Raw genomic sequence first — 85,580 nt, forward strand, 5'->3', positions numbered from 1 at the left:
CCATTGATGGTCAAAAAACAGTTCTAGCTGAGATTCAGATTAGAACACTGGCTATGAACTTTTGGGCAACAATCGAACATTCATTGAACTATAAATATAAAGGCGAGTTTCCAGATGAGATTAAAAAACGTTTGGAAACAACAGCAAAGATTGCGCTTGAGCTGGATGAAGAGATGCGAAAAATTCGCGAGGATATTAGGGAAGCACAGCTTTTATTTGATCCCGCAAGTCGGAAATTAAGTGATGGTGTAGGAAATAGTGATGACACAGACGAATATTACAGATAAAGTGACGCGTGTTGCTATCGTAGCAAACGGGAAATATCAGAGTAGACGAGTTGCCTCAAAACTTTTTGCGGCTTTCAAGGAGGATAAGAAATTCTACTTGTCTAAAAAGGATCCAGATATTGTCATTTCCATTGGTGGTGATGGCATGCTTTTATCTGCCTTTCACATGTATGAAAAAATCCTTGATAAGGTGCGTTTTGTGGGAATTCATACTGGTCATCTTGGTTTTTATACTGATTATCGAGATTTTGAAGTTGAAAAGTTAATTGAAAATTTGCGAGCTGATAAGGGGCGTAAAGCTTCTTACCCTGTTTTACGAGCTAAAATCACTTTAGACGATGGGCGTGTGGTCAAAGCGCGTGCGCTTAATGAAGTTGCTATCAAGCGTATTGAAAAGACCATGGTTGCTGATGTTATCATCGATAAAGTGAAGTTAGAACGTTTCCGTGGTGATGGTATTTCGGTATCGACACCAACAGGAAGTACGGCTTACAATAAATCTTTAGGTGGTGCTATTTTGCATCCGACGATGGAAGCCATGCAATTAACGGAGATTTCTAGTCTTAATAATCGCGTTTATCGCACACTAGGATCTTCAGTCATTGTTCCTAAAAAAGACAAGATTGAAATTGTTCCTAAACGCCAAGGTGTTTATACAGTATCAATCGATAATAAGACCATGCATTATAAAAATGTGTCTAAAATTGAATATTGTATTGACAATAAAAAAATTAGTTTTGTGGCAACACCCTTCCATACTAGTTTTTGGGAGCGCGTGAGAGATGCCTTTATAGGAGAAGTAGATTCGTGAGATTTGATTTTGTTGCGGACCGACGAACAAAAGTAAAAACATTTTTAAAGGGACATGATGTCTCAAAAGGCTTGTTAGCCAAAGTAAAGTTTAAAGGTGGAAATATTTGGGTAAATGGCGTTGAGCAAAATGCCATTTATTTATTGGATGTGGGAGATGTGGTGACGATTGAAATTCCTGATGAACAGGAACATGAAACCCTTATTCCAGTCAAACATGACCTTGATATTGCCTATGAAGATGATCATTTTTTGATTATCAATAAACCCCATGGTTATGCAAGCATTCCAAGTGTTTTGCATTCAAATACCATTGCTAATTTTGTCAAATATTACTACATGGAGCAAAATTATCCTAACAAGCAAGTTCACATCGTAACTCGACTTGATAAGGATACAAGCGGCTTGATGCTTTTTGCCAAACACGGTTATGCCCATGCTAGACTTGATAAACAATTACAAAGTAAGACCATTGAAAAACGTTATTATGCCTTGGTTTCAGGACAAGGTGAGCTAGAAGACGAGGGAGAAATCATTGCGCCGATTGCTCGAGATGAAGATAGTATTATCACACGTCGCGTGCACCCGTCTGGAAAATACGCTCACACAAGTTATCGCGTTGTAGAACGCTTTGGCGATGTGGCTTTGGTAGATATTCGACTTCACACAGGACGAACTCACCAAATTCGTGTGCATTTTGCTCACATTGGTTTCCCACTTTTGGGAGATGATTTGTATGGTGGTCGCATGGATCTTGGCATTACGCGACAAGCGCTGCATTGCCATTATTTACGTTTTGTAGACCCTTACACAAATAAAGAGATTATTCAAAGTGCAAACTTGACAGATGACTTTGATAGCGTTATCATGAAACTACAACAAAAATAGATGGAAGGTTAATTTTTATGGGAATTCGATCTTTATTTGGTAGCTTGAGGGGAAAAATTGTTGGTAAAAACCTAAAAATTGTTTTTCCTGAAGGAAATGATGAACGCGTTCTTCGTGCAGCCGCTCGTTTGAAATTTGAAGGTTTGATTGAACCAATTATTTTGGGAGAAGCTACGGAAGTTCGAGAATTATTGGCTAAATTTGGTTTTGCAGATCAAAACTATGTCATCATTAACCCAAAAACTTATGATAAATTTGATGACATGAAAGCAGCCTTTCTTGAAATCCGCAAGGGTAAAGCAACTCCTGAAGACGCTGATCGTCTATTGACTGACGTGAATTATTTTGGTGTCATGCTGGTTAAAATGGGATTGGCTGATGGTATGGTTTCTGGAGCTGTTCACTCAACTGCGGATACTGTTCGACCAGCACTTCAAATCATTAAAACCAAACCAGGCATTTCTAGAACATCAGGAGTTTTCTTGATGAGTCGTGAAAGCACAGACCAGCTCTTTATTTTTGCCGATTGTGCTATCAATATTGATCCGAATGCTCAAGAATTATCTGAAATTGCTTTAAATACAGCTGATACTGCGAAGATTTTTGATATTGATCCTAAAATTGCTATGTTAAGTTTCTCAACTAAAGGTAGTGCTAATGCACCGCAAGCTGAGAAAGTTCGTGAAGCAACTCAATTAGCTAAAGGTCGAAAACCAGAACTTGCTATTGATGGTGAATTACAATTTGACGCTGCTTTTGTCCCTAGTACTGCAGCTGTAAAAGCACCTGATAGTGAGGTTGCTGGTAAAGCCAATGTCTTTATTTTCCCAGATCTTCAATCAGGAAATATTGGTTACAAGATTGCTCAGCGTTTTGGTATGTTTGAAGCGATTGGACCTATCCTTCAAGGCTTGAATAAACCAGTTAATGATTTATCACGTGGTTCAAGTGCTGAAGATATTTATAAATTAGCAATTATCACTGCAGCGCAAGCTGTTGATTGTTAATAACATGAATAATTAAAAAAGATCAGTTGGTCGTTAGGCCAGCTGACTTTCTTATCGTTATATTCTTAGAAAGAGAAAACAAAAATGACAAAAATTGCATTAGTAACTGGAGCTTCCGCTGGATTTGGTAAAGCCATTGTTAGAAAATTAGTTGCAGATGGCTATCAAGTCATCGCAAGTGCACGACGTTTAGAAAAATTGCAGAGCTTGCAAGATGAACTTGGTAAGGACAAGGTTTATCCATTACAGATGGATGTTTCAGATACTCAGTTGATTGATCAAGCTTTGACTACTTTACCCCAAAACTGGCAAACTATTGATCTTTTGGTCAATAATGCTGGTTTAGCGCTTGGTTTAGATAAGGCATATGAGGCAGAAATTTCAGACTGGATGACGATGATTAATACAAATATCGTAGGTCTTGTTTATTTAACGCGCCAAATTTTGCCAAGCATGGTTAAGCGTAATTCAGGGATGATTATCAATCTTGGTTCAACAGCTGGAACAATCCCATACCCAGGTGCAAATATTTACGGTGCTTCAAAAGCTTTTGTGAAGCAATTCTCCCTAAATTTGCGAGCTGACCTTGCTGGAACAAAGATTCGCGTCACTAATATTGAACCAGGGCTTTGTGAAGGAACTGAATTTTCAAATGTTCGTTTCAAAGGTGACGATGAACGAGCTGAAAAACTTTATGAAGGTGCCCATGCCATCACACCAGAAGATATTGCTAATACCGTTTCATGGGTGGCTAGTCAACCAGAACACGTCAATTTCAATCGTATTGAAATGATGCCAGTATCTCAAACTTACGGTGCACAACCGGTATATCGTGATTAAGAGTAAGAAAAAGAGCCTTTTGGCTCTTTTTTAATCATCAAAAATAGGATTGGTGCTAGAAGGACCAGATGTTACGTCAGACCAGCCAACGATAGCTTGGCCAGATTCATTGAGGTAACTGGCCAGGACAGGTTTTAAGTCTTGAATGAAAGAGACAACACCGATGAGTTCACCAGAATCATCACTGACAGCCTGATAAGTTTGAAATAAAATGCGGTCAAATGATTCTGTGGGAATTTGAAAGTGTACGCCTTTTTCAGGCGATTGTTCAAGGCTAGTCCAAACCCATTGCGGCAATTCTTCTTCCTCTTCATCGGAGAAAAAAGAACCGTCTGAACGATTATTACTATAAATAAGTTTTAAATCTTTATCATAAAAACTAGCACGGTAAGGTAGGTGTGCTAGCAATTTTTTAATAAGTTCCATGGCTTCATCATAGCGATTTTAGATTAGAAATGCAACTAAGTTGCTTGTGGTCTTCTTGCCTTCGTTAGTGGTTAAAAATAGCAGAGGAAAGTATCAGTTTTCCGTAAGATATAACTATCGTTTTCAAACTTTTCTTAGTAAAATAGAGGCATTAAAAAACGAAGAGGACAGTGCTGTGAGTAAAATTATTTTTTTAGATGTTGACGGGACTTTGGTTGATTATCATAATCGTATTCCAGAATCAGCGGTCAAAGCTATTCGAAAAGCGCGTGAGAACGGACATGCCGTCTTTGTCTGTACAGGTCGTAGTCGTGCAGAGATGCAACCTGAACTTTGGGAAATTGGCTTAGACGGGATGATTGGCGGAAATGGTTCTTATGCGGAACATGATGGTCAAGTTATCATGCATCAAATGATTTCAAAAGAAGATTCAAAGGCAATCGTAGATTGGTTGCATGAAAGAGGATTGGAATTTTATCTAGAATCAAATAATGGTTTATTTGCATCTGAAAACTTTAAAGAGGCAGCACGTCCAGTCATGCGTCAATACGTCATGCAAAAAGGAAAATCAGCAGAAGAAGTGGAGCACATGGAAGCAGAAGATGCTCTTCATGGTTTGGTTTATGGTGAAGAATTGTACCGTGATGATTTGAATAAAGTCAGCTTTATTTTGAACTCTTACCAAGATCATTTGGATTCAGCCAAAGTTTTCCCGAATTTAAAAGCTGGAACATGGGGTGGTCGTGGTGAGACGGCATTGTTTGGTGATCTAGGTGTCAAGGATATTACCAAAGCACATGCCATTGATGTTCTTTTGGAACATTTAAAAGCTGATAGAAAAGATACCATTGCTTTTGGAGATGCTAAGGTGGATATCCCAATACTTGAATGTTGTGAGATTGGCATTTCTATGGGAAATGGTGGCCCAGAGATTCTAGCCATGGCGGACATGGTAACGGATGACGTTGAAGAAGACGGACTATATAATGCTTTTGAGAAATTAGACTTAATTTGAAACAAGATAACTGCTTAACAGAGGTGTTGAGCAGTTATTTGATATTTTGTTTCGATTCTTAATATGGATTCGTGCCATAGTATTAGGAATGCGTTGGATAGCATTAGTTTTTTAGAAATGATAGCGCTATAATGTAATCAATGAAAAGTTAAAAGGAGTTTGACATGTTACATAAAACTTTAAAACCATTTCCAGATTACTTCTTGTGGGGAGCATCTACGTCAGCTTACCAAGTTGAAGGGGCTTCTTTAGAAGATGGTAAAGGTCCTTCTTGCCAAGATGTGAAAGAATTGCCTGCAGGTACTGCTGATTTGACAGTTTCTGTAGACCATTATCATCATTACAAAGAAGATATTGCTTTGATGGCAGAGATGGGCTTTAAATCATACCGTTTTTCAATTTCTTGGTCACGTGTTTTGCCAAAGGGGACTGGCGAAGTGAATCCAAAAGGAATTGAGTTTTATAACAACTTGATTGATGAATGTTTGAAATATGATATCGAACCAATCGTGACAATGTTCCACTTTGATATGCCAGCAGCGCTTGACGAACGTGGTTCATGGTCAACACACGAATCTGTTGATTGGTTTGCTGAATATGCGCGTGTCTTATTTGAAAACTTTGGTGACCGTGTTAAATATTGGTTGACAATCAATGAACAAAACATGTTAACTTTGGTTGGTCCAGTTATTGGTACCCTTCATGTACCAGAAGGAACAACTAATCTCACAAAAGAGATTTACCAACAAAACCATCACCAATTAGTAGCGCAAGCAAAAGCAATGCAACTTTGCCATGAAATGCTTCCAGAAGCTAAGATTGGTCCAGCTCCAAATATTTCACTTGTTTATGCGGCTTCATCAAAACCAGAAGATGTGCTAGCAGCTCAAAACTTTAATGCTATTCGTAACTGGCTTTACCTTGATGCTTATATCCTAGGTGAATACAATAACCTTGTCTGGGCATACCTTGAAGAACAAGATGCTACGCCAGTGATTACTGAAGAAGACCGTGCCATTATGAAAGCTGCAAAACCAGATTTCATCGGATTTAACTACTATAATACTGCAACTGTAGCTGCTTCAGATGGTACAGAAAGTTTGAATCCTTCTGCTGACCAACAAACAGCGCGTGGTGAAGCTGGTTTCTATCGCGGCGTTGATAATCCAAATCTTCCAAAAACAGAATTTGGTTGGGAAATTGACCCAGTTGGTTTCCGTGCCACTGTCCGTGAAATGTACAGCCGCTACCGCTTGCCACTTTTGGTTACTGAAAACGGTCTTGGAGCTTACGATACTTTGACAGAAGATGGTAAAGTTCACGACCAATACCGTATCGATTATCTTCGTGCTCACATTGAACAAATTCAATTAGCGATTACGGATGGTGTTGATATGCTTGGATATAATCCATGGTCAGCAGTCGACCTTATCTCAACTCACGAAGGTATTCGCAAACGTTATGGCTTTATCTACGTTGACCGCACAGATGAAGAAGTTGGTAGTCTTGAACGTTACCGCAAAGATTCATTCTTCTGGTATAAAAAAGTTATTGCCACAAACGGACAAGATTTGTCAGATTAAAATGAACAGAGAAAGCACTCAATTTTGATATTGAGTGCTTTTTCTTTTAAATCTGCGTAAATCTTTTCTTCTTGAGTTCGAAGGTAACATCTGTTTCGTTAGCGACAGCCGTTTCGTGAGTAACGATGATTACGGTTTTGTTTTGCTGATGTGCGATTTCTTTAAAAATATTAACGATATCTTGGGTGGTTTCTTCGTCAAGGTTTCCAGTCGGTTCGTCAGCGATAATGATATCATGCTCTGTTGCCAAGGCTCGTACAATAGCGACGCGTTGCTGTTGGCCACCTGAAAGTTGAAGAACTGGTTTATCAATTAGTCCTTTTGGAATGCCAACAAGTTCAAAAAGTTCTTCGATTTTAGCGTTGTCAACACTTTTGTTTGAAATTTCTAGCGCTGTTTGAACATTTTGACGTGCAGTCATGTAAGTCATTAAATTATAAGCTTGGAAAATAGTGGAAACAGCATTTTTACGGTAATTAGTCAGACCAGATTTATTAATGTCTTTGTCATTGAGGAATATTTCCCCAGTCTTTGGACTATCTAGTCCAGCTAAAAGAGAGAGAAATGTCGTTTTTCCACTTCCAGATTGACCAAGGATTGAATAAACTTTTCCCTTTTCGAAGTTTAAATTAACATCTTTGAACAGGTAGTCGTCGGGATTATTGGTGTACCAGTAGCCGATATTTTGTGTGCGTAATGTCATATGGTTTCCTTTCTAATTAGAAGATAAGATATCTTTAGGTTTCATGCGGATGATGCCGATACTTGCTAAGATAGTTGAGATAAATGAGATAAGAAGGGCAATTCCACCAAGTTTTGCGACATCATTTCCTGTTAACTTGATGTCTAATTGATCAATTTCTTTGCTTGAAGAAGTAGCCATTGTCATCATATTGCCAAAACCAGCTCCGCTTGGTCGGCCAAGTTTTTGTTGGAAATCATTTTTAGTGCTCTTATCAGAAGAGTCACTATCTTGACCAGGAAAATCATTTTTAGCAGTCTGTTGGGTTTGAGTTGAAGATGATAGAAGCTGATTACCAAGTGCGTTGCCTACAAAATTTCCAGCAACAGTAGCAATGACAAGGGAAACGGCTGTTACCATAAATAATTCTGTGAAGAATTGTCCGATAATTTTAAGGCGATTTTCACCTAAACTCATAAGGACACCGATTTCGTAACGACGTTCTCGGATGTTTAGAATGACAATGAGCGTCAAGATAACAGCACCAGCAACAGCAACTAAAATAACAATATTTTGGGCAATTGATGAAATGCTATTGAGTGGTGAAAGCATTTGTTCATAGATTTCATCGCTAGAGGTTACAGAATATGAATCAGTATCAATTTCAGATTTGACTTCTTTGACGAAATCATCCATTTTTTCAGGGTTTGAAAGAGTGTAAATAGCTGAATCTAATTTATCCGTCTCACCTTTCATAGTATTAGCCGTTGTGAGGTTAGTATAGATGTTATTTTGTGGATTTGAGGCATTTGACATCATTTGAGCTGTAGTTGCTGTCGATGAATTGTCATAAATACCAATGATTTTTAGAGTGTAACTTGTTTCGGTATCATTGACGGTTGTTTTAACAGTGAAGCTATTGCCGATACTTAAGTTGTTTTCTTTGGCTAAATCAGCTGAAATAAGTGCTGAATTGTCAGCGGTGTCTGAAGTGATGCCAGTTCCTTTAGAAATTTTATTTGTCCCAGAAGTAAAGTCGCTTACCTTATCTGTGCTATTGACTCCTGTAATTGTGAAATCGCCAGAAACCATCATTCCAGGGCCAGCTGGTTGAGAGTTGCTGTTTGAAGATTCATCAGAAGAAGATGTTGAGATAGCAGTGATATCATCGCCTGCTGTAGCAGTTGTTGTTGTCGTAAAAAGGTATGAAGCTACATCGCTTTTTTCAGCAATAGATTTTGCGGTTGCAAGATCAACAGAGGTAGTAGCAGACGTGTCACTGCTTGAATCAGAACTTTTATTGCTATCAGGCTTGAAAGCTTTCATCATTGCTTCGCGGTTAACCGAAAGTGTGACGCTTGCGCCAGCTTGCTTTTTAGCGTTTTTTACAGCTGAATCAGCAGCGTTTTTGATGGTCAAGCCTGCTAGGACAAAAATCAAGATAGCGCTGGTTACTAGAATTAGTAGTCCCGTACGTCCTTTTTTGGCTTTTGTTGCAAGCCAAGCACGTTTAATAAAATTCATATAAAACTCCTTTGTAATTGTGTTACAAAAAGTTTAGGGAATAAGACTTAAGTAAAACTGAAAGAAAGCTAAAATAAAGCTTAAACTGATGAAAAGGTGTACAATAAATAATGTACGGTTATAACGAACGATATAAAAATGCAAAAGAAAAATAGTTGACATAAAACGAATGAAGTTGTAGAATGATAATGGAAGGGTAAGCTTTTACCTAGCGATGCTCTATTGAATCAATGCTCAGTAGAGTTATAGGAAGGTCATTTTTTAATGAAAGAGTCGATGTGTTTTTGCCTACTCTGACAGAGAAAAAAGTGGCCTTTTTGTATTGTCCTTTGACTTTGTTTGAGTTTGTAAGGACACAAAGAACATGGAGAAACTTATATGTATAACGAAATGCCTGTCTTTGATTACGAAGATATTCAACTCATTCCTAACAAATGTATCATTAAAAGCCGTTCAGAAGCAGATACGCATGTGACACTTGGTGATTATACTTTTAAGTTGCCAGTTGTCCCAGCAAATATGCAAACGATTATCGATGAAGATATCGCTGAAAAGCTTGCTAAAGATGGTTACTTTTATATTATGCATCGTTTTGATGAAGCGTCTCGTAAACCTTTTGTTAAACGTATGCATGATAAAGGCTTGATTGCTTCAATCTCAGTAGGTGTTAAAGATTATGAGTACGATTTTGTCTCAAGCTTAAAAGATGATGCTCCAGAATTTATCACGATTGATATTGCTCATGGACATTCTGACAGCGTTATTGAGATGATTAAACACATTAAAAAAGAATTACCGGGAACTTTTGTTATTGCTGGTAATGTCGGAACCCCTGAAGCTGTCCGTGAGTTGGAAAATGCCGGCGCTGATGCCACAAAAGTTGGGATTGGTCCTGGTAAAGTATGTATCACAAAAGTGAAAACTGGTTTTGGAACAGGCGGCTGGCAATTAGCGGCACTACGTTGGTGTGCTAAGGCAGCTCGTAAACCAATTATTGCTGATGGTGGTATCAGAACTCACGGTGACATTGCAAAATCAATTCGCTTTGGTGCAACAATGGTTATGATTGGTTCTCTTTTTGCTGGACATCTAGAAAGCCCAGGAAAATTGGTGGAAGTAGATGGTAAACAATATAAAGAATATTACGGTTCAGCATCTGAATACCAAAAAGGAGAACATAAAAACGTCGAAGGTAAGAAAATCTTGCTTCCAGTTAAAGGACATCTAAAAGATACTCTGACTGAAATGCAAGAAGACCTTCAAAGTTCCATTTCATATGCCGGAGGCCGTGACCTTCATGCATTAACACGCGTTGATTATGTCATCGTTAAAAATTCAATCTGGAATGGTGACTCAATTTAATAATGAAAATGTCATTATTTTCAGAATATTACTTCTTTAATAATAGGACCAATGTCATCTTGAATTCCAAGATTAAAATGATACAATAGTTCTATCATTAATGTGATGGTTAAAATTTAATAATACTTATTTATGCTACGAATGGGCGTAGCGTTTCTACAAGACACCGTAATGTCTAACAATAAGTCAATTCTCAGTTGCTGTCTGAGAAGACATTTTTGCATAGTTGTGAAAATGTGACCGAGTTTTGCAAGAGGTGTTTACGAATTGTAAACATCTCTTTTTTGTAACACTTGTCTTTGTTAATAGCCCTTGAAGCCTCATAGTAAGTTGTTAGTTTTGACATCCAATTTTTAACTATTTTTCTAAAGGAGAATCCATGAAATTATTGGAAGATCGCATCTTAAAAGATGGGAATGTTTTGGGTGAGGATATTTTGAAAGTTGATAGCTTTCTTACTCACCAAGTTGACTATGAATTAATGCAAGAAATTGGTAAAGTTCTTGCGCAAGCTTACAAAGATGCTGGGATTACAAAAGTCGTCACTATTGAAGCCTCAGGTATTGCTCCAGCACTTTATACAGCACAAGCCATGGGCGTTCCAATGATTTTTGCTAAAAAAGCTAAAAATATTACAATGACTGAAGGCATTCTAACTGCTGAAGTTTATTCTTTCACTAAACGTGTAACAAGTACTGTCTCAATTGCAAGTAAATTCTTGTCAGAAGATGATACAGTTTTAATCGTCGATGACTTTTTGGCAAATGGTCAAGCTGCTAAAGGTCTTTTGGAAATTATTGGTCAAGCAGGTGCAAAAGTTGCTGGTATCGGTATTGTGATTGAAAAATCTTTCCAAACAGGTCGTAAATTACTAGAAGAAACAGGTGTTCCTGTGACATCTCTTGCACGTATTAAAGAATTCAAAGATGGACAAGTTGTCTTTGCGGAGGCTGATGCATAAAATGGAAATGAATGAACAAAAACACTCACAAGCTGCCATTTTAGGTTTGCAACATTTGCTTGCTATGTACGCTGGTTCAATCTTGGTTCCAATCATGATTGCTAGCGCTCTTAATTATTCAGCAGAGCAATTAACTTACTTGATTTCAACTGATATTTTTATGTGTGGTGTAGCAACTTTCTTACAATTGCAGTTGCGTAAACACTTTGGTGTAGGTCTTCCAGTTGTACTTGGTTGTGCCTTCCAATCTGTTGCACCGTTATCAATCATTGGGGCTAAACAAGGTTCTGGTTACATGTTTGGTGCTTTGATTGTCTCTGGTATTTATGTGATTTTGATTTCTGGCATTTTCTCAAAAATTGCTGATTTCTTCCCACCAGTTGTCACAGGTTCAGTTATCACAACCATTGGTTTGACATTGATTCCAGTTGCTATTGGTAACATGGGTGATAATAGTGACAAACCAACAGCTCAATCATTAATTTTGGCACTTGTAACCATTGCGATTGTTCTTGCGGTTAATATTTTCGCCAAAGGATTCATTAAATCTATTGCCATTTTGATTGGTCTGATTGGTGGAACGATTGTGGCTGCCTTTATGGGCTTGGTTGATCCATCAGTTGTTGCAAATGCACCGCTTGTTCATATTCCACAACCATTTTACTTTGGTGCACCAAAATTTGAAATTACATCAATTATTATGATGTGTATCATTGCAACAGTTTCTATGGTTGAATCAACAGGTGTTTATTTGGCACTTTCTGATTTAACAGGTGAAAAACTTGATAGCAAACGTCTTCGCAACGGTTACCGTGCAGAAGGTGCAGCTGTTCTTCTTGGTGGTATTTTCAATACCTTCCCATATACTGGATTTTCTCAAAACGTTGGTTTGGTTCGTATTTCAGGAATCAAAACACGTCGTCCAATTTACTACACAGCTTTATTCCTTGTGATTCTTGGTTTGCTTCCAAAATTTGGAGCAATGGCACAAATGATTCCAAGTCCAGTTCTTGGTGGTGCTATGATTGTTCTTTTTGGTATGGTAGCTCTTCAAGGGATTCAAATGCTAAATCAAGTTGATTTTAAAAATAATGAATACAACTTCATTATCGCCGCGGTTTCAATCGCTTGTGGTGTTGGTTTTAACGGAACAAATCTCTTTGTTAGCCTTCCAAATACAGTTCAAATGTTCTTGACAAATGGTATTGTTATTGCGGCATTATTTGCTGTTGTTCTTAATTTGATTTTAAACGGAAAACCAAAAAAATAAGCGTTTAGACATAAAAAGAGTTCATCTAGGATTTTTCTAGATGAACTTTTATTTTTATCGTATTATCGAAATAATTGAAATTGTGAGCGTAAGCCATTTGTCATGGCTAATCGATTATCCTTAGTGATAACAATTCCTTCAATATGAGGCTGCGCTTGAATGGTCGCTAAAGCTTGCATAATCGGAAGACCAAAGAGACGTGTAGTCCAGATTTCACAATCAACTGATAAGTCAGAAACGATCGTAAGGCTTGCCATTTCAGTGTTAATTGGATAGCCTGTTTTTTGGTCAAAGATATGATGGTATTCTTTATTACCAACCTTTAAACGACGTTCATAGATTCCTGATGTAACGACCGATTGATTTTTGACAGCAAGAACACCAATATTATTGCCTCTAGGTAGCTGTGGATTTTGGATACCGATTCGCCAAATACCATTATCCTGTTTTGGATTGTCTCCATAAACCAAGACATTGCCACCCAAGTTAATCATAGCAGAGCTGACTTTTTCTGATTTTAGGTAATCCATAACTTTGTCTGCGATGTAACCTTTAGCGATGGCACCAAGGTCGATTTTCATGCCTTTTTGGCTCAGAAAAACACTTTTGTTTTTATCGTCCAAGATAATATTTTGAGGATTTGATAATGCTAGCGCCTCTTGAACTTTTTTAGAGCTGGGAACATTAGCATCTTCAAATCCAATGCGCCAGCTTTGAACCAAAGGCCCGATAGCGATATTAAGATTGCCAGGTTGAGCAAGGCTATGTTTTTTTCCGATTTGTGTGAGTTCAAATAAGTCTGGGTGAACAGTTACTGGAGCGATACCAGACTGATCATTGATGACCATAAGTTCTGAATCAGCGTCGTTAGCGCTGAAGCGATCTTTATAAACTGTTAGCAGATGACAAACTTCAGCAATATGATTTTGAGGTGTATCAGAATCAATTAAAATATCAATAGTTGTCCCCATCATCTGAATACTATGGCCAAGTTGCAAATGCTCACCTCCTGAATATTCATATATTTTTAGCATATCGTTTTCTTAACTGAAAAGCAATTGATTGATTTAAAAGAAGGAGAAGAGTGTAAAAAAAGAGGCTGGGACAGAATTTCCCAACCTCTTCATTTACATAGTTATAATAAGCAAAACGCAGTGGTTAAGTGGGTTCTAATGCTCTAATGCGTTGATAAATCAACTTTTACACCCCTACTTAACTCTGCGGGGGTGGGACGACGAAATCGAATTTCTTCGAAATTACCGATTTCTGTCCCATTCCCTTTTTTGTTAATCAGAAAAAATTAGTTTTTCTTTTTCATTTCACCATGTGGGTAGTAAGTACCTTCTGGCATATCGTTGATGAAAACGTGGATAGCTTCTTTTGGAGCTTTAGCGATACGTGAAACAACTTCAGTAACTTCGCGAGCAAGCTCAACTTTTTGTTCTTGACTACGACCTTCGAACAAATCGATTTTTACGAATGGCATAAGAATCTCCTTTAAAATAAATTAACAGTAACATTGTAGCACATTTTGAGAGAAAATTCAGTAAAATTAAGAAATATCAGCTGTTTAGACAAGCTTTTTGTGCTATTTTAGAAGAAATCTTATTTAAACAATTTCAAAATATCTGATAAACCAAATGTTGTTTTATGGTAAACCTTATTATAAGCTGCTTTTTTCGGGTTCTTTACCCAGCCCATACCTTTTTTACCGTAGCCAGGGATAAGAGCTTTTTTAGCTTGTCGTTTCCACTTAGCAGTAGTGCGAGCTTTTAAACTCTTTTTAAGACTTGGTTTTCGAAATCCAACTTTCATGATTGTACCTCTTTAGTTTTTTTATAATAATATTTCAACTCGAAAGATACTCCATTGTTTTTCCTTCGTCAATACTGTTTTTTTAAATATTCTTGTAACACAATCGTGATTTTTTTAATAAAGTGTCATCGAATTTACATGAGTAGCTGTGCTACAATAGAGTTAAGCATTAACAATTTAACAGTGCAAGGAGTGGCGGTTTTGTCGCTCTTTAGTGCGTTGATTTGTTATTCAATAGTGTTGGTTACCGATATCACATTTAGTGATAAAAGCTAAGGCAAAATTTGCTTTAGCTTTTTTTATGCTGTTAAATACTTGTAGTAGTGGGATGTGAACGTTTTTGAGGCATTGAATTGATCCTTCTTCTTGTTTATCCATCAGCGATTTTATGGTAGAATAGTAGAATATTAGTAGAAGGTAGGATTGTCACTTTTGGCTCAACTCTATTATAAATATGGAACCATGAATTCTGGTAAGACCATTGAAATTTTGAAAGTAGCTCATAACTATGAAGAACAAGGCAAGCCTGTTGTCATTATGACGTCAGCACTTGATACGCGTGATGGTTATGGGGTTGTTTCTAGTCGTATCGGCATGCGCCGTAAAGCTGTTGCGATTACAAATGATATGGATGTTTTTGCTTACGTCGAAGCTCTACCAGAAAAACCATATTGTGTTCTTATTGATGAATGTCAGTTTTTAACGAAAAAGCATGTCTATGAATTAGCGCGTGTTGTTGATGAATTAGAAGTCCCAGTTATGGCTTTTGGGTTAAAAAATGATTTTCAGAACGAATTATTCGAAGGTTCAAAATACCTACTGCTTTTAGCAGATAAAATTGATGAAATTAAAACTATTTGTCAGTTCTGTTCAAAAAAAGCCACAATGGTTTTGCGAACTGAAAATGGCAAACCGGTTTACGAGGGAGATCAAATCCAAATTGGAGGAAATGAGACTTACATCCCTGTTTGCCGTAAACACTATTTTCATCCAATGATTTCAGACGAAAAATAAGAAAAGAATTTGTAAAAGAGAGGGAAATATACTCAGATGAACATTTATGATCAGCTACAAGCGGTTGAAGACCGTTATGAAGAATTAGGAGAACTACTAAGCGACCCGGATGTCGTTAGTGATACAAAACGTTTCATGGCTTTGTCAAAAGAAGAAGCAAGCACGCGTGAAACAGTAGCCGTTTACCGTGAATACAAAAAAGTTCTTCAAAACATCGAAGATGCCGAAGAAATGATTAAAGATGCTGGTGGCGATCCAGAACTTGAAGAAATGGCAAAAGAAGAACTCAAAGAATCAAAAGCAGCAAAAGAAGATTACGAAGAAAAACTTAAAATTCTTCTTTTACCAAAAGATCCAAATGATGACAAAAACATTATCTTGGAAATCCGCGGTGCTGCTGGTGGTGATGAAGCGGCTCTATTTGCTGGTGACCTTCTTCAAATGTATCAAAAATACGCTGAAAGCCAAGGCTGGAAATTTGAAGTTATGGAAGCCTCATACAATGGTGTTGGTGGTATCAAAGAAGTTGTTGTCATGGTCTCAGGCCAATCTGTATACTCTAAATTGAAATACGAATCAGGTGCTCACCGTGTGCAACGTGTCCCTGTTACAGAAAGCCAAGGTCGAGTCCACACATCTACAGCGACAGTTCTTGTCATGCCTGAAGTTGAAGAAGTAGAATACGAAATCGATCCAAAAGATTTGCGTGTAGATATTTACCACGCATCTGGTGCCGGTGGACAAAATGTCAATAAAGTTGCGACAGCCGTTCGTATGGTTCACATTCCAACTGGTATCAAAGTTGAAATGCAAGAAGAACGTACACAACAAAAGAACCGTGATAAAGCCATGAAAGTCATTCGTGCGCGTGTTGCGGACCACTTTGCTCAAATCGCTCAAGACGAACAAGATGCTGAACGTAAATCAACAGTTGGTACTGGTGACCGTTCAGAACGTATCCGTACATATAACTTCCCACAAAACCGTGTGACAGACCACCGTATTGGTTTGACATTGCAAAAACTTGATAGCATTTTGTCAGGTAAATTGGATGAAGTGATTGATGCGCTTATTCTTTTTGATCAAACTAAGAAACTAGAAGAGTTAAATAAATAATGAACTACGCTGAAACAATCAGCCAACTAGAAAAACATTTACAAGAAATTGGAGAAGATCCAGAAAACCTCACTTACGTTTTTCGTGAGTTAAAGGGCTGGACTCTTCTTGATTTCATCTTACATCAAAATAAAGAAGTGACTGAATCAGATCAGAAGCTCCTTGAGTCAATCATGGGTCAGCTAGAAGATCATCGTTCTCCGCAGTACATCACTGGAAAAGCTTATTTTCGTGATTTGGAGCTTGCGGTTGATGAGCGTGTCTTGATTCCGAGACCTGAAACGGAAGAATTGGTTGATTTGGTTTTAAAGGAAAATAGCAAAGCAGATTTACGTGTTTTAGATATTGGAACGGGCAGCGGAGCTATTGCCATTTCACTTAAGTCTGCGCGACCTGACTGGCAAGTTACAGCCTCAGATATCTCGCAAGGTGCTTTGCAATTGGCAGAAGAAAACAGTAAGCTCAATCAAGTGTCGCTTGATTTTGTGGAATCAGATGTTTTCAGTCAGATTACAGGGACTTTTGATGTGATTATCTCAAACCCGCCTTACATCGCTTATGGCGATAAGGATGAAGTTGGGGTGAATGTTCTTGCTTCTGAACCTCATTTGGCACTTTTTGCGGATGAGGATGGCTTTGCCATTTACCGCCAAATTATCGAAGGCGCTGGTGAGCATTTATCAGAAAATGGTAAACTTTATTTTGAAATTGGCTACAAGCAAGGAGATGGTTTGCGTGCTTTGCTTAGCAAACATTTCCCACAAAAACGTGTCCGTGTCTTAGAAGACATATTTGGTAAAGATAGAATGGTCGTGATGGATAATGGCTAATTTGGAAGAAATACTTCAAACGGGTGGTGCGGTGATTTTGCCGACAGAAACCGTTTATGGGCTTTTTGCACAAGCCATGAATGAAGAAGCAGTTGAACATGTGTATCACTTAAAACGTCGTCCTAAAGACAAAGCCATGAATCTTAACGTGGCAGATTACGAGACGATTTTAGCTTTTTCAAAAAATCAGCCAACTTATCTAAAAAAACTCTATGACGCTTTTTTACCTGGACCGTTAACAATTATTTTACAGGCAAATGACCGTGTGCCAGCTTGGATCAATTCTGGCTTATCAACAATTGGTTTTAGAATTCCCAAACACCCACAGACTCTAGCTTTGATTAAAAAGGTAGGCCCGCTGATTGGACCTTCTGCAAATATTTCTGGCCAAGAAAGTGGAAAAGTTTTTACTGAAATCAAAGAGCAATTTGAAAGTTCAGTTTCAGGACTTTCAGATGATGCGGCCATTACGGGTGTTGACTCGACAATCTTAGATTTATCAGGTGATTTTGCACGTATTTTGCGCCAAGGGGCGATTACAAAAGAAGCTTTACTGGCTCGTGTGCCGGAATTGCCTTTTGCAAAAGATTAACTTTTTGGGAATTTATTTGATACTGTTTCGGCTTTTACAATCGCTAATGATTGTGACTTGATCTTATCAAAAGGAGATAAGGATATGATTTTTGACAAGGAAAACTACGAAGCATTTGACCCAGAACTTTGGCAAGCGATTCATGCTGAAGAAGTTCGTCAACAAAATAATATTGAACTCATTGCCTCTGAAAATGTTGTCTCAAAAGCTGTTATGGCAGCTCAAGGCACATTGCTGACTAACAAATATGCTGAAGGTTACCCTGGCAAACGTTATTATGGTGGAACTGATTGTGTGGATGTGGTTGAAAATTTGGCTATCGAACGTGCTAAAGAATTGTTTGGTGCTAAGTTTGCCAATGTTCAACCGCATTCAGGAAGTCAAGCTAATGCCGCAGCATACATGGCTTTAATCCAACCAGGTGATACTGTCCTTGGAATGGATTTAGCTGCAGGTGGTCACTTGACTCACGGTGCATCAGTCAGCTTTTCAGGAAAAACATACCACTTTGTCTCTTATTCAGTTGACCCTGTCACAGAACGTATCGATTATGATAAATTGGCAGATTTGGCTAAAGAAGTCAAACCTAAATTAATCGTTGCTGGGGCGTCAGCTTATTCACGTATTATTAATTTTCCAAGATTCCGCGAGATTGCAGACAGCGTTGGTGCTTATCTAATGGTTGATATGGCCCACATTGCTGGACTTGTGGCTTCAGGCCATCATCCAAGTCCAGTACCATATGCTCATGTGACAACGACAACAACGCACAAGACTCTTCGTGGACCGCGTGGTGGACTTATTTTGACGAATGATGAAGCTATTGCTAAGAAAATTAACTCTGCAGTCTTTCCGGGTCTTCAAGGTGGTCCATTAATGCATGTGATTGCTGGCAAAGCTGTCGCTCTAAAAGAAGCGCTGGATCCAGCTTTCAAAGAATATGGCGAAAATGTGATTAAAAATGCTAGTGCTATGGCTGATGTCTTTAATCAACATCCAAATTTCCGTGTCATTTCAGGTGGAACAGACAATCATGTCTTTCTTGTTGATGTGACAAAAGTGGTCGAAAATGGAAAATTGGCTCAAAATATTTTAGAGTCTGTTAACATTACGCTTAACAAAAATTCGATTCCATTTGAAACCTTGTCACCATTTAAGACATCTGGTATCCGTATTGGCTCACCTGCTATTACCAGTCGTGGAATGGGCGAAAAAGAATCACGTGCCATTGCTGAATTGATTGTAAAAGCACTTGAAAACTATCAAAATGAAACTATTTTAGAGGAGGTTCGTCGTGAGGTTAAAGCACTGACAGATGCTTTCCCACTTTATTAACGAACAACTGAACACGTTTGATGTGTTCAGACATACATAACCATGATTGATTTATATATTAAACGCATTGTTATTCATCAATTTACGCCAAATGATACAGAGCTCATTTTGTCAGATCAGTTATTGACGATTACGCCACGTATTGATGAGTATTTTCGTAAAAAATTAAGCAAAGTTTTCTCAGATGAAGCCAAACGTGGAACGTTCTCAGAAGACAATGTCTTTCTTAGTTATTTGAGTGATGATTTGATGGAATCATCCGTTAAAATCGCTCAGCTTTGGAAAGAAGAGTTTGTCATTTCTGATAATCAAAAGACAAATGATTTGGTCTTCATCCAATTTGATAAAGACGGTGTTGAGCATTTTGCTTTCCTTCGTGTGGCATTAAGAGAAAATTTTACGCATATCTCAAGTGACAGTGAAAGTCCGATTAAAATCACACAAAATAATTACCCGTCTGCGGCTCAAACACCAGATGAAGCCTTGGTGATTAATCGTGTTAACCATCATTATTATTTGATTGAAAAACGCATTAAGCACAATGGTAGTTTTGCCAACTATTTCTCAGAGAATCTCTTGCAAGTTCAGCCTGAACAGTCGGTCAAAAAATCGATTAAAATGGTGGAACAAGCAGCCCAAAAAATTGCTGAAAACTTCCAACAAGACGATTTTGCTTTCCAATCAAAAATGAAAGCAGCCATTCACAAAAACTTGGAAGAAGAGCAAGAATTATCTCCAGAAAAATTGGCGGACCAACTCTTTGACAATAATTTAACAGCTCGTTTGACCTTTGTTGATGAGTTGAAAGAAAGTATTCCTGAGCCTATTCAAGTCTCGGATATTGACCATTCACGTCAAACGAAAAAATTAGAGAACCAAAAATTGTCCCTATCTAATGGTATTCAATTAATTGTTCCTAATAATGTCTATGAAGATGCCGAATCGGTTGAATTTATTCAGAATCCAAATGGAACCTATTCCATCTTGATTAAAAATATAGAGGATATTCAAAATAAATAATGTTTAAGTTCTTAAAACGCCTGATTATACTGGCTTTTGTCCTTTTCTGTGGGTATCAAGTTTATGTAACTCACGAAAATGTTCATAAAGTTTTACAGTATAAAAGTATGGTTAAAGAGATTTTAGACGACAATGACACCAAGGCTAATGTTGAGTTGGTATTGGCGATGATTTACACTGAAACTAAAGGAAACGAAGACGATGTAATGCAGTCAAGTGAAAGTTCAGATGGTGTTGCTAATTCGATTACCGATAGTCAGACTAGTATTCGTCAGGGTGTCACAGTCCTTTCAGAAAATCTTTCTTTAGCTGATGAGGCAGGAGTAGATGTTTGGACAGCTGTTCAAGCTTATAACTTTGGAACATCTTATATTGATTATGTTGCAAAGCATGGTAGTAAAAGCACAATTGCTTTAGCTAAAACTTATTCACGCGATGTAGTAGCTCCAAGTCTTGGTAACACGACTGGTGAATCTTATTTTTACTACCATCCTCTCGCTTTAATTTCAGGTGGGCAATTATATAAAAATGGTGGTAATATCTACTACTCGCGTGAAGTTCATTTTAATTTGTATTTGATTGAATTAATGAGCTTATTTTAATTTAGTAAGGTTTAGAGTTTAGAATCTCTATTAAAACAGAGAAACATGAAGTATTTAAGTCGTTATTTCAAAGGGTACCTAAAGGAGACAATCTTAGGTCCCCTTTTCAAGTTGTTTGAAGCATCATTTGAATTATTAGTGCCAATTATTATTGCAAGAATTGTTGATACGATTATTCCAAGCAATAATAAGGTAAATCTTGTTTTGATGATTGGTCTTTTGTTCTTGTTTGCAATTGTTGGTGTTATTGTCGCCATCACGGCGCAGTATTTTTCTTCAAAAGCAGCCGTTGGCTATACGCGTCAATTGACATCGGATTTATTTAAGAAAATCATGGGCTTGAGTAAGGAAGACCGTGATAAACTGACAACATCAAGTTTGGTTACGCGTTTAACCAGTGATACTTATCAAATCCAGACAGGAATTAACCAATTCTTACGTCTTTTCCTTCGCGCACCGATTATTGTTTTTGGTGCTATTATCATGGCTTTTAACATCAGTCCCAAAATGACCATCGACTTTTTGGTCATGGTTGCCATTTTATTTATGATTGTCTTTGCCATGTCACATCTGTTGAATCCAATCTATGCTAAGATTCGTCGTGCGACAGATAAGATTGTTAACATGACACGTCAACAATTAGAAGGGGTTCGTGTTATTCGAGCTTTTGGTCAAGTTGATAAGGAAGAAAGAGAATTTGCTGCTGGGAACCAAGACTACACTGATTTACAGTTAAAAGCAGGACGTCTTTCAAGTTTAGTCACACCATTAACATACCTTGTGGTTAATAGCACTTTGGTTCTTGTGATTTGGCAAGGAAATCTTCAGATTAGTAATGATTTGCTTTCTCAAGGGATGTTAATTGCCTTGGTTAATTATCTTTTGCAAATTCTAACGGAATTGCTTAAGATGACCATGCTTGTGGCATCCTTGAACCAATCATTTATCAGTGCCAAACGTATCACTGAAGTTTTTGAAAAAGACTCTGAAGATTTATCAACTGAGTTGGAGCAAATGCAGTCTGAGTATGCTGTTTTGGTTAAAGACATGAGCTTTACTTATCCAACAGCAGCAGAGCCTTCACTATCTCACATTGATTTTCATTTAAATCCGGGTGATTTCTTAGGAATTATTGGTGGGACAGGTTCTGGGAAATCTACTTTGGTAGAATTGCTGACTCATCTCTATACACCTCAGGAAGGTAGCTTAGCTATTTTTCACAATCATTTTTCTCCTAAAACGCTCGGACAATGGCGTTCTTGGGTCAATGTGGTGCCACAAAAAGCCGAGCTTTTCCAAGGAACTATCCGATCAAACTTGATCTTAGGATTAAAAGGTGATGTCAGCGATGAAGACTTGTGGCGTGCCTTAGCTATTGCTCAAGCTAGTGATTTTGTTTCTGAAAAAGAAGGACAATTGGATGCGCCAGTAGAAGCTTTTGGTCGCAATTTCTCTGGTGGTCAACGTCAACGTTTGACCATTGCGCGTGCTATTGTTCAAAAGGCACCGCTCCTCATTTTGGATGATTCAACATCAGCACTTGACTATTTGACAGAATCAAAATTATTATCAGCCATTCATGAACAATTAAGTGATACGACATTGATTTTGATTTCACAACGTACCAATAGTTTGAAGGCTGCTGATAAGATTTTGCTTTTGGATAAGGGACATCAACTAGGATTTGCTAGTCACGATGAATTGCTTGCAACTAATGAGCTTTACCGAGACATCCATTACTCACAACACCAAAAAGGAAAGGAGGACTAGAAGATGAAAGCAAGAAAACAATCTGATACAAGTCGTCGTTTGTTTAAAGAACTTCTTTCTCAAAAGGGACTTGTGATTGGAGCGACTCTTGGAACAATTGCCCAAGTTGCTCTAACGGTTTACCTTCCTGTCCTAATTGGTAATGCAGTTGACGTGGTGTTATCACCAAAATCATTGACCTTGATTATCCCAATTATCACGAAAATGGCAATTGTCATTGGTCTAAATACTTTGGTTCAGTGGTTGAATCCATTGATTTACAATCGTTTGACCTTTGGTTATATCTATGATCTTCGTCAAAGAGTTATGGCAAAATTGAACCAAATGCCGATTTCTTATTTGGATAAGAAAAGCTCTGGTGATTTGGTCAGTCGTGTCACAACTGACGCTGAGCAATTAAGTAATGGTCTCTTGATGGTCTTCAACCAATTTTTCATTGGGGTTTTGACAATTATCATTACTATCATGACAATGGCTGACATTGATTTATTGATGCTTGGTTTGGTGCTTATTTTGACACCTTTATCTCTTTTCTTAGCACGCTTTATTGCTAATAAGAGCTATCATTTGTATCAAAAACAAACTAAATCTCGTGGTCGCCAAACACAGTACATTGAAGAGATGATTCGTCAAGAAAGTCTTTTGCATGTCTTTAATGCGCAAGAAGCAGCGATTGATACTTTCACAGAAATCAATGACACTTATGCAGATTATTCGCAAGGAGCCATTTTCTATTCATCAACGGTTAACCCATCAACACGATTTATCAATAGTTTGATTTATGCCTTATTGGCAGGGGTAGGAGCGCTTCGCATTATGTCAGGTGCCTTTACCGTTGGTCAATTGACAACTTTCTTGAACTACGTTACCCAATACACCAAGCCGTTTAACGATATTTCATCAGTTTTGTCAGAATTGCAAGGAGCGATTGCTTGTGCTGAGCGCTTGTATGCCATTTTAGATGAAGAGTATGAACCACTTCCAGTTACTAAACAATTGGATGCTGATAAGATTCAAGGACAAATTGAATTTAAAGATGTGTCATTTGGTTACACACCACAGAAAACTTTGATTAATCATTTGAATCTCTCAATCCCTGCCGCTTCAAAAGTTGCTATCGTTGGGCCGACTGGTGCTGGTAAATCAACTTTGATTAATCTTTTGATGCGTTTCTACGAAGTTGATAAGGGTGCAATTTACCTTGATGGCGTGTCAATGGCTGATTACTCAGTTGAAGAGCTCCGCCAACAAATCGGTATGGTTCTGCAAGAGACTTGGTTAAAAGTCGGAACAATTCATGATAACATCGCTTATGGTAATCCAGATGCTACTCGTGAAGAAGTGATTGCAGCAGCAAAAGCAGCCAACGCAGATTTCTTCATTCGTCAATTGCCAAATGGTTATGACACTTACTTGTCTGATGCGGGAGCGTCATTGTCACAAGGTCAACGTCAGTTATTGACCATTGCCCGTATCTTTGTCAAGTTACCAAAAATCTTGATTTTGGATGAAGCAACTTCGTCAATTGATACGCGTACTGAAATTCTTGTCCAAGAAGCCTTTGAAAAATTAATGAAGGGGCGTACAAGTTTCATCATCGCTCACCGTTTATCAACGATTCAATCAGTTGATTGTATTTTGGTAATGGTTGATGGTGATATCGTAGAATACGGTACCCACGATGAATTAATGACAAAACAAGGTGTTTATTATCAAATGCAGACTGCACAAGCAGGATAATGTATTCAGTTTACATAAATTTAGATATGTAAAAGAGACTAAGAAAATCTTTCTAGTCTCTTTTTTGTATATATTATCTTGCTAGTGGAATCCAAGCGCTGACAGATTTTTCAGCAACGAGAAAATCACCATAGCCTTCTTTATCAATTAAGACTTGTGCAGTTTGATTGTCTAGGGCGTCAGTGAACAGTTGGCCTGCCCATTTCTTCCCAACAAACATTCGTTTTGACTGAGCTTTGCTATTACTAATCAAAACAGCTAGAGCACTAGGGTGTTCATCATCACCTAAGCAAGTCCATCCAATGCAGTTTACTTGATCAAAATAATCAGTCTCTTGGCCGTAAACAGTTGTTTGTCGTAGCTCAAGCAATTTATCGATTTGATTTTGGAAACTTTCTTGAGCAAATTGTCCTGAAATGCCATAGTAGTCTCCATAGAAAACACAAGGCAGTCCAGTTTGACGAAGCAGAATCAAAGCATAAGCGGCTGGTTTAAACCATTCTTCGACAGTTGATTCCAAAGCTTGACCACGTTGAGTATCGTGATTATCAACGAAAGTAACAGCAGAATGGGGATGATTTTTAACTAAAGTCTGATTAAAAATGTGGCGTAAATCATAGTTCTCTTTAGCTTGACTTGCCTCGAAAAGATTTTGGTGAAGGCGAACATCAACCAAATCAAAGCGATAATCAGTGCTTTCAAGGTAGTCGTTGTTAGATTTTTCATCACCATTCCAAAATTCACCAAAAACGTAAAAATCATCGCCGTATTTGGCTTTCATATCGCGGATGAAATTGCCCATAAAGAAAGAATCAATGTGCTTGATGGCATCCAAGCGAAAACCACTAACACCTGTTGTTTTAAGGAACCAGTCTGCCCAGTCATAAATATTTTGGATAACTTCTGGGTGTTTGAAATCAAGGTCGGCATACATAAGATAATCATAGTTGCCATTTTCACCATCAACCAAATCTTGATTAGCCCAGCCTTTGTTATCGCCTTGAATTTGGAAAATACCGCTTTTACCAGTTTTGACATCGTAATCAGTACCAGTGAAATGATACCAATGCCATTCAAAATCATTATAGGTGTGGTTACGACCGTCAAAAGTAAAATTAGTCCAACCTTCAATTTCAAAGGGTTGACTGATAACCTTTGTGCGATCATCTGGGGCAACTTCAACAACATTGAAAGTTTCAGTATGGTCAGCAGCCGCTTTGTGGTTTAAAATGACATCTGCTAAAGGCTTGATGCCATTATTTTTCAAGGCTGCAATAGCATCTAAGTATTCAGCTTTGGTTCCGTACTTAGTACGAATGCTGCCTTTTTGGTTAAATTCACCTAAATCAAAAAGGTCGTAAACCCCATAGCCGACATCACCATCGTGTGTAGCTTTAAAAGCAGGTGGCATCCAAATTTTTGTGATACCTTTTTGAGCTAAAGAAGGAGCATCAGCTGCCAAACGTTTCCAATGCTTACCATCATTCGGTAAATACCATTCAAAGTATTGCATCAAAGTTTCATTAATCATGATATCGTACCTCAAAGAGAAAGACTTTTTCTTTTATTTTAACAGAAACTTCAAATAATGCAAACGTTTGCGCTGTAAAAAATCAAATAAAAAAACTGAGAATTGTTCTCAGCATTTAAATGGTGTGTATAATCCATTCACCACCATAAAAGAGCAGTAAAATGTGTCCAATGATGGAAATTGGTTTACAGCAGACAATAATTTTAGAAAATGTTTTAAATGGCATATTACTAAGTGCTGCTAGCATAACCAATAAATCAGCAGGAGCAAAGGGCAAGAGCATACAGATGGTGAAGACTACAGTAAAAGATTTATGTCTGGCAATTAGGTCTTCGTATTTTTTCAGGGTGCTTTCTTTGATAAAGAGAAGGCAGAAACGCTTTCCATACCAACGTGTCAGTAAAAACAAAATCATTGTCCCAATAATAATGCCGATACAGCTGGTTAAAACACCAACTACTGGGTGAAAAGTCATCACAGCAAGCATCATGGTTAAGCTAGCTGGAACAATTGGAACAACAACTTGCATCATCTGGAAAATTGTAAAGAAGATTGCTCCCCAGACTTTATCTTGTCCAATTAGTGCTTGGATTTTTTCCTGATTAGTCAGATAGCTGTGTTGGTATAGCCAAAAAATACAGGCACAGGATATGATAAAGACAAGTGCTGATAGGATATGAATTAAGCGTTGAATTATTTTGTAATGTTGAAACAGAAGCGCCATCTCCAATCTTATTTCTTTATTTGCTGCTATCATTGTAAAACTTTTTAGAGATAAGTCAACTTTTTAAAGAAATGTTTAAAAAATAAAAATAGGTCTTAAGACGGATGCAGCATAAAGTAGAAAAAACTATAATATAAGTATCCTAAAAACTTTTCATATAACTCCGAAGCAAGTGGTTTTCCCGGCCGCTTGCTTTTTCTGGTTAGTTGAAAAAGTTATTATTTGTCTAAAAAATGATTAAATCCCTGGCGCCGCAAGCGTCTTTTTTATTTTTATTTAAACGCTTCCAAAAAAGCGGTTAAATTATTTGCGATTTGAGACATAATAGCTTATGATTAATGGACTAACTAAGAAAGATATTTGGAGGACAATGGCATGAATTTGTCTCAAGAACAATATATGGAAATGTATCTGAAGATGCAGCGTATTCGTGAATTTGATATGCGAATTAACAAACTCGTACGACGAGGTTTCGTCCAAGGCATGACGCACTTTTCTGTTGGGGAAGAAGCGGCAAGTGTCGGGGCGATGGCTCATTTGACTTATGATGACATTATCTTTTCAAATCACAGAGGCCATGGGCAGTGTATTGCTAAAGACATGGATTTGAATAAAATGATGGCTGAGTTAGCTGGAAAGGTTACTGGTGTTTCAAAAGGTCGCGGTGGCTCGATGCACTTAGCTGATTTTGAAAAAGGAAATTATGGGACTAATGGCATTGTCGGTGGTGGTTATGCTCTGGCTGTCGGCGCAGCCATTACGCAAGATTATCAAAAAACGAATAATATTGTTGTGGCTTTTTCTGGTGATGGAGCGACAAATGAAGGCTCATTTCATGAATCGGTTAATCTAGCAGCGACTTGGAAACTTCCTGTTATTTTCTTCATTATTAATAATCGTTATGGCATTTCTATGAATATTAGGAAAGCAACAAATACGCCTCACCTCTACACAAGAGCGGAAGCTTATGGTATTCCAGGATTTTATTGCGAAGATGGTAATGATGTCTTAGCTGTATATGAAACCATGGACAAAGCAGTTGAGCATGTTCGTTCTGGTAATGGTCCAGCGATTGTTGAGGCCGAATCTTACCGTTGGTTTGGTCATTCAACTGCTGATGCTGGTAAATATCGTAGTAAAGAAGAGGTCGATGAGTGGAAGCAAAAAGACCCACTTGTTAAATTCCGTAAGTATTTAACTGAGAATCAGATTGTAAGTTCAGAAGAACTTGATGTTATTGATGCACAAGTGGTTAAAGAAATAGATGATGCTTATGAATTTGCGCAAAATAGTCCAGAACCAGATTTATCAGTTGCTTTAGAGGATGTCTGGGTAGATTAAATAGCTTTTCAATGACAAAGAGGAGAGAAAATAATGACTAAAACAAAACAAATGGCCTTGCGAGAAGCCATTAATCTTGCCATGACAGAAGAAATGCGAAAAGATGACAAGATTTTTCTCATGGGTGAGGATGTTGGGATTTATGGTGGTGATTTTGGAACATCTGTTGGTATGTTGGAGGAGTTTGGACCTGAACGCATCAAGGATACGCCGATTTCAGAAGCAGCTATTGCTGGGAGTGCTATTGGTGCAGCTATAACTGGCCTTCGTCCGATTGTTGACGTGACTTTTATGGATTTTATTACCATTGCTCTTGATGCTATTGTTAATAATGGCGCTAAGAATAATTATATGTTTGGTGGTGGTTTGAAAACACCTGTGACTTTTCGAGTCGCGTCAGGTTCTGGAATTGGATCAGCAGCACAGCATTCGCAATCTCTAGAAGCATGGTTAACCCATATTCCAGGTATTAAAGTGGTAGCTCCTGGAAATGCTAACGATGCCAAAGGGCTTTTAAAATCAGCCATTCGTGATAACAACATCGTTATTTTCATGGAGCCTAAGGCGCTTTATGGTAAGAAAGAAGACGTTATCTTGGATTCTGATTTTTACCTGCCTTTAGGAAAAGGTGATATTAAGCGTGAAGGAAGTGATCTGACTATTGTCTCTTATGGTCGCATGTTAGAGCGTGTGCTTCAAGCAGCAGATGAAGTAGCGGCTGATGGGATTAGTGTCGAAGTGGTGGATCCTCGCACCTTAATACCTCTTGATAAGGACTTGATTATCAGTTCTGTTAAGAAGACTGGTAAGCTCATGTTAGTTAATGATGCTTATAAGACAGGTGGCTTTATTGGTGAAATTGCTGCGCAGGTAACCGAAAGCGAAGCCTTTGACTACCTTGATTATCCAATTGTTCGTTTGGCAAGTGAAGATGTTCCAGTCCCTTACGCCCGTGTTTTGGAGCAGGGCATTCTGCCAGACGTTGACAAGATTAAGGCAGCCATCTATAAAATGGCTCGCAACGGTCGTGATGCCTAAGGAGGTGTTTTCTGTGGCAAATGAAATTATTATGCCAAAGCTTGGTGTAGACATGCAAGAAGGAGAAATTCTTGAATGGAAAAAAGCTGAAGGTGATAAGATCGAAGAAGGGGATATTCTTCTTGAAATCATGTCTGACAAGACGAACATGGAACTAGAAGCAGAAGATTCTGGTGTTCTTTTGAAAATTCTGCACCCAGCAGGTGACGTGGTAGCTGTTACTGAGGTGATTGGTTATATTGGAGCAGAAGGGGAGAAACTTCCTGATTCTGTAGGAATAGAGCAAGCAAATCAGCCAGGATCAAGTCAGAAAGCGTCAGCTGATTCCTTATCAGAAGATTTAGCGCCAGCTATTTCTCAAAAGAATGATGAAGATGATAAGATTCGTGCTACACCAGCGGCACGTCAATTGGCACGTGAACGTGGCATTAATATCAAAGAGGTTAGTGGTAGCGGTGAAAATGGCCGCATTCATAAGGATGATGTCGCTTCATTTAATAAGGTCCGTGTAACACCATTAGCTCGTAAAATTGCTGACGACATTGGTGTTGATATCACTGGTATTGTTGGAACTGGTGTTGGTGGCAAGATTACTAAGAAGGATATCTTAGCTCAAATGACAAGCAATGAACCTCTTTCTGAAACGGTAAGTGTTCAAAAAGAAGTTGCTGATTTACCAGAAGGTGTTGAAGTGATTAAGATGTCTGCGATGCGCAAGGCAATATCAAAAGGAATGTCACATTCTTATTTCACTGCGCCAACCTTTACACTTAACTATGATATTGATATGACGAATTTGATTGCTCTTCGCAAGCAATTGATTGAGCCAATCAAAGCTAAGACGGGCTATAAAGTAACTTTTACAGATTTAATTGGACTTGCGGTTGTTAAAATATTGATGAAAGAAGAACACCGTTATCTAAATGCTTCTTTGATTAATGATGGGCAAGACATTGAATTGCATCACTTTGTGAATCTAGGAATAGCTGTTGGCTTGTCAGATGGACTTGTTGTTCCAGTTGTTCATAGAGCAGATAAAATGAGCTTATCAGAGTTCGTAATTGCCTCTAAAGATGTGATTCAAAAGGCTCAATCTGGAAAATTGAAAGCATCAGAAATGTCTGGGTCGACTTTCTCAATCACAAACCTAGGAATGTTTGGAACCAAGTCTTTTAATCCGATTATTAATCAACCAAACTCAGCTATTTTAGGCATTTCAGCAACGATTGACAAACCAGTTGCTTATGAAGGTCAAGTCGTCATTCGTCCGATTATGGGAATGAGTTTGACCATTGATCATCGATTGGTTGATGGAATGAATGGTGCAAAATTTATGTTAGATCTCAAGGCACTTCTTGAAAATCCATTAGAATTGCTGATTTAGACAAAGTTAAGAAAGGGAAAAAACTTATGGCAGTAGAAATTATCATGCCAAAGCTTGGCGTTGATATGCAAGAAGGCGAGATTATCGAGTGGAAAAAAGCTGAAGGCGATAGCGTCAAAGAGGGTGACATTCTCCTTGAAATCATGTCTGATAAGACAAATATGGAACTGGAAGCAGAAGATTCGGGGACTCTTTTAAAAATTACCCATCCAGCTGGTGATGTGGTTCCGGTGACTGAGGTGATTGGTTATATTGGAGCAGAAGGAGAGACTCTTGATGAGTTAGACGTCAGTGTGAAAGAAGCGACATCTCAATTGGAATCAGCAGGGCTTGAAGTTCCAAAGACGGTGACGTCAGAGGTGTCTTCAGAACAAAAAACTTCGCTTGCATCAGATGAGTATGATGTTGTTGTCGTTGGTGGAGGACCTGCAGGTTATTATGCAGCTATTCGTGCTGCGCAACTAGGAGGTAAAGTAGCTATCGTTGAAAAGTCTGAATTCGGTGGTACCTGCTTGAATGTTGGCTGTATTCCAACGAAAACTTATCTTAAGAATGCTGAAATTTTAGATGGGTTAAAAATCGCTGCTGGGCGAGGAATTAATCTGGCTTCAACCAATTACAGTATTGATATGGATAAGACTGTAGATTTTAAAAATAGTGTTGTGAAAAACTTGACGGGTGGTGTTCGAGGACTTTTGAAAGCAAACAAAGTAGCTATTTTTGATGGACTAGCCCAAGTTAACCCAGACAAGACGGTAACAATTGGTCATCAAACCATTAAAGGTCATAGCATTATTCTAGCAACTGGATCAAAAGTGTCTCGTATCAATATCCCAGGTATTGATTCACCGCGTGTTTTGACCTCTGACGATATCCTTGATTTACGTGAAATGCCAAAATCACTAGCTGTTATGGGCGGTGGTGTCGTTGGTATCGAACTTGGATTGGTTTGGGCATCATATGGTGTTGATGTGACCGTTATTGAAATGGCTGACCGCATTATTCCAGCAATGGACAAAGAAGTATCGCAAGAATTGCAAAAGATTTTGACTAAAAAAGGTATGACCATTAAGACAAATGTTGGTGTGTCAGAAATTATTGATGAGACAAATCATTTAACCTTGAAATTATCAAACGGAGAAACTGTTCAGGCTGATAAAGTTCTGCTATCTATTGGACGCGTGCCACAGATGAAGGGACTTGAAAAGCTAGATTTAGCCATGGATGGTAATCGTATTAAAGTAAACGCCTATCAAGAAACGTCTATTCCAGGTATCTATGCGCCTGGTGATGTTAATGGTCAGAAAATGTTAGCGCATGCTGCTTACCGTATGGGAGAAGTAGCTGCTGAAAATGCTCTTTCTGGCAATCATCGCAAAGCAAAACTCGAGTATACACCTGCAGCCGTCTACACTCATCCAGAAGTTGCCATGGTTGGATTGACTGAAGAAGCTGCGCGTGAAAAGTATGGCGAGGTCTTGATTGGTAAATCAAGTTTTTCAGGTAACGGACGAGCTTTGGCATCAAATGAAGCTCAAGGATTTGTTAAAGTCATTGCTGATTCTAAGTACCATGAAATTCTCGGTGTGCATATTATTGGTCCTGCAGCAGCTGAGCTGATTAACGAAGCAGCAACTATCATGGAAAATGAGTTAACAGTTGATGAAGTGGCCCAAGCCATTCATGGACATCCAACCTTCTCTGAAAATATGTATGAAGCTTTTCTAGATACTATTGGCGAAGCTATCCATAACCCACCCAAGAAATGAAAAGCTGTTGAAAGCAAGTTAACGGCTTTATAGAAATTTGTTTTCTTAACAAAAAAGATATATTATTAATTATTTCTTTATACCTAAAAAGGCTAAGAACTTTTGTCTTAGCCTTTTTGTTTTAGCTTAATCAAATAAATAAGCTTTTATGCGAGTATGAAAAGTGAAGAGATTTTTTAGTTTTGAGGATGTTTTAGTTATGAATGTAGAAATTAAACGGATTGAGATTTTTCTGGTGTAATTTCAGTTGATGTTTGTGTTTTAGCAAGGTAGACACCTGTTAATGTAATCAGAATGGCGATAACAGTTTGGAGATTTAAACTCTCTTGGAAAATTACCCAAGCATAAAGTGCGGCAACGACTGGCTGAGAAAGGGTAATTAAGCAGGATAGACAGGCACTAACTTTTCCCAAACAATAAGCTAGTAAGCCTTGTCCTAAAATTTGAGAGACTAAAGCTAATGCTAATAGCGGCCAAAGCTCACCAAAGTTCTTTGGTAAATAAAAACCTTCCGTAAAGAAAATAACAATTGCAAGTACCAGCAGCGTTCCAAAAGCACTGATAAACATGATGATGTTTGATTTGACCGTATCGCGTAATTTGTAAACGGTAATCATGAACATGGCATAAAAAACGGAAGCTCCAAGGCTCATAGAATCTCCAAGTAAACGATTAGGAGACATGGTTACTTTATTTGCCATGAGAACGAGAACACCAGTAAGAGTAATCAAGCCACCTAATAAAAACTTAGGCGTTATTTTTTCTTTGAATAGGAAATAACTGACTGGAATAACGGTAAAAGGGGTAAGGTTTACTAGTAGATTTGAATTGGCTACACTAGTATAAGAAAACGATGTATTCCAAAAGGTTAAATCCCCTGCTAGAAAAGCTCCTGCTAAGACAATTGTTGTGATTTGTTTACGGCTTAAGGCCTGTAAATCAGACTTCTTAAGAAATGGCATTAGCATGGGAATGGAAAATAAAACACGGTAAAAACCGGTATTGATTGGTGGTAACGAACTGAGTTTGACAAAGATGCCACCAGTTGCTAAAAAACAGATAGCTAGAAAGATTAAGAAAATATATTTGCTATCATTTGTACGATTTTGCTTCATTTTTTCACCTCAGCTAAAATTGTAACGAATACATGGTATAATAAAAAGTACCAGTATTTAAAAAATTTTAGGTGCCACTTTGGAGGAAATATGATTCATCTTGATCGCAGTGCAGGTAGCAGTCCCCTTTACCAGCAAATTTATCAGCAGATAAAATCAGAGATTTTGCAGGGCTATTTACCGCCTGCTGAGAGACTTTTAGGGACTCGAACTTTAGCTAAAATGCTTGGAGTTAGTCGCAATACTGTTGATCGAGCTTATATGCAGCTAACTTTGGAAGGATATATTGAAAGTCGTCAAAACGCTGGCTTTTATGTTTTAAAATTGCCTAAAGCCTTTCAATCAGAAAAAGGTGTTAATGACATTCTTCCTAGCAAGGAAGCTTGTTCAAATGATGATCACATTGTTTATGACTTAACAAATAGTAGTCATACCAATAATTTGTTTCCAAAAAAAGTTTGGAAAAAGCATTATTTACAAGCGCTTGATGAATTGGATAAAGCAGAGCAATTATCAACTTTGCAGCCATTTCAGGGAGAATATAAGCTGAGAAAGGAAATCAGCCGATACTTGGAACGTATCCGCGGGGTGAAATGCCACCCTAATCAAATTATCATCACCAGTGGTTTGCAGCAGTCATTGGATTATATTTGCCAGTTTCTAGGTAATACGCAAAAAAGCGTCTTGATGGAAGATCCAAGCTATCCCAAGGCGCGTGAAATTTTTAAGAAAAATGCTTATCCAATCGTGACGGCAGAAGTTGATGAGAAAGGTTTGGACTTGACTAAGGTTGATAGGAGTGCGGAGATTGAGATGATTTATACCACACCATCGCATCAATTTCCACTGGGTATGATTATGCCAATTTCTAGGCGTCAGGAGCTGCTAGCTTTTGCCAAGGAAAAGAATTCCTTTATCATTGAAGACGATTATGATAGTGAACTTCGCTATTACCAGCGTCCAATCCCTGCTTTAAAATCCATTGACTACCTTGATCTCGTGATTTACCTGGGGACTTTTTCAAAAATCTTGTCACCGTCATTTCGGATGGGCTACATGGTTTTACCTGAGCAATTCACGGAAGCTTTCTTGGATAAATTTAAACTTTACAATAGTACGGTTAATTTGTTGAATCAAATTGCGCTGGCTAATATTTTATCTAGTGGCGATTATGACCGCTTGGTTCGCAAAATGAATCACGTCTTCAAAAAACGTTATGAAGCATTTAAAAAGGAATTCGAGCAATTTAAGGCTCCAATTAAACTATCTTCAAATGTTAGTGGACAATATTTTCTGGTGACTTTTCCAGATAAAATCAATCAGTGTGATGTCATTAAACGTGCTGAAAAAGAAGGCGTCCGAGTTTATGATACTATGCAATTTTGGCAAGAAAAAGCGGCTTGTCCACAGGAAAGTCTCTTTCTTGGATTTAGCAAAATTGACTTGGAAGACATTCCAGATTGTGTCAAACGGCTGAGAAAAGCTTGGGAGAATTAGTGAGCAAATTAAAAGACGCCGGTCTGTGATTCTGATATACTAAGCTTAATGAAAATGAAGGAGCTTTCATATGAAGTATATCGTCAACAAGTCCCATAATCCTGCTTACAATATTGCCTTGGAAGCTTACGCTTTTCGTGAATTACAAGATGAAGATGAGATTTTTATTCTCTGGATCAATGAACCAACAATTGTAATTGGTAAACATCAAAATACCATCGAAGAAATTAATAAAGCCTATACAGATGAGCATGGTATTCATGTGGTTCGTCGCTTGTCAGGTGGCGGAGCAGTATACCATGACCTTAATAACTTGAATTACACCATTATTTCTAATAAGGCACAAGAAGGTGCCTTTGATTTTAAGACTTTCTCACAACCTGTCATCGAAACCCTTGCTGATCTTGGTGTGACAGCGACCTTCACTGGAAGAAATGACCTTGAAATCGATGGCAAAAAGTTTTGTGGTAATGCACAAGCTTATTACAAAGGTCGCATGATGCATCATGGTTGCTTGCTTTTTGATGTTGATATGACAGTGCTTAGCAATGCCCTTCAAGTTTCAAAAGATAAAATTGAATCAAAAGGGGTTAAATCAGTCCGTGCGCGTGTGACTAACATTTTGAATGAATTACCCGAAAAAATCACAGTTGAAGACTTTTCAGATAAACTGTTAGCTAAAATGAAAGAATCTTATCCAGAAATGACCGAATATGTCTTTTCAGAAGAAGAATTAGTAGCCATTCAAACCTTAGCAGACCAGAAATTTGCAACTTGGGATTGGAATTTTGGCAAATCACCAGATTATACTATTAAACGCTCAGTTCGCTATCCAGCTGGTAAGATTACAAGCTACGTCAAAGTTGAAAAGTCTATGATTACAGGTCTTAAAATTTATGGTGATTTCTTTGGCATCAAAGATGTTTCAGATATTGAAGAAAAACTTATCGGCCTACGCTATGAATACCAAGATGTCCTAGAAAAACTCCAAACCATAGACACCACACAATATTTCACTAATATCACCCCACAAGAAATTGCAAAAGCAGTAGTGGAGTGAGGTAATAATGAAAAACAGCTAAACCAATGTTTAGTTGTTTTTTATGAAAAGATACAGAAAAATTAAAAAAGCTCTTGACTTTGAGTAGGCTCCAAGGTGTAATATTGATAGTAGTAATTCAAAAATAGGAGGAAAGAATGGACAGTTTTTCGGATAAGGCTCTAGAGAAGAATTACTTTTTTAGTAATCGTGATTTAACCAAACTTTTTATTCCTTTAATCATTGAGCAGGGCTTAGAATTTTTGGTTGGTCTTATTGCCTCAATCATGGTTTCAAGAGTTGGAGAAGCAGCTGTGTCGGGAGTTTCTTTGGTAGAATTCTTGATGGCTCTTTTTATTAGTATTTTTGCGGCATTTGCGACTGGTGGCGGGATTGTAGCAGGTCAATATTTAGGTGACCGTGATGCTAAAAATGCTAACAAAGCCGTCAATCAGCTAGTCAAATTTGCTTTATTTTTCAGTTTAGGGATTACGGTTTTGATTTTTGCGATTAAACCTTTTATTTTGAGTCATTTGTTTGGATCAATCACGCCTGAAGTTCACGCGCAAGCTGATCGTTACTTTAATATCGTAGCTCTTTCGACTCCCTTTATCGCTCTTTATAACTCAGGCGCAGCCATTTTCAGAACCTTAAATAAATCTCGTCTGCCAATGAATATCATGCTGGTGATGAATGGCTTGAATATTGTCATGGGCGTCAGCTTGATTTATGGTTGTGGTTGGGGAGTTGAAGGAGTGGCTGTTCCAATTCTTCTTTCTCGTGTTGGTGCCATGCTGTTAATTCTGTGGTTTGCGCATCATATCAAGTCAGATTTAACCTTAGGAAACTTCTTAAAAGAAAAAGTCGACTGGCAAATGATTAAAAAAGTTCTTGGTATTGGACTACCATTTGGTTTTGAAAATGGTATGTTTTTCCTTGGACGCTTGATTGTTTTGTCTGTTGTTTCTTTGTTTGGGACAGCAGCGATTGCGGCTAATTCAGTTGGTGGAACCATCATTATGTTTCAAGGTTTGCCAGGAATTTCAATTGTACTTGGTTTAGCTGTTATCATTTCAAAATGTGTCGGTGCTGGTGACTATGAGCAGGCTGAGTTTTACAAGCGAAAAGTTAGCCGCATCATTCATGCTGCAAATGCTTTATTTTCAGTAGTTGTCGTTGCTTTAATGCCTTTTTTGATGATGATTTATGATTTATCAGACCAAGCGACACATTATGTTTGGATTATTGTGCTTGCTCATGGTATTTTGGTTAGTATTTTCTGGAATTCAGGTTATGTCTTGCCTGTTGTCTTTCGTAGTGCGGGAGATGCTAATTTCCCAATGGTTATCGGTATTGCCTCAATGCTTTTAGTTCGCGTGGTATGCGCCTACTTTTTATCGGTCAATTTTGGTATGGGAATGCTTGGAACTTGGGTAGCTATGTTCTTAGATTGGATTGTTAAAGGTATCATTTATGAAATCCGCTACCGCAAAGGCACTTGGAAAAATTATAAGTTAGTATGATAAAACAAAAAAAGAAGCTGGGATGATTTCCCAGTTTCTTTTGGTTTAATGAAGTAATTCATGATAAATAGCAGCTTCATCATCTTCAGTAACATTGAAGATGATTTTTTTGACATACTGACTTTTATCAAGAAAGGCTTTGACGGTATCTACAGCGATTTTAGCAGCCTCTTCATTGATAAAGTGATTGTCTTGATTTGTTGCTAGTGATGACAAGGCAACGGATTCTAATTGATTTTTTTCAGCTAATGTTAAGCAAGAAAGATAACTTTGGGCTAACAAATCTTTATCTTCAGGTGTGAGGTGCTCATTGATAGCAGGACCAACGGTGTGAAGAATAAAGTTAGCAGGCAGATTGTAACCTGGCGTGATTTTAGCACTACCAATTGGTTCATCATGCCCCTGATCTTTCATCAAGTTGTAGCATTCTAAACGTAATTGAACCCCCGCATAGGTATGGATAGTATTATCAGTACATTCGTGAAGGGGTTGGAAACAGCCAAGCATCTGACGAGTTGCAGTATTGACAATAGCATCGACTTGAAGTCGTGAAATATCTCCCTTCCAGACGTACAAACGATCATCAGTCATCAGTGGTTGTAAGTGATTTAAAAAGACAACCACCCGTTCGGCTTTTTTTAGTTGAAGATAATCATTTTGCATGATTAAAAAACGAGTTGAGACAGCCATTGGCGGTCTGACATTAAGAAGAGCACGCAAGAGAGTTTCTTGTCCAGGTAAGTCATCTGGAACATCGATGGTTTTAAATTGCGGATTCTCCATAATAAGGTAATCTAATAGGAAGCTTACCATTTCATTCTTAGTCATATGGACTCCTTACTAATTTTAAAATCGCTTTCTCAAATTTTAGTATATCACCTTTTTAAGGAATTCGCATCAAGAAAAAAATATTCTGCCTTATGCAGATAAAAAAATAAGAGCCAAAGCTCTTATTTCTTGATAATCAAGTCAATAGCCTTAGCCAGATTTTCCTCTTGTTGTTTAGGGTCTTCGACAGGTTCTTCAATAACTTGATTGATTTTATTTCCGATGACGATACCAATTGTACGATTGATACTTGAGCGAACCGCAGTCAGCTGGGTTACGATGTCAATACATTCTTGGTCTTCATCAATCATTTTTTGGATACCGCGTAATTGTCCTTCAGCACGCTTTAAACGGTTGAGAATATCTTTTTTATCAGTTTTCATGAGGCCTCCTTTATGTTTTTTTATTATACCGGTGGTAGGTATATTTGTCAAATGCAAGACCTTTTCGTTGACAGGACAAAAAGAACTATGATATTATCTTTATATACCTATAGGGGTATCTAAAGAAAGGAGAAAAAGGCTTATTTTTCTTAATAAATTATTTTCTCAGTCAGTGAGAACAGTTACTACAAGTGAATTAGAGTCTGTTTTACAAGATAAATCAACAATCTTGCTTGATGTTCGAACAGCTCAAGAATACGCTGGGGGGCATATTAAGGGAGCACGACTTTTCCCGCTCGACAGAATTCATACCTACGAGGGTAAAAAAGAAAGTCCTGTTTACCTAATCTGTCATTCAGGAGCACGTAGCAAACGCGCTGCGAAACTCTTGAAAAAGAAAGGTTATGATGCAATTTCAGTTAAAGGTGGCATGCTTGCTTGGCAAGGAAAAACAATTGGAGGTAACAAATGAGTAAAATTTTGATTGTCGGTGGTGTAGCTGGGGGCATGTCTGCTGCAACACGTCTTCGTCGCTTGATGGAAGATGCTGAAATTATTGTTTTTGATAAGGGACCTTACGTGTCTTTTGCTAACTGTGGGCTACCTTTCCATGTTTCTGGAGAAATTGCAGAGCGTGATAACTTGCTAGTTCAAACACCAGAACGTTTGAAAGCACGTTTTAATATTGATGTTCGTCCAGAATCAGAAGTATTGTCAGTTGATGCTGACAAGAAAGAAATCACAGTTCGTCATGAAGACAAAGTTTACACAGAATCATATGACAAACTAATCTTGTCACCAGGTGCTAAACCATTTGTGCCACAAATGGAAGGTTTAGACAGTGCTGATAATGTATTTGTACTTCGTAACATTCCAGATTTGGATAAAATCATGGCTGCTTTGTCTGATGTCCAATCAGGAAATGCAACAGTTATTGGTGCTGGCTTTATCGGTCTTGAAATGGCAGAAAGCCTAGCTAAAAAAGGTTTGAAAGTGACAATCGTCGAAAAAGCGCCGCACGTTTTGCCGCCACTTGATGAAGAAATGGCTGCTTTTGTTAAGAATGAATTGATGCGAAATGGCATTAAAGTCTACACCAATCAATCTGCTAAAGCTTTTAAAGATAATGGTAAAACTATCATCCTTGAAGATGGTAGCGAATTAACATCAGATATTACGATTATGTCTGTTGGTGTTCAACCAGAATCAAGTTTGGCTAAAGACGCAGGTCTTGAACTTGGCCTTCGTGGTGGTATTTTGGTTAATGAAAACTACCAAACAAGCAACCCTGATATTTATGCTGTTGGAGATGCCATTATTGTCAAACAAGAAATCACTGGTCAAGATGCGCTTATTTCTCTTGCCAGTCCAGCAAACCGTCAAGGTCGTCAAGTAGCTGATAATATTGCTGGGATTGCTCGCCAAAATAAAGGTAGCATTGGAACAGCTATTGTTCGTGTCTTTGATTTAGCAGCTGCTTCAACAGGACTTAGCGAGCGTATTGCTCGTCAAAACTTTGATGATGTTGCTGTTGTTCACACAAATAACAAAGATCATGCTGGTTACTATCCTGGTGCGACAGATGTTGTCTTAAAACTAATTTTCAATAAGAAAACGGGTGTTATCTATGGAGCACAAGCAGTCGGTCAAAAAGGTGTCGACAAACGTATTGACGTACTAGCTACAGCTATCAAGGCAGGTTTGACAGTTGCAGATCTTCCAGAACTCGAATTTACTTATGCCCCACCATTTGGAGCAGCTAAAGACCCTGTAAACATGGCTGGATATGCTGCCCTTAATATTATTGAAGGAATTAGTGAATCTGTTCAATGGTATGAATTAGCTGATGAATTAGCAAAAGGTAAGGTCTTCCTTGATGTTCGTACCAAAGCAGAAGTTGCTAGAGGTTATATTGCTGATGGTATTAACATACCACTAGATGAATTACGAGACCGTCTATCAGAACTGGATCCAAACCAAGAGTACATTATCAGTTGTCACAGTGGTCTTCGTTCTTACATCGGCGAACGTATTTTGAAACAACATGGCTTTAAAGTAGAAAATCTTGATGGTGCTTATCATCTATACAGCACTGTCAAACCCGAGGAGATTAAACATGGTTAAATACATTAGTGCAAAACAATTGCATGATGCATTAAATAATAATGAACCGTTAAACATTATTGATGTTCGTGAGAGAATGGAATTTGCAATGGGACATGTACCTACAGCAGTCAATCTTCCCTTGAGTGAATTTGTATCTGGCTATCAAGTACTTGATAAAGACAAGACTTACTACATCATTTGTCAAAGTGGTGCTCGTTCAGAGCAAGCTAGCTTTTTCCTAGACGATCAAGGCTACAAAGTTGTTAATGTTGATGGTGGAACATCAGCATGGCCAGGTGCATTAGAATACTAAACGTACAGCATCTCTTGAACATCTTCCTAAAATTACTCAAGCAAGGCTAATGGCCTTGCTTTTGTGTTATAATCATTTTATGATTGCTAAAAATGATATTTTACAAAAAGCTGAAAAGCTTGTTTATGATAAATTGCATACAGATACCAGCGGTCATGATTGGTGGCATGCTGTTCGTGTGAGAAATACAGCACATGAGTTGGCTGAAAAAGAAGGAGCAGATGATTTCATTTGTCAATTAGCTGCCTTACTTCATGACATGACTGATGATAAGTTAAACGATGACCCCAACCAAGCTTTGATTGATTTGAAGACTTGGCTCCATAAACAAGAGTTATCTTCTGAAGATATTGACCACATCATTCAAATCATCACAACCATGTCCTTTAAAGGAAGTGGAAAGAGTGTGCCGCCGACGTTAGAAGGCAAAATTGTTCAGGATGCAGACCGATTAGATGCTATTGGTGCGATTGGGATAACGCGTTGTATGGCTTATTCAGGAAGTAAAGGCCGTCCCATTCATAATCCGAATATGACCCCACGTAAAAACTTGAGTGCAGAAGAGTATCGTAATGGTAAAGACACAGCCATTATGCATTTTTATGAAAAATTGCTTAAGCTAAAAGATTTGATGAATACTGCTCATGCTAGAAAAATGGCTGAGCACCGTCACCTTGTTTTGGAAGAATTTTTAAAAGAATTCTTCGCAGAATGGGAAGGTAAATTATAAGGAGAAATTGACATGACAATCAGAAGAGCAAGAGTGAATGACATCCCTAAAGTTTTAGATTTGCTGCAACAAGTGCTTTATGTTCATCATGTGGTACGCCCGGATTTATTTCAAGAAAAAGGGGTTAAGTATACCGAAGATGAATTGAAAGAACTATTTGCAGATGATAATCGTCCAGTTTTTGTTTATGAAGGTGAAAACGGAGAGGTTTTAGGGCATATGTTCACTATTATTGAACAATCTTCAGCACCTAAAGTGCCACAAAAAACACTTTTTATTGATGATTTGTGTGTGGATGAAGCTGCGCGTGGTCAAAAAATTGGTGAGAAGCTCTATCAATTTGCCTTGCAATATGCTAAAGAAATTGGTTGTTATAACCTAACCCTAAACGTTTGGAGTGCCAATAAATCAGCTGTCCGTTTTTATGAACGTCAAGGGATGAAAACACAAGAAACTCGTATGGAACAGATTATAGATTAAAAGTCACTAATCAAGTGACTTTTTTCGTTTGCTAGCAGGTTTAGTAAATGATTTCCTTGGTTAAAAAAACATGAGAATAGTTTCTAAATTGCTAATTTTAATTAGATACCGAAAATCTACTGCTAAATACAGGAATTTATGCTACAATTAAAATGAATACTGTTAGCCAAAGGGGCTGACGTTAATAGAAAGGGTAATAATGACTGACAAATCTACTTTGAACGATGTTCAAAAAATCATTGTTCTTGACTATGGTAGCCAGTACAACCAATTGATTGCTCGTCGTATCCGTGAATTTGGTGTTTTCTCTGAACTACGAAGCCACAAAATCACAGCAGACGAAGTTCGTGCAATTAACCCAATTGGTATCGTACTTTCAGGTGGTCCAAACTCAGTTTATGCTGATAATGCTTTTGGCATTGATGAGGAAATTTTTGAATTGGGTATTCCAATTCTTGGTATCTGTTATGGTATGCAATTGTTGACTGACAAACTTGGTGGTAAAGTTGTTCCAGCTGGACAAACTGGTCACAGCGAATACGGTCAATCAACACTTCGTCTAAAAGCTAAATCAGAACTTTTTGCTGAAACACCAGATGAACAAACTGTTTTGATGAGCCACGGCGATGCTGTTACTGAAATTCCTGCAGGCTTCCACTTGGTTGGGGACTCTGCTGATTGCCCTTACGCAGCAATTGAAAATACTGAGAAGAAAATCTTCGGTATCCAATTCCACCCAGAAGTTCGTCACTCAGTATATGGTAACGATATTTTACGTAACTTTGCTTTCCGCATCTGTGGTGCTAAAGGTGATTGGTCAATGGATAACTTCATTGATTTGCAAATTAATGAAATTCGTCAAAAAGTTGGTGATCGTAAAGTTCTTTTGGGACTTTCAGGTGGGGTTGACTCATCAGTTGTAGGTGTTCTTTTACAACGCGCTATCGGTGATCAATTGACATGTATCTTCGTTGACCACGGTCTTCTTCGTAAAGGAGAAGGTGACCAAGTTATGAACATGCTTGGTGGTAAATTTGGATTGAACATCATTCGTGTCGATGCTTCAAAACGTTTCTTAGACCTTCTTGCTGGCGTTGATGACCCAGAGAAAAAACGTAAAATCATCGGTAATGAATTTGTCAGTGTATTTGACGACGAAGCAAGCAAACTTAAAGGTGTTGACTTCTTAGCCCAAGGTACTCTTTACACAGACGTTATCGAATCAGGTACAGATACTGCCCAAACAATCAAATCACACCACAACGTTGGTGGTCTTCCAGAAGACATGCAATTTGAATTGATTGAACCACTTAACACACTTTTCAAAGACGAAGTTCGTGCGCTTGGTACAGCTCTTGGTATGCCTGACGAAATCGTTTGGCGCCAACCATTCCCAGGACCAGGACTTGCTATCCGTGTAATGGGTGAAATCACAGCAGAACGTCTTGAAACAGTTCGTGAATCTGATGCTATCCTTCGTGAAGAAATTGCTAAAGCTGGTCTTGACCGTGATATCTGGCAATACTTCACAGTTAACACAGGTGTTCGCTCAGTTGGTGTTATGGGTGATGGACGTACTTACGATTACACAATCGCAATCCGTGCAATCACATCAATCGACGGTATGACAGCAGACTTCGCACGTATCCCATGGGATGTTCTTCAAAAAATCTCTGTTCGTATCGTAAATGAAGTTGACCACGTTAACCGCATCGTCTACGATATTACAAGTAAACCACCAGCAACAGTTGAGTGGGAGTAGTACTAGATTTTTAGCGACGAAGTCGCAATAAAAATCATTAGTACTACCCCTGCGATAGCTGTCTCAGAACAAGGAGCAAAAGCGACGACGTGATGAGTTAACAGCGAACCGCTGGAGATAAAGAAAGCTAGCCAGATTAGGTTAGCTTTTTTAGTTTAAAAATCCTAGTACAAGAGAGCTGATGCATTACCCCTGCAATAGTGGCCTAAGAGCAAGGAGTGAAAACGACGCAGCGATTAGCTAGCCACGAACTGCTGGGAGTTTAAACGATATAACCACTTAGAAAGTCTTCTAGGTGTTTTTTTAGTTGAATTTATCAAGTCAAGTGGTATAATATCAAAGCTTATTAACAGTATTTGTCTGGAATAAAGGAGGTTTGAAATGGAACTTTGGGATGCTTATGATGCGCATTTGAATGTTATCGGTGGTCAAGTTTTGGTTCGTGGGAAAAAGATTCCAAAGGGTGTTTATCATTTGGTGAGTGAAGTTATCGTGAGGCATCAAGATGGGACTTATTTATTAACACAAAGAGATTCAAGAAAAAATCTTGGTGGTATGTGGGAAGCGACTGCTGGTGGTTCAGCTTTGCAAGGCGAAAGTCCTTTAGATTGCGCAAAACGAGAATTACGTGAAGAGACAGGAATCGTGACAGATGATTTTGTTGAAGTAGGTCGCGTGCTGCACCAAAGACATCAAACTTATTATGTCAATTATCTTTGTCATACAGACGTCGATAAGGATAGTATTGTTTTGCAAGAAGGTGAAACATCAGCGTATAAATGGGTGACAGCTGAAGAATTGCGTCAAATGTCTCGAGAAGAACTAGCCACGCAGAGAATACAGAACTTTATCGAAGAATTGAGCTAACCAAATCTGGTTAGCTTTTTCTTTTGTTTTCAATTACCTTTTATCACCAAAAATTAACCTCTTATCCCAAACGCTTGCGAATTAAAAGTAAGTGTGTTTTACTATAATCGAAAGGAGGGAAAGGATTGAAAATCACTATTGATGTAGATGATTCTTTAGAGCAGGATTACATAACCATTCATTGCAAAGAGTTAACTGATGATATATTAGAGCTGCAAAAAAGCTTGCTTAGTAAATCGTCGAGCAGTTTACGTATCTCAGCTTTTCAGGATGATGTTGAACATTTTTTAGAATTAAAAACAATCATTTTTATGGAATCAGATGGTAATTATATTCTTGTTCATACTTCGCAGGACATTTACAAAACCAGGCGAAAATTATATGAATTGGAAGAACTTCTTCCAAGGGATTTTATCAGGGTATCGAAATCAACCATCGTTAATACCGTCAGGATTTCTGGCATAAAGAAAAATATTACTGGTGCTAGTGAGATATCCTTTACCCACTCAACTAAGAGAGCATACGCTTCAAGAAATTACATTAAGGCATTAATTGAAATTATGGATGAAAAGAGGTTAAAACGATGAAAGCTTATCGAAAAAATTCTGTTGTTGTAGGGATTTTATTGATTTTATTTGCAGTGATGTTATTACTTAATAAAATGGGAGTACTGTCTGAATTTCCGTCACTGAAATTTATAATGAAGATTGCTTTGATAGTCATTCTCACCTACTTTATCGTGGAAAGTATTGGTAAGAAGAGTTTTCTTGGGGTAACTATTCCACTTGGTATTATAGCTTGTTTATTTTCTGATTTGCTTGGAATTGCTATGGTATCACCATTTATCATTATTTTGGTTTCTATTTTGATTGGAGTTGGTCTTTCTATGATTTTTGATAATAAACCAAAAGTGAATGTTATTACTAGCCATGATAATAGTGAAGTGAATCATTTCAAGGGTTCAGGTTCAGAAAAATATTCAGAAGTCAATGGGAAGTTTGAAGTAGAAAATGGCTTTGGTGAAAGAACGGCTTATATTTCAGTTAAGGATCTTAAACGTGGGTCAATTGATAATGGCTTTGGGCTTCTCACTGTTTACTTAAATGGTACGACTATCGATCCATCTGGAGCAAAGATTAGCCTTGATAATGGTCTCGGTAAACTTCAAGTTTATATTCCTAAAGAATTTAGAGTATCAGTGAATGTCGATAATGGTCTCGGTACCGTTAATACACATGGTAATGCATCTACGGATGAAAGTTTGCCATTGCTAAAACTAGATATCGATAACGGTCTAGGTGTGACGGATATCTATTTTGAATAGAATTCTGGATTTTAAAAAGAAAAGCTAACCTAATATTGGGCTAGCTTTTTTGATAGTTAATAGAATTCTTTTGAGACAGCTTCTGTAGCTTTGTCAATAAAATTCGAAATCTCTTCTGGACTTTCTATCGTGCCATTGGTTATCCATTTTTTAATAATAGCTATTGTGCCGTAAGCAGTGAAAGTATACCAATTTTCAAATAGTTCTTCGTCAAATGGATGACTACCTTTTTTCCAATCTTTAATGGTATAATCATGACTAATATAGAGAATACGTTCTAACAACTTTTTATCGCCATTTTCTGAAAACAATATTTCACAGATGTTTTGGTTTTTCTTAATATATTTGCAGAGTTCATAAGGTAAGGTTTCTGTGCTTTCAAAATTCATATTTGATTTTACAACTTGTTTGACATCTTCGTAGAGTTCTTCTTCGATAGAAGTGAGAAGGTCAAATTGGTTAGCATAATGTGAGTAAAATGTATTTCGGTTAATGCCTGCTTTTTTACAAATTTCAGTTACTGTAATTTTATTAATAGAACGTTCTTTCATAAGATCTAGCAAACTATCCTTGATAACCATCTTTGTGTATCTGACACGGTGGTCTTCTTTTTTTACTGCCATAAAGCCTCCTTATGATATTTTTTTGAGTTATCGAACAATTATCGATGACATTGTATAGAAATTAACATTCTGTTAATGAACTGCCTGTTGTTTATCGAACACACTGTTAGTATAATATATTGGAACGTTCAAATCAACTATCATTTGGAGGTATATAGATGGGAAATATAACAATAGTTCCTACTTGGCTAATTCAAGATGTTATTGTCTTGGTTATTGCCGCATTAATGGTTTTTTATATTATTGATCATGAGGAGCGACCAAAAGTGGTGCTCATGCAATTTATTTCATTTGTTTTCTTTTATGCTGCGATTTTTGAAAATGTCGCCGTACAAATGGGAATTTGGGGCAAACCTGGCTTTTATGCCTATGGTCACAGTCTTTTGATGATTTTTAATATCCCAATAACTGTTCCAATTATCGAATTTTTAATTGTTTATTCAACCTTACGTTTATTGAAGACGTTAAATATTCCAGTATGGACCAAACCATTTATCACAGGTCTTAGTGCCATGATTTTTGACTTTTCATTAGATCCTGTGGCTGTCAAACAAATTGTTCATACGGCAGAAGGTGTTATTGCTAGATGGAGTTATTATCCTATTCTCGGAGAACCTGTTATTTATGGGGAACCAGTGATGAACTTTACAGGATGGATTTATATTGGCGGCTATTGGGCAGTCTTTATTCTAATCGGAGAATGGTGGCACAAAAAGAGCGGGTACAATGAGAAGGTTGGATATGCTTATCCGGTTATCGCATCATTGCTTTCATTAATCTGCCTAGTATCGCCTATATCAAATTTCTTCAACTACATGGGACCATTTTTTGATAGAACATCAAACATGCAGTGGGTAATGTTGATTGCTTTAACATTAATTTCAGTGGCAGTCTTAGTATTAGCTCTTGTTAAATACTGGAATGGTAAGGTAAATTATTCTTGGAATGCTAAGAAAGATTTTCCAATCATGTTTACTTTCGTAGGCTTTCCACTTGTTAATACGATTTTCTGTATTATCGGTGGATACACAGAAGTTCTATGGCTGGTTGTGCTAGCAGAAATCTTGCTATTCTTGGCATGGTTTGTGGTTTCTAAATTGGGTAAGAAAAGCAATCTAGCATTTGTTAGATAAAGTTTTAAATCACTTGGAGATGTTATCTCTGAGTGATTTTTATCTTTTTGTGAAAACTGAGCAAATATACTTGACAATATATACAGGTGCCTGTATAATTTATTTTTGTAAAGGTACCTGTATAAAAAAGAGGTGGGATTCGCGTGAATGATGTATATACTGATATCTATGAAAAATTTTCAACTTTGCAATGGCTGATGAAGCGTCATCGGATACTTAGCCAGTCTCAATTTGGTCAATTTGCTGATACAAGTCGAGGTCAGGGGAGAATTTTGGCGATGCTGAAAATCCAACCTGAAATAGCTACTAAGGAATTGGCTTATTTGCTAGGAATTCGTCAGCAATCCTTGAATGAATCCTTAAAAAAGATGGAAAAAAGTGGCTATGTCTACCGTAAACAATCTGAAAAGGATCGAAGGGTTATGATTGTTCATTTAACAGAAAAAGGGGAAAAAGTTGAACTTCCTAAAAATGATTATCATGAAGTTTTGGATTGTTTAGGTCCAGAAGAGTTAGAACAACTTTCAGAGTTTTTAAGTCGCATCATTGAAGCTTTTCAATCACAAAATCCTAGTCATCTAGATGATAAAAAGATTGAAGAACGGATGAATATGGCGAGAGAACGTATGGGAGATGAGCAATTTGAACGCTTGTTGGCGATGCGTGAAAGAGGGTTAGGACACAGTAAACTGTTTGATAGCATTCCTGGTCCGGAACGTTTTTCGAAGGATTATGATGGTCCCGTACCTGATAGAAGCAAATTTGATTTTTTCGATAGTTAAATTTAATAAAAAGGCACTATAGCAATATAGCGATAAGACCTATGGCGTTTATTGGCTCCATAGGTCTTTATTTTTGAATCGGAGGAAATATAATGACGCAAAAAACGGAAAACTACTGGTTATTTAACGCACCAGTATCAAAAGCAATATGGCACATGGCAATTCCAATGATGTTGGGTATGTCAGTGAATATGATTTACAATATTACGGATACTTTCTTCATCGGTAAATTGAACGATTCATCTGCTTTGGCAGCAATGACTTTGCTTTTACCTTTTATGACCATATTAATGGCGATTGGTAATCTATTTGGAACTGGCGGAAGTACTTTATTTTCAAGACTTCTTGGTGAAAACAACACAGATAAGACAAGACAATCGTCGGCAACAACATTTTGGATGGCTGTCATTTTTGGATTACTCGCTACCATTATTTCAGTTAGTTTTAGTGGAACGATTGCTCATTTAATAGGCGCAGATCACAACACTTTTGCCTACGTTAAACAGTATATTTTATTTTACGGATTAGGTTCACCTTTTGTTATTGCTAATTTTACTTTAGAACAATTAATACGTGGCGAAGGTGAATCGGTACAATCAATGATTGGGATGGTAATTAGTGTTGTTCTAAATATTGTTCTTGATCCTATTTTTATGTTTAGTTTCAAATTAAGCATTGGCGGTGCAGCTTTAGCGACTGTAATTGGAAATATGGCAGCTGTTATTTACTATGTTATTTGTATTAAACGTGCGGGAAATCAAATTACGCTGTCACCAAAATATTTTACAATAGAGTCAACGATGTTAAAACAAATCTTTTCTGTTGGCTTTTCAGCCATGCTTTTGGATGTGTTACTCATCATTTCAAGTTTAATGTTTAATTATTATGCGGTGAAATATGGTGATTACGTTCTAGCAGGATTTGGGATTTCTCAGAAATTAGTACAGATTGTTGATTTAGTAGGTATGGGATTGTACATGGGAGTCATTCCTTTGATTGCAGTGGCTCATGGAGCTAAGGACGACATCAGAAAAAATGAAATCATCAAGAAAACAGCTATTTATCTAGGTGTACTCATTACTGGTTTAGTTTTTATCATGTTACTTTTTAAAGCAAATATCATAACGATTTTTTCACACAATCCTCAAGTCATCCAAATTGGGAAATATATTTTGAAGGTTCAATTGATCTCGTCCTTCTTTGCTGGTGGAGCAGGACTTTTAACTGGGATTTTTCAAGCTGAAGGAAAAGGTAGACCTGCTGTAATTATGTCGCTAATGCGAGGGATTATTGTGATTCCAGCTCTTATGATTGGAGATCGATTCTTTAAAGTTGATGGTGTTGTCTTTTCATTGTTAGTCGCAGAAGCTGTAGCTTGTCTGACTGGTTTAGTTTTTTACATTCAAAATTTGAAAAAATAGCTGACTTATAATAGTTTTAAAAGCTAATCTTTAATGGATTAGCTTTTTTCTATTGAAATGCATTTTCAGGTAACGTATAATAAAAATGTTTTGAAAATTTAATGAAAATAGTTGTGGTAGTGACACTTAGAATCAGGAGATAATGATGACTCAAAAGTTACCAAGAGTGAAAGTGCTTATTTTAACCTTGTTAATGGCTTTTATGGAGCTCTCAGCCTTACCAGCAGCTTTTTTAGGTCAAGTAACTTTCAAAGATATTAAACCAATGTATTTTACATTGATGTTAAATTTTGTTCTAGCCTTGCTTATTTGCTGGTTGTGCCAAAAATTTTGGATTAAATCGTTGAAGTTTGGTTTACAAAAATCAGGTCTTTTTTCAGGTTTACAAAGTTTTGGCTTACCAGCTGTGATTGCGACGATAGCTGTAGCAATTACTTTTTGCATTGGCTTAGCACCATTTGATAATCAACCGTCCTTTTGGCGTGTTTTAGTTGAAGGAATTATTTATTATATTGGTGTGGCTGTTGTAGAAGAAGTGTATTTGAGAGGATTGCTGCAAAATCTTTTAGAAGATTGTTTTGAAAATAGTCAGAATGCGGTCTTGTATGCTATTTTGATAACTTCTTTCCTATTTGGTTTTGGTCATGTCTTTGGGGCACTTGGACAACCACTTGGAACAGTTATTTGTAAAACTGTCTGGGCAATGGCTCTTGGTGTTTATCTTGGTAGTGTCTATGTTAAGACGCGTAACCTTTGGGTACCAATCGTCTTGCACTTTGTTATCGATCTTTGTGGTATTCCTTTTTGTTTTTCAACAAGTAATCAGTATCCACAAATTGCCTTGATAACGTCGCTTGTTGCCTATGTTTTGTTAGGCGTTTATGGCTTATTGCTCTTGAAAAATAAAGATTAAAAAGTTAGGGAAAGAAGTGAATGGCGAATGTATATCCATGAATTTGGTAATCCTGAACATCCTAAGGTAATCCTCTTAGCACCGATGATGATATCTGGTGAGAATTTGTATCAGTTGATGAAACCTTATTTGAAAGGTGATTATTGCATTATCGCACCTGACCAAGGTGGTCATGGTAAAGCGGGACAGTATTTGAGTGCCGATGATGAATATCAACACCTGAAATCTTATTTGGAAGAAAAAGAGTATTTTGATATTAAACTGGTTTATGGTGCCTCACTTGGTGTAGCTATTGGATGGCGATTGTTTAATGACCAATGCTTCACAATTGAGCACGCTTGGTTTGATGGAGTTGCTTTGAAGAAAAATGCTTGGTTGTTGGAAAATGTCACGCGCCTTCTTTTCAGACAAAAGAAAAGAGCACTAAAAAAATCGGGTGCAGCTGCGTCACAATCGCTTATTAAAATGTATGGCGAGGATTTGGCTGAGTTGATGACGAAAAATTTTGATAGAATTACCAACCAGGAAATCGATGCTATTTGCCACGCTTGTTGCCATTATGATTTACATCTGTTAACAGCAGAACAACAAAGCAAACTTCATTTAGAATATGGCGAGAAAGATTTCGATCTCGGCGTTTCTAAAAAAGCTTTTAAAAAATATCTTCCAGAAGTTGATGTGATTATCCGAAAGGGCTACCCACATTGTGGTTATTTTGCTGGTAATACGGCAGCTTATGTGACAGAATTAGAAGCATTTATAAAATAAAAAAATCTTTTACTCAATTTGGGTAAAAGATTTTTAAATATGATATGATTACTATAATTAATAATCACGATGAAGAGAATTATGAAAAAAGAAAATATGAAATTAAATAGAGTATGGCTATCATTTTTGATATATTTGCTGTTTTTTTGGCTAGGTAGTCTAATACTTAATCAAAAACAGCTTGTTTGGCTTCTTTTAGAGTTTTATGTTCTTGTGATTGATAGCTTTATTCTTTGGAAATACTATCGTTACTTGCAGCCTAAGCACTTGATTATTTCTGGCGGGCTTTGTGGCTTGTATACTTTGTCAGAACTGATTCATCTAACACCTTTGTCGATTTTTAATATCATACTTGTCTTTTTATCAGCTTGTGCTGTGATGGGTGTTTTTGCTCAAAAAACAAAGGGAGCCTTGAAATGGTTTAAGGGAAATTCTGGCCAAAGTGTAGCAACAAGTATTGGTATTGGCATATTTGTTGGACTCGTTTGGGGTGCTATTAATTGTTTGTTGATGTTAGGAAGTAATCCCCTTCAGCTATCCAGTGTTTTTAAAGCCTTTTTGCTTTCCTTGAGTCCTTCTATTATTGAAGAAATTGCATATCGGACTGTTTTTTATGCTTTTTGTTTATCCATGGTATCTGGTCAAAAGTTGCAGTCGAAAGGACAAGAATTGACAGCTTATGTTATGATGACTATTCCGCATATTTTACCCCATACAGTGGAGTGTTTTAAAAATGGCTTTTTATCTGGTCTGCTTGAATGGCTGATATCGGTTGTTTTATATCTTCTCATTTTTGGTCTAGTTTTTGCCTTTCTGCAGAGAAAACGAGATATTGCATCAGCCATGGTTGCACATGGTACAATTGACTTTATGCGCTTTTGTTTATTTGGATTGCCTATTTGAGTTGAATGAGGTGAGATAAATGAGTAAAAAACTTTTTATTCAGGCTATTAGCAAATTTTTATTAGGATTTTTGCTTGTCGCTATGCTTTTATTTCTTTCAGCGGGGAGTTTACGTTTTTGGAATGCTTGGCTGTTGTTAGCCATTCTCTATATCCCAATGTTTGTCGCAGGGCTAGTCATGATGGTTCTTAATCCAAGCTTGCTTCAAAAGCGGTTAGATGCTAAAGAAAGTGAAAAAGAGCAGCAGTCAGTTATAAAATGGAGTGCGCTCATGTTTCTGTTGGCTTTTTTGTTAGCAGGTTTTAGTTTTCGCTTTAATTGGATGCGGTTATCCCCTAGTGTTAGTTACTATGCATCAGTCGTTTTTCTTCTAGCCTATGGCTTATATGCTGAGGTTTTGCGTGAAAATACTTACCTAGCTCGGACGATTGGGGTTCAAGAAGGGCAGAAGGTGGTTGATACTGGCTTATACGGTATTATTCGTCACCCTATGTATGCGGCTACTTTATTGTTATTTTTATCTATGGGACTTGTCTTAGGGTCTCTTTTGTCATTTATAATCTTGCTTTTTTACATTCCCCTCATTGTCAAGCGTATTCGAAATGAAGAAGTTGTACTTGAAAAGTATTTAAAAGGCTATCAGGACTATCAAGAAAAAGTTCGTTATCGTTTGATTCCGTTTATTTGGTAAAGTCATTTCATTTTTTGAAATGACTTTTTTATTTATTGACTACCTTTTCACTAAAAATAATTTCAATTATCAAAGTAATGCTTTGCAATGATGCAAAAATCGAATGACAATTGTAACTTTTCTGAAATTTTCTTGAAAATATTCAAAAACATCTTTTCACAAACTTAAAAATGGAGTAATATAGTTTATGGTCTATTTTTTATGGAAAGGGATTCAATATGGAAAACAATTTGGGAAAATGCTTTAAGCTTTTGAGGGAGTCAAAAGGCTTATCGCAAAAGGAAATAGCTGGGGACGTTATTTCCATTGCGCAGTTATCACGTTTTGAACGTGGTGTTAGTAATATTAACGCTGATACACTTTATCACTGTTTAGAGAATATGAATGTCTCTATCGCTGAATTTCAGTGTGTTTGCCGTAATTATTTGCAAAATCAAACACTTCTTTTTCAAGATGAGGTGGCTAAGGCTTTTATCGAAAAAAATACACTAACCCTAAAGCATTATTTGGTCAAATGTCACCAACTTGAAATTTCAGCTCCACAACAAAAGTTTTATAAACTCAATACAATCGTAGTTAAAGCCGTTTTATATCAGTGCGATAAAAAAGAGAAAGTGCCTAAAAAAGATGTTCAATTCTTGGTTGATTATCTTTTTTCAGTTGAGGAGTGGGGACGCTATGAACTCTGGTTATTTACCTATAGTGCTTCTTTGATGACAAGTGATTTGGTTGAAACATTTGCTTGTGAAATGATTAATCGAACTCAGTTTTATCAAGAAATTCCTGAGAATCGTCGCTTGGTCAATCAAATGTTGTTTAACGTGATTAATATCTGCATTGAAAGAAGTCGCTTTTCATTAGCTTTCAAATTGCTGAATTACGCTGATAATTTGAAAAAAGATGAAACAGATTTGTTCATTCGTAATGCGGTCAAATATTGTCGCGGGTATTATCTGTTTAAAACAGGAAATCTATCTGGCTTGCAGACGATGGAAAAATGCGCAGAAATCATGATATTTCTGGAATGTCATAGTATTGCACAGCAAATGTTGGATAGAATTTCAGAATTGAAAGCCGAAACATCACATATGCAAAAAGAATTAACCCATCTGTAATTTTGAGTAAACTATTCGTGTAGTCTTTTTATGGAATTTATTTAGGAGGATTTATGGAAAAAAAGATTCGCTATAAGCTACACAAAGTTAAAAAACAATGGGTAACCATTGCTGTTGCAAGTTTCGTATTAGTTGGAGCAGTTGCAGGAGCTGCTACTACAACACATACTGTTTCTGCCGATGAAACAAATGCTGTTGCAGTTACAAGAGGCAGTGATACGCCAGCAACTAGTACAAGTAGTAGTCAGACAGAAACTTCTGCCACAACTACAGAAGCACAAGAAACAACTACAGAAGCTTCATCAACAGAAGAAACAGTAGTTGCTGATGATGCACAAAAAACAACAGATGCTACATCTGAAAAAGCTGATGACAAGACTACAGAAAGCACAGCTACAGAAGCATCTGAAGACACAAAAGCATCAACAGAAGAAACTACAGAACCTTCAGAAGCTACTTCAACAGAAGCAAGTGAATCTTCTGAAACTAACCCATCAGATGATTCACACAAAGCTACTGACGAAGAAGTGCGTGATGACAAAACAAACAAAGCAGCAGAAGCAACAGACGCTGAAAAAGCAGCTGTTGACCAATTGAGCTTGGACAACATCAAAAAAATTGATGGTAAATACTACTATGTTCAAGAAGATGGTACAGTTAAGAAAAACTTTGCAATCACTGTAAATGGTCAATTGCTTTACTTTGATGCTGAAACAGGTGCTTTGTCATCTACATCAACATACTCATTCACAGAAGGTTTGACAAATCTTGTCGATAACTTCTCAAAAAATAACGAAGCTTACGATTCAACAGAAAAAAGCTTTGAATTGGTTGATGGTTATTTAACAGCTAATTCTTGGTATCGTCCTACTAAAGTTTTGGAAAATGGTGAAAACTGGGTAGATTCAACAGAAGAAACATTCCGTCCATTGGTAATGGCATGGTGGCCTGATGTTGATACACAAGTTAACTACCTTAACCATATGTCTGAATACTTTGGTTTGGATAAAAAATATTCTGCTGAAGATGGTCAAGCTAGCTTGAACGTAGCTGCAGAAGCTATTCAAATTAAAATTGAACAAGAAATCACACGTCGTGGTAACGCTGAATGGTTGCGTGAAATCATTGCTTCATTTGTTTCAACACAAGATAAATGGAACATGAACTCAGAAGATCGTGACACTGACCACTTGCAAGGTGGTGCCCTTCTTTACGTTAACAGTGACTTAACTGAATGGGCTAATTCAGACTACCGTCTTCTTAACCGCGCACCTACTTATCAAAATGGTCAAACAAATTACCACAAAGCTGACCGTACAGGTGGTTATGACTTCTTGCTTGCAAACGACGTTGATAACTCAAACCCAGTCGTTCAAGCTGAACAATTGAACCAACTTTACTACCTTATGAACTGGGGTAAAGTCGTCTTTGGTGATGCTGACGCTAACTTTGATGGTGTTCGTGTCGATGCCGTAGATAATGTCGATGCTGACCTTCTACAACTTTACACTGACTTGTTCGAAGCAGCTTACGGTGTTAACAAAACAGAAGCACAAGCACTTGCTCACATTTCTATCCTTGAAGCTTGGAGCTTTAACGACCCTGATTACAACCACGATACAAATGGTGCAGCACTTGCTATCGATAACGGTCTTCGTATGGCCTTCCTTGATGCTTTGACTCGTCCAGAAGGTAGCCGTACTAGCCTAGAATCATTGATTCACAATGATCTTGGTATGACTGACCGTACAGCTGATAGCGCTTATGGTGATACAATGCCATCATATGCCTTTGTTCGTGCACACGATAGTGAAGTACAAGGTATTATCGCATCAATCATCGCTGGTAAAATCAATCCTAAAACAGATGGTTTCACATTCACACTTGATGAATTGAAACAAGCATTCGAAATTTATAACGCTGATATGAACAGTGTTCATAAACAATACACTCACTTCAATATTCCAGCAGCATACGCTTTGCTTTTGACAAATATGGAATCTGTTCCACGTGTTTACTATGGTGACTTGTTCACTGATAATGGTCAATACATGGCAGTTAAATCTCCATACTATGATCAAATCACAGCTCTTCTTAAATCACGTATTAAATACGCAGCTGGTGGTCAAGCAATGAACGTTCAATACCCTGATGGCGCTGATGGTGGTATCTTAACATCAGTTCGTTTTGGTAAAGGTATCATGACAGCTGATCAAAAAGCAACTGACGAATCTGTTCCAACTTCAGGTATTGTTACAATCATTTCTAACAATCCAAACCTTAAATTGAATAGCTCTGATAAAATTGCTGTCCAAGTTGGTATTGCCCACGCAGGTCAATACTACCGTCCATTGCTTTCACCAACTGAAAATGGATTGCAAGCTTACCTTAACGATTCTGATACTGATATCACTAAATTGGTTGACGAAAACGGATTTATCTACTTCACAGGTGATGAAATCAAAGGCTTCCAAACAGTTGATATGAACGGTTTCCTTACTGTTTGGGTACCAGTTGGTGCATCTGCAGACCAAGATATCCGTGTGAAAGCAAGCACAGAAGCTAAAGAAGAAGGCAAATTAACTTACGAAACTTCAGCAGCTCTTGATTCACAAGTTATCTTTGAAGGATTCTCAAACTTCCAAGACTTTGTTCAAGACCCTTCACAATACACTAACAAAGTGATTGCTGAAAATGCTGATTTGTTCGAATCATGGGGTATCACATCATTTGAATTGGCACCACAATACGTGTCATCTACTGATGGTACATTCCTTGACTCAATCATCCAAAATGGTTATGCCTTTAGCGACCGTTACGACTTGGCAATGAGCAAAAACAATAAATACGGTTCAGCAGAAGACCTAAGAAATGCCATTAAAGCACTTCACTCTAAAGGTATTCAAGTCATCGCTGACTGGGTTCCAGACCAAATTTACGCTCTTCCAGGTGAAGAAATCGTAACAGCAACACGTGTTAACGACTACGGTGAAGAACGCGAAGGTGCTCAAATTAAGAACAAACCTTATGCCGCAAACACTAAAAGTAGTGGTAAAGACTATCAAGCACAATACGGTGGTGAATTCTTAGAATACCTTCAAGAAAAATACCCATCAATCTTTGAACGTGTTATGGTCTCTAACGGTAAGAAAATTGATCCATCAACTAAGATTAAAGTTTGGAAAGCTGAATACTTCAACGGAACAAACATTCTTGGTAAAGGTTCTGATTACGTTCTTAACGATCAAGCAACAGGTACATACTTCACTGTTAACGAAAACGGCGCATTCCTTCCAAAACAAATGACATCAGATTCAGCTCAAACTGGTTTCTACTATGATGGTAAAGGTATGACTTACTACTCAACAAGTGGTTACCAAGCTAAATCTTCATTCGTTCTTTACAACGGAAACCATTACTACTTTGACGAAGATGGCCACATGGTAACTGGTATGCGTGAAATCGACGGTCAAACTTATTACTTCTTGCCAAATGGTATTGAAATTCGTGACGCTATCTACGAAGATGCAGAAGGAAACCAATACTACTTCGGTAAAACAGGTAGCCGTTATGAAGGTGGTCATTACTATGCCTTCAACACAACTGAAACAGTTGATGGTGTTGCCAAAACTGTAACTAACTGGCGCTACTTCGGTAAAGATGGTATCATGGCGCGTGGTCTTGTTAAAATTGGTGAAGATTACCAATACTACGATGAAAATGGTAACCAAGTTAAAGGTCAACTTGTTAAAGACAAAGATGGTAATACACGTTACTTCAAAGGTGACTCAGGTGCAATGGTTGCTTCTGAATTCGCTCTTATCAACGGTGGATGGTATTACTTCGATGAAAATGGTGTAGCTGTTAAAGGTGCTCAAACTATTAACGGTCAACAATTGTACTTCGATGAAAATGGTGTTCAAGCCAAAGGTATCTTTGTCACAAACGAAGATGGTACACGTAGTTACTACGATGCCAAATCTGGTGAAAAATTTGTTGGTGACTTCTTCACAACAGGTGATAACCACTGGTACTATGCTGATGAAAATGGTAACTTGGCAACAGGTTCACAAGTTATCCGTGGCCAAAAACTTTACTTTGCTGAAGATGGTCTTCAAGCTAAAGGTATCTTTGTGACAGACGCTGAAGGAAATCGCCACTTTTACGATCCAGATTCAGGTGACCTTGCCACAAATAAATTTATCGGTGACGGTGACAACTGGTATTACTTTGACGAAAATGGTCAAGTGGTAACTGGTGACCAAGAAATCGATGGTCAAGAATTGCATTTCGATGAAAATGGTGTTCAAACTAAAGGTGGCTTCGCAACAGACGCTGAAGGTAACAAACACTATTACGATGCAAAAACAGGTGACTTGGAAGATGTAGATGTTGCTCTTGTAGAAGCATAAGCACTCATCGATAAGTGTTAGTATTTAAATACTAATCTGATTAAATAAACAATGACTCCATAAAAGAAGCTATCAAATCTAGTGATGTGCGTGCTAGTATTTGATAGCTTTTTTGTATTCTTGAAACTTTGTTTTTTACTAAGAGAGGTGTATAATTGAGGTGAATAATATACACTTAGTATTTTAATACTTTTTCTGAAGAGGAGATAGCAATCATGGTTAGTAAAAAAGAAATGGTCTTTACCTATATCAGATTAAATGCCATTCCTATTGTGATAGAAATAGTCTTCATTTTGTCGTGTTTGATTGTGCCGTCTAGCTATATCATTTACACAAATGCTTTATTTTATCTCTTGCTTTTAGCGTATTTTCTTATCTCAAAAGATCTTGATTTAAAAGCTTGGTTTTTGAGTTTTAAAAGTGGTAGAAAGTACTGGATTCAGGTTTTACTGACTTTGTTAGGGTTTATGTTTGCTTTTGGATTGACCGTATTTTTAGAAGGTGTTTTTCCAAATTTTAATACTGGAACTATTGATTTGAAAAGAGACAGCTGGTTAACACTATTAATATTTGCCGTTTCGACCATCTTTTTGCCAGCTGTGACCGAAGAGACCTTTTACCGCAAGAACATGATTTTGTTTGATAGCAAGAAAGCCATGATTATCACGACCTTTTTTAGCATGCTATTCTATGCTTTTGAGCATTCTCTTTCATGGTGGGGGATTTTGTTAGCTATGATTTGGGCGTTTCCTTTGAGTATATCTTATATCAAAACTAGAAATATCTATATTGTGATGACGGCACATTTTATTGGAAATCTTATCGGCAATGGCAGCGATGTGATTGCTACCTTGATTTATTGGTTATCTTAATTGAAATCTTACAAATAGCACCTTTAGCTGAATTTGGCTAGGGGTGCTTTTTTAGGTTTAAATGACCAAAAAAATTGTGCAGGCTTACTACTAGATTTATGCAAACGCTTGCGATATAATGCACTTAGTAATAATGATGGAGAAAAATTATGGCAAAAAGAGAACATTTCTTGAGAGAAGCAATGACGATTGCAATCCCTGTAGCTTTGCAAGCCATGCTGCAGTCATCCTTTTCAATGATTGACCAATTAATGGTTGGACAGCTTGGAAAGACTGCCATTGCAGCCGTTGAAGTTGGCGGAAAGCCACAATTTGTCTTTGCCTTTGTTAGCGGAGCGATTGCGACCGTAACAGGTATCATGGTTTCTCAGTATATGGGAAAAAATGATCAGAAAAAGATTAATACCAGCATGTCAGTTAACCTCTTAGTCATGCTGTGCTTGGCTTTATTTACCATGGGCTTGTGTTTAATCTTGCCTGATGTTTTGGCAGGAATCTTCACTAAGGATACTGAAGTTGTGGTGACGGCTAAGCCCTATATTCAGCTCTTAGCTTGGGTCTATCCTTTATCTGGGGTTGCAACACTTTTAGCGGTTCAGCTGCGTTGCCGAAATTACGCTAAGTATCCGCTCTACATCAGTGCAGTCGCTGCGGTGGTCAATACATGCTTAAACTATCTTTTGATTTTTGGTCATTTTGGTTTTCCTGCCATGGGAATCAAGGGGGCAGCGCTAGCTAGCTTAATGTCTCAAGTAGTGAATCTGGCTTTAATGGTTTATTTTTACCATAGAACTTGTCAATTTAGCTTTGATTTGCGGATGAAGGGCTCTGAGATTAGTCAGTATCTCATCATGTTAACGCCTATTGTAGTTAATGAGTTGCTTTGGACTTTGGGGCAAAATGTCAATACCTACATTTATGGGCACATGGGAACGAGTGAGCTTGCGGGGATGTCTCTAACTGGTCCCATTCAAGGGCTATTTATCGGGGCTTTGTCTGGGTTGTCACAAGCTGCGGGGATTTTAATCGGACGCAGGCTTGGTGAGCATGATTACGAACGAGCTTATCATGATTCGAAACGTTTGTGTTTTTATGGCTTTGTAGGGTCACTCATTTTATCAATCTTCTTGGTTTTAGGTGAAAATCTCTACATTGACTTATATAATGTTGGTCCTGATGTTAGACAAGTCGGGTCACAACTCTTGTTGACTTTTGCGATTTTAGCACCGGTTAAAGTCCAAAATATGATTTTGGGTGGTGGTGTTATCCGAAGCGGTGGGAGAACCAAGTACATCATGATTATCGATATTTTAGGAACGTGGTGCATCGGAGTACCTTTGGGGCTATTTACAGGATTGGTTCTTAAACTTCCGATTGTTTGGGTTTACTTCATTTTGTCACAAGAAGAACTCTTTAGATTTATCGTGTCAGTCTTTATGTTTCGCAGTAGAAAATGGATGAATACCATTAAATAAGCTGTTTTCACCAAAATTGACAAATTGTCAAAAAAATAGGCCGTTTTACGACTTTATGTGAGACCTTTTGATTAAAAAGTTTTATAATGAAGAAAAAGGTTTCTATGATACCGCTTTCTTTTTAGCAGTGTTTAGGATGATAAAAGGAGTGTTTTATATGAAATTAGAGACTGCAAAAAGATGGCTCGTCTTGTTCTACGAAAAAATCCAAGAAAATGTAGCTGTTTTAGCTGAATTGGACTCAACGATGGGAGGAGATGGAGACCATGGTGAAAACATGCTACGTGGTATGACAGCTGTTGTCAATACCGTTGAACCAAAGGAATTTACTTCGACATCTGATTTATTTAAGGAGACAGGAATGCTTCTTCTTACAAAAGTCGGTGGCGTATCTGGAACCTTATATGGTTCAGCATTTTTAGGAATGGCAAGGGCTGAAGAAGCAGGTGACTCGCTTTACTATGATATCAAAGAAGGTTTGGTCATGATTCAAAGGCGTGGTCGAGCAGAAATCGGTGATAAAACTATGGTTGATGTCTGGGCGCCTGTAGTAGAAGATTTGAAAAATCATCAGCTAACACCAGAGCGTATTGATGAGTATATTCTAAAGACAGCTCTTTTGAGAGCTAAAAAGGGACGTCATGCATATGCTGCAGATGGTTCACTTGGGCTTGTCGATCCTGGTTCGTATTCATCAGGTCTATTGTTTAAAGCACTATTAGAAGCGGAGGAAAATGATTATGTCTAAGAAAACTGGTATTGTTATTGTGTCACACTCAAAAGATATTGCTCAGGGTGTCGTAGATTTAATCTCACAAGTGGCAACAGATGTTCCAATTACATTTTCTGGTGGAACTGAAGATGGTAGAATCGGAACAAGTTTCCAACAAATCAAAGAAACTGTCAATAACAACGCTGCAGATACCTTGCTAGGATTCTTTGATTTTGGCTCTTCAAAGATGAATCTAGAAATGGTTGGGGAGTTGTCTGAAAAGAACATCCTTATGTGTAAAGTTCCTCTCGTTGAAGGGGCTTATACAGCAGCCTCTTTACTGCAAGCAGGTGTTCCATTTGAGGCTGTCATTGAACAACTTCGTGAAATGGATATCGATAAATAATGATAAAAAAATCTAAGCGGGCCTAGGTTCGCTTTTTTTCTGTCTTGTAAGCATTTTTATGATAAAATGAAAAATAAATTAGGTGAAAAGGGATTTTTTTATGGGAACAGTCAAAAGTAATCAAGAAGTAGCGCATGCCTATGCTAGTCAGTTAGCTAACGCTTGTCAGACCTTGTCTTCAAGTGCCACTGTCAGTAAAGACACACAGACTAATTTAGCAGGAAACACACGTTGCCACGAAGCGATTGATAAATCTGCAACTATACTGGCACAAATCACATCAGCTGTTAAAACAGCGTCAGATAACCTTCATTCAGTGGCGAGTGATTTTGAAGCTGTCGATCAAGCTGGTGCTAAATCTTTTGGAGGCTAATATGGCAGATACTTGGGAATTATTAGATCAAAAAGAACGTGCTTTACTTAAAAAAATAGATGATTTAGCTGATAGACAATATCAAGCAGAGCAATTATTTAGCGACTTTGAGGCTTATGATGAAGCTACTTATGATTCGGAAAATAATTTGTGGGAAGCTGCTTATCATAGCCGTTATAGCAATCAATTAGAAAATTTGAATGAAGGACGCCGTTGTCATAAAGAACGATTGGTAGATGATTTTCTGCGCTATAGAGATGATTTAAAACGTGAGGAAAGTCACCTTGAAAGAAAAATAGAAGTCATTCGAACTCAAAAACATAAAGAAAAATAAGGGATAAGGAGAAAACATGAAATGGGACTTAATATGACTTTAGAGCAATCACAAGCTCAGTCAGCAAGTGTTAATAGTGTCTGTCAAGCTCAAGTTCAGGGGTATCAGGCTTTACAGCGTGCTATTCAAAACTTTGCAGAGGATACTGAAAATTTACAAGGAAAAGCCTATAACTCTGCTAGAAGTTATTATCAAGCGGTTTTGTTGCCACTTGCTCAAGGTGGACAATTGTATGTGGAAACTTTAAAAAAAGCAAGCACTGATTTTCCTGCTGGCTATGAAGAAAAAGTAGATACGAAGAGTTGGAGCGAAGAGCAGCTTCAAGAATATATTCAAAAAGAAGAAGAGATGATTGCTAAACTTAATGATTATGCCAAATCATTAGCACACTCGGGGATACCTTCGGAGCATAAGCATCAACTTGAAGTCAATAACACAGAATTATTGCGTGGACATCATATGACAAAACACGTTTATGAGACAATCTTGGCTCATTTACGAGCTTATAGCACGAATTCTGTCCATTTATTTGATGAATTAAATGATATTGATGCGCAGTTAGCAATAGGTATCTCACAGACAAAAACTTGTTGGGATGCTTCATCTGGTACCTTTACCATTCCAAGTGATTTGACTTGGGTGAATTATTTATCAGCTTACTCAGCGACAAAAGATTTAAATCTTAGTCAATCTGACCGTGCTTTTGTCAATACCATGATGGCTGAATACGGTTTTGATCTAACAACAGCTAAGCAATTGTTGACCGTCAAAAAAGGCATTGATAAGAAATTTTCAAACCTTTCTCAAAAGGAGAGAGACTATATCTTTTTAAGAGTGGTTGGTGCAGCTAATTATGATGGCTTTCAGTGGGATGAAACAGCTGGCTATTTAACACCGTACTTCTACATCGAAGTTCCTAGCAGCCCCATCACTGATGAAAAAGCTAAAGTTGTTAAACCATTGCTTAGCATTTATCGAGATTTAGGACTTAGCGAACAAGAAGCCAAACAATTAAATTACAACCTTCGATTGCAGCATAATATGGCTGGGGGAAATTATGATTTGGCCGATGATTTGAAAAAAGACAATGTAAATTTATATAATCAAGCAAAACAAAATTATACTTCTGTTTATGGAACCTCAAAAGGTTTTGACGAGTTTTGGGATAGTCATTTAAAATCATATTCTAATAACGGTGCAGGTCACGCTGATTTTACTCATCAATCTATCACGATGGCAACCTGTTTGAATCCAACAAGCATCCAGTTATCAGATGTTTATGGCGGGAGAGAGCATGTCAAAGATTTAGCAGGCTGGGAAGGGGATACTACCTTTAATGCTAATGATATGAAACCTAGCATTGGCGAGGATGATTATAAGGCAGATTTAGATTCTGTCAATATTATCGGGCGAATGGAAAAGGGTCAAACCTACAGTCAAGCCAGTGTTTCTTATTACCGTGATGTTAACAAAGATAGCACTACTCGTGAAAAAGAATTCGTCAAAAATAAGGATTGGGATGAAGTCAAAGGTACTATTTATGTTAGCTTGGCTCCTGATGATATCCTTAAAAAAGGTGAAGAGGCAACTAAAGAGTATATTTCTGAGCGCTATAAGGGTGTGCCGCAATTTTTAGAGCGTCTAGAAGCTGTGGCTGATAAATAAAGGAGAGTTTATGACAAAGAAACTAATCAGCATTCTGGTATTGCTAGTTGCAGCATTAACTTTTGGTCTTCATCATTATCTTAGTCAGCCCAAGAATATTTTTGATGAAATGTACCAAGAGACAAAGCAAACATATCGCAGCGGGAATATTTTAAGGAAAATCAATGGTTTTGAAATTGATAAAATCTGGCCAAGTGACGATTCCAATATTTCCAAAACCCCTTCTGGAAAATATTCAGATGAAATTCTTAATCATTATTCTGATATCAGAATAGGTTTTAATTTTGAACAGAATAGTAAATTAATGTCAGTTTCCTTTAAAAGGGAAGTCAGTTCAAATACTAATTTAATTATTTGGAGTTTGTACAGCTGTAAAGATAGAGTCTTAACTAAAACTGTAGAGATTAGGGTGAAAAGTGGCGATTCAGATAAATACATTGAAGACCAATCTAAAGTTAAGGCTTATCTTGCAAAATACGGCATCACGGCATCTGATTTAGATAAATACTACAACGAAGTTGTGAACCAAAAAGTGTTGAAGGATTGGTGTTCTATCTATGACAGCAAGTTTTCACCTAAGGATTATGGTGACGTGACTGTCAAGACCGAGTGGGAAAATTGGTAATAAGTTATGACAAAAAAATTAATCGGCATTTTAGTCTTGCTAGTTGCAGCATTAGCTTTTGGCCTTCATCAATATTTTAGTCAGCCCAAGAATATTTTTGATGAGATTTATCAAGAAACCAAAAAGACATATCAAAGTAATAATGTTTTTAATCAATTAGGTGATGTAGATATTCATAAGTATCAAGAATATAACAATGATTCAAAATTTTACTCAAGTATAACTTATCGTGAGGAGTCTTTTTCAAAAGATTATAGTAATGTACATTTAACTTTTCATTTTACACAAGATACAAAATCAGTGTTTATTTCTTTTGAAAAAGAAATCGCGACAGGCACACGTCTTTGGATATATGGAAAATATTCCTCAAATGATAAGTCATTTCAGAAAAATATTCAAATTATCTTAGAGAATGGCGATTCAGATAAATACATCGAAGATCAATCTAAGGTCAAAACTTATCTTGCAAAATACGGCGTCACGGCATCTGATTTAGACAAATACTATGACGAAGTTGTGAACCAAAAAGTGTTAAAAGACTGGTGTTCTATCTACGACAGTAAGTTTTCACCTAAGGATTATGGTGACGTGACCGTTAAAACCGAGTGGGAAAATTGGTAATAAATTATTATGACAAAGAAATTAATCGGTATTCTAGTCTTGCTAGTTGCAGCATTAACTTTTGGTCTTCATCATTATCTTAGTCAGCCCAAGAATATTTTTGATGAGATTTATCAAGAAACTAAAAAGACATACCAAAGTAATAATGTTTTAGGGAAAATTAAGGATTTTGATATTCGAGGTTCATGGCCTAGCGATGATCCGAATATTTCAAAAACTCCGTTTGGTAAGTACAATGAAAAAGATTTGCCTCAAAAGTATTCTGATATTGAAATTAGTTTTAATTTTGGAGAGGGAAATAAGGGAGAAAATTTCCGCTTTGAATGGCATCCAAATTCAAAAATCACTGTTTGGTACTTATGCTTTTATAATAAAAAGAGCAAAACATTCACTAAAGAGGTTGCGATTTTTAATGAGCCAAGAAAAGCAGGTGAGTACGTTGACGACAAAACCAAAGTCAAAACTTATCTTGCAAAATACGGCATCACGGCATCTGATTTAGACAAATACTACGATGAAGTTGTGAACCAAAAAGTGTTAAAAGACTGGTGTTCTATCTATGATAGTAAGTTTTCACCTAAGGATTATGGTGACGTGACTGTCAAGACCGAGTGGGAAAATTGGTAATAAATCTTTGCGACTTCATCTACATGTCAAAGTGGACAATGATCCACTTTTTTTATATAATAAAGTCAGTTGTATAACTGACTTTTAAAAACAAATCAGTTTATCTTTACAAAATACGATAAAAGAGGTGAGTTTGATGTATTATCCTAAAAAGTTAAAAAATCGTCGTTTGGAGCTTGGTTTGAAGCAGACAGAACTAGCAAAGGAACTTGGGATTTCTAAACAGTCTTATTTTGCTTGGGAAAAAGGTACGGCAAAGCCAACAAAAGCTAACTTGGCTAAGTTAGAAGAGCTTTTGCAAGTGTCGCACGGCTATTTTTCTGAGCTTGAGATTGCGACTCTTTATAAGCAATTAACTGACCAAAATCAGGATAAAGCTTTGACTTATGTTCAAGATTTACTTGAACAGCAGCATAAGGTGGTTACTATGGTTCAAGAACCACGTTTTGCCTACAAGGTTTATGAGCGCCTGTCAGCTGGTGTTGGTGCTAATGTCTATGATGATATGGATTACGATACAGTTTATTTTGATAAAGATTTGGCGCATGATTTTGCCTCGTGGATTGATGGGGATTCTATGGAACCGACTTATCATAATGGCTCAGTAGCCCTCATTCGTGACACTGGTTTTGATTATGACGGTGCAGTTTATGCCGTTGTTTGGAATTCACAGACTTATATCAAAAAAGTTTACCGCGAGGAAAATGGCTTGCGCTTGGTATCAATTAATAAAGATTACGCCGATAAATTTGCACCATACGATGAAAATCCGCGCATTGTCGGAAAAATCGTTGGAAGTTTTATACCAATCATAGGAGGATAAGATGCGATTAAAAGATATTTTAGATTTAGATTCATATGACTTAGCTCCTGATAGCAAGGTCGAAATTTTTGATATGGATGATTTTGCGGATTCTGTCATGCATCAGCGTTTTTCAAAGGTTTATTTACCAGAAAATCAAGACAGCGAACTCTCACCATATGCCTTTTTGGTCAATGATTCTATCTTGATTACCATGGAGGCTTAGATGGGCTACTTTGATTATTCACGGGAGCCACGCGCAGACATCGCTTTTGTGGATATGAAATCATTTTATGCTAGTGTAGAATGTGTCGACCGTGGTTTGCACCCGTTAAAAACTTCGCTTTGCGTCATGAGCCGTGCTGAAAATGCCAGTGGCTTGATTTTGGCGTCTTCACCGACGTTCAAAAAAGTTTTTGGCAAGTCAAATGTCAGCCGTGCGTATGATTTACCTTTTGATGTGCACACGCGCAAGTTTTCCTATTACAATGCTAAACGTCAAGGTTTACCGACCACGCCTGAGTATGTGGCTTTCATTGAAAATTGGGCAAAGGCGACTTGGATTGTGCCACCGAGAATGAGCCGTTACATCGAGAAAAATCTGGAAATCCAGCATATTTTCCAGAATTACGGTAGCATTGAGGACATTTTGCCTTACTCTATTGATGAAGGTTTTATTGATTTGACCTCGTCGCTGAACTATTTTATCCCTGACAAGACCCTAGGTAAGAAAGAAAAGCTGGATAAGGTTTCTGCTATGATTCAGCGAGAAATTTGGCAAAAGACAGGCATCTACTCAACGGTTGGCATGTCAAATGCCAATCCATTGCTTGCAAAGCTTGCTCTTGATAACGAAGCCAAGCACAATCAGAACATGCGTGCCAATTGGTCTTACGAGGATGTCGAGACTAAGGTTTGGGCGATTCCTAAGATGACTGACTTCTGGGGGATTGGCAGCCGTATGGAAAAGCGTCTTAATAAGCTTGGCATTTTTACTATCAAAGAACTCGCTAATTTCAATCCTGATATTCTCAAGAAAGAGCTTGGTATCGTGGGGGTTGACCTCTTCTTTCATGCTAACGGCATTGATGAAAGCAACGTTCATCAGCCCTACAAGCCTAAGTCTAAGAGCATTGGCAATTCTCAGGTTTTGCCACGCGATTATCGCAAGAAAGCCGATATCGAGTTAGTTTTTAGGGAAATGGCAGAGCAGGTTGCTATTCGCCTGAGAAGAGCTCACAAGAAGGCGACAAATGTGTCGATTTATGTCGGTTTTTCAAAGCAAGAGAAAAAGCACCGTATTCAGGCGCAAATGAAAATCGAGCCTAGCAATAACACCAAGCAACTGACTGAGCACGTCTTAACTTTGCTGCGCAAAAAATATGATTCGGGTGCAGTCAGACATATCGCGGTATCTTATTCAGGCTTAGTCGATGAATCGTACAGTACGTTTTCTTTATTTGATGACATTGAAAAAATAGAAAAAGAAGAAAGGCTCCAATCAGCCATTGATGCCATCCGAGACCATTTTGGTTTTACGACCATTCAAAAGGCTAATGCGTTGCAAGAAGCCTCACGTAGCCTAGAGCGCAGCAAATTGGTCGGCGGGCATTCCGCAGGAGGATTGGATGGATTAAGTTAAGATGATTGACCGCAGTTATTTACCATTTCAATCGGCGCGTGAGCACTATGACAGAGGCATGGAAAAATGGATGGGCTTTTTCTTATCTGAACACACTAGCTCACTAAAAGCCGATAAAACCAAAGAACTCCTACACACCAACCTTACTAAAGACCAAAAAGCACTTCTCCTAAGCCAACTCTACACCAGCCACCTCACTGGTGTTTTTACAACCACAAAAGACAAAGACCACAGTCAACAACTCAGAGGCAAAATCACCGATCTCACCCCACACGAAATCACCATCAAAACAAAATCCCACTACCACCTCATCAAAACCAAGGACATCCTAGCCATCGGCGTCGAAGTCGAAGGAGTAGTCTAATTTTTATACAAAAGAAGGAGAATAATGAAAGATATAACAAAAGCAAGTCAATTAATTGTATTAGGAAATGGATTCGATTTACATTGTGGTTTAAAGAGTTCTTACAAGGATTTTTTATATTATGTGATAACACAAAAATATGCTGAGTATTTTCCAAATGATAGTGAAAAATCTCCTGAAAAGGCTTTTGAATATTTTAAAGAATATCTAAAGACTGGGGAAGAAATGTTTGATAAATGGTACTTTGAAAGTATTAATTTTAATATGTCATCACAAATTTTTCCTGATATAAACATCTGGTACTTAATTTTATTTCACGAGAATCTAAAACAATCATCAAATTGGTCAGATATTGAATCTGTTATTGAGAAGTATGTTAGTGATAAATTTATTTTTGATAACGATAAAGAAAAACAAATCCAGAAAACATTTATTGATATTCTAGTAGATGTCTTTTTTAACTATGGTTTCGAGGTAAATATATTATCAGAAGATACGATGAAGCAAGCTGAATATAATTTTGCTGGTCTCCTTCTCTATCATATTTTAAAAAGAGATGATGGGTGTTATGAAATTGAGACAAAAGTCAATGAGTTGAAAACTGCCTATAAAAACTATAAGTCTCGTTCTAGATGGATTGGAGCAGATGTTGATAAAGAGAAAGAATTTGTATTTGGCTTAAAAAATTCTCAAAGAAGTAAAGTCAAAGAGTTAATTAGCAACCTTTTAATGTCTGAACTCCATAATTTAGAAAAAGATTTTCAAGCTTATCTAATTCAAGAAACAGAAAGGGAAGAATACAAGAGTAAAGCTGAAAATTTCTTGCAAACTATAGTTATAGAGGGAGGATATCCATCAAGTTATAATGTTTTTTCATTTAATTATACTAATTCATGTTCTGGTAATTTTGGGACTCAAATAGCTTTCCGTAATGTTCATGGAGCATTAAATCAAAATTCGAATGAAAGTAAGATTATTTTTGGAATAGACAACATTTCTTCAGATTCGAGAGCAGAAGATATTGGTTATCGTTTTACAAAATCTTACCGTACTATGAGATTATATACCGAATTAGAAAATGACATGGCTTTTGGGGATAAAATCGATAATATTTTCACTAAAGATATGGACGTTATTAAATTTTATGGTCACTCTTTAGCTAGAGCTGATTACAGCTACTTTCAATATATTTTTGACATGTATGATTTGTATAATTCTGATGTCAGATTGATTTTTTACTATTCAAAAATTGAAGGACGAACAGTAGAAGAAGTAAGGCAAGAACAATACCGCAATATAACGAAATTGATAGAACAATATGGTGAGACTTTAGATAACAAAGCCCACGGAAGAAATCTTTTGACAAGACTAATTCAAACAGGAAGATTGAAGATAGTTGGATTGGAAGACGACAATAATAAAATGCAAGAAGAATAATCAAAGCTACCCTATCTAGTTTTATAAAGAAACTGGATAGGGTATTTTTTATTTGAATGGTCAAGATAACGGTTCCGTGCGTAGTCGAAGCATGATATAATATACTTGATATTTTAAAAATATATTAGAAGGAAATTTTTATGGCTGAGAGTAAAGACTTATTACAGGTACTATGGAGTGGGGCAGATGTTCTTCGTGGGAAAATGGATGCGAATGAATACAAAACTTACTTATTAGGCCTTATTTTTTATAAATATTTATCAGATTCTTACCTTGTGAGTGCTTATGACCTTTTGACTGATGAAATGCCAGAAACATTAGAAGAAGCACAAGCAGCGTATGAGGAAGAAATGCAAGAAGATGATGCAGAGGAGCTTCTTAAAGAATTAAAAGAATCTCTTCACTACACGCTTGAACCTCAAATGACTTATACAAGCATGCTAAAAGATGTGAAGCTCAATGCTTTTAATCGTGAAAAATTACAAGCAGCATTTAATCGTATTCACGAATCAGACGAACTTTTCAACGGTTTGTTTGCAGATGTTGATTTGTATTCAAATCGTCTTGGTACTGGAGACCAAAAACAAAGTGCAACAGTTGCTGAAGTCCTTCGAGTTTTAGAAGATGCTGACCTTATCCATGCCGAAGGTGATGTCCTTGGAAATGCTTATGAGTATTTGATAGGTCAATTTGCTTCTGAAACTGGTAAAAAAGCTGGAGAATTCTATACGCCACATGGCCCAGCTCAACTTTTGACACGTATTGCCATTATGGGGCAAGAAGATAAAAAAGGTTTGCAAGTTTATGATCCATGTATGGGGTCAGGTTCTTTGCTTTTGAGCTGTAAGAATTATTCTAGTGAGCCAGGTTATATTAAGTATTATGGTCAAGAACTAATGCCATCAACTTACAATCTTGCTCGTATGAATATGTTCTTACATAAAGTTCACCCTGATAATCAAGTATTGCGCAATGCAGATACACTTGATGCCGACTGGCCAACAGATGTTGAAACAGGTTTTGATATGGTTACTATGAACCCTCCATATTCAGCAAAATGGTCTGCAGCAAAAGGTTTCTTACAAGATGAACGTTTCATGGATTATGGTGGAAAACTAGCACCAAAATCAAAAGCAGATTATGCTTTCCTACTTCATGGTTTTTACCACTTGAAACAAACAGGAACAATGGCAATCGTACTTCCTCATGGTGTTTTATTCCGTGGAGCTGCTGAAAAGACTATTCGTGAAACACTTCTTAAAAATGGTTCTATTTATGCTGTTATTGGTCTACCAGCAAACATGTTCTATAATACGTCAATCCCAACATGTATCATTGTTTTGAAAAAACACCGTGAAGGTCGTGACGTGCTCTTTATCGATGCCTCAAAACAATTTGAAAAAGAGAAAAAACAAAATGTCATGAAAGAAGAGCATATCGAGCATGTGCTTGAGCTTTATAAAAATCGTGAAAATGTCGAAAAAGAAGCTTATCTAGCTTTATTTGAAGATATTGAAGAAAATGACTTTAACCTTAATATCCCACGTTATGTTGATACTAGTGAAGAAGAAATTCCAGTAGATTTGAAAGCATTGACAAAAGAAATCGAGGAAACAAACAAAGCTATTAACGAAGCAAACGCTAATTTCCTTGACATGCTTGGTGACTTGACTTTTGCGGATAATGAGACTAAAGACTCAGTTGAAGCCTTTTTAAAGGTATTTAAGGAGATGTAATATGACTAATAAAGTACCTAACATAAGATTTAAAGGTTTTACTGATGATTGGGAACAACGTAAGTTGGGGGAACTAGTTACTTTCTCTAAAGGTTCTGGCTATTCTAAGGGAGATTTACTAGAAGAAGGCACTCCAATAATTCTGTATGGAAGACTTTATACAAAATATGAAACAGTCATCTCAAATGTAGATACATTTGTAGAACCAAAAGAAAAATCTGTTTTCAGTAAAGGTGGAGAAGTAATTGTTCCAGGTTCAGGAGAAACCGCTGAGGATATTTCAATTGCCTCAGTTGTTGAAGAATCTGGTGTTTTGCTAGGAGGAGATCTTAATATAATTACTCCACCCAAAGAAATAAATTCTGCTTTTTTGGCTATTAGTATTTCTAATGGACAACCACATAAGGATATGGCAAAGATGGCTCAAGGAAAGTCAGTTGTTCATTTACATAATTCAGACCTTGCAAAAATAGATTTTCCATTTCCAATATATGAAGAACAATGCAGAATTAGTAATCAGTTTGCTGAACTGGATCACCTCATCACCCTTCATCAGCGTAAGTGTGAACAGACAAAAGAGCTTAAAAAATTCATGCTTCAAAAAATGTTTCCGAAAAAAGGTGAAAAAAATCCAGAAATTCGTTTTCCAGGATTTACTGACGATTGGGAACAGCGTAAGTTATCAGAACTGTATAACAAAAATACCGAAAAAAATGAAGAACTTATTAGTTATGATAAAACAATATCAATTGCTACGATGACTTATAAAAATAGTGGTAATGGAGCATCTGATAAATCTCTAAAGACTTACAAAGTTTTAAGAGTAGGTGATTTAGCATTTGAAGGACATACTAATAAAAAATTCAAGTATGGAAGATTTGTATTAAATGATATTGGTACAGGCATAATGTCACCTCGTTTTAGCACTTTGCGTCCAATTCAGCGTATGCCAATATCATTTTGGAAATACTATATTCATTATGAACCTATTATGCAGAAAATTCTCGTTAATTCTACCAAGGCTGGGACTATGATGAATGAATTAGTCATTCCTGAATTTTTAAAGCAAAGTATTTTAGTTCCTTCAATGAATGAACAACAAAAAATCGGTGAATATTTTTCTAACTTAGATAACCTCATCACTCTTCATCAACGTAAGTGTGAACAGTTAAAAGAATTGAAAAAATTCATGTTACAAAACATGTTTCCAAAGAAAGGATAAGAGATTATGGCAGAATTAGAATCAGTTTTAGAACAAAAACTGATTGATCAACTGTGTCAAGGCGAGTCTCAATGGACTTATCGCCCTGATATTAGAACAGAAGAGGAGCTTTGGGATAATTTCAGATATATTCTTGAACAAAACAACAAAGCTAAATTAAATGATGGTCGTCTAACTGATAGTGAGTTTGCTAAAATTAAAAATGATTTATCACACGCTTCTTTTTACGATGCAGGAAAATGGCTGGTTGGTGAAAATGGTCAAGTATATGTGCATGTTCAACGTGGTAATGAAACGCTCCACTTATTGGTTTTAAATAATGAGCATGTTGCAGGTGGGACAAGCGTCTATGAAGTTATTAATCAATATCAAGCTTTTGGCGACGAAGATGATGCGCGTGATCGTCGTTTTGACGTGACTTTACTCATCAACGGAATTCCGATGATTCATATTGAATTAAAAAACAAAGATCATTCTTATATGGACGGATTCCATCAAATCAAGAAATACATTGCTGAAGGCAAGTTCCGTGGGCTCTTCTCAAATGTCCAAATGTTTGTTGTCAGTAATGGTGTTGATACTAAGTACTTCTCAGCTGCCAGAGACAACGAGTTAAACAAAAAATTCCTAACAGGTTGGATTGATAGCAAAAATCAACCAGTTCCTGACTTTCTTGACTTTGCAAAAGCAGTTTTAAGAATTCCAGAAGCACATGAAATGGTAACGAAGTATATCGTACTTGATAACGATAAGAAAAAACTTTTGGTTTTACGTCCATATCAAATTCACGCTATTGAAGCTATGCGTGATGCTTCAAAACATGGGAAATCTGGATTTATTTGGCATACGACAGGTTCTGGTAAGACAATGACGTCTTACAAAGCTACTCGTAACCTTTTGATGGATATCCCGTCAATTGAAAAGACAATTTTCTTAATTGACCGAAAAGACCTTGATTTGCAAACAAAATTAGCTTTTCAGTCGTACGCTGATAATGATACGATTGATGTTGATGACACAGAAAACGTCAATTCGCTGATTAAAAAGATGACTGATGGAAAACGTCAGATGATTGTAACCACGCGTCAAAAAATGCAGACAATGGTCAATAAGCGTTTGACAGAGGGAACGCCAGAGTATAACAAGATACGTGCTTTAAAAGTTGCTTTTGTTGTTGATGAATGTCACAGGGCAGTAACACCACAGACTAAACGAGATATTGAAGCTTTCTTTGCCAATTCATTGTGGTTCGGTTTTACAGGAACACCAATCTTTGAAGCCAATAAATACGAGCAAAAGGGTGATTTAGCACAAACGACACAACAACTATACGGTAATTGCTTGCACAGCTATACTATCAAAGAAGCGATTCATGATGGAGCAGTACTTGGTTTTATGGTTGAAACACTTGGTAAAAACGGGCTTACTCCAGAAGAAGAGGAGCGTACCTATGGAAAAGAAGCTCATATGCGTCAAGTTTTAGATGTTATTTTGAACAAATCTTTTGCCAAATTTGGTATGGAAAAAGGTAGAGGTGAGACCTATGAAGCTATGTTTACTGTAAGTTCGATTGAACAAGCTCAAAAATACTATGAATTGTTAAAATCAATTAAAGCTGGTAAGGATGAGCTAAAAATAAGTGATGACATTCGTCGTGCTTTACCTGATTTTCCAAAATTTGCGATTACTTATTCAGTTACTGAAAACGATGAAGCTTCTAAAATTAATCAAGATAAGATGAAAGAAGCTTTGGACGACTATAATGATATGTTTGGTACAAATTATAATCTGGCGGGTATCAATGCTTACAATGCTAATTTGAACGATCGCTTAGCACGTAAAGAGAAAAAATACTTAAATCGTAGTCAGCAACTTGATATCGTTATTGTTGTCGATAGACTTTTGACGGGATTTGATGCTCCTTGTTTGTCAACACTTTTCATTGATCGTCAACCGATGTCTCCTCAAAACTTGATTCAGGCTTTTTCACGCACTAATCGTCTTTTTGATACTAAAAAGCAATATGGCCAAATTGTAACTTTCCAATCTCCGCAAGCTTTCAAGGAAGCTATTGATTCAGCGCTAGCATTATATTCACGTGGTGGAGAAGGAAAACCATTAGCAGAAGACTACGATGCTGTTAAGGAAGAATTTGTTACTTCGTTAAAATCTGTCCGTAATCTAGCAGATACTCCTCAAGATGTTATCGGATTATCTGAAAAACAAAAGAAACAATTTATCTTTGTCTTTAGAGATTTGGACCGTTCATTTAATCATCTAAAAGCATTTTCAACTTATGATCCACAAATTTTGAAAGATAATCATTTTTCACAAGAAGAATATGAAGATTATGCAGCGGTTTATAAAAATGTTTTGGCAGAACTAAAAGAAGATAAACCGGAAGACAAAGTAGACGATGAGCCAATCATCGATGATTATGAGCTAGTGGCTTTTGATAAAATAAAAGTTGACTATGACTATATCATCGATTTAATTAGTGGTTTTGTTGATTCTCTTGGTGAGGTAGAGAGTGAAGCAGAATATAATAAAAAGCTTAATGAAATCAAAGAAATTATAGCGGCATATTCTGAAGATAATCCAAAACTTGGTTCACTACTCGAAAGCATTCTTGAAGATATTGTAAACAATAGTGAAAAATACGAAAATCAAGATGTATCAGTTATCATTAATCAAATGAGACAATCAGCAATTGACAAAGAAATTAGATTGTTCTCTGAAAAGTGGTTTGTAGATTTCGAAGATGTTAAGTATGAAGCATATCATTTCAAAGATGGTAAACTAGCTAATGAAAGTAAATTGAAAGAAAAAGCTGATTATGCAGCTTACAAAGAAGCAACAGAAGAACCAGTCAAAAAATTTAAATTCTTTAGTGCAATGATTAAAGATTTTAAAGAAGACTTAATGCCTGAAATTGCTCCATTATTTAATTAATCAAATAGGCCCTGTTATAACTCAGGGTCTATTTTTTTACGAATTCAAACTTGATAATGACCGCATGATAATATCGATATCTTTGCTTTCAAGTTCGTTAATGATGTGAAGATATGTTTTTTGAGTGGTTGTCATGTTTGAGTGTCCTAGTCGTCTAGCCACACTTGCTATAGAAACGCCTGCAAAGAGCAGTAGTGAAGCGTGTGTATGTCGTAAACCATGGATAGAAATAATTGGAACGCCAGCGTTTTTACAATGACGCGCTAGACGGTCATTGACGGTAGAGTTGTATACTTTTCCTTTGACAAAAATAGGTTTGTCTTCGGGTAAACTTTTTAAAAGCTCAGCAAATTGAATGACGGTTTGCCAGTCAATGGGAATTTTACGAATAGAGGATTCGTTTTTAGTGGGTAGAAAACCACCATTTTCTTTATAATTCCATGTTTTTGAGACAGAGAGCGTTTGTCGTGTTAAATCAAAATCTTTTGGGGTTAGTGCTAAAGCTTCGGAGAAGCGTAAGCCTGTTTTGGCAATAAGAAGAATGAGCCAATCCATATTAATCTCACCTTTTAAATCCAAATCATCAAGAAGTTTGTGGAGTTCGTATTGATTGAGAAATTTAGGCTTCTTTTCACGTGGCTGTTTTCCCTTGATAATAGCTTTTCGAGTTGGATCTCGGGGAATAAGTCCTTCATCAACCGCATCAAGAATAGCACATTTTAAATGATGATGAAAATCCATAGTTGTCTGTCTTTCGTGGACACTAGCGTACTGGTTCAAAATTTTTTGATAAGAAATACGGTCTAAATGTTGTATCTGTAGTTTTGGAACAAGCTTTTCAAGCCATCGATAGGCCATATAATATTTTTGCATGGTAATTGGTCTAATAGCCCCCTCTTTATAAACCATAATCCACTGTTTGTAGTAATCGCAGAATAACATTGTTTCAGAATTGATTATTATTTCATCCATTTTAATATAAACCTCCTGTCAATAATGTATCACAATGCTTAAAAAATATGCTTTTTCAGAGTGTAAATCGTACAAAATCCTTACGCTGATGAAGGGTGATGAGGTGGTCGAGGTTAGAGAAGTACTCACCGATTTTTTGTTGTTCGTTCTTGTTTGGAATATTGATACGAACATTTTCAACATCGGATGCATTATATGATGGTAATGCTCCAACTTGTGTTAGTTTAGTTAAATCTAATGTTTCAAAAAGAGTTTTTCCAAAATCACAATTCCATACATTTTTATTAAAAACATATGCCATTGTGTTATTATCCAAAAGGAATGGAAACCGAACTAAACGTTTGCGATTCAGCATTACAGCAGCTCCAACTTTGGCAAAGAAAATAGCAGGAACATCATTTATAACATTCCATTTTTTTCTATTAATTTGTTCTGCTGTAACATAATTATTTGCTACCACGAGTTCGTTTTCATTTCCTTCTATATTCATGTCTGATACTTTGAAAAATGGAATACCCTCAATACCACCTTGTTCAGCATCAGGAAATCCTACTCCAGATTTTGCAGTGCCCACTTCTCCCAACTTACGCTGTTCCCAAGCGTGATTATTTCCCCTCCCCAATTCTTCCAGCGCTAGCTAATTTTCTCCACACTTACAAAAAATTCAAATGAGCATTGTTCTCTCAAAATCTTCTATACAGCTCCGCCATTTTCCAAAAGAAATGATACCGTGACTAAAAACTTCCTTGATTTTGTGCTAAAATAGAGCTAAGTTATTTAGAACAGGACGGGAGTAGGTTATGGTTCCAGCGTATATTAGAATTCATGATGCGGTTAAGAAGCAGATTGATGATGGTTTTTGGGAGATTGGTCAGCGCTTGCCGAGTGAGCGGGATTTGGCGGATGATTATGAGGTGAGTCGTATGACGCTTCGTCAGGCGATTACGCTTTTGGTGGAAGAAGGGATTCTTGAGCGTCGTGTGGGTAGTGGGACTTATGTGGCTAGCCATCGTGTGCAAGAGAAGATGCGCGGGACAACGAGTTTTACGGAGATTGTGCGTTCGCAAGGTAAGACGCCGTCTTCACAGTTGATTTCTTATCAACGTAAGCCAGCTAATGACACTGAAATTCAGCAGTTACAGCTTAAGGCTAGCGATTATGTGGTGCGTATGGAGCGCGTGCGTTATGCGGATAATGTGCCTTTGGTTTTTGAGGTGGCATCAATTCCTGAGAAGTTGATTCAGTCGTTTAATCGTGAGGACATCACGGAGCATTTCTTCCAGACTTTGACGGATAATGGCTATGAGATTGGTAAGAGTCAGCAAACCATTTATGCCAAAAATGCGAGTGAGCGCGTGGCTAACTACCTTAAGGTTCCGAAAAATCATGCCGTACTTGCTTTGACACAGGTCTCATATTTCACAGATGGACGTCCATTCGAGTATGTTCACAGTCAGTATGTCGGCGACCGCTTTGAATTTTATTTGGAGAATAATTAAAATCAATAGGACAGCACATCATAGTGTTGCCCTATTTTTAGCGATATTTCTGGTATCGTTTACAAAAATATCAAAATAAGTCTGATTAACCAATTCTGACTATTAAATTCAATCAAAATATGGTAAAATGAGGATTATGGAAATTGAAAAAACCAATCGTATGAATGCTCTGTTTGAGTTCTATGCAGCTTTGCTGACAGACAAGCAGATGAATTATATTGAACTTTATTATGCGGATGATTACAGCTTGGCTGAGATTGCTGAGGAATTCGGCGTTAGTCGTCAAGCGGTCTACGATAACATCAAGCGAACAGAAAAGATTTTAGAGGCTTATGAGATGAAACTGCACATGTATTCTGATTACATTGTTCGCAGTCAGATTTTTGATGATATTTTAGACAAATATCCTGATGATGAATTTTTGAAAGAAAAAATCGCTATTTTGAGCAGCATTGATAACCGTGACTAGGTTGATTTGAAAACTAGCGAAATTCGATAAGACAATAGAGATATGAGGTAGGAGAATTATATTATGGCTTTTGAAAGTTTGACAGAACGCCTTCAAGGGGTTTTTAAAAATATTCGTGGAAAGAAAAAACTCTCTGAAAAGGATGTTCAAGAAGTAACCAAAGAGATTCGTCTTGCTTTGCTTGAAGCTGACGTTGCTCTTCCAGTTGTTAAGACTTTCATCAAACGTGTACGCGAACGTGCGGTTGGTCACGAAATCATTGATACCCTTGACCCAACACAACAAATCGTAAAAATCGTTAACGAAGAATTAACAGAAATCCTTGGTTCTGAAACAGCTGAACTTGAAAAATCACCTAAAATTCCAACAATCATTATGATGGTCGGGCTTCAAGGTGCTGGTAAAACAACATTTGCTGGTAAATTGGCTAACAAGCTGATCAAAGAAGAAAATGCTCGTCCAATGATGATTGCTGCCGATATCTATCGTCCAGCGGCCATCGATCAGTTGAAAACACTTGGTAGCCAAATCAATGTTCCAGTCTTTGATATGGGCACTGATCATTCAGCCGTTGAAATCGTGACAAATGGTTTGGCACAAGCCAAAGAAAACCACAACGATTACGTTATCATCGATACGGCTGGTCGTTTGCAAATTGATGAAAAACTCATGGAAGAACTCCGTGATGTTAAAGCTCTTGCGAAACCAAATGAAATTCTTTTGGTTGTTGATAGCATGATTGGTCAAGAAGCTGCCAATGTCGCTGATGAATTCAACAAACAATTGGATATCACAGGGGTTGTCTTGACTAAGATTGATGGTGATACTCGTGGTGGTGCGGCACTCTCAATTCGTGAAATCACTGGTAAACCAATTAAATTCACTGGTACTGGGGAAAAAATCACTGATATTGAAACATTCCACCCAGATCGTATGTCAAGCCGTATCCTTGGTATGGGTGACCTGCTTACATTGATTGAAAAAGCCAGCCAAGAATACGATGAAAAACGTTCAATGGAACTCGCAGAAAAAATGCGTGAAAATACCTTTGATTTCAACGATTTCATCGAACAACTTGACCAAGTTCAAAATATGGGGCCGATGGAAGACTTGATTAAAATGATTCCTGGTATGGCTAACAACCCAGCTCTTAAGAACTTCAAGGTTGATGAAAAAGCTGTCGCTCGTAAACGTGCTATCGTGTCATCAATGACACCAGAAGAACGTGAAAATCCTGATTTGCTTAACCCAAGCCGTCGCCGTCGTATCGCAGCTGGTTCAGGAAACAGCTTTGTCGAAGTTAACAAATTCATCAAAGATTTCAACCAAGCTAAACAAATGATGCAAGGTGTCATGTCTGGCGATATGGAAAAAATGATGAAGAAAATGGGTATCAACCCAAATAACCTTCCTAAAAACATGCCAAACGGCATGGACATGTCATCACTTGAAGGCATGATGGGCGGAAACGGAATGCCAGACCTATCAGCGCTCGGTGGAGATATGGACCTTAGCCAAATGATGGGTGGCGGATTCAAAGGTAAAATCGGCGAATTTGCCATGAAACAATCAATGAAACGCATGGCAAACAAAATGAAAAAAGCTAAGAAAAAACGTAATAAAAAATAAAGCTTAATAGCAAAAGGTCGCGGATTCCGCGGCTTTTTTGGTTTGTTTCTGAAAACTGTTTCAAATTATGTTATAATGATTAGAAAAAATCGGTTAAATTTTGGGAGAGATTTATGAAGATTAAGATGAGCGAGGTCATAGCGCAACGCGATAGCCTCAAAAGCTCTATCAGCCAAACAAAGAGTCAACTATCAAGTGCCAAGAAAAAACTAAAAAGCGCAGCCAATTCAGAGGCTCTAAAAGGTGACGTTAAAGATGCGATTGATAATAAAATCAATAACTACCAAGTGCCTTTGCTGACGAATTATGTGAATAGCTTGGATGTTATGGCATAGGGCTATGACAATCTCATCAGCACTTTTAAGAGTATTGTTAGCGAAAACAGCGATAGCGCTATCGTTGATACGGACGTTTTGCAGCAGATGGTAGATCAATTCGATTCACCGCTAGAGCAGTTAAAAACTAGCTCAGATGCCATTAACAAGGCTATTGATGAAGTCGCAGACATTGTCGCACTGATCAAAGTGACAACAGACGATGCCGTCTCAGAATTCAAAGGTGGCAAAAAAGTCCTTACCAACACCATCAAGGACATGGGGATTTTTAATAATACTGTCTTTACAAGCGAAGTAGGCGATGTTTTAGACGAACAGAACACGCAAATCAGTAGTTTGTCAGACCTAGGTAGCAGCTCATATACAAGCAAAAAAGCTAAGAACTTTTACAAGAAAACAGACTTCAAAACGGAAGTTAAAGAAGCTAATCTGGTCATCAAAGATAAGAATAGAAAAGCTAGACTTAAGAGTGATTTAGCCAAAGAACTTCAAGTTTCAAAATATAGTGGCTATATGAACTTATCAGGTGCAAGGGCACTTGAGGCAGCTATGCCAATTACATTAACTTGGCAAAAAGGTGCTAAAATTAATAAAACTTTATCTAAACCAGGTGGTCCAAGTGAGAAAGATTTAGAAAACATCGGTGTAGGAATCAAGGAAGATAAAGAAATTCTCTTATATGATAACCTGTATGGTTATGCCAAATGTACTTTTGAAAGCTCAGCATCAATCAAAGGAAAGGTTGCTTTTACTTTTAATAACTCTGGGCTAAATAGCGTAAAATCAGGTGATACTAATTTAAAAAACGGTGAAATAACCTTACCAGTTTCTGGGTCAGCTATAGAAAATTATCCATCATACGATGTTACTGCAACTTCTAAGGGAATCGCTGGTGTATCAGGCAGTATCGGAAATGAAAAGTCTAAGACAACATATGGTGTTAAGTATATCAATGGCGCTCTGGCAGCCTATACCAGCAATGAATCAAACTTCACCTTACCTCAAGAAAATAGAAACGGAGTCCCTAACCTAAAAGAAAAAGTCACTTTCGAACAAGGACAATATCTGAGAGATGGTGGGGATGGACCACATTTAACTAAGTATGATTATTGGGTGGAAAAGGGGAATCTTGAATCAGCTGGTGAGATAATGAAACGTGAAGCAACCAAAAGTTTGGAGATTGGTGTTATGGCTGTTGCAACAGTGGCTGTTGGAGCGTTTGTAGTATCCACATTTGGTATCGGTGGTCTAGCAGTTGGAGGTTTAGCTGGAGGGGCGCTAGGACTTGGGTCAAGTGTTAATCATAAGGAGAAAAAGAATGAAGAATAAATTTCAAGAGTGGATAGTTAGACAAAAAGTAGAGTTAGTTTTTAATTTACCAAAAATTAATTTTATTTTATTGATGATACCAATTTTATGGTGTATTTATCAATTTTTACAAGAGCAAAAAGATAGTATGAAAATATTATTATTGATAGTGATTTCCATTTTAGCATTATGGGGGATTTTTATTAATAATTTAATAAGGAAATCTGTCTACTTAATGCTATATGAAAAAATTGATTCACAAAAATTTGTAAACTATTTTAGCTATGCCTACTCCCATACGCCTGTAGGTCAGAGAAAAAAGATAAATTGTTATTGCCTGTTTAGTAAAGCACAAGTAGCTTTTTTACGTGGTAACTTTGAAGAATCATTGCAATTACTAACTCAATTAAAAAACAATGAGGTATTTTCATCAAGCAGTGAGACTCTTAAAGAAAATCAATTATACTACGAATTTTTAAATTATTGTAAATTATCTCAGTTTGAAAATGCTGAAATTCTTTTAGATAAGCTACCTAAAGAGTATAAAGAAAGTTCAAAATTTATTTTGAAAGTTTTAAAAGGCAACGTAAGCGACTATGTTTTTGAGTCTGAACCACGTACAAAGTTAGTGAAGATTGGGAGATGTTATTACCAAGCACTTAATTTTTTAAATGCTGACAATAAGCCCGCTGCCAAAGCAAAATTCCAAGAAATTGCCAATGAAAATCCGGAGCTTTTCTATGTTCGTGAGGCTAAGAAATATTTGGAGGAGTTAGATAATGAATAGAGAGCATTTGCCAATTGGGACTGTCGTTCGTGTAATGTTCTATAATATTTCAAAAAAATATCAAAAATGTCGACTGAGAATATTCAAAATTATCAGTTTCGTATAAAACTGTTCATGTTTTTGCTTATAAATATTTATGTTATTGGTGCTATATTTTTGCTTAGTAAGGAGATGATATTTGCGTTTTTGGGGATTAACTATTGCGATGATTGCTTCTATAACCCTTTATGTATTAATAGCTGCTGCTTTAATAAAGGGAGTTTACATGATTTTAACTGATGCCTTATTTCCAGAGCGTTATCTTAAAGCATTAGATGAAATTTCATCATACAAACATCAAGAAAAATAAAGAAATTCTCTTATATGATAATCTGTATGGTTACGCAAAATATACTTTTGAAACGTCAGTTTCCAACAAAGGAAAAGTTGCCTTTACTTTTAGTCAATCAGGATTGGATAGTGTGACATCTGGAAATACCACTTTAACTAAAAAAGGTGAACTAAATTTACCAGTTTCTGGTTCTGCTTTAGAAGGACATCCATCATATGATGTTAGTGCTAATGCTAAGGGGGTTAGCGGCATATCAGGAAGCATCGGAAATGATAAATCAAAAACAACCTATGGTGTTAAGTATATTAATGGGGCATTAGCTGCTTACACAAGTAACCAATCGAATTTCGCATTGCCACAACAAGCCACAAACGATGTAGCGACCCTAAAAGAAAAAGTCACTTTCGAACAAGGCCAATACCTGAGAGATGGTGGGGGAAAAACGAGAGGTCCAGAGTGGTCGGATATAAAGACTTCTTTTTCTAATGCTACGGATACAACAGTAAAAACTGCAAAAAGTACAGGTGACTTTGTTTGGAATCATTTTGGTGAAATTGCAGTTGGAATACTTGTTGGTGCTGTGATTGGTGCAGGTATTATTTTAGCTTCACCTGAATTACTTGTAGGTGGAGCAATAAGTTTGGTTATAGAGAATAATGAGGTTTCAAATAATGAAAGATAAGTATGTACAGAAGTTAAGCAAAAAGAGTGGAAAAGAAATTGTTGTTGGTATCAAAAAAATGCAGTATTTTTTGTTTGCATTATTAATAATACTAGCACTTGTAGGAATTTATTGGTATAGCATAACACTAAATAGTGATAATAAAAATTTTACAAATATTATTTTTATATTTATGATTATGATTGCTTTCCTTATTTTTGCCTTTTTTCTTTGCTTTAGTAGGATTTTATCATCTATTATTGACTTTGTTTTTTATGAACAGATTGATTTTGAAAAATATTTAGAAATATTGGATATTTTATATAAAATAGAGAAAAATAAAAAGATAAAAAAAGAATATTTTCAAATTAATCGATTTGGTATGGGACAAGTAGAATATTTTTCTGGGAACTTTGAAAAAAGTTTACATATTCTCGAGAGAATCGATCTTTCTAAGGTGACATTAAGGCATCGCGATTTTTATCAGAATAGTATTCTTTATTTTAAATGTCTCAACTATATAATGTTAAAAGATGTTAAAAAAGTTGAAGAGATGCATCAATCATTTAGAACTAATTCTAGAGAAAACTCTGTACAAAATATTTTGGAAATTATAAAAGGCAACGTAAGCGACTATGTTTTTGAGTCTGAACCACGTACAAAGTTAGTGAAGATTGGGAGATGTTATTACCAAGCACTTAATTATTTAAATGCTAATGA

84 protein-coding genes, 3 pseudogenes and 1 riboswitch (1 of these 88 cut by a window edge) are annotated in these 85,580 nt (G+C 37.1%); of the genes and pseudogenes, 73 read left to right on the forward strand and 14 right to left on the reverse strand.

What is annotated here, in order from left to right:
* The 5 genes from BLP98_RS04765 to BLP98_RS04785 all read left to right on the forward strand — a co-directional run.
* Positions 1-287: the 3' portion of a GTP diphosphokinase gene (locus tag BLP98_RS04765; protein ID WP_074482149.1), read on the forward strand. The gene continues 379 nt to the left of window position 1, outside the view; 287 of the gene's 666 nt are visible here — the last part of the coding sequence; its start codon lies off the left edge, out of view; the stop codon is at positions 285-287.
* Positions 262-1,098 (forward strand): NAD kinase, encoded by an 837-nt coding sequence (locus tag BLP98_RS04770; RefSeq protein ID WP_074482150.1) that lies wholly within the window; start codon positions 262-264, stop codon positions 1,096-1,098. Before BLP98_RS04765 ends, BLP98_RS04770 begins: the two co-directional genes overlap by 26 nt.
* Entirely contained in the window at positions 1,095-1,985 is an 891-nt protein-coding gene (locus BLP98_RS04775) for an RluA family pseudouridine synthase (protein ID WP_074482151.1), read from the forward strand. The genes BLP98_RS04770 and BLP98_RS04775 overlap by 4 nt, the downstream gene beginning before the upstream one ends.
* A gap of 17 nt (positions 1,986-2,002) precedes the next feature.
* Entirely contained in the window at positions 2,003-2,992 is a 990-nt protein-coding gene (gene pta / locus BLP98_RS04780; RefSeq protein ID WP_074482152.1) for a phosphate acetyltransferase, read from the forward strand.
* A gap of 84 nt (positions 2,993-3,076) precedes the next feature.
* A complete protein-coding gene (locus BLP98_RS04785; protein WP_074482153.1) occupies positions 3,077-3,832 on the forward strand; it encodes an SDR family oxidoreductase in 756 nt (251 codons plus the stop codon).
* Positions 3,833-3,862: 30 nt separating this feature from the next.
* On the opposite strand, the gene BLP98_RS04790 is transcribed toward BLP98_RS04785, so the two are convergent.
* On the reverse strand, positions 3,863-4,258 hold the full coding sequence (locus BLP98_RS04790; protein WP_074482154.1) for a sodium transporter: 396 nt from the start codon (positions 4,256-4,258) through the stop codon (positions 3,863-3,865).
* Between the two features lie 175 nt (positions 4,259-4,433).
* On the opposite strand from BLP98_RS04790, the gene BLP98_RS04795 reads away from it, so the two are divergent.
* Together BLP98_RS04795 and BLP98_RS04800 are read left to right on the forward strand one after the other, a co-directional pair.
* Positions 4,434-5,273 carry a Cof-type HAD-IIB family hydrolase gene (locus BLP98_RS04795; RefSeq protein WP_074482155.1) on the forward strand — a complete coding sequence of 280 codons (840 nt, stop codon included), beginning with the start codon at positions 4,434-4,436 and terminating at the stop codon, positions 5,271-5,273.
* 164 nt (positions 5,274-5,437) lie between these two features.
* Complete coding sequence (locus BLP98_RS04800) at positions 5,438-6,856, forward strand: glycoside hydrolase family 1 protein (RefSeq protein WP_074482156.1); 1,419 nt, start codon at positions 5,438-5,440, stop codon at positions 6,854-6,856.
* A 46-nt stretch (positions 6,857-6,902) separates the two neighbouring features.
* Here the strand turns inward: BLP98_RS04800 and BLP98_RS04805 are convergent, their stop codons facing one another.
* Both BLP98_RS04805 and BLP98_RS04810 read right to left on the reverse strand, forming a co-directional pair.
* The gene (locus BLP98_RS04805) at positions 6,903-7,559 is read right to left on the reverse strand and encodes an ABC transporter ATP-binding protein (RefSeq protein WP_074482157.1); all 657 of its coding nucleotides are present in this window, start codon (positions 7,557-7,559) and stop codon (positions 6,903-6,905) included.
* 12 nt (positions 7,560-7,571) lie between these two features.
* The gene (locus BLP98_RS04810; protein WP_074482158.1) at positions 7,572-9,062 is read right to left on the reverse strand and encodes an ABC transporter permease; all 1,491 of its coding nucleotides are present in this window, start codon (positions 9,060-9,062) and stop codon (positions 7,572-7,574) included.
* 378 nt (positions 9,063-9,440) lie between these two features.
* Between BLP98_RS04810 and guaC the strand changes: the two genes are divergently transcribed.
* The 3 genes from guaC to BLP98_RS04825 all read left to right on the forward strand — a co-directional run bounded on the left by guaC (position 9,441) and on the right by BLP98_RS04825 (position 12,655).
* The gene (gene guaC, locus BLP98_RS04815) at positions 9,441-10,424 is read left to right on the forward strand and encodes a GMP reductase (protein WP_074482159.1); all 984 of its coding nucleotides are present in this window, start codon (positions 9,441-9,443) and stop codon (positions 10,422-10,424) included.
* A 106-nt stretch (positions 10,425-10,530) separates the two neighbouring features.
* A riboswitch (purine riboswitch) is annotated at positions 10,531-10,626 on the forward strand.
* Between the two features lie 177 nt (positions 10,627-10,803).
* On the forward strand, positions 10,804-11,385 hold the full coding sequence (locus tag BLP98_RS04820) for a xanthine phosphoribosyltransferase (protein WP_074482160.1): 582 nt from the start codon (positions 10,804-10,806) through the stop codon (positions 11,383-11,385).
* Entirely contained in the window at positions 11,378-12,655 is a 1,278-nt protein-coding gene (locus BLP98_RS04825; RefSeq protein WP_074482161.1) for a nucleobase:cation symporter-2 family protein, read from the forward strand. The genes BLP98_RS04820 and BLP98_RS04825 overlap by 8 nt, the downstream gene beginning before the upstream one ends.
* A 62-nt stretch (positions 12,656-12,717) precedes the next feature.
* Here BLP98_RS04825 and BLP98_RS04830 read toward each other — a convergent pair whose 3' ends face one another.
* From BLP98_RS04830 to BLP98_RS04840, 3 genes are all read right to left on the reverse strand, one after another.
* Positions 12,718-13,653, reverse strand: a complete 936-nt coding sequence (locus BLP98_RS04830; protein ID WP_074482162.1) for an FAD:protein FMN transferase — start codon at positions 13,651-13,653, stop codon at positions 12,718-12,720.
* Between the two features lie 302 nt (positions 13,654-13,955).
* Positions 13,956-14,141: a 4-oxalocrotonate tautomerase gene (locus BLP98_RS04835; RefSeq protein WP_074482163.1), complete on the reverse strand. Its 186-nt coding sequence runs from the start codon at positions 14,139-14,141 to the stop codon at positions 13,956-13,958.
* Positions 14,142-14,260: 119 nt separating this feature from the next.
* Positions 14,261-14,470, reverse strand: coding sequence for a hypothetical protein (locus BLP98_RS04840; RefSeq protein ID WP_074482164.1), 210 nt, complete (start codon positions 14,468-14,470; stop codon positions 14,261-14,263).
* A gap of 432 nt (positions 14,471-14,902) precedes the next feature.
* Between BLP98_RS04840 and BLP98_RS04845 the strand changes: the two genes are divergently transcribed.
* From BLP98_RS04845 to BLP98_RS04885, 9 genes are all read left to right on the forward strand, one after another.
* On the forward strand, positions 14,903-15,484 hold the full coding sequence (locus BLP98_RS04845) for a thymidine kinase (protein WP_074482248.1): 582 nt from the start codon (positions 14,903-14,905) through the stop codon (positions 15,482-15,484).
* Positions 15,485-15,520: 36 nt separating this feature from the next.
* Positions 15,521-16,600 carry a peptide chain release factor 1 gene (gene prfA, locus BLP98_RS04850; RefSeq protein WP_074482165.1) on the forward strand — a complete coding sequence of 360 codons (1,080 nt, stop codon included), beginning with the start codon at positions 15,521-15,523 and terminating at the stop codon, positions 16,598-16,600.
* Positions 16,600-17,430 (forward strand): peptide chain release factor N(5)-glutamine methyltransferase, encoded by an 831-nt coding sequence (prmC, locus tag BLP98_RS04855; RefSeq protein ID WP_074482166.1) that lies wholly within the window; start codon positions 16,600-16,602, stop codon positions 17,428-17,430. Before prfA ends, prmC begins: the two co-directional genes overlap by 1 nt.
* Positions 17,423-18,022 carry an L-threonylcarbamoyladenylate synthase gene (locus BLP98_RS04860; RefSeq protein WP_074482167.1) on the forward strand — a complete coding sequence of 200 codons (600 nt, stop codon included), beginning with the start codon at positions 17,423-17,425 and terminating at the stop codon, positions 18,020-18,022. Before prmC ends, BLP98_RS04860 begins: the two co-directional genes overlap by 8 nt.
* Before the next feature lie 84 nt (positions 18,023-18,106).
* Entirely contained in the window at positions 18,107-19,357 is a 1,251-nt protein-coding gene (gene glyA / locus BLP98_RS04865; protein ID WP_074482168.1) for a serine hydroxymethyltransferase, read from the forward strand.
* A gap of 42 nt (positions 19,358-19,399) precedes the next feature.
* Positions 19,400-20,377: a nucleoid-associated protein gene (locus BLP98_RS04870; protein WP_039696955.1), complete on the forward strand. Its 978-nt coding sequence runs from the start codon at positions 19,400-19,402 to the stop codon at positions 20,375-20,377.
* Entirely contained in the window at positions 20,377-20,979 is a 603-nt protein-coding gene (locus tag BLP98_RS04875) for a lysozyme family protein (RefSeq protein ID WP_074482169.1), read from the forward strand. The genes BLP98_RS04870 and BLP98_RS04875 overlap by 1 nt, the downstream gene beginning before the upstream one ends.
* Positions 20,980-21,024: 45 nt before the next feature.
* The gene (locus BLP98_RS04880; RefSeq protein WP_074482170.1) at positions 21,025-22,749 is read left to right on the forward strand and encodes an ABC transporter ATP-binding protein; all 1,725 of its coding nucleotides are present in this window, start codon (positions 21,025-21,027) and stop codon (positions 22,747-22,749) included.
* 3 nt (positions 22,750-22,752) lie between these two features.
* A complete protein-coding gene (locus tag BLP98_RS04885; RefSeq protein WP_074482171.1) occupies positions 22,753-24,489 on the forward strand; it encodes an ABC transporter ATP-binding protein in 1,737 nt (578 codons plus the stop codon).
* Between the two features lie 73 nt (positions 24,490-24,562).
* Here BLP98_RS04885 and BLP98_RS04890 read toward each other — a convergent pair whose 3' ends face one another.
* Both BLP98_RS04890 and BLP98_RS04895 read right to left on the reverse strand, forming a co-directional pair.
* Positions 24,563-26,020: an alpha-amylase gene (locus BLP98_RS04890; RefSeq protein WP_074482172.1), complete on the reverse strand. Its 1,458-nt coding sequence runs from the start codon at positions 26,018-26,020 to the stop codon at positions 24,563-24,565.
* A gap of 115 nt (positions 26,021-26,135) precedes the next feature.
* Positions 26,136-26,744, reverse strand: coding sequence for a TVP38/TMEM64 family protein (locus tag BLP98_RS04895; RefSeq protein ID WP_074482173.1), 609 nt, complete (start codon positions 26,742-26,744; stop codon positions 26,136-26,138).
* 375 nt (positions 26,745-27,119) lie between these two features.
* On the opposite strand from BLP98_RS04895, the gene BLP98_RS04900 reads away from it, so the two are divergent.
* From BLP98_RS04900 to lpdA, 6 genes and pseudogenes are all read left to right on the forward strand, one after another.
* Complete coding sequence (locus BLP98_RS04900) at positions 27,120-28,085, forward strand: thiamine pyrophosphate-dependent dehydrogenase E1 component subunit alpha (RefSeq protein WP_142349356.1); 966 nt, start codon at positions 27,120-27,122, stop codon at positions 28,083-28,085.
* Between the two features lie 33 nt (positions 28,086-28,118).
* The gene (locus BLP98_RS04905) at positions 28,119-29,123 is read left to right on the forward strand and encodes an alpha-ketoacid dehydrogenase subunit beta (RefSeq protein WP_074482175.1); all 1,005 of its coding nucleotides are present in this window, start codon (positions 28,119-28,121) and stop codon (positions 29,121-29,123) included.
* 52 nt (positions 29,124-29,175) lie between these two features.
* Positions 29,176-29,304, forward strand: a pseudogene (locus BLP98_RS09645) (biotin/lipoyl-containing protein); the annotation flags it as partial.
* Between the two features lie 195 nt (positions 29,305-29,499).
* A pseudogene (locus BLP98_RS04910) lies at positions 29,500-30,507 on the forward strand (dihydrolipoamide acetyltransferase); the annotation flags it as partial.
* A gap of 26 nt (positions 30,508-30,533) precedes the next feature.
* Positions 30,534-30,780 (forward strand): annotated as a pseudogene (locus tag BLP98_RS09650) (biotin/lipoyl-containing protein); the annotation flags it as partial.
* Positions 30,781-30,866: 86 nt separating this feature from the next.
* Entirely contained in the window at positions 30,867-32,276 is a 1,410-nt protein-coding gene (gene lpdA, locus BLP98_RS04915; protein ID WP_419177408.1) for a dihydrolipoyl dehydrogenase, read from the forward strand.
* A gap of 212 nt (positions 32,277-32,488) precedes the next feature.
* On the opposite strand, the gene BLP98_RS04920 is transcribed toward lpdA, so the two are convergent.
* Positions 32,489-33,391 (reverse strand): DMT family transporter, encoded by a 903-nt coding sequence (locus BLP98_RS04920; protein ID WP_074482178.1) that lies wholly within the window; start codon positions 33,389-33,391, stop codon positions 32,489-32,491.
* Between the two features lie 90 nt (positions 33,392-33,481).
* Between BLP98_RS04920 and BLP98_RS04925 the strand changes: the two genes are divergently transcribed.
* From BLP98_RS04925 to BLP98_RS04935, 3 genes are all read left to right on the forward strand, one after another.
* Positions 33,482-34,888, forward strand: coding sequence for a MocR-like pyridoxine biosynthesis transcription factor PdxR (locus BLP98_RS04925; RefSeq protein ID WP_074482179.1), 1,407 nt, complete (start codon positions 33,482-33,484; stop codon positions 34,886-34,888).
* Between the two features lie 70 nt (positions 34,889-34,958).
* Entirely contained in the window at positions 34,959-35,948 is a 990-nt protein-coding gene (locus tag BLP98_RS04930; RefSeq protein ID WP_074482180.1) for a lipoate--protein ligase, read from the forward strand.
* Between the two features lie 137 nt (positions 35,949-36,085).
* On the forward strand, positions 36,086-37,450 hold the full coding sequence (locus BLP98_RS04935; protein WP_074482181.1) for an MATE family efflux transporter: 1,365 nt from the start codon (positions 36,086-36,088) through the stop codon (positions 37,448-37,450).
* 45 nt (positions 37,451-37,495) lie between these two features.
* Here BLP98_RS04935 and BLP98_RS04940 read toward each other — a convergent pair whose 3' ends face one another.
* Positions 37,496-38,278, reverse strand: coding sequence for a protein-ADP-ribose hydrolase (locus BLP98_RS04940; protein ID WP_074482182.1), 783 nt, complete (start codon positions 38,276-38,278; stop codon positions 37,496-37,498).
* A 122-nt stretch (positions 38,279-38,400) separates the two neighbouring features.
* Positions 38,401-38,661, reverse strand: coding sequence for a metal-sensitive transcriptional regulator (locus tag BLP98_RS04945; RefSeq protein ID WP_074482183.1), 261 nt, complete (start codon positions 38,659-38,661; stop codon positions 38,401-38,403).
* A gap of 172 nt (positions 38,662-38,833) precedes the next feature.
* On the opposite strand from BLP98_RS04945, the gene BLP98_RS04950 reads away from it, so the two are divergent.
* The 9 genes from BLP98_RS04950 to BLP98_RS04990 all read left to right on the forward strand — a co-directional run bounded on the left by BLP98_RS04950 (position 38,834) and on the right by BLP98_RS04990 (position 46,243).
* A complete protein-coding gene (locus BLP98_RS04950; RefSeq protein ID WP_074482184.1) occupies positions 38,834-39,133 on the forward strand; it encodes a rhodanese-like domain-containing protein in 300 nt (99 codons plus the stop codon).
* On the forward strand, positions 39,130-40,785 hold the full coding sequence (locus BLP98_RS04955; protein ID WP_074482185.1) for an FAD-dependent oxidoreductase: 1,656 nt from the start codon (positions 39,130-39,132) through the stop codon (positions 40,783-40,785). The genes BLP98_RS04950 and BLP98_RS04955 overlap by 4 nt, the downstream gene beginning before the upstream one ends.
* Complete coding sequence (locus BLP98_RS04960) at positions 40,778-41,080, forward strand: rhodanese-like domain-containing protein (RefSeq protein WP_074482186.1); 303 nt, start codon at positions 40,778-40,780, stop codon at positions 41,078-41,080. Before BLP98_RS04955 ends, BLP98_RS04960 begins: the two co-directional genes overlap by 8 nt.
* 79 nt (positions 41,081-41,159) lie before the next feature.
* Positions 41,160-41,810: an HD domain-containing protein gene (locus BLP98_RS04965; protein WP_074482249.1), complete on the forward strand. Its 651-nt coding sequence runs from the start codon at positions 41,160-41,162 to the stop codon at positions 41,808-41,810.
* A 12-nt stretch (positions 41,811-41,822) separates the two neighbouring features.
* Positions 41,823-42,290 (forward strand): GNAT family N-acetyltransferase, encoded by a 468-nt coding sequence (locus BLP98_RS04970; protein WP_074482187.1) that lies wholly within the window; start codon positions 41,823-41,825, stop codon positions 42,288-42,290.
* A 199-nt stretch (positions 42,291-42,489) separates the two neighbouring features.
* A complete protein-coding gene (gene guaA / locus BLP98_RS04975) occupies positions 42,490-44,052 on the forward strand; it encodes a glutamine-hydrolyzing GMP synthase (RefSeq protein WP_074482188.1) in 1,563 nt (520 codons plus the stop codon).
* Positions 44,053-44,433: 381 nt separating this feature from the next.
* Positions 44,434-44,919, forward strand: coding sequence for an NUDIX hydrolase (locus BLP98_RS04980; RefSeq protein WP_074482189.1), 486 nt, complete (start codon positions 44,434-44,436; stop codon positions 44,917-44,919).
* A 125-nt stretch (positions 44,920-45,044) separates the two neighbouring features.
* On the forward strand, positions 45,045-45,506 hold the full coding sequence (locus BLP98_RS04985; RefSeq protein ID WP_074482190.1) for a LytTR family DNA-binding domain-containing protein: 462 nt from the start codon (positions 45,045-45,047) through the stop codon (positions 45,504-45,506).
* A complete protein-coding gene (locus BLP98_RS04990) occupies positions 45,503-46,243 on the forward strand; it encodes a LiaF transmembrane domain-containing protein (RefSeq protein WP_074482191.1) in 741 nt (246 codons plus the stop codon). Before BLP98_RS04985 ends, BLP98_RS04990 begins: the two co-directional genes overlap by 4 nt.
* A gap of 56 nt (positions 46,244-46,299) precedes the next feature.
* On the opposite strand, the gene BLP98_RS04995 is transcribed toward BLP98_RS04990, so the two are convergent.
* Positions 46,300-46,866, reverse strand: coding sequence for a TetR/AcrR family transcriptional regulator (locus tag BLP98_RS04995; protein ID WP_200794004.1), 567 nt, complete (start codon positions 46,864-46,866; stop codon positions 46,300-46,302).
* A 158-nt stretch (positions 46,867-47,024) separates the two neighbouring features.
* Here BLP98_RS04995 and BLP98_RS05000 point away from each other — a divergent pair, with 158 nt between their 5' ends.
* The 27 genes from BLP98_RS05000 (at position 47,025) to BLP98_RS05130 (ending at position 76,869) form a co-directional block, all read left to right on the forward strand.
* A complete protein-coding gene (locus BLP98_RS05000) occupies positions 47,025-47,999 on the forward strand; it encodes a carotenoid biosynthesis protein (RefSeq protein ID WP_074482192.1) in 975 nt (324 codons plus the stop codon).
* 143 nt (positions 48,000-48,142) lie between these two features.
* On the forward strand, positions 48,143-48,781 hold the full coding sequence (locus tag BLP98_RS05005; protein ID WP_074482193.1) for a MarR family winged helix-turn-helix transcriptional regulator: 639 nt from the start codon (positions 48,143-48,145) through the stop codon (positions 48,779-48,781).
* 92 nt (positions 48,782-48,873) lie between these two features.
* Positions 48,874-50,202 (forward strand): MATE family efflux transporter, encoded by a 1,329-nt coding sequence (locus tag BLP98_RS05010; RefSeq protein ID WP_074482194.1) that lies wholly within the window; start codon positions 48,874-48,876, stop codon positions 50,200-50,202.
* A gap of 145 nt (positions 50,203-50,347) precedes the next feature.
* Entirely contained in the window at positions 50,348-51,115 is a 768-nt protein-coding gene (locus tag BLP98_RS05015; protein ID WP_074482195.1) for a CPBP family intramembrane glutamic endopeptidase, read from the forward strand.
* A 27-nt stretch (positions 51,116-51,142) separates the two neighbouring features.
* Positions 51,143-51,883, forward strand: a complete 741-nt coding sequence (locus BLP98_RS09555) for an alpha/beta fold hydrolase (RefSeq protein WP_234792793.1) — start codon at positions 51,143-51,145, stop codon at positions 51,881-51,883.
* An 81-nt stretch (positions 51,884-51,964) separates the two neighbouring features.
* Positions 51,965-52,786, forward strand: a complete 822-nt coding sequence (locus BLP98_RS05025) for a CPBP family glutamic-type intramembrane protease (RefSeq protein WP_074482196.1) — start codon at positions 51,965-51,967, stop codon at positions 52,784-52,786.
* A gap of 19 nt (positions 52,787-52,805) precedes the next feature.
* The gene (locus BLP98_RS05030) at positions 52,806-53,477 is read left to right on the forward strand and encodes a methyltransferase family protein (RefSeq protein ID WP_074482197.1); all 672 of its coding nucleotides are present in this window, start codon (positions 52,806-52,808) and stop codon (positions 53,475-53,477) included.
* A 218-nt stretch (positions 53,478-53,695) separates the two neighbouring features.
* Positions 53,696-54,592: a helix-turn-helix domain-containing protein gene (locus BLP98_RS05035; protein WP_074482198.1), complete on the forward strand. Its 897-nt coding sequence runs from the start codon at positions 53,696-53,698 to the stop codon at positions 54,590-54,592.
* A 53-nt stretch (positions 54,593-54,645) separates the two neighbouring features.
* Positions 54,646-59,004: a glycoside hydrolase family 70 protein gene (locus tag BLP98_RS05040; RefSeq protein ID WP_074482199.1), complete on the forward strand. Its 4,359-nt coding sequence runs from the start codon at positions 54,646-54,648 to the stop codon at positions 59,002-59,004.
* 215 nt (positions 59,005-59,219) lie between these two features.
* On the forward strand, positions 59,220-59,876 hold the full coding sequence (locus tag BLP98_RS09460) for a CPBP family intramembrane glutamic endopeptidase (protein ID WP_234792794.1): 657 nt from the start codon (positions 59,220-59,222) through the stop codon (positions 59,874-59,876).
* Between the two features lie 149 nt (positions 59,877-60,025).
* Positions 60,026-61,351: an MATE family efflux transporter gene (locus tag BLP98_RS05050; RefSeq protein ID WP_074482200.1), complete on the forward strand. Its 1,326-nt coding sequence runs from the start codon at positions 60,026-60,028 to the stop codon at positions 61,349-61,351.
* 157 nt (positions 61,352-61,508) lie between these two features.
* The gene (dhaL, locus tag BLP98_RS05055) at positions 61,509-62,099 is read left to right on the forward strand and encodes a dihydroxyacetone kinase subunit DhaL (RefSeq protein WP_074482201.1); all 591 of its coding nucleotides are present in this window, start codon (positions 61,509-61,511) and stop codon (positions 62,097-62,099) included.
* Entirely contained in the window at positions 62,092-62,469 is a 378-nt protein-coding gene (dhaM, locus tag BLP98_RS05060) for a dihydroxyacetone kinase phosphoryl donor subunit DhaM (RefSeq protein WP_074482202.1), read from the forward strand. The genes dhaL and dhaM overlap by 8 nt, the downstream gene beginning before the upstream one ends.
* A gap of 100 nt (positions 62,470-62,569) precedes the next feature.
* Positions 62,570-62,842 carry a TIGR04197 family type VII secretion effector gene (locus BLP98_RS05065; RefSeq protein WP_074482203.1) on the forward strand — a complete coding sequence of 91 codons (273 nt, stop codon included), beginning with the start codon at positions 62,570-62,572 and terminating at the stop codon, positions 62,840-62,842.
* A 1-nt stretch (position 62,843) separates the two neighbouring features.
* Positions 62,844-63,176 carry a hypothetical protein gene (locus BLP98_RS05070; protein ID WP_074482204.1) on the forward strand — a complete coding sequence of 111 codons (333 nt, stop codon included), beginning with the start codon at positions 62,844-62,846 and terminating at the stop codon, positions 63,174-63,176.
* A gap of 21 nt (positions 63,177-63,197) precedes the next feature.
* Positions 63,198-64,841, forward strand: a complete 1,644-nt coding sequence (locus tag BLP98_RS05075; RefSeq protein WP_074482205.1) for an LXG domain-containing protein — start codon at positions 63,198-63,200, stop codon at positions 64,839-64,841.
* Between the two features lie 10 nt (positions 64,842-64,851).
* Positions 64,852-65,466 (forward strand): TipC family immunity protein, encoded by a 615-nt coding sequence (locus BLP98_RS05080; protein WP_074482206.1) that lies wholly within the window; start codon positions 64,852-64,854, stop codon positions 65,464-65,466.
* A 6-nt stretch (positions 65,467-65,472) separates the two neighbouring features.
* Complete coding sequence (locus tag BLP98_RS05085; RefSeq protein WP_074482207.1) at positions 65,473-66,087, forward strand: TipC family immunity protein; 615 nt, start codon at positions 65,473-65,475, stop codon at positions 66,085-66,087.
* A gap of 9 nt (positions 66,088-66,096) precedes the next feature.
* Positions 66,097-66,714, forward strand: coding sequence for a TipC family immunity protein (locus BLP98_RS05090; protein WP_074482208.1), 618 nt, complete (start codon positions 66,097-66,099; stop codon positions 66,712-66,714).
* A gap of 136 nt (positions 66,715-66,850) precedes the next feature.
* Complete coding sequence (locus tag BLP98_RS05095; protein ID WP_074482209.1) at positions 66,851-67,537, forward strand: LexA family transcriptional regulator; 687 nt, start codon at positions 66,851-66,853, stop codon at positions 67,535-67,537.
* Between the two features lies 1 nt (position 67,538).
* The gene (locus tag BLP98_RS05100) at positions 67,539-67,742 is read left to right on the forward strand and encodes a hypothetical protein (protein WP_074482210.1); all 204 of its coding nucleotides are present in this window, start codon (positions 67,539-67,541) and stop codon (positions 67,740-67,742) included.
* On the forward strand, positions 67,743-69,158 hold the full coding sequence (locus BLP98_RS05105) for a Y-family DNA polymerase (protein WP_074482211.1): 1,416 nt from the start codon (positions 67,743-67,745) through the stop codon (positions 69,156-69,158).
* Position 69,159: 1 nt separating this feature from the next.
* Positions 69,160-69,522, forward strand: coding sequence for a hypothetical protein (locus BLP98_RS05110; protein WP_074482212.1), 363 nt, complete (start codon positions 69,160-69,162; stop codon positions 69,520-69,522).
* Positions 69,523-69,546: 24 nt separating this feature from the next.
* A complete protein-coding gene (locus BLP98_RS05115; RefSeq protein WP_074482213.1) occupies positions 69,547-70,959 on the forward strand; it encodes an AbiH family protein in 1,413 nt (470 codons plus the stop codon).
* Between the two features lie 140 nt (positions 70,960-71,099).
* The gene (locus BLP98_RS05120) at positions 71,100-72,695 is read left to right on the forward strand and encodes a type I restriction-modification system subunit M (protein ID WP_074482214.1); all 1,596 of its coding nucleotides are present in this window, start codon (positions 71,100-71,102) and stop codon (positions 72,693-72,695) included.
* Between the two features lies 1 nt (position 72,696).
* Positions 72,697-73,917, forward strand: coding sequence for a restriction endonuclease subunit S (locus BLP98_RS05125; RefSeq protein ID WP_074482215.1), 1,221 nt, complete (start codon positions 72,697-72,699; stop codon positions 73,915-73,917).
* Between the two features lie 6 nt (positions 73,918-73,923).
* Entirely contained in the window at positions 73,924-76,869 is a 2,946-nt protein-coding gene (locus BLP98_RS05130) for a type I restriction endonuclease subunit R (protein ID WP_074482216.1), read from the forward strand.
* A 36-nt stretch (positions 76,870-76,905) separates the two neighbouring features.
* Here the strand turns inward: BLP98_RS05130 and BLP98_RS05135 are convergent, their stop codons facing one another.
* Positions 76,906-77,841: a site-specific integrase gene (locus BLP98_RS05135; protein ID WP_074482217.1), complete on the reverse strand. Its 936-nt coding sequence runs from the start codon at positions 77,839-77,841 to the stop codon at positions 76,906-76,908.
* A gap of 55 nt (positions 77,842-77,896) precedes the next feature.
* Entirely contained in the window at positions 77,897-78,415 is a 519-nt protein-coding gene (locus BLP98_RS05140) for a restriction endonuclease subunit S (protein ID WP_234792798.1), read from the reverse strand.
* A 226-nt stretch (positions 78,416-78,641) separates the two neighbouring features.
* On the opposite strand from BLP98_RS05140, the gene BLP98_RS05145 reads away from it, so the two are divergent.
* From BLP98_RS05145 to BLP98_RS05180, 9 genes are all read left to right on the forward strand, one after another.
* A complete protein-coding gene (locus BLP98_RS05145; RefSeq protein WP_074482219.1) occupies positions 78,642-79,340 on the forward strand; it encodes a GntR family transcriptional regulator in 699 nt (232 codons plus the stop codon).
* A gap of 136 nt (positions 79,341-79,476) precedes the next feature.
* Positions 79,477-79,809, forward strand: coding sequence for a putative DNA-binding protein (locus tag BLP98_RS05150; RefSeq protein ID WP_074482220.1), 333 nt, complete (start codon positions 79,477-79,479; stop codon positions 79,807-79,809).
* Positions 79,810-79,872: 63 nt separating this feature from the next.
* A complete protein-coding gene (gene ffh, locus BLP98_RS05155; RefSeq protein ID WP_074482221.1) occupies positions 79,873-81,438 on the forward strand; it encodes a signal recognition particle protein in 1,566 nt (521 codons plus the stop codon).
* Between the two features lie 113 nt (positions 81,439-81,551).
* A complete protein-coding gene (locus tag BLP98_RS09560; protein ID WP_074482222.1) occupies positions 81,552-81,773 on the forward strand; it encodes a hypothetical protein in 222 nt (73 codons plus the stop codon).
* Positions 81,774-81,806: 33 nt separating this feature from the next.
* Positions 81,807-83,102 carry an LXG domain-containing protein gene (locus tag BLP98_RS09565; protein ID WP_268778085.1) on the forward strand — a complete coding sequence of 432 codons (1,296 nt, stop codon included), beginning with the start codon at positions 81,807-81,809 and terminating at the stop codon, positions 83,100-83,102.
* Positions 83,092-83,868, forward strand: a complete 777-nt coding sequence (locus BLP98_RS05170; RefSeq protein WP_074482224.1) for an outer membrane protein assembly factor BamD — start codon at positions 83,092-83,094, stop codon at positions 83,866-83,868. Before BLP98_RS09565 ends, BLP98_RS05170 begins: the two co-directional genes overlap by 11 nt.
* Positions 83,869-84,046: 178 nt before the next feature.
* On the forward strand, positions 84,047-84,217 hold the full coding sequence (locus BLP98_RS09405; RefSeq protein WP_159427428.1) for a hypothetical protein: 171 nt from the start codon (positions 84,047-84,049) through the stop codon (positions 84,215-84,217).
* On the forward strand, positions 84,183-84,881 hold the full coding sequence (locus BLP98_RS05175) for a hypothetical protein (RefSeq protein ID WP_074482225.1): 699 nt from the start codon (positions 84,183-84,185) through the stop codon (positions 84,879-84,881). Before BLP98_RS09405 ends, BLP98_RS05175 begins: the two co-directional genes overlap by 35 nt.
* The coding region (locus tag BLP98_RS05180) for a hypothetical protein (protein ID WP_081341165.1) at positions 84,871-85,580 on the forward strand (710 nt) is incomplete at its 3' end. The genes BLP98_RS05175 and BLP98_RS05180, both read left to right, overlap by 11 nt.

It is taken from the genome of Streptococcus equinus, from assembly GCF_900104225.1.
Classification (GTDB): domain Bacteria; phylum Bacillota; class Bacilli; order Lactobacillales; family Streptococcaceae; genus Streptococcus; species Streptococcus equinus_D.

Bases quoted from the DNA above. Each gene is read 5' to 3' on its own strand.
- BLP98_RS04770 (WP_074482150.1), top strand. From the start codon at position 262: ATGACACAGACGAATATTACAGATAAAGTGACGCGTGTTGCTATCGTA.
- pta (WP_074482152.1), top strand. From the start codon at position 2,003: ATGGGAATTCGATCTTTATTTGGTAGCTTGAGGGGAAAAATTGTTGGT.
- BLP98_RS04785 (WP_074482153.1), top strand. From the start codon at position 3,077: ATGACAAAAATTGCATTAGTAACTGGAGCTTCCGCTGGATTTGGTAAA.
- BLP98_RS04790 (WP_074482154.1), bottom strand. From the start codon at position 4,258: ATGGAACTTATTAAAAAATTGCTAGCACACCTACCTTACCGTGCTAGT.
- BLP98_RS04800 (WP_074482156.1), top strand. From the start codon at position 5,438: ATGTTACATAAAACTTTAAAACCATTTCCAGATTACTTCTTGTGGGGA.
- BLP98_RS04805 (WP_074482157.1), bottom strand. From the start codon at position 7,559: ATGACATTACGCACACAAAATATCGGCTACTGGTACACCAATAATCCC.
- BLP98_RS04810 (WP_074482158.1), bottom strand. From the start codon at position 9,062: ATGAATTTTATTAAACGTGCTTGGCTTGCAACAAAAGCCAAAAAAGGA.
- guaC (WP_074482159.1), top strand. From the start codon at position 9,441: ATGTATAACGAAATGCCTGTCTTTGATTACGAAGATATTCAACTCATT.
- BLP98_RS04820 (WP_074482160.1), top strand. From the start codon at position 10,804: ATGAAATTATTGGAAGATCGCATCTTAAAAGATGGGAATGTTTTGGGT.
- BLP98_RS04825 (WP_074482161.1), top strand. From the start codon at position 11,378: ATGCATAAAATGGAAATGAATGAACAAAAACACTCACAAGCTGCCATT.
- BLP98_RS04835 (WP_074482163.1), bottom strand. From the start codon at position 14,141: ATGCCATTCGTAAAAATCGATTTGTTCGAAGGTCGTAGTCAAGAACAA.
- BLP98_RS04840 (WP_074482164.1), bottom strand. From the start codon at position 14,470: ATGAAAGTTGGATTTCGAAAACCAAGTCTTAAAAAGAGTTTAAAAGCT.
- prfA (WP_074482165.1), top strand. From the start codon at position 15,521: ATGAACATTTATGATCAGCTACAAGCGGTTGAAGACCGTTATGAAGAA.
- prmC (WP_074482166.1), top strand. From the start codon at position 16,600: ATGAACTACGCTGAAACAATCAGCCAACTAGAAAAACATTTACAAGAA.
- BLP98_RS04860 (WP_074482167.1), top strand. From the start codon at position 17,423: ATGGCTAATTTGGAAGAAATACTTCAAACGGGTGGTGCGGTGATTTTG.
- glyA (WP_074482168.1), top strand. From the start codon at position 18,107: ATGATTTTTGACAAGGAAAACTACGAAGCATTTGACCCAGAACTTTGG.
- BLP98_RS04870 (WP_039696955.1), top strand. From the start codon at position 19,400: ATGATTGATTTATATATTAAACGCATTGTTATTCATCAATTTACGCCA.
- BLP98_RS04875 (WP_074482169.1), top strand. From the start codon at position 20,377: ATGTTTAAGTTCTTAAAACGCCTGATTATACTGGCTTTTGTCCTTTTC.
- BLP98_RS04880 (WP_074482170.1), top strand. From the start codon at position 21,025: ATGAAGTATTTAAGTCGTTATTTCAAAGGGTACCTAAAGGAGACAATC.
- BLP98_RS04885 (WP_074482171.1), top strand. From the start codon at position 22,753: ATGAAAGCAAGAAAACAATCTGATACAAGTCGTCGTTTGTTTAAAGAA.
- BLP98_RS04890 (WP_074482172.1), bottom strand. From the start codon at position 26,020: ATGATTAATGAAACTTTGATGCAATACTTTGAATGGTATTTACCGAAT.
- BLP98_RS04895 (WP_074482173.1), bottom strand. From the start codon at position 26,744: ATGGCGCTTCTGTTTCAACATTACAAAATAATTCAACGCTTAATTCAT.
- BLP98_RS04900 (WP_142349356.1), top strand. From the start codon at position 27,120: ATGAATTTGTCTCAAGAACAATATATGGAAATGTATCTGAAGATGCAG.
- BLP98_RS04905 (WP_074482175.1), top strand. From the start codon at position 28,119: ATGACTAAAACAAAACAAATGGCCTTGCGAGAAGCCATTAATCTTGCC.
- BLP98_RS04920 (WP_074482178.1), bottom strand. From the start codon at position 33,391: ATGAAGCAAAATCGTACAAATGATAGCAAATATATTTTCTTAATCTTT.
- BLP98_RS04925 (WP_074482179.1), top strand. From the start codon at position 33,482: ATGATTCATCTTGATCGCAGTGCAGGTAGCAGTCCCCTTTACCAGCAA.
- BLP98_RS04930 (WP_074482180.1), top strand. From the start codon at position 34,959: ATGAAGTATATCGTCAACAAGTCCCATAATCCTGCTTACAATATTGCC.
- BLP98_RS04935 (WP_074482181.1), top strand. From the start codon at position 36,086: ATGGACAGTTTTTCGGATAAGGCTCTAGAGAAGAATTACTTTTTTAGT.
- BLP98_RS04940 (WP_074482182.1), bottom strand. From the start codon at position 38,278: ATGACTAAGAATGAAATGGTAAGCTTCCTATTAGATTACCTTATTATG.
- BLP98_RS04945 (WP_074482183.1), bottom strand. From the start codon at position 38,661: ATGAAAACTGATAAAAAAGATATTCTCAACCGTTTAAAGCGTGCTGAA.
- BLP98_RS04955 (WP_074482185.1), top strand. From the start codon at position 39,130: ATGAGTAAAATTTTGATTGTCGGTGGTGTAGCTGGGGGCATGTCTGCT.
- BLP98_RS04960 (WP_074482186.1), top strand. From the start codon at position 40,778: ATGGTTAAATACATTAGTGCAAAACAATTGCATGATGCATTAAATAAT.
- BLP98_RS04965 (WP_074482249.1), top strand. From the start codon at position 41,160: ATGATTGCTAAAAATGATATTTTACAAAAAGCTGAAAAGCTTGTTTAT.
- BLP98_RS04970 (WP_074482187.1), top strand. From the start codon at position 41,823: ATGACAATCAGAAGAGCAAGAGTGAATGACATCCCTAAAGTTTTAGAT.
- guaA (WP_074482188.1), top strand. From the start codon at position 42,490: ATGACTGACAAATCTACTTTGAACGATGTTCAAAAAATCATTGTTCTT.
- BLP98_RS04980 (WP_074482189.1), top strand. From the start codon at position 44,434: ATGGAACTTTGGGATGCTTATGATGCGCATTTGAATGTTATCGGTGGT.
- BLP98_RS04990 (WP_074482191.1), top strand. From the start codon at position 45,503: ATGAAAGCTTATCGAAAAAATTCTGTTGTTGTAGGGATTTTATTGATT.
- BLP98_RS04995 (WP_200794004.1), bottom strand. From the start codon at position 46,866: ATGGCAGTAAAAAAAGAAGACCACCGTGTCAGATACACAAAGATGGTT.
- BLP98_RS05000 (WP_074482192.1), top strand. From the start codon at position 47,025: ATGGGAAATATAACAATAGTTCCTACTTGGCTAATTCAAGATGTTATT.
- BLP98_RS05010 (WP_074482194.1), top strand. From the start codon at position 48,874: ATGACGCAAAAAACGGAAAACTACTGGTTATTTAACGCACCAGTATCA.
- BLP98_RS05015 (WP_074482195.1), top strand. From the start codon at position 50,348: ATGACTCAAAAGTTACCAAGAGTGAAAGTGCTTATTTTAACCTTGTTA.
- BLP98_RS09555 (WP_234792793.1), top strand. From the start codon at position 51,143: ATGTATATCCATGAATTTGGTAATCCTGAACATCCTAAGGTAATCCTC.
- BLP98_RS05025 (WP_074482196.1), top strand. From the start codon at position 51,965: ATGAAAAAAGAAAATATGAAATTAAATAGAGTATGGCTATCATTTTTG.
- BLP98_RS05030 (WP_074482197.1), top strand. From the start codon at position 52,806: ATGAGTAAAAAACTTTTTATTCAGGCTATTAGCAAATTTTTATTAGGA.
- BLP98_RS05035 (WP_074482198.1), top strand. From the start codon at position 53,696: ATGGAAAACAATTTGGGAAAATGCTTTAAGCTTTTGAGGGAGTCAAAA.
- BLP98_RS05040 (WP_074482199.1), top strand. From the start codon at position 54,646: ATGGAAAAAAAGATTCGCTATAAGCTACACAAAGTTAAAAAACAATGG.
- BLP98_RS09460 (WP_234792794.1), top strand. From the start codon at position 59,220: ATGGTTAGTAAAAAAGAAATGGTCTTTACCTATATCAGATTAAATGCC.
- BLP98_RS05050 (WP_074482200.1), top strand. From the start codon at position 60,026: ATGGCAAAAAGAGAACATTTCTTGAGAGAAGCAATGACGATTGCAATC.
- dhaL (WP_074482201.1), top strand. From the start codon at position 61,509: ATGAAATTAGAGACTGCAAAAAGATGGCTCGTCTTGTTCTACGAAAAA.
- dhaM (WP_074482202.1), top strand. From the start codon at position 62,092: ATGTCTAAGAAAACTGGTATTGTTATTGTGTCACACTCAAAAGATATT.
- BLP98_RS05065 (WP_074482203.1), top strand. From the start codon at position 62,570: ATGGGAACAGTCAAAAGTAATCAAGAAGTAGCGCATGCCTATGCTAGT.
- BLP98_RS05070 (WP_074482204.1), top strand. From the start codon at position 62,844: ATGGCAGATACTTGGGAATTATTAGATCAAAAAGAACGTGCTTTACTT.
- BLP98_RS05075 (WP_074482205.1), top strand. From the start codon at position 63,198: ATGGGACTTAATATGACTTTAGAGCAATCACAAGCTCAGTCAGCAAGT.
- BLP98_RS05080 (WP_074482206.1), top strand. From the start codon at position 64,852: ATGACAAAGAAACTAATCAGCATTCTGGTATTGCTAGTTGCAGCATTA.
- BLP98_RS05085 (WP_074482207.1), top strand. From the start codon at position 65,473: ATGACAAAAAAATTAATCGGCATTTTAGTCTTGCTAGTTGCAGCATTA.
- BLP98_RS05090 (WP_074482208.1), top strand. From the start codon at position 66,097: ATGACAAAGAAATTAATCGGTATTCTAGTCTTGCTAGTTGCAGCATTA.
- BLP98_RS05095 (WP_074482209.1), top strand. From the start codon at position 66,851: ATGTATTATCCTAAAAAGTTAAAAAATCGTCGTTTGGAGCTTGGTTTG.
- BLP98_RS05100 (WP_074482210.1), top strand. From the start codon at position 67,539: ATGCGATTAAAAGATATTTTAGATTTAGATTCATATGACTTAGCTCCT.
- BLP98_RS05105 (WP_074482211.1), top strand. From the start codon at position 67,743: ATGGGCTACTTTGATTATTCACGGGAGCCACGCGCAGACATCGCTTTT.
- BLP98_RS05110 (WP_074482212.1), top strand. From the start codon at position 69,160: ATGATTGACCGCAGTTATTTACCATTTCAATCGGCGCGTGAGCACTAT.
- BLP98_RS05115 (WP_074482213.1), top strand. From the start codon at position 69,547: ATGAAAGATATAACAAAAGCAAGTCAATTAATTGTATTAGGAAATGGA.
- BLP98_RS05120 (WP_074482214.1), top strand. From the start codon at position 71,100: ATGGCTGAGAGTAAAGACTTATTACAGGTACTATGGAGTGGGGCAGAT.
- BLP98_RS05125 (WP_074482215.1), top strand. From the start codon at position 72,697: ATGACTAATAAAGTACCTAACATAAGATTTAAAGGTTTTACTGATGAT.
- BLP98_RS05130 (WP_074482216.1), top strand. From the start codon at position 73,924: ATGGCAGAATTAGAATCAGTTTTAGAACAAAAACTGATTGATCAACTG.
- BLP98_RS05135 (WP_074482217.1), bottom strand. From the start codon at position 77,841: ATGGATGAAATAATAATCAATTCTGAAACAATGTTATTCTGCGATTAC.
- BLP98_RS05145 (WP_074482219.1), top strand. From the start codon at position 78,642: ATGGTTCCAGCGTATATTAGAATTCATGATGCGGTTAAGAAGCAGATT.
- BLP98_RS05150 (WP_074482220.1), top strand. From the start codon at position 79,477: ATGGAAATTGAAAAAACCAATCGTATGAATGCTCTGTTTGAGTTCTAT.
- ffh (WP_074482221.1), top strand. From the start codon at position 79,873: ATGGCTTTTGAAAGTTTGACAGAACGCCTTCAAGGGGTTTTTAAAAAT.
- BLP98_RS09560 (WP_074482222.1), top strand. From the start codon at position 81,552: ATGAAGATTAAGATGAGCGAGGTCATAGCGCAACGCGATAGCCTCAAA.
- BLP98_RS05170 (WP_074482224.1), top strand. From the start codon at position 83,092: ATGAAGAATAAATTTCAAGAGTGGATAGTTAGACAAAAAGTAGAGTTA.
- BLP98_RS05175 (WP_074482225.1), top strand. From the start codon at position 84,183: ATGAAATTTCATCATACAAACATCAAGAAAAATAAAGAAATTCTCTTA.